88 protein-coding genes are annotated in these 86529 nt (G+C 45.9%); 44 read left to right on the forward strand and 44 right to left on the reverse strand.

What is annotated here, in order from left to right:
- Positions 1 to 8: 8 nt before the first annotated feature.
- Both Q0394_RS03745 and Q0394_RS03750 read left to right on the forward strand, forming a co-directional pair.
- Complete coding sequence (locus Q0394_RS03745; protein ID WP_298945646.1) at positions 9 to 104, forward strand: tyrosine-protein phosphatase; 96 nt, start codon at positions 9 to 11, stop codon at positions 102 to 104.
- Between the two features lie 341 nt (positions 105 to 445).
- Positions 446 to 1129: an SMI1/KNR4 family protein gene (locus Q0394_RS03750; protein ID WP_298945611.1), complete on the forward strand. Its 684-nt coding sequence runs from the start codon at positions 446 to 448 to the stop codon at positions 1127 to 1129.
- A 209-nt stretch (positions 1130 to 1338) separates the two neighbouring features.
- Here Q0394_RS03750 and Q0394_RS03755 read toward each other — a convergent pair whose 3' ends face one another.
- The 24 genes from Q0394_RS03755 to nrfH (Q0394_RS03870) all read right to left on the reverse strand — a co-directional run bounded on the left by Q0394_RS03755 (position 1339) and on the right by nrfH (Q0394_RS03870) (position 27031).
- The gene (locus Q0394_RS03755) at positions 1339 to 1749 is read right to left on the reverse strand and encodes a Fur family transcriptional regulator (RefSeq protein ID WP_002947300.1); all 411 of its coding nucleotides are present in this window, start codon (positions 1747 to 1749) and stop codon (positions 1339 to 1341) included.
- An 850-nt stretch (positions 1750 to 2599) separates the two neighbouring features.
- Entirely contained in the window at positions 2600 to 4447 is a 1848-nt protein-coding gene (dxs, locus tag Q0394_RS03760) for a 1-deoxy-D-xylulose-5-phosphate synthase (RefSeq protein ID WP_298945647.1), read from the reverse strand.
- Positions 4447 to 5259, reverse strand: a complete 813-nt coding sequence (fliH, locus tag Q0394_RS03765) for a flagellar assembly protein FliH (RefSeq protein ID WP_298945612.1) — start codon at positions 5257 to 5259, stop codon at positions 4447 to 4449. The genes dxs (Q0394_RS03760) and fliH (Q0394_RS03765) overlap by 1 nt, the downstream gene beginning before the upstream one ends.
- Positions 5256 to 6287, reverse strand: coding sequence for a flagellar motor switch protein FliG (fliG, locus tag Q0394_RS03770; RefSeq protein ID WP_039895120.1), 1032 nt, complete (start codon positions 6285 to 6287; stop codon positions 5256 to 5258). The genes fliH (Q0394_RS03765) and fliG (Q0394_RS03770) overlap by 4 nt, the downstream gene beginning before the upstream one ends.
- Positions 6287 to 7981 (reverse strand): flagellar basal-body MS-ring/collar protein FliF, encoded by a 1695-nt coding sequence (fliF, locus tag Q0394_RS03775; RefSeq protein WP_298945613.1) that lies wholly within the window; start codon positions 7979 to 7981, stop codon positions 6287 to 6289. Before fliF (Q0394_RS03775) ends, fliG (Q0394_RS03770) begins: the two co-directional genes overlap by 1 nt.
- Positions 7982 to 9082, reverse strand: coding sequence for a histidinol-phosphate transaminase (gene hisC, locus Q0394_RS03780; RefSeq protein ID WP_298945614.1), 1101 nt, complete (start codon positions 9080 to 9082; stop codon positions 7982 to 7984).
- A 1-nt stretch (position 9083) separates the two neighbouring features.
- Positions 9084 to 10160, reverse strand: coding sequence for a prephenate dehydratase (pheA, locus tag Q0394_RS03785; RefSeq protein WP_298945615.1), 1077 nt, complete (start codon positions 10158 to 10160; stop codon positions 9084 to 9086).
- Between the two features lie 9 nt (positions 10161 to 10169).
- On the reverse strand, positions 10170 to 11411 hold the full coding sequence (gene lysA, locus Q0394_RS03790; RefSeq protein WP_298945616.1) for a diaminopimelate decarboxylase: 1242 nt from the start codon (positions 11409 to 11411) through the stop codon (positions 10170 to 10172).
- A gap of 55 nt (positions 11412 to 11466) precedes the next feature.
- Positions 11467 to 12528: an LptF/LptG family permease gene (locus Q0394_RS03795; protein WP_298791148.1), complete on the reverse strand. Its 1062-nt coding sequence runs from the start codon at positions 12526 to 12528 to the stop codon at positions 11467 to 11469.
- 331 nt (positions 12529 to 12859) lie between these two features.
- Positions 12860 to 13420 (reverse strand): aminoacyl-tRNA hydrolase, encoded by a 561-nt coding sequence (gene pth / locus Q0394_RS03800; protein WP_298945617.1) that lies wholly within the window; start codon positions 13418 to 13420, stop codon positions 12860 to 12862.
- An 8-nt stretch (positions 13421 to 13428) separates the two neighbouring features.
- Positions 13429 to 13965: a 50S ribosomal protein L25/general stress protein Ctc gene (locus tag Q0394_RS03805; protein WP_297968826.1), complete on the reverse strand. Its 537-nt coding sequence runs from the start codon at positions 13963 to 13965 to the stop codon at positions 13429 to 13431.
- Positions 13966 to 14023: 58 nt separating this feature from the next.
- Positions 14024 to 16318 carry a PilT/PilU family type 4a pilus ATPase gene (locus tag Q0394_RS03810; protein ID WP_298945618.1) on the reverse strand — a complete coding sequence of 765 codons (2295 nt, stop codon included), beginning with the start codon at positions 16316 to 16318 and terminating at the stop codon, positions 14024 to 14026.
- Complete coding sequence (locus tag Q0394_RS03815) at positions 16315 to 17310, reverse strand: transaldolase (RefSeq protein WP_298945619.1); 996 nt, start codon at positions 17308 to 17310, stop codon at positions 16315 to 16317. The genes Q0394_RS03810 and Q0394_RS03815 overlap by 4 nt, the downstream gene beginning before the upstream one ends.
- A 14-nt stretch (positions 17311 to 17324) precedes the next feature.
- Positions 17325 to 17948 (reverse strand): phosphoserine phosphatase SerB, encoded by a 624-nt coding sequence (serB, locus tag Q0394_RS03820; RefSeq protein ID WP_298945620.1) that lies wholly within the window; start codon positions 17946 to 17948, stop codon positions 17325 to 17327.
- Positions 17949 to 17956: 8 nt separating this feature from the next.
- Positions 17957 to 18454: a chemotaxis protein CheW gene (locus Q0394_RS03825; RefSeq protein ID WP_298945621.1), complete on the reverse strand. Its 498-nt coding sequence runs from the start codon at positions 18452 to 18454 to the stop codon at positions 17957 to 17959.
- A gap of 3 nt (positions 18455 to 18457) precedes the next feature.
- Positions 18458 to 20818: a chemotaxis protein CheW gene (locus tag Q0394_RS03830; protein WP_298945622.1), complete on the reverse strand. Its 2361-nt coding sequence runs from the start codon at positions 20816 to 20818 to the stop codon at positions 18458 to 18460.
- 11 nt (positions 20819 to 20829) lie between these two features.
- Positions 20830 to 21771 carry a chemotaxis protein gene (locus tag Q0394_RS03835; protein WP_002947271.1) on the reverse strand — a complete coding sequence of 314 codons (942 nt, stop codon included), beginning with the start codon at positions 21769 to 21771 and terminating at the stop codon, positions 20830 to 20832.
- A gap of 1 nt (position 21772) precedes the next feature.
- A complete protein-coding gene (locus tag Q0394_RS03840; protein ID WP_298945623.1) occupies positions 21773 to 22513 on the reverse strand; it encodes a UDP-2,3-diacylglucosamine diphosphatase in 741 nt (246 codons plus the stop codon).
- Positions 22513 to 22641: a hypothetical protein gene (locus tag Q0394_RS03845; protein ID WP_298945624.1), complete on the reverse strand. Its 129-nt coding sequence runs from the start codon at positions 22639 to 22641 to the stop codon at positions 22513 to 22515. Before Q0394_RS03845 ends, Q0394_RS03840 begins: the two co-directional genes overlap by 1 nt.
- Positions 22642 to 22646: 5 nt before the next feature.
- The gene (greA, locus tag Q0394_RS03850) at positions 22647 to 23129 is read right to left on the reverse strand and encodes a transcription elongation factor GreA (protein WP_122868651.1); all 483 of its coding nucleotides are present in this window, start codon (positions 23127 to 23129) and stop codon (positions 22647 to 22649) included.
- 3 nt (positions 23130 to 23132) lie between these two features.
- Entirely contained in the window at positions 23133 to 24167 is a 1035-nt protein-coding gene (gene lpxB, locus Q0394_RS03855; RefSeq protein WP_298945625.1) for a lipid-A-disaccharide synthase, read from the reverse strand.
- Positions 24164 to 24610 (reverse strand): lysozyme inhibitor LprI family protein, encoded by a 447-nt coding sequence (locus tag Q0394_RS03860; RefSeq protein ID WP_002950719.1) that lies wholly within the window; start codon positions 24608 to 24610, stop codon positions 24164 to 24166. Before Q0394_RS03860 ends, lpxB (Q0394_RS03855) begins: the two co-directional genes overlap by 4 nt.
- A 152-nt stretch (positions 24611 to 24762) precedes the next feature.
- A complete protein-coding gene (locus tag Q0394_RS03865) occupies positions 24763 to 26469 on the reverse strand; it encodes an ammonia-forming cytochrome c nitrite reductase subunit c552 (protein WP_298792842.1) in 1707 nt (568 codons plus the stop codon).
- A gap of 19 nt (positions 26470 to 26488) precedes the next feature.
- Positions 26489 to 27031: a cytochrome c nitrite reductase small subunit gene (gene nrfH / locus Q0394_RS03870; protein ID WP_298945626.1), complete on the reverse strand. Its 543-nt coding sequence runs from the start codon at positions 27029 to 27031 to the stop codon at positions 26489 to 26491.
- A 371-nt stretch (positions 27032 to 27402) separates the two neighbouring features.
- Between nrfH (Q0394_RS03870) and surE (Q0394_RS03875) the strand changes: the two genes are divergently transcribed.
- The 9 genes from surE (Q0394_RS03875) (at position 27403) to Q0394_RS03915 (ending at position 34250) form a co-directional block, all read left to right on the forward strand.
- Positions 27403 to 28185: a 5'/3'-nucleotidase SurE gene (gene surE / locus Q0394_RS03875; RefSeq protein ID WP_298945627.1), complete on the forward strand. Its 783-nt coding sequence runs from the start codon at positions 27403 to 27405 to the stop codon at positions 28183 to 28185.
- Positions 28182 to 28847, forward strand: a complete 666-nt coding sequence (locus Q0394_RS03880; protein WP_298945628.1) for a tRNA threonylcarbamoyladenosine dehydratase — start codon at positions 28182 to 28184, stop codon at positions 28845 to 28847. Before surE (Q0394_RS03875) ends, Q0394_RS03880 begins: the two co-directional genes overlap by 4 nt.
- An 81-nt stretch (positions 28848 to 28928) precedes the next feature.
- Positions 28929 to 29594: a molybdenum cofactor guanylyltransferase gene (locus tag Q0394_RS03885; protein WP_298945629.1), complete on the forward strand. Its 666-nt coding sequence runs from the start codon at positions 28929 to 28931 to the stop codon at positions 29592 to 29594.
- A complete protein-coding gene (locus Q0394_RS03890) occupies positions 29591 to 30685 on the forward strand; it encodes a phospholipase A (RefSeq protein WP_298945630.1) in 1095 nt (364 codons plus the stop codon). Before Q0394_RS03885 ends, Q0394_RS03890 begins: the two co-directional genes overlap by 4 nt.
- A gap of 288 nt (positions 30686 to 30973) precedes the next feature.
- Positions 30974 to 31132 (forward strand): hypothetical protein, encoded by a 159-nt coding sequence (locus tag Q0394_RS03895; RefSeq protein ID WP_298945631.1) that lies wholly within the window; start codon positions 30974 to 30976, stop codon positions 31130 to 31132.
- Between the two features lie 132 nt (positions 31133 to 31264).
- Complete coding sequence (locus Q0394_RS03900; protein ID WP_298945632.1) at positions 31265 to 31813, forward strand: hypothetical protein; 549 nt, start codon at positions 31265 to 31267, stop codon at positions 31811 to 31813.
- A gap of 19 nt (positions 31814 to 31832) precedes the next feature.
- Complete coding sequence (locus Q0394_RS03905; RefSeq protein WP_298945633.1) at positions 31833 to 32420, forward strand: SMI1/KNR4 family protein; 588 nt, start codon at positions 31833 to 31835, stop codon at positions 32418 to 32420.
- Between the two features lie 221 nt (positions 32421 to 32641).
- Positions 32642 to 33544, forward strand: coding sequence for a 1,4-dihydroxy-2-naphthoate octaprenyltransferase (menA, locus tag Q0394_RS03910; protein ID WP_298945634.1), 903 nt, complete (start codon positions 32642 to 32644; stop codon positions 33542 to 33544).
- A gap of 136 nt (positions 33545 to 33680) precedes the next feature.
- The gene (locus Q0394_RS03915) at positions 33681 to 34250 is read left to right on the forward strand and encodes a YceI family protein (protein WP_298945635.1); all 570 of its coding nucleotides are present in this window, start codon (positions 33681 to 33683) and stop codon (positions 34248 to 34250) included.
- A 250-nt stretch (positions 34251 to 34500) separates the two neighbouring features.
- Here Q0394_RS03915 and Q0394_RS03920 read toward each other — a convergent pair whose 3' ends face one another.
- The 4 genes from Q0394_RS03920 to Q0394_RS03935 form a co-directional block, all read right to left on the reverse strand.
- Entirely contained in the window at positions 34501 to 34956 is a 456-nt protein-coding gene (locus tag Q0394_RS03920; protein ID WP_298945636.1) for a hypothetical protein, read from the reverse strand.
- 47 nt (positions 34957 to 35003) lie between these two features.
- A complete protein-coding gene (locus Q0394_RS03925; RefSeq protein WP_298945637.1) occupies positions 35004 to 35348 on the reverse strand; it encodes a hypothetical protein in 345 nt (114 codons plus the stop codon).
- A 496-nt stretch (positions 35349 to 35844) separates the two neighbouring features.
- Positions 35845 to 36987: a glycerate kinase gene (locus Q0394_RS03930; protein ID WP_298945638.1), complete on the reverse strand. Its 1143-nt coding sequence runs from the start codon at positions 36985 to 36987 to the stop codon at positions 35845 to 35847.
- Positions 36988 to 37597: 610 nt separating this feature from the next.
- Positions 37598 to 38968: a GntP family permease gene (locus tag Q0394_RS03935; RefSeq protein ID WP_298945639.1), complete on the reverse strand. Its 1371-nt coding sequence runs from the start codon at positions 38966 to 38968 to the stop codon at positions 37598 to 37600.
- Between the two features lie 462 nt (positions 38969 to 39430).
- Between Q0394_RS03935 and Q0394_RS03940 the strand changes: the two genes are divergently transcribed.
- Entirely contained in the window at positions 39431 to 40312 is an 882-nt protein-coding gene (locus tag Q0394_RS03940; RefSeq protein WP_298945640.1) for a hypothetical protein, read from the forward strand.
- Between the two features lie 298 nt (positions 40313 to 40610).
- Here the strand turns inward: Q0394_RS03940 and Q0394_RS03945 are convergent, their stop codons facing one another.
- Genes Q0394_RS03945 through Q0394_RS03960 form a run of 4 tightly spaced genes read right to left on the reverse strand, consistent with a single transcriptional unit; the run spans position 40611 to position 43374 of the window.
- A complete protein-coding gene (locus Q0394_RS03945) occupies positions 40611 to 41033 on the reverse strand; it encodes a Sua5 YciO YrdC YwlC family protein (protein WP_298945641.1) in 423 nt (140 codons plus the stop codon).
- 13 nt (positions 41034 to 41046) lie between these two features.
- Positions 41047 to 41952 (reverse strand): DMT family transporter, encoded by a 906-nt coding sequence (locus Q0394_RS03950; protein WP_298945642.1) that lies wholly within the window; start codon positions 41950 to 41952, stop codon positions 41047 to 41049.
- A 29-nt stretch (positions 41953 to 41981) separates the two neighbouring features.
- Positions 41982 to 42779, reverse strand: a complete 798-nt coding sequence (locus Q0394_RS03955; protein WP_298945643.1) for a DNA methyltransferase — start codon at positions 42777 to 42779, stop codon at positions 41982 to 41984.
- A complete protein-coding gene (locus tag Q0394_RS03960) occupies positions 42772 to 43374 on the reverse strand; it encodes a DpnII family type II restriction endonuclease (RefSeq protein WP_298945644.1) in 603 nt (200 codons plus the stop codon). The genes Q0394_RS03955 and Q0394_RS03960 overlap by 8 nt, the downstream gene beginning before the upstream one ends.
- Positions 43375 to 43401: 27 nt before the next feature.
- On the opposite strand from Q0394_RS03960, the gene Q0394_RS03965 reads away from it, so the two are divergent.
- The 4 genes from Q0394_RS03965 to Q0394_RS03980 are packed head-to-tail and all read left to right on the forward strand — an operon-like array spanning position 43402 to position 45919.
- Positions 43402 to 43758: a DpnII family type II restriction endonuclease gene (locus tag Q0394_RS03965; RefSeq protein WP_298945645.1), complete on the forward strand. Its 357-nt coding sequence runs from the start codon at positions 43402 to 43404 to the stop codon at positions 43756 to 43758.
- Entirely contained in the window at positions 43751 to 44548 is a 798-nt protein-coding gene (locus tag Q0394_RS03970) for a DNA methyltransferase (RefSeq protein WP_298945643.1), read from the forward strand. Before Q0394_RS03965 ends, Q0394_RS03970 begins: the two co-directional genes overlap by 8 nt.
- 29 nt (positions 44549 to 44577) lie before the next feature.
- The gene (locus Q0394_RS03975; RefSeq protein ID WP_298945642.1) at positions 44578 to 45483 is read left to right on the forward strand and encodes a DMT family transporter; all 906 of its coding nucleotides are present in this window, start codon (positions 44578 to 44580) and stop codon (positions 45481 to 45483) included.
- A 13-nt stretch (positions 45484 to 45496) separates the two neighbouring features.
- Complete coding sequence (locus Q0394_RS03980; RefSeq protein ID WP_298945641.1) at positions 45497 to 45919, forward strand: Sua5 YciO YrdC YwlC family protein; 423 nt, start codon at positions 45497 to 45499, stop codon at positions 45917 to 45919.
- 298 nt (positions 45920 to 46217) lie between these two features.
- Here the strand turns inward: Q0394_RS03980 and Q0394_RS03985 are convergent, their stop codons facing one another.
- Complete coding sequence (locus Q0394_RS03985) at positions 46218 to 47099, reverse strand: hypothetical protein (RefSeq protein ID WP_298945640.1); 882 nt, start codon at positions 47097 to 47099, stop codon at positions 46218 to 46220.
- Between the two features lie 462 nt (positions 47100 to 47561).
- Here Q0394_RS03985 and Q0394_RS03990 point away from each other — a divergent pair, with 462 nt between their 5' ends.
- The 4 genes from Q0394_RS03990 (at position 47562) to Q0394_RS04005 (ending at position 52029) form a co-directional block, all read left to right on the forward strand.
- Positions 47562 to 48932 (forward strand): GntP family permease, encoded by a 1371-nt coding sequence (locus Q0394_RS03990; RefSeq protein ID WP_298945639.1) that lies wholly within the window; start codon positions 47562 to 47564, stop codon positions 48930 to 48932.
- Between the two features lie 610 nt (positions 48933 to 49542).
- Complete coding sequence (locus Q0394_RS03995) at positions 49543 to 50685, forward strand: glycerate kinase (protein WP_298945638.1); 1143 nt, start codon at positions 49543 to 49545, stop codon at positions 50683 to 50685.
- Between the two features lie 496 nt (positions 50686 to 51181).
- Positions 51182 to 51526, forward strand: a complete 345-nt coding sequence (locus Q0394_RS04000) for a hypothetical protein (protein ID WP_298945637.1) — start codon at positions 51182 to 51184, stop codon at positions 51524 to 51526.
- A 47-nt stretch (positions 51527 to 51573) separates the two neighbouring features.
- Positions 51574 to 52029 carry a hypothetical protein gene (locus Q0394_RS04005; protein WP_298945636.1) on the forward strand — a complete coding sequence of 152 codons (456 nt, stop codon included), beginning with the start codon at positions 51574 to 51576 and terminating at the stop codon, positions 52027 to 52029.
- Positions 52030 to 52279: 250 nt separating this feature from the next.
- Here the strand turns inward: Q0394_RS04005 and Q0394_RS04010 are convergent, their stop codons facing one another.
- The 9 genes from Q0394_RS04010 to surE (Q0394_RS04050) form a co-directional block, all read right to left on the reverse strand.
- Complete coding sequence (locus tag Q0394_RS04010) at positions 52280 to 52849, reverse strand: YceI family protein (RefSeq protein WP_298945635.1); 570 nt, start codon at positions 52847 to 52849, stop codon at positions 52280 to 52282.
- A 136-nt stretch (positions 52850 to 52985) separates the two neighbouring features.
- Positions 52986 to 53888, reverse strand: coding sequence for a 1,4-dihydroxy-2-naphthoate octaprenyltransferase (menA, locus tag Q0394_RS04015; RefSeq protein WP_298945634.1), 903 nt, complete (start codon positions 53886 to 53888; stop codon positions 52986 to 52988).
- 221 nt (positions 53889 to 54109) lie between these two features.
- Positions 54110 to 54697, reverse strand: coding sequence for an SMI1/KNR4 family protein (locus Q0394_RS04020; protein WP_298945633.1), 588 nt, complete (start codon positions 54695 to 54697; stop codon positions 54110 to 54112).
- 19 nt (positions 54698 to 54716) lie between these two features.
- Complete coding sequence (locus tag Q0394_RS04025; protein WP_298945632.1) at positions 54717 to 55265, reverse strand: hypothetical protein; 549 nt, start codon at positions 55263 to 55265, stop codon at positions 54717 to 54719.
- Between the two features lie 132 nt (positions 55266 to 55397).
- A complete protein-coding gene (locus Q0394_RS04030) occupies positions 55398 to 55556 on the reverse strand; it encodes a hypothetical protein (protein WP_298945631.1) in 159 nt (52 codons plus the stop codon).
- A 288-nt stretch (positions 55557 to 55844) separates the two neighbouring features.
- Complete coding sequence (locus Q0394_RS04035) at positions 55845 to 56939, reverse strand: phospholipase A (protein WP_298945630.1); 1095 nt, start codon at positions 56937 to 56939, stop codon at positions 55845 to 55847.
- Entirely contained in the window at positions 56936 to 57601 is a 666-nt protein-coding gene (locus tag Q0394_RS04040) for a molybdenum cofactor guanylyltransferase (protein WP_298945629.1), read from the reverse strand. The genes Q0394_RS04035 and Q0394_RS04040 overlap by 4 nt, the downstream gene beginning before the upstream one ends.
- An 81-nt stretch (positions 57602 to 57682) precedes the next feature.
- Positions 57683 to 58348, reverse strand: coding sequence for a tRNA threonylcarbamoyladenosine dehydratase (locus tag Q0394_RS04045; protein WP_298945628.1), 666 nt, complete (start codon positions 58346 to 58348; stop codon positions 57683 to 57685).
- The gene (gene surE / locus Q0394_RS04050; RefSeq protein ID WP_298945627.1) at positions 58345 to 59127 is read right to left on the reverse strand and encodes a 5'/3'-nucleotidase SurE; all 783 of its coding nucleotides are present in this window, start codon (positions 59125 to 59127) and stop codon (positions 58345 to 58347) included. Before surE (Q0394_RS04050) ends, Q0394_RS04045 begins: the two co-directional genes overlap by 4 nt.
- 371 nt (positions 59128 to 59498) lie before the next feature.
- On the opposite strand from surE (Q0394_RS04050), the gene nrfH (Q0394_RS04055) reads away from it, so the two are divergent.
- The 24 genes from nrfH (Q0394_RS04055) to Q0394_RS04170 all read left to right on the forward strand — a co-directional run bounded on the left by nrfH (Q0394_RS04055) (position 59499) and on the right by Q0394_RS04170 (position 85191).
- Positions 59499 to 60041: a cytochrome c nitrite reductase small subunit gene (gene nrfH / locus Q0394_RS04055; RefSeq protein ID WP_298945626.1), complete on the forward strand. Its 543-nt coding sequence runs from the start codon at positions 59499 to 59501 to the stop codon at positions 60039 to 60041.
- 19 nt (positions 60042 to 60060) lie between these two features.
- Entirely contained in the window at positions 60061 to 61767 is a 1707-nt protein-coding gene (locus Q0394_RS04060; protein WP_298792842.1) for an ammonia-forming cytochrome c nitrite reductase subunit c552, read from the forward strand.
- A 152-nt stretch (positions 61768 to 61919) separates the two neighbouring features.
- Positions 61920 to 62366, forward strand: coding sequence for a lysozyme inhibitor LprI family protein (locus Q0394_RS04065; RefSeq protein WP_002950719.1), 447 nt, complete (start codon positions 61920 to 61922; stop codon positions 62364 to 62366).
- Entirely contained in the window at positions 62363 to 63397 is a 1035-nt protein-coding gene (lpxB, locus tag Q0394_RS04070; protein ID WP_298945625.1) for a lipid-A-disaccharide synthase, read from the forward strand. Before Q0394_RS04065 ends, lpxB (Q0394_RS04070) begins: the two co-directional genes overlap by 4 nt.
- A 3-nt stretch (positions 63398 to 63400) precedes the next feature.
- Positions 63401 to 63883, forward strand: coding sequence for a transcription elongation factor GreA (gene greA, locus Q0394_RS04075; protein ID WP_122868651.1), 483 nt, complete (start codon positions 63401 to 63403; stop codon positions 63881 to 63883).
- 5 nt (positions 63884 to 63888) lie between these two features.
- Positions 63889 to 64017: a hypothetical protein gene (locus Q0394_RS04080; RefSeq protein ID WP_298945624.1), complete on the forward strand. Its 129-nt coding sequence runs from the start codon at positions 63889 to 63891 to the stop codon at positions 64015 to 64017.
- Positions 64017 to 64757 carry a UDP-2,3-diacylglucosamine diphosphatase gene (locus Q0394_RS04085; protein ID WP_298945623.1) on the forward strand — a complete coding sequence of 247 codons (741 nt, stop codon included), beginning with the start codon at positions 64017 to 64019 and terminating at the stop codon, positions 64755 to 64757. The genes Q0394_RS04080 and Q0394_RS04085 overlap by 1 nt, the downstream gene beginning before the upstream one ends.
- Position 64758: 1 nt before the next feature.
- Entirely contained in the window at positions 64759 to 65700 is a 942-nt protein-coding gene (locus Q0394_RS04090; RefSeq protein WP_002947271.1) for a chemotaxis protein, read from the forward strand.
- Between the two features lie 11 nt (positions 65701 to 65711).
- On the forward strand, positions 65712 to 68072 hold the full coding sequence (locus Q0394_RS04095) for a chemotaxis protein CheW (RefSeq protein WP_298945622.1): 2361 nt from the start codon (positions 65712 to 65714) through the stop codon (positions 68070 to 68072).
- Between the two features lie 3 nt (positions 68073 to 68075).
- A complete protein-coding gene (locus Q0394_RS04100) occupies positions 68076 to 68573 on the forward strand; it encodes a chemotaxis protein CheW (RefSeq protein WP_298945621.1) in 498 nt (165 codons plus the stop codon).
- An 8-nt stretch (positions 68574 to 68581) separates the two neighbouring features.
- Complete coding sequence (gene serB, locus Q0394_RS04105; RefSeq protein WP_298945620.1) at positions 68582 to 69205, forward strand: phosphoserine phosphatase SerB; 624 nt, start codon at positions 68582 to 68584, stop codon at positions 69203 to 69205.
- Between the two features lie 14 nt (positions 69206 to 69219).
- Positions 69220 to 70215, forward strand: coding sequence for a transaldolase (locus Q0394_RS04110; protein WP_298945619.1), 996 nt, complete (start codon positions 69220 to 69222; stop codon positions 70213 to 70215).
- Positions 70212 to 72506: a PilT/PilU family type 4a pilus ATPase gene (locus tag Q0394_RS04115; RefSeq protein ID WP_298945618.1), complete on the forward strand. Its 2295-nt coding sequence runs from the start codon at positions 70212 to 70214 to the stop codon at positions 72504 to 72506. The genes Q0394_RS04110 and Q0394_RS04115 overlap by 4 nt, the downstream gene beginning before the upstream one ends.
- Before the next feature lie 58 nt (positions 72507 to 72564).
- Positions 72565 to 73101, forward strand: a complete 537-nt coding sequence (locus Q0394_RS04120; protein WP_297968826.1) for a 50S ribosomal protein L25/general stress protein Ctc — start codon at positions 72565 to 72567, stop codon at positions 73099 to 73101.
- 8 nt (positions 73102 to 73109) lie between these two features.
- On the forward strand, positions 73110 to 73670 hold the full coding sequence (pth, locus tag Q0394_RS04125; protein WP_298945617.1) for an aminoacyl-tRNA hydrolase: 561 nt from the start codon (positions 73110 to 73112) through the stop codon (positions 73668 to 73670).
- A 331-nt stretch (positions 73671 to 74001) separates the two neighbouring features.
- Entirely contained in the window at positions 74002 to 75063 is a 1062-nt protein-coding gene (locus tag Q0394_RS04130; RefSeq protein ID WP_298791148.1) for an LptF/LptG family permease, read from the forward strand.
- A 55-nt stretch (positions 75064 to 75118) separates the two neighbouring features.
- A complete protein-coding gene (lysA, locus tag Q0394_RS04135; protein WP_298945616.1) occupies positions 75119 to 76360 on the forward strand; it encodes a diaminopimelate decarboxylase in 1242 nt (413 codons plus the stop codon).
- A gap of 9 nt (positions 76361 to 76369) precedes the next feature.
- Positions 76370 to 77446: a prephenate dehydratase gene (pheA, locus tag Q0394_RS04140; protein ID WP_298945615.1), complete on the forward strand. Its 1077-nt coding sequence runs from the start codon at positions 76370 to 76372 to the stop codon at positions 77444 to 77446.
- Position 77447: 1 nt separating this feature from the next.
- Entirely contained in the window at positions 77448 to 78548 is a 1101-nt protein-coding gene (gene hisC, locus Q0394_RS04145; RefSeq protein ID WP_298945614.1) for a histidinol-phosphate transaminase, read from the forward strand.
- Positions 78549 to 80243, forward strand: coding sequence for a flagellar basal-body MS-ring/collar protein FliF (fliF, locus tag Q0394_RS04150; RefSeq protein ID WP_298945613.1), 1695 nt, complete (start codon positions 78549 to 78551; stop codon positions 80241 to 80243). It begins immediately after the preceding gene.
- Positions 80243 to 81274 (forward strand): flagellar motor switch protein FliG, encoded by a 1032-nt coding sequence (gene fliG / locus Q0394_RS04155; protein ID WP_039895120.1) that lies wholly within the window; start codon positions 80243 to 80245, stop codon positions 81272 to 81274. Before fliF (Q0394_RS04150) ends, fliG (Q0394_RS04155) begins: the two co-directional genes overlap by 1 nt.
- Positions 81271 to 82083 (forward strand): flagellar assembly protein FliH, encoded by an 813-nt coding sequence (gene fliH / locus Q0394_RS04160; protein WP_298945612.1) that lies wholly within the window; start codon positions 81271 to 81273, stop codon positions 82081 to 82083. Before fliG (Q0394_RS04155) ends, fliH (Q0394_RS04160) begins: the two co-directional genes overlap by 4 nt.
- Positions 82083 to 83930, forward strand: a complete 1848-nt coding sequence (gene dxs / locus Q0394_RS04165; protein ID WP_298945647.1) for a 1-deoxy-D-xylulose-5-phosphate synthase — start codon at positions 82083 to 82085, stop codon at positions 83928 to 83930. Before fliH (Q0394_RS04160) ends, dxs (Q0394_RS04165) begins: the two co-directional genes overlap by 1 nt.
- A gap of 850 nt (positions 83931 to 84780) precedes the next feature.
- Positions 84781 to 85191, forward strand: a complete 411-nt coding sequence (locus Q0394_RS04170; protein ID WP_002947300.1) for a Fur family transcriptional regulator — start codon at positions 84781 to 84783, stop codon at positions 85189 to 85191.
- A 209-nt stretch (positions 85192 to 85400) separates the two neighbouring features.
- On the opposite strand, the gene Q0394_RS04175 is transcribed toward Q0394_RS04170, so the two are convergent.
- Together Q0394_RS04175 and Q0394_RS04180 are read right to left on the reverse strand one after the other, a co-directional pair.
- The gene (locus Q0394_RS04175) at positions 85401 to 86084 is read right to left on the reverse strand and encodes an SMI1/KNR4 family protein (RefSeq protein WP_298945611.1); all 684 of its coding nucleotides are present in this window, start codon (positions 86082 to 86084) and stop codon (positions 85401 to 85403) included.
- 341 nt (positions 86085 to 86425) lie between these two features.
- The gene (locus Q0394_RS04180; protein ID WP_298945646.1) at positions 86426 to 86521 is read right to left on the reverse strand and encodes a tyrosine-protein phosphatase; all 96 of its coding nucleotides are present in this window, start codon (positions 86519 to 86521) and stop codon (positions 86426 to 86428) included.
- Between the last annotated feature and the right edge of the window lie 8 nt (positions 86522 to 86529).

Here is an 86529-nt window from a genome sequence, read left to right on the forward strand (position 1 = left end):
TGCGCACCATTCGCGAGCGCCAAAAGGAGGGCGCCGTGCTCGTGCACTGCTATCATGGAGCCGATCGCACGGGGATTGTGGTGGCGATGTACCGCGTAATCTGATCGGGGCTAGATGCCGCGCGTAGCGAGATGATAGACGGCGGATACGGCTTTAACTCCATGTGGCAGGATATCGCGGGCTTTTTGACGCCGCAAAACGAAGCGCTTATAAGAGCCGAGCTTGGAATTTAGACGAAATTTCGCCCGTTAGGTCAGACGGCGTGAAATTTGTATTCAACTTTTAGCGACGCTATAAACCAAATTTGATGACGGTATCACTGGTATATCCGAAGTGAGATAAATTTAAAGTAAAAAATTTTTAATAGGCCTTAAAGCAATAAAACTTAAAAATTTAGCCAAAACGCATTAAAATTCGAGCATCAAATTTAGCAAAAGGAGCGATTGTGGAAAATTTATTGTTAGCGCAGCTGCGCGAGGCGCTACCGCAGGGCATGCGCGTGCCGAGCGAGACCCAGGCGCTTTATGCGTGGATCGAAGCAAACGGCTTTTATGACGACGTTGGCGGGCGCAGACGCGGCTATCTCTACCCACAGGATCGGCTGCAGCAGAGTTGGAGCGACGATGAGCGAGAGGGCGGCACGGACATTGTCTTTTTCACGGATGATCCGAAAAATCGCGACGAGGAGTTAAGGTATTGGTTTTACGGCGAGGATCGCGAGCTTGCCGCGGAGATCAAGCAGCGGCTTTGCGTGTTCGCAGGCAGCGGCTCGGAGGGCTCGATGTGCGCGCTGTGGCTGGGTGATGCGGGTGAAACGAAGATCGTACACATGGGCTCCGGCTCAGGCTCGATGATGACCTGCATTTTGGCTCATAGTGGACTTGATTTTTTGCGGTTGATTGCGATAGGATACGATGAAATCTGCTGGGACGAGGATTTTAGTGCTCCGCCAAACAGCGAGAATGACGACTTTATCGTGCATCCAAACGTGAAATTTCAGCAGTGGGTAACACAGACGTTTAAAACGACGATCCCGCAAACCGCGCTTGAGCTCGTCACTCCCGCGCATCTAGACGACGAGAACCCGAGCGATGAGTTTTTGATCTGGGCAAATCGCGTCGCGGAGTGAGCTTTAGTATAAATTTATGGTAGGTTAAAATGCACAATGTCGCCGCTTTTAGCGCCGCCAAGCACCCGCAAGTATAACTTATTCTTGGCAAAAAGCTCACTTGCAGGATCAAAAACAGCTGCAAATTTTATTAGCATAAGCCCGAATTTAATTCATTATAAAGCTATAAACGAGAGAAAATTTAGCCCACCAAAAAGCGAGCCAAAAGCTTAATGGCGGCAGTTTTTGCAGTCTTTTACAGTTACGAGCACATTCATCTTTTCGATGAAATTTCCGAGCTTTCTCTCCAAATTTTCCTTGTACTCGCTCAGCGCCTCGCAGAAGTTATAGTCCTCGACATGCCCGCAGCTCTCGCATACGACGTGGATGTGCGGGTAGCTAAAGATATCGTAGCGCGCCTTTTGATTTGGCATATTGACCTCGACGACGAGGCCTTCGTCCTTTAGCATATTTAGGTTTTTGTACACCGTCGCGAGCGATACGGACGGGTTTTCGGCGCAGATCTCCTCATAAAGCTCGTCGATCGTTGGGTGCGTGTGGCGGTCGAGGATTTTGAGCACGCTGAGGCGCTGCGGGGTGGCTTTGAGCCCGTGATTTTTGAGAAGTTCCATATAGTTCATAGTTTTTCCTAATATTTTTTAGCTAAATATACAAAAATTTTATTTAAAACTTCTTTATAGTTGGTAATATAAATTATTATTTACTAAAATTTGTGTCGTTTATGGTCAAATTTATACTTTTTACGAGTTTAAGCGCTATACTCAAGGTAAATTTTAGACCTTTGGGCTTAAATTTGAATGCGATTTAAATTTGATGGTTTGCTCGCCGAATTTAAATAAAAATCCTACTTTTTAATGCGACATAAATTTTGTTATCGATCGTTGCAACCGAACGCCGCTTATCATCACTACCGTAAAATTTATTTTTTGTCGGTTGCGGCGATACCGCAGCGTTTTAGATACGGCTACGTTTTTCAAGCAAAGGCGTAAAAATAGTTTTCGCTAATTGCGATTTTAAATTTAAACAAGCTTCTGTGCCTTGCTGCACGGCTAAATTTACGAGCAAAAATCTACTTAAATTTTACCTTTTTGATATAATCCGCGTCAAATCAAGCACCGGCGCCAAATTTAAGCATTATAAACGGCAAAAAACGAAAGTCTGTAATGTTTTTTAGCGATTTTATCCTAGGACACAGCGAGCAAAACAAACCTTAGCACAAAAGCCTATCGCGACTCAAATTTAACCCAAAAATTCGCTCGCAAGCCAGTCCGTAAAAAAGATAAACGAAGATAAAAATAAATAAAACCGGCTTGATGCGCACAAATTTGCCTGTGCCGTTTAGGAGTGGTAAATCAAAGTAATAGCGGCGGGACCGAGTATAAAAAGGTTTGTTTCGCTCAAATTTTTCGCCTTCTCCGCCTAAATGCGCTCGCCAAAATGCATAAAACCGAAACGCAAAAAAGCTTCAGCTTAAATTTGATCTGCCTTTTGGGCTAAAATTTTCTCGCAAACGCTCGCCGCATCGATACCAAGAGCCCTCTCGACATCGGCCGTAGCGCCGTGCGGGATAAACGCGTCGTCAAACTCAAAGCTAACGATGCGCACGTCAAAAATGCGCCGCTCCTGCAAAAACGCAGCCAAAATCTCGCCTACGCCGCCTTTTTTTGCAGTATCGGAAAAGACGTACCAAATTTTATGCTTGCGCGCGAGCTCTTGCAAAAGTTCGCCGTCAAGCGGCTTAACAAACACTAGATCAACGAGGCTCGGGTCAAATTTGCCGTCCGTTTTTTCTAGTAAAATTTTGCGCGCGGCGTTTGCCTTGCCCACGGCGTTGCCGTAAGCGATAAAGGCTGCTTCGCCGCCGCCCTCGACCAAAATCTCGCCCTTGCCGAGCTTTAGCTCTCGCACCTCAAATTCGCCCTGCGCCAGCGCAAAAGCTCCGCGCGGATAGCGAAGAGCGCAAGGCCCCTCGTGAGCGTAGGCGTAATGCATCGCAAATCTAAAACTATCGGCACAGCGAGGCGCGAAAATAGTTAAATTCGGGATCAAATTTAGATAACTAACGTCAAACGCGCCCTGATGCGTCTCGCCGTCCTCGCCGACGATGCCAGCGCGGTCCATCGCAAAGACGACGTTTAGATTCATGATCGCGCAGTCGTGTACGACCTGGTCAAAAGCCCGCTGCAAAAAGGTCGAATAAATCGCGATAAATGGCTTAAAGCCCTCTTTTGCCATAGCGGCCATCGAGGCGACGGCGTGCTGCTCGGCGATCGCTACGTCCCAAAATCTATCCGGAAATCTCTCCATCAAAGCGTCTATGCCCGTGCCCGTAGGCATCGCGGCGGTAACTCCGACGATATCCTCATGCCTACAGGCGAGGTCTAGTAAATTTTCGGCAAAGAGCGCTGTGGCCGATTTGGCGGCTGATTTTTTGATAGCTTCGCCGCTTTGCAAATCAAACGGACTCACGCCGTGCCAGCTTGCTAGATGCCCCTCGGCCTTTTCGTAGCCTTTGCCTTTTAGCGTCTGAGCGTGCACGACGACGGGCTTTTTCATCCCTTTTGCGACGCTAAAAGCCTCGATGAGCGCCTTCACGTCGTGGCCGTTTACGGGACCGATGTACTCAAGCCCAAGCTCCTCGAAAAACATCCCCGGCGTAAATATCCTGATGCCCTCCTCCATCCTGCGCGCCATATACGCGGCGCCATCTGGCATATAGCTCAAAAATCTCTCGACTCGGCTTTTAAACTTCTGATACAGCGGCCCTGCCATCATCTGCGAGAGGTAGTTACTAAAGGCGCCGATTGGCTTACTGATGCTCATTTCATTGTCGTTTAGGATGATGACGCAGGGATTTTTGATATCGCCTAGCTCGTTTAGCGCCTCGTACGCGATACCCGCACTCATCGAGCCGTCACCGATGAGGGCCACGGGGATGCGATCCTCGCCCTTTAGCTTGATCGCCTTTGACGCGCCGACTGCTAGCGAGATCGAGGTGGAGCTGTGGCCGGCGATAAAGTAGTCGTATTTGCTCTCGGAGGGCTTGGTGTAGCCGCTGATACCGCCAAATTTTCTAAGCGTGTCAAATTTATCCCAGCGCCCCGTGATTAGCTTGTGCGCGTAGCTTTGGTGGCTGACGTCAAATATAAACGGATCTTTTACGGCGTCGAAAACATAATGCATCGCGACGATTAGCTCGACCGCGCCGATGTTTGAGCTCAGATGCCCGCCGTTTGCGCTGACGGTTTGTAAAATTTTATCTCGGAGCTTTCCGCAAAGCGCTTCGAGCTCCTCCATGTTCATAGATTTTACGTCTATCATTGTCCTATTATCTTTTTGATTTTTTCTAGTCTAGCTTCGATCGTGCCCTCGAGGTTGCCCGCGTCGCTAAGCACGATCGCTCCGCCCGCGCTGATGGCTTCGTCGGCGGAGATTTTGACGTTTTGACCGGAGAAATTTTCTTTGATAAACTCGTAATCTTTCGGATTTACCTTTATCTGCACCTCTTTGGCGTCTTTTATCTCGCTAAAAAGCTCCTTACAGATAGCTGCGGCGATGTTTGCCGAATTTAGAGAAATCTCTTTTTTCACGACCTCTTTTGCGATCTCGATTGCGGTAGTCGGTAGCTGCGCTTCGCTAGATGAGATGAGGCTTTCAAATTTAGCCGCCTGCTCCTCTAGCTTATTTATAGATCCCAGATATCTGCTCTCAAGCGCCTTTAGCTCCTCGTCGAATTTAGCCGCCGCCTCGTCTCTACCCTGCTTTATGCCGTCCTCTTTAGCGCGCTGGATCTCGCTCTCTAGGCGTTTAGCAAATTCGTTTTCTTGGTTTTCGATTTGCATTTGCAGCTTTATCATACTGCCGCTCATCTCGTCGGTGCGCTTCAAAAGCTCCTCGATAAAGCTTGACTCAGGCTTAAAATGCCCGCCTTGCTCTTTTGCGTCGTTTAAATTTGAGCTCTCTTGCTCGCCGTTTAAGGCTCGCTCGTTATGCTCGGTCGTGCGGCCGGATTCGCTTTCGTGGGTCGAGCGTGTATCCTCGCTTCTTTTTTCCTGACCTAAAATTTTAAACCGATAGTTTTCTACGAAGTGCTCTTTTGAGCGCTCATTTGTTATTACGCTACTTTTCATTCTATCATCTCATCGCTTTCGCCTATTTGGAACGCCCCGCTTTCCGCTAAGGCCTGAACCTGCTCTACTATGCGGCGCTGCGCCTCTTCGACGTCTTTTACGCGCACCGCTCCCAAAAACTGCATTTCTTCTTTAAACGAATCGCTGGCGCGTTGAGACATACTGGAGAGAAATTTATCTCTCAATGCGTCGCCGCTACCTTTTAGGGCAATCATAAGGTCTTTTTTATCGACGTTTTTAAGTATTTCGCGGATAGCTGCTTGATTGAGGGTGTTAATATCCTCAAAGGTAAACATAAGCTCTTTGATGGTCGTAGCGAGCTTGTCGTCGACGTCCTCGATATATTCGATCGTAGCTTTGGATGCCTTTTGGCCGAGGCGGTTTAACACCTCCGCCACGGCCCTTGGTCCGCCGACTTCGACTTTGTAGGACGTGAGGCTCTCTAGTTTGCCTTCTAGCACCGTTGAAACGCGTTTGATTATAGACGGGCTGATGTCGCCCAAATTTGCCATTCTTACGACGACCTCGCTTCTAAGCTCGTTATTAAAAAACGAAAGCGTCTCGGCTGCGCTGGTTGAGTCCATATGCGCCAAAATAAGCGCGATAGTCTGCGGATGTTCGTTAACAATAAAGTCTGCAAGCTGCTGAGGCTTGACCTTGGTAAGATAACCGAAGCTCTTTGTGTTTTCCATGCTTTTTGCGAGCTTGTCGAGTATCTTTTGCGCAGCTTCCGGACCAAAGGTGCGGTATAAAATTTCTTTCGCGTACTCTAAGCCGCCGCTTCTCATATACTGATTTGACTGCATGAGAGCGTAAAATTCCTCTAAAACCGCAGCAGCTACGCTTTTGTCGGTACTCTTTGCGGTAGCTATATAGCGCGAAATTTCGGTTATGACGTCAACCTCCATATGAGAAAAGAGCAAAGTCGTAACGTCCTCGCCTAGCTGAATAAGCAAAATAGCGACCTTTTCGGGCATCGAAAGGTCGTCGTAAATCATCTTTTGTTGTTCATTTAACTTTATTGCCATTAAAAGTCCTTACGGTTGGTAAAGTCCGAATCGTTTTTTATCATATCTTGAAGCAATACGGCTATCTCTTCGCTGCGATCTTGAACGACTAGTTTCATCTTTTCTAGTAATACATCGTAGCGCAGGTCGTCCTCATTAAAGTTATCTCCGATACCCAGCTGCTCCTCAACCTTTTTCCTAGCTGCTTGAAATTTCTCCAGCGTATCTTCGCTATCCTCGAGCTGAACCTCGTTTTCGGATAGATCGATCTCTTCTTCTTTTACGTCCTCAAGCATTTTGGTCATAAACGGCGTAATGACTTTCTTGTAGAATACATATAGTAAGATCGCTACAAAAAGATACTTTAAGATAGGTAAAAACGGCACTACGTAAAGCTCGAAAAAGGACTGAACTTTGCTAGCCGGCGTCTGTCCGTCTTGACGCTGGAACTCAAAGTTACTAACAGTAACCTCGTCACCTCTGTTTGGATCAAAGCCGATAGACTGGCGAATAAGAGCGTCTATACGTGCTAGCTGCTCTTTATCAAGCGGTACGTAGGCTATTTCGCTAGTTGGATTTCCTTTTTCGTCTTTTTTATTTTCGTATTTTCCATCCACGACGACAGCGGCGCTTAGGCGGTTTATCTTAGCAAACTGATCCTTGACGCGCTCGACTTTTTTTGAGATTTCATAGTTTGTCGTAGATGAGCTTTTTGAATACAGCTCTTTCATTTTACCGTCTTGCAGGCCTTCGACCGGACCGATATTGCTCACAGCTCCCGGCACGCCTTGCACTTCGGCTTCTTTACTACCTTGGCGTTTTTCTTCGACGTTTTGTTCGCTTCTAGCTACAGAGTTTGGATCAAAGGTCTCGCTTTGGCTATCTTTTCTAGCAAAGTCAAAGTCTATCGTTACTTTGGCTACGACCTTATCCGAGCCACCAACGATAGGCGATAGGACGTTTATGATTTTTTCTTCGAGATTGTGCTCGGCGTCGCGTTTGTAGCGGATTTGTTGCGTGATCTGATCGCTATCGTATTCGCCGTCCTCCTCGCCAAGCGGCACTCCGTCCTGGCTCACGATTTTGACTTGCTCTGGTTTTAAATTTGCCACCGCGGCCGCGACTAAATTTTTAATGCCGGTAATTTGTTTTAAATTTAAGCTCTGCCCGTCTTTTAAATTTAATACGATAGACGCACTTGGCGGCGTGGCTCGCTCGGTAAAAATCGTTTCTTTGGGTATCGCGATACGCACGATGGCTTTATTTATCGGCGCTAGACTTTCGATCGTGCGAGCTAACTCTCCCTCGAGCGCACGCTGAAATTTGACCTTTTGCTCGGCATCCGTCGCGCCGAATTCTTGTTTATCGAAAATCTCAAATCCAACCTTGCCGTCTTTTAAAATCCCAAGCGACGCGATCGAGATCCTCTCGCGGTAAACGTCCGAGTTTGGCACCAAAATCGTGCCCTCGTTTAAAATTTTATACTTTACCTTATCTTTTTCAAGTTGCTGGATTATCAGCGCAGAGTCTGCGGCGGAAGTGTTTTCAAAAAGTACGCTATAGCCGTCGTAGTTTTCGTTTGAGCTTTTGTGAATGCTCAAAAACACTAAAAAACCGACCACGAGCACGACCGAGCCCGCGGCGACTAGGCGCTGTCTTAACGAGAGGTTGTGATAGACCTGTCCGATTTGTTGAATTGCGGTTTTGAAATCCATTTACTTTAAATTTCCCCCAATTTGTTTTAAAACTACGTCGTTTTGACTAGGCAGTCCGATCGTTATGCGAACCGCGTTTAATCCGTAGCCTTTTAGATCACGTAAAATTATACCTTTTTTTAACAGATTTTGAGCAAGCTCGCTCGCGTTTTGACGCTCAAATTCAAAAACGATAAAATTTGTAAAGCTCGGCAAATGCTTTATACCATGAAGATCGGCAAATTTTTCATACTTTTTCATCTCCTCAAAGTTCGTCTCAAGCGTCATTTTTACGAATTCTTCGTCTTTTAGCGCCTCGATAGCCGCTTTTAAACTAAGCGTCGTTATGTTAAACGGCGCTCTTAGCTTACCCAGCTCGCTCATCACGCTTTCTTCGCCGATGCCGTACCCTACGCGCATGCCGCCAAGGCCATAAGCCTTAGAAAACGTGCCCAGGTATATCGCGTTTGGAAATTTAGCTATGAGTTCGCGCGGCCTTATCTCTTTTTTCGCGTCTTTAAATTTAGCAAACTCCTGATATGCGCCGTCGATAACCACGAGCGTATCGGCGTCAATCTGCTCTAAAAATTTATAAATTTCCTCGGCGTCTAGGCAGCCTCCAAGAGGATTGTTTGGTACACACAAAAATATAACGCCGATCTCGTCTTTTTTGGCCTTATAAATTTGCAAAAACTCGCCCAGGTCATGCTCTTTACTCTGAGTTTTAAAAACCTTCGCACCCGCTGCTTTAGCGTAAATTTCATACATCGCAAATGTTATGCCTGCAATCAAAATTCCCTTATTAGCGTTTGCCTTTGCGTGCACGGCAAATTCTATTATCTGATCGCTTCCCGAGCCTATTACGATAGATTTTTCGCCCACACCAAATTTACTAGCTAGCGCAGCCTTTAGCTCGAAGTAGCTGTCGTCCGGGTAGAGGTGCATTTTGTTTACTATCTCGCTGACTGCTTTTACTACCGCAGGGCTCGTGCCGTACGGGTTTTCGTTGCTGGCTAGCTTGATGACGTCTTTGGCGTCGATGCCGTATTCGCGCACGACTAGCTCGATAGGTTTGCCCGCCTCGTAGCTCACTAAATTTGCCAAATTTTCGTTAAATTTCATCTCATTCCTCCCACGCGACGTAGCTTCCAAGCCATGCAATCTCATGGCCGTAGCTTATCGCTTTTTGTATCGCTTTTTGGACGTTGTCGTCGTCGATGTGCCCCTCGAAATCTATATAAAAATTCGCCTTAAATTCGCGCTGTTTTATCGGGCGGCTCTCCAGTTTGGTGATATTTATACCCTCGTCTCTAAAGGCTAGTAGTAGCTCCACTAGCCCGCCGGGACGGTGCTCAGTCTTTGCTAAGATGGATGTTTTATTTCTTTGCGCTCGCTCGTTTTTAAAATCGCTTAAGATAAAAAATCTCGTGCGGTTTGCGGCGTTGTCCTCGATCGTCTCAAACAAGATCGGCACTCCGTAAAGCTTGGCAGCGATCTTAGAGCAGATAGCGGCCGAGTTTGGCTCGCTACTAGCTAGCTGCGCGGCCTGCGCGGTTGATTTTGCCGGGATAAACTCGACTGATGAAAGCATGTGATCGTCTAAAAATTTGCGGCATTGATTGTAGCCTTGCGGGTGCGAGTAGATGCGTTTGATATCTTTTAAATTTTCGCACTTGCTCGCAAAAATGTGATGGATATCCATGTAAATTTCAGCTACCACCTTGACGCTATCAAACCGTCCTAGGCAGTCTAGCGTCGCGCCTACCGCGCCTTCTGTGTTGTTTTCTATCGGCACGACGCCGTATTTGGCCTCTTTGTGCTTTAGTTTCGTAAAAACCGCCTCGATGCTAGCTAGCGGCAAATACGCGCTCATCGCGCCGAAACGACTCTCGGCGGCTTGGTGCGTGTAGGTGCCCTCAGGCCCCAGATAGGCGACTTTTTCAGGCATTTCGAGGTTTCTACTGACGGCAAAAATTTCAAGATAAATCGCCTCGATCGCGGCTTTATTTAAAAATGCTGAGTCTTGCCCCTCGAGGCGGTTTAGGATCGCTCTTTCGCGCTCGGGGCGGTAGATCGCGCTGCCGCTGGTTTGCTTTAGCTCGCCGATCTTTCGCACGAAATTCATGCGCTCGTTTAGGCGCCTTAGCACCTCATCGTCGATCTTATCTATCTCGCTTCTAAGGTCGTTTATGTTTTGCATTTTCGCTCCCTAGCCTAAAAATTCTCGCTCCAGCGCCACTACGTCCTCAAAACTCTCGCGGCGTCTTATCAAAAAGTCTTCGCCGCCTTTTACCGCAACCTCCGCGGTGCGCCCGCGAGTGTTATAGTTGCTACTCATCGCAAAGCCGTATGCGCCCGCTGATTTGATAACGACGAGGTCGCCCGGGTTTAGCGGCGGTAGATTTCGATCTTTTGCTAAAAAGTCGCCGCTCTCGCAGATCGGCCCGACCACGTCGCAAGGGCTAAATTTGAGCTCCCGAAGCTGCTCAGTCTTACACTCGCAAAGAGTCTTGCCGCCGCTAATAGCAAAAATTTTATGCCTAGCCTGATAAAGACTCGGGCGTATGAGGTCGTTCATCGCGCCGTCCACGACAACAAAGCGCTTGTTTTTATTAAATTTCTCGTAAAGCACGCTAGTTAGAAAATAGCCCGCGTTGCCGACGATAAAGCGTCCAGGCTCGCAAACTACCGTGACGTCCAGGCCGCTTAAATTTGCCAAAATGCCCTGTGCGTATTCGTATAGATCAGGTTCGCTCTCATCGCCGTAAACGATGCCAATACCGCCGCCGACGTCAAAAAATTTGATGTCGATTTGCGCAGCTTTTAGCTCTCTAGTCAAATTTGCCACGATCTTTGCCGCTTCGATAACGGGCTTTATGTCGGTTATTTGCGAGCCGATGTGACTGTGGATACCTACGGGTTCTAGATAAGGCGAGTTTTTGGCGTGTAGATACATTTTTTTTGCCGTTTGCAGATCCACGCCAAATTTATTTTCGTTTAGTCCGGTCGAGATGTAAGGGTGCGTCTTGGCGTCGATGTCTGGATTTACGCGGATGCTGATGCGAGCGGGCTTGCCCAGCTGTTTTGCGATATCCTCCAGGTGGTTCATCTCGGCTTCGCTTTCTAAATTTATCATCAAGATTTCATTTTCCAGCGCAAATTTAAGCTCGTCGTCACGCTTGCCTACGCCGCTTAGGATGATCTGGTAGCTTTTAGCTCCGGCTAGTAGCGCGCGCTTAACTTCGCCTACGCTCACGCAGTCAAATCCGGCTCCAAGCCCGGCTAAAAATTTCAAAACGCTTAAATTTGAGTTTGCCTTAACGGCGTAGCATACGAGAGATTTTCTAGCGTGAAACGCTTTTTTTAGCGCTTCGTAGCGGTGCGCCATGTAGTCAAAATCGTAAATGTAAAGAGGGGTGCCGTATTTTTGTGCTAAATTCGTAAAATCCATAACCGACCTTGTTTAAAAATAGTTAGATTTTACAAAAATTTTGCCTAAATCTCTCTTAACGACTCCCAAAACGCAGATAAAAAGCGTATGCGCTGAGTAAAATTATCGGCAAAAGCACGCCAATCTCGGGCGAGACGACGCCGTTTCTAGCAAACCTCATCATCACAAAAAGCGCACCCCAGACGCAAAGCGAGGCGATCGTAAAGATAAAGCTTTTTAAGGCGAGATTAAAAAATCGTCCCGTAACCGGCAAAAAATAGTAAATGATGAGCACCATAAACGGCGCAAAAAAAGGCGCAAAAGCGAGGTTATAAAGCGTAGTTTTGGTCGAATTTAACCCGACACCCTCGTCCTTAAACGCCAAAATGTAATCCACCGCATCGGGAATCGTGATCGCCGAGCTCTCCGCCGACGCGCTTTCTATAGTTTTTGGTTTAAAATTTTCAAGCGTTTTTAGCTCGCTTGGCGTTTTGATATCGAGTCCTTTTTCGCCGAGCTTAATATTTTGCGGCAAATTTACGATTTTAGCATTCTTTAAAAGCCACGCATCATCCACAAATCTCCCGCTTTCGCCAAAGGTCGCACTACGCAGATTGCTACCGTTTATGTCAAATATCCGCACGTCTTTAGCCTCGCCGCTAATAGGATTTAGGCTATCCATGTAGACAAATTTACCCTCGAATTTTAAGAAAATATCCGAGCTCGTGCGCGATAAATTCGAGAGTTTCACGATATTTCGCCCGTACTCGTAGGCGTAGGCAAAAGGCGTGAAATTTAGCCCGACGTAAATGAGCGTGATGGCAAGCGCAATGCAAAAAGGTGGCTTGATCAGGCGATTTTTATCGATACCAAGCGCATAAAAACTAACTAGCTCGTTGCTGCGAATCATACTAAATTTGCTAGTTATGAGCGCAAAAATGAGCGCAAGCGGTAAGACGTAGTTTACCGCCGTAAGCGAGGTAAGGCCAAAGTAAAGCAGTTTTAGATTCGCGCTTGCGGGCATATCTTTTAGGTTGGTTAGGATGTCGATGCCGACGTAAAAAAGCGTGAGCGCGATGAATAAAATCATGAAATATTTAAAATAAAGCCAGCCGACGTAACGCGCGTAAAGGTTCATTTATGGCCTTTTAAATCAAATTTTGCGTACGCGGGGCATCGGACAAGATCGAAGCTCTCAAAAATACTAAATTTAAACAGCTCTGTTTTTTGGGTGAAATTTAATAAAAATACGGCTCTGGATAAAAGGCGAGTCTGTGAAAAAACCGTTTTTTTCGTAAATTTTATAAATTTGCAGGTAAAGTTTTGAAGTAAATTTATAAAATTTACGGTAAGGAAAATTAGGCACAAGGCTTTAAATTTAGACTCTAAATTTAACCGATTTTTGAGCGCCTTTAAAAGCCTCAAAATTTGAGAAAATGCAAAAGTCGCAAATGCTAAATTTAACCCTCTCACAAAATGCCTTTTTTTGTTGAAAATTTTTGCGAAACGGTATCGATGTCGGTTTTTATTAGCTCATTTAGCGCGTTTTCGCAGTAGTCCAAAATTTTTTCCAGCCCCTCTTTTTCATCTGCGTTAAATTCGCCAAGCACATGGCCGGTTACCGCGCTTTCGCCTTTGTGCGCGCTTCTGCCGATACCGATACGTACGCGCTCGTAGTCTGCGCCCATTAAGGCATCGATTGATTTTAGCCCGTTATGTCCGCCGTTTCCGCCGCCTTTTTTAAATTTAACGACGCCGAAATTTAGATCAAGGTCGTCATGAATAACGATAATGCGCTCGGGTTTGTAAAAATCAGCAACGGCTTTTACGCTTCGTCCGCTTAGGTTCATAAAGGTCGTCGGTTTTAGAAAAAGTAAATTTTGAAATTTAAACAGCTCGCCTTGAAATTTAACTGAGCTTACGTCGGTAAAATTTGAGTTTTTGAGTCTATCTATCAGCATAAAGCCGACATTGTGTCTTGTTTTGGAGTACTCGGGACCGGGATTCCCCAGTCCAGCTATGAGTATCAAGGCTAGCCTTATTTAGCTTTTATTACGCCTAGAACCGCTACGCGGTCAGCATCGATCATAGTTACGCCCGCAGGAACGGCTATGTCACGCACTAGGACAGTGTTGTCTATATCAAGGCCGCTAACGTCTATGTCGAATGAATTCGGCAAATTTTCAGCCGTGCATTTTACGGCTAAGCGTCTTTTTGAGATGATCAAAACGCCTTTATTTTTTAGACCCACAGGAGTTCCGTAAGGTTTAACCGGAATCATATACTTTGAGACGACGCCTGGAAGCGCAACCTTTAAATCAACGTGTTTTAGCGCGTTTGTCACAGGGTCTTTTTGGTATTCGACTACTACGACTTTTAAGGTTTTTCCGCCTACTTTTACGTCAAACGCAAGGCTCTCTTTTTTGCGAACCTCTTTTATAAAATCGTTGATTTTAAAAGCGGCTTGCACGTTCTCTAATCCCTTGCCGTAAATGTTGGCGATTAGATAACCATCTCTTCTCAAGGCTTTTGACGCCTTTTTACCGATACTCTCTCTAACGATACCTTCTAACATCGTTTTCCTTTCTTGAAAAATAGAAGCCGATGATACCCAAATTTATATAAATTTCGCCTTACTTGATATCTTTGAGCGCAATAACTTCGCTTTGAAATTCTTTTAAAAGCTCGGCATCCTCTTCGATAGAGGCAACCATCGCTCGTTTTTTAGCAAGGTCGGCACTCTTGATTTTGATATCGAGGTTTTCCCTTCTGCTGGCGCTTTTTAGCGCTTCTTCTTTTGTTATAATTCCCGAAGCATACATATCAAGCAAATGCTGCTCAAAGGTCTGCATTCCGTAGGTATTTTTACTTTGTTCTATCGCGTCGTAAATTTCGCTATCTCTATCTTCTAAGATCATATCTCTTATTCTTATGTTTTTTACCATTATTTCGCAAGCGACGCGGCGTTTGCCGGTCGTAGTCACGACAAGGCGCTGAGATATGATAGCCTCCGCAACCGAGGCAAAGGTCATCCTTATGCGGTTTTGCTCCTCTTTAGGAAACATATTTATGACGCGGCCGATAGTTTCTTTAGCATCAAGGGTGTGAAGTGTAGCAAGCACCAAGTGTCCTGTTTCTGCTGCATTTATCGCGGTTCTAACAGTCTCTAGGTCTCTCATCTCGCCTACAAATATAACATCCGGATCCTCACGCAAAGAAGCCCTTAGCGCGTCGGCGAAACTATCTACGTCTTGGCCGATACCGCGCTGATTTATTACGCTTTTGTCGTCGTTATATATAAACTCGATCGGATCTTCGATAGTGACGATGTGGTAGTTTTTTGTGTGATTTAGGTGGTTTATCATGCTAGCTAGTGTCGTTGTTTTACCGCTACCGGTAGGTCCAGTTACTAGGATGATGCCTCTATTTACTTTATTGCAAAGCTTTTCAATAACAGGCGGCAATAAAAGCTCGGACATCGTAGGAATTTTCGTTGGGATCGTTCTAAATACTAAAGATACGCCATCCATCTGCAAAAAGACGTTTGAACGGAAACGGTAGTCGTCGTTTAATTTATATGTAAAATCCACACTCTTTTTTTTCATAAGATTGTAATAATTCGCCCCTAAAATCTCCTTTGCAAGTAGTATCGAGTTGTCGTAATCTAAAATTTTATCGCCCATCGTAAATATCTCGCCGTTAAATCTACCGCGAACTACTTTGCTGGATTTTACGTGCAAGTCGCTACCGCCAAGCTCGATAAGTTTTGTTAGATACCCATCCAGTATAACCTTCATTTCGGCTTTTTTTTCGTTCTCTTCGTCGCTCTGCGGCACCGTGGTTCTAATCGGCGTCCCGAAAGTTTCATCTTCCATACCGATGCCAAGCTCGGCTAAAAGCGCCGCCCTGTCCTTGTATTTAACCGGTCGCGCTTCAGGTTTTTTTAATGTATTTGTTTGGTTTTCTTGCTTATCATTTATAGTTTGCGCTTGCGCCGCAACTTTATTTGCGGCAGTTTGCATTTGTGCGAAATTCGGCTCTAAATTTTGCGCTTGCGATTCACGCAAATTTATGGATTCGTCGATATTTTTTTGCTCTTTATTTTGCCGATCATCTCCAAAGCCTACGTTTAAATTCGGCTGCACAGGGATTGCGTTTATCTCGTTTTTGTCGCTGGCGCCATCGTTATTGATTATGCCGATTTTATCCTCTATATCTTTATTTTCTTCATCTTGAACTATGCTAAATTCGTTTTGAAAAAAGTCTAAAATTTGATCCTTTTCGCTAGGGTGCTGTTGCATGCCGACCTCTTCTTGCGTAAATTTAATACCCAAATCATCCAAACTTACGTTATCTCCGCCAAATTTTATATCCGGCGTTTCATCGCAAATCGACTGTTCTTGCGCCGTAGCTTTCGCAGTCTCGTCAAACTCATCTTTTTTTGGCGGCATCTCGTCCAGTGCGTCTATTTCGCTCAGTGCTTCGTTGATAGCTTGGAGATTTTCGCTTAGCTCGTGTTTTTTTGCTTCCAGGTCACCGGGCTCGATAAAACCGTCAAATTTGACGGTTTCCACCGCTTCTTTGATTTTTGCGGGCTCGTCGTCTATGGGTTTGAGCGCAGGCAGGTTCTCAAAATCAAAATTTTGTCCAAATTTAAACACGGGCTCATGATCGCTCAAATTTTTATCTGCAACTTCGCCGATCTTCTGCTCATCTTTTTCAGATTTTAGCTCTATTATTTGCTCTTCTTGCGAATCTTCTTTATTTTTATCTCTTATTTTTTGTATATCGTTTTTTACCGCATTCGCTCTTAGATTTATGATGCGCTCAAGTTCGTCGTCTTGAGTGTCAAATTTAATACTAGAACCGATAGGCTCGTAGTCCATTGCATCTTCTTGCTGCGACGAAGTAAATCTCAAAGGCTTCATTTAAGCGCTTTCATTATATCTTCAAATGCCGTCACGAACTGCTTCAAGCCGTCGTTTAGCAAGTCTTTATAAACCTTCTCCATATCTATGTCGGCTCTTTTTACCACGCCGAAAAATTTCTCTATGCTGTCGTCGCTAACAGCTGTTTTTGGTTCGTTTTTGCCAGCGATAAAGGCTTTGATAGTATCAAGCGGAGCCGTATTTACCGCATTTTGATACATTAGTTCTTTTACGTAATAATCCTTTGCCAGCTCGTCGCCCTTCACGCCCGTGCTAGCAAACAGCGCGCGCGTTGTAGGCAAGTTTTTATTTTCTATGATTTTATAAATTTTAGTCGCATTCATGATGCCGATTTGGCCGGTCGGTAGCGAGTTTTCGCGCATTTTTTCATCTAGCAAGCGATCAAACCTGCTAACAAAAATACTAATCACGCTTTTTGGTAGCGGCGTTAGCGGAAATTTCTTCTCATAAGCCTTCACGCCCTCTTCAAAAGCATCCAAACATGCTACGGCTTGCTCCGGCGAGAAAATCAGCGTCGCATTTACTGCGATACCGCGCGCGGTTAATGCGCTCATAGCTTCAAAGCCCGCTTTTGTCGCAGGGATTTTGATCATGACGTTTGGCATGCCGATCTCCGCGTGCAGCCTAGCGCCCTCGTCCACCGTAGCTGCGGCGTTATCGCAAAAGCTAGGATCGACCTCGATGCTAACAAACCCGTCGTCGCCGTTTGCGTAGTGCCTCAAAAGCTTGGTCGCGGCTATCTTGATATCTTGCACCGCGAGCGCCTCGTAAAGAGCCTTTGGATATTTTTTGCCCATTTGGCCGATGACGTCTTTGTAGGAGTCCGATAAAAACGCGGCTTTAAAGATGGACGGGTTTGAGGTCACGCCGTTAATAGCGCCTATTTGTAGTAAATTTTTAAACTCGTCTTGCAAAAAGTCGCGCTCGATAAAGTCACACCACAATGAAAAATTTATATCGTTATTAAACATTTTTTCTTGCCTTTTTATATCAAATTTATGATCTCGCGCAAATCTTTTTTATCCACGCAACAAGTTGCCGCTTGCCTTAAAATTTGCTTCGCGCAAAACGCGATTTTTAAATTTGAATGCTCAAACATTGATAGGTCATTGGCGCCGTCGCCCACGCTCATCGTCTGTTCTTTTGAGATTCCAAGCAAATTTTGTAAATTTGCAAGCATCGCGCCCTTTGAAAAGCCAAACATCATCTCGCCGCCCACGAGTCCAGTTAAGACGCCGTCTTTGTGATGCAGGATATTTGCAAAGCTAGCGTCAAATTTTAGCTTCTCTTGCGCTCTATCGGTGCCCGAGTGAAATCCGCCGCTAAAAACAACGACCTTGATGCCTTTGCTTTTTAGATGTGCAATCAGCTCGGCAGCTCCTGGCATGAGCGGCAAATTTGAGCAAATTTCATATACTTTAGCAAGCTCAAGCCCTTTTAAAAGCGATACGCGGCGCGTCAAACTCTCGAAAAAATCAAGCTCGCCCGCCATCGCTTTTGCAGTTATTTCGCTGACCTCATCACCTACGCCTTTTGCTGCGGCTAGAAAATCTATCGTCTCGCCGTCCATCAGCGTTGAATCAAAATCAAATACGCAAAGCTTTATCAAATTTGATCCTAGAAATCGCGCTTTAGCAACGTTTCGACTTTTAAAATCGTAAGGATATTATTATCTCTTTTGCCGATACCGTAAATCATGCCTTTATCTTTTAAAAGCGTTTCAGGCGGCGGATCGATCCTGTTTTGCTGTATTCTGATGGCTTCCGTTAGTCTATCGATCACAAATCCCGCTACGTTATCGCCCTCTTTCATCACGATATATCTCGTGCTTGGGCTAGATTTTGCGGCATTTAGAGAAAATTTTTTTCTCAAATCGATTAGCGGGATGACGCTACCGCGCAGGTTAAACACGCCCAAAACATAGTCCGGCACGCTAGGGACGCGAGTGTATTCGATCGGCTTAATGATCTCTTGGATGTTTAAAATAGGTATCGCATACTCCTCGTCGCCCACGATAAAGCCGACTAACTGGACGATCTCTTCGCGTTCTTTTTCGCTCGGGTCTATCACCTGTCTTTTTTGTCTTTTTAGAACCTGATTTAGTTTGTCGTTCATGTTCTATCCTATTAGTTTGATATTTTTTCTAACTACGTTTTCGAGATACTCGGACGAATACGGCTTGGTGATGTACTCAGTCATTCCTACCTCCACGCCTCTTAGCCTGTCGGTTTTTGACGTTCTTGAAGTTACGGCTATTAACGGCAAATTTCTATATTTTGAGTACTTGCGAATTTCGCCCGCTAGCGTATAGCCGTCCATTCGCGGCATTTCGATATCGATTAGCATCGCATCAAGCGCATGTTCGCCAGATTTTACGATAGTTAGAGCCTCGACGCCGTTAGTAGCCTCTATCACCGTTACGCCAAGAGGCGCGAGCGATTTTTGCATTATGGTTCTATCCATCTTCGAGTCGTCTACGATTAGCACCTTATAATCGCTCGGTTTTTCTTTGACGCTTTTTGAGGATTCCATGCTAGCTTTTATGTCTACTTTTATATCTTTTGCCATCTCCATCATCATGCCCACGTCGATGATTAGCGTTACGCGGCCGTCGCCTCTTATCGTAGCGCCTGCGATTCCAGGAATGTTTTGTAAATAATCGCCCATTGATTTAATTACGATCTCTTCTTGTCCTACGAGACTATCTACGATGATGCCTAGCTTTGCCTCCGCTACGCCGATAACGACCACATAGGTCTGATCTCCGCCGTCAAAGACCTGCTTGACGCCGAAGATATCTGAGAGCTTAACCAGCGAAAGCACTTCGTCGCGTAGTCTAAGCACGTTTTTGCCGTCGATCGTGTAGATATCGTCGATCGGTACGCGCACGGTCTCAAGCACGCTTGCTAGAGGGATAGCGAAAAATTCCTCCTGCGCTCCGACTAAAAGCGACTGGATAATGGCTAGCGTGAGCGGGATTTTTAGCTTCATCGTCGTGCCCTTGCCCACTTCGCTTTCGATATCGATTATGCCGTTTAGCTTTTCGATATTGGTCTTTACGACGTCCATTCCCACACCGCGGCCGCTTACGTTAGTTACCTTCGCAGCAGTCGAAAATCCAGGCTTAAATATAAGCCCAAACGCCTCTTTATCACTCATAGTATCGGCTTCGCGCTCGGTGATGATGCCCTTTTCTATCGAGCGTGCCTTTAGCATATCGGCATCTAGTCCCTTACCGTCGTCGGTGATCTCGACTACGATATGGTTGCCTTCGTTGTAGGCTTTTAGCTGAATAGTACCTTTTTCCGGTTTGCCAGCAGCTAGCCTGGTAGCGCCGTCCTCGATGCCGTGGTCGCACGAGTTTCTTATCATATGCACGAGTGGATCGCCGATTTGCTCGACGATGGATTTATCAAGCTCCGTCTCCTCACCCGTGATCTCAAGGTCGATTTGCTTATTTAGCTCGCGGCTTAGATCGCGGATCATGCGAGGAAATTTATTAAATACCTTCGCGATAGGTAACATTCTCGTTTTCATAACGGCTAGCTGTATGTCGGTAGTTACTAGGCTTAGGCTAGATACTACTTGATTTAGCTCCTCAAGGAATTTCTCGCCCTCATATCTCTCCTCAACGTCGTCGTAAATTTTGAGTAATCTGTTTTTGCCAAGCACCAACTCGCCGATCAGGTTCATCAGGTGATCTAGGCGCTTAACCTCGACGCGTATAGTCTGCTCGTCCGCGCTAGCTCCGCTTGACGGAGCCGGTACTTTTTTGTCCTCTTTTTTGTTGGCAGGCTTTGCTGGGGCGGGCTTTGGAGCCGGAGCTGAATTTGACGGTGCAGAAGCTTGAGATGCGGCTGGTGCGGCGGGTTTTGGCGCTTCGCCTGCTGCTGCTTTTTGAGCCCGTCTTGCTTGATCCTCGGCCTTTCTTACTTTCAGCAGTCTTTCTATCTCAGCTTCGACTTCGTCGTCGCTTAAATTTGATAAATTCTCATCGCTAACAGGTTCGGGCTCAGGCTCTTTTGGCGCCTCTACTACAGGCTCTGGTACCACGGGGGCAGGCTCGCTAACGGCCGCGCTCGGGGCTTCGCCTTCGGATATCGCGGTTAGTCTTTTGCAGATATCTTCTATCTCTATGCCTACATCCGTATCGTTACCGCTATCTCTGATACCGTGCAGTAGCCCCTTCATCATATCTACGGACTCTAGTACCACGTCCATGATATCTGGAGTTATTTTTAGTTCATTTCGGCGAGCTTTGTTTAGCACGTCCTCCATATGGTGCGTAAGCTTAGTAAGAATATCGAAATTTAAAAAGCTCGATGACCCCTTTACCGTATGCGCAACGCGGAAAATTCTATTTAAAAGTTCTAAATCTTCGGGATTTGACTCAAGTTCTATAAGGTCATGGTCTATTTGTTCTACTAGTTCGAAGGCTTCAACCAGGAAGTCTTCCATTATTTCTCTCATATCATCCATGATTTTCCCCCTTATTTCTTGTGCGCTTCGATCACGCGAAGCACCTCGTTATAAAATAGCGATGCGTCAAATTTGGTTAGATATGCTGCGGCTCCGGCCTCTCTGCTTTGAGCTTCGCTGTAGTCGTTGCTTAAAGAAGAGTTAAATATGATAGGAATTCCCGTATATCTCGGATCGTCTTTTATCGTCGATGCAAAGCGGTATCCGTCCATCTGAGGCATCTCGATATCGCTCAAAATCACCCTTAAAAAGTTATTTAACTTATCGCCGTACATCTCGTAAAGATCCTCCATCCTAGCAAGACCCTCTACGCCGTCTTTTGCTTCGACTACTTTTAGTCCCATTTTTTCTAGCATATCTTTTACTAGTTTTCTTGCCGTCGAGCTATCGTCTAGCACTAGTGCTAAACCGCTTAAAAGCTTACTTTGATCGATCTCTACTTCCATTTTCGGGCTATAAATGCCAAGCTCTTCGACGACGCTTTCAAGGTCTAATATTAGCAAAACTTCGTCGTTTTCGATGCGAGTTACGCCTGTTATCTTGCCTTTATCTAGCGTTCCGGCATTTGAGGCGAAAGTCGCCGCCTCGATATCCGCCCAGCTTATGCGCCTGATTCGCTTTGCCTCGTGGACGATAAAGCCTATCAATATACCGCTAAATTCGGCAATGATGACGCGAGGCTTGATAGCTCCGCCCTTAGGCTCGTTTATCTGCATCCATTTGGCTAAATTTATGACAGGTATCACGACGCCGCGCAGATCAAAAATCCCCTCGATATACTCAGGTACTCCTGGAAGCTCGGTTAAATTTGGCATCTTGATGATCTCGCGCACTTTAGCGACGTTGACGCCGTATATGCCCTCATATACATTGTCTCCCGACTGCTTAAAGATACGAAAATCAACAAGCTCCATCTCATTTGAACCGGTTTTTAATGTGCCGTTGTTAAGCATTTTAAACCTTTACGCTCTTTCGAGCAAACTTGATATTTTGGTCGTATTCTACTACAAAATAGCTTTGCTCGCATGCAAAAGATGGAATATTTATATATTTTTGTTTACCTATCGTGTATTGTTCGCCTTGGTGATAGTGCCCCTCGATGACGACATCAGCCTCGCAAAATGCGTTATATCGGCGCATTTTTGCTTCGACTAAATTCTTAAAATTAGGTATTTTATAATCTAAAATTTTTCGTTTAAGCTTATTTAAAATTCGTTTCGAGAACCTAAAATTTAAAAATTTATCGAAAAAATTCATCGTTTTTAAAAAAATTTTAACGCGCAAAAATCTCAAAGCATATTTTGAAACAAAAGGCAAAAATATATCCCCGTGCGCGATAAGCACGCTCTGCCCGTACTCCGAGGCAAATTTAACCGGCTGGGCGCCGATAGGATAGGCTTTGACGTTTTTAAAAAGCCTTGCTAGGTTAAAATCGTGATTTCCCTCGAAATAGTAAATTTCCATTTCCTCGCCCAGCTCGTCGATCGCGTGAATATATCGCTCGTAAAATTTGACGAAAAACTCGCACTCGCTCGCCAAAAAATCAAACATATCGCCCATCAAAAACAGCTGTGGCGTCTTTAGCTCGCCGTTTTTTAACGCGCATAAAAAATGCCAGAAATTTTCGCGATTTTCATTTTCGTGCGAGTCGGCGATAAAGATCGCGCCGTTTTTTACGACGATTTGCTCAGGCATCAAATTTTACTTTTTGTGGCGCCGAATTTGCGGCTAAATATTTCAAATTTGACAAGCGCCGTAGTTAAATTTAACGAGTCAAATTTACCGGCCGAGCTCGTAAATTTAACGGTTTTAAACGCGTTCATCGGCTTTAAAATTTGATCGGTTTGTAGCTAACGGATACGATCTCGACGTCGCTTCTGCCGTTTGGCAAATTTAGCGCGACCTCGTCGCCCTCGCTCTTGCCGATTAGCTGTTTGGCTAGAGGCGAGTTTATCGAGATGAGCCCGCGCTCTAGGTTGCTCTCTGGCGTGCCCACTAGCGTATAAGTTTTTTCTAGCTCGGTTTCTACGTCCATGATGACGACCGTGGAGCCAAATTTTACCTTATCGTGCTCGTATTCGGCGGGATCGATTACCTTGGCGCGACTTACTATGTCGCTAAGCTCGGCGATACGGCTCTCGATAAATGCCTGCTTTTCGCGCGCGGCGTGGTATTCGGCGTTTTCTTTTAGGTCGCCGTGACTGCGCGCAATGTCGATCTCCTCGACGATATTCGGACGTTCGACGGTCTTTAAATTTTTTAGTTCGTTTGTGATTTTTTCATATCCAAAAAGCGTCATCGGTTCGGTCATTTTTTATCCTTTATTCGTTATTAAAATTTGCGCTACGTTGGCTGCAGAGCCGTGTTCTAGGTATTTTCGTAGCTTCTCGCAGCCTTTGATAAATTTCTCTTTATCGCAGCTCTCGTAGGCTTTTATTAGATTGCTTGGCATTACTTCCTCTTGCAGTAGCTCCTCGTGCAGCGCCGCTTCGCCCATAAAATCAAACATGATATTTGCAAGTCCGATGTGGCGCAACTTCACAAACATCCGCGCGATCATTATATCGATTGCTTTAGCTTTATAGGCTAGCACAAACGGCGTGCCTACTAGTGCAGCCTGAAGCGTCGCGGTACCTGAGCAGATAAATGCAAACTCGCTTTGCAAAAGCGCGCGCGGCGCGTCAGTAACTACGCTAAAGCCGCTCACGTCGCCGTAAATTTGCATATCGTTTACCAAAAAAGGCGGTACGACGAGCAGTTTTTCTTTATCTTTTATTTGGACGGCAACTTCGCGAAAAATCGGCATCAACCGCGAAATTTCGGCGCGGCGGGACCCTGGCATAAAGGCTATCTTACCGCTTTGCAAAAGCTCGTTTTTTCGCACTCGTAGTTCATCAAGCAACGGGTGCCCGACGTAGCGCGAACGGTTGTAGTACATCCCGTCAAACGGCAAAATCGAAGCCAAATGATCGCAGTACGCCTCGACTTTCGCCACGCGTCCGGCCTTCCATGCCCACACCTGCGGCAAGATATAGTAGGTCACCGGCGTTTTGATACCGGCTTCTTTGATCGCTTTGGCTAGCGGCAGGTTAAAGGCGGGGCTATCGATGAGTAGCACGGCGTCGCACTGCGCGGCTAGGCGAGTCATCTCTTTTATCGCGCGTTTTGCCTTAAAATAAAGCGGTAAAACCTCCACGAAGCCCATCGCGGAAAACTCCGAGCTTCGCATAAAAGGTTCGCCGAATTTTTCGTCAAAAATGCCCTTTAGTTCGCACTTTGGCAGATGCTCTAAAACCTGCTCGAAGTGCAAATTTGCAGAGGCCTCCAAACAAGAGATGAGTAGCTTCACTGATTGCCCTCAAAGTCCTCGGCTAAGTTTGCAAGCTCTCTTGCGCGCTCCTTAGTCATCTGCAGGTAACAATCAGCGGCCGTTACGGCATAAAGCGTACCCATAGGCGGCACAAACGGACATTTAGCCTCTTTATAAGCCACCCATTTACGCTGGATGTCTTTTAGCTTCTTTTTATTTTCGTCGTTTAGCACGCTCATGGCTTTCTTGTAATTTTGGTTTAGGAGTTTATCTTGGATAGCAAATTCGGCGTCTATGCACTGTATCATGCCGGCAGTTGAGCTATCTTTTTGCATGCACTCATCTACGCGCGCTTGCGATTCATCAAATTCCTCTTCCGAAGTTTCCTCGATGCTTGACGCAGGTTTTGCTTTGATCGCAAGATCTTGCGCACCAAAAACCAAACTCGCCGCAAGAGCAGCAAAAATAAATTTTTTAAGCATAATTTCTCCTTTAAATTTGATGAAGATTATCGCCTAAAACGGCTAAATAAACAATAAAATTTAAATTTATAAGTAAATTCGGATTTTGAAAATTGAAAGAAAAATGCGTAAATTTAAAAAACCCAAAGCCCGCAGGCCTTGGGTTTTGGGGTTTATTTAAAATTTAGGTTCTTAACGTCTTCGTCGGCTTTTTTCATAGCTTCGGTAGGCGCTACACCGATAGGATATTTATGTCCTAAAGAAGCAGGCGCAGGAACTGGAGTAGCTTCCTGGGTTAGCTTGATGCTGATGCCGTATGGCGCAAGCTCGTTAACTAGCTCGGTTTGTCCTTGGCGAGCAAATTCTTTACATTGACCTAGGATCCTAGCCGACTCTTCGTCTCCGTGGAAGCCGTAGCTGTTTTCGCTAAATGCGAAGTCCCAGCGGATGTGAGTTTTGCGGTGCAAGTAAAGAGTCTTTTCAAGAGCCTTACTGATAGCTTCTTTTCTCTCTTTTTCATCGGCGATCGAAGCAAATTTCTCATGCTTAGCTAGCTCGGCTCTGGCCGTTTTTATGTCCTGGATCAAAGAAAGTAGCGCATTTTCGCAGTTTCTTAGCTCGTAAGCATGGCGATTTTGTACGAATGAAATTCTATCTTTTAGCACTTGTTCGCTTTGCGGGTGGCAAGTTTTGCAAGCCGCGTTTATATCGGCAAGCGGAGTTAAAATTTCATGCTCGGTGATCTTTTGAGCTCCGGCGCGTTTATACGGCATGTGGCAGTCTGCGCACGTTACGCCGCTTCTTCCGTGGATACCGGTTGAGCTTAGCTCAGACTCTGAGTGCTGCATCTTGATAATTTTAGCGCCGGTATCTTTATGGATGTAGTCAAATTTAAATCCATCCTCTTTGGCTAACTGATCGTCGTAATACTGGTCGAAATTTTCGATCTTAAACGGCTGGTCTTTTTTCCAGAAAGTCCAAGGGAAAGTTAGTGTTTGGTCTTTACCGAAATAATACTCGACGTGGCACTGCATACAAACATAGTTTCTCATCTCCGCTCTAGTAGCTTTTATGCCGCTTTTAGCGTCAGCTTCGTATCCGCGTCCTACCATCGCATTTACAAATCCCGGTCTTGTTACTCTTAGGCTCATATCGTCCGGGTGGTGGCAGTCCGCACAGGTGCTGCCTAGATGCGACCCGTGGATACTCTCGCCGTGTTTAGCCGCGATTTTTTTCATGACGTCAAAATACGGAATAGAGTTCATCTTCGTCCAAGCCGCTTTTCTCTTCTGACCTTCTTCTTTTGGCATTACGTCAAAGAAAGGCATAGGTAAGCTAGCTGCCGGGGTCGGATCTTCGGTTAGTTTGTAGTCTGGATCTAGCTGAAGTGCGGTTAGATAGCCGGTGTGGCAGTTTACGCAAGCGCCCGGTTGGCCTTTAAACGCTGGAAGTCCGTGAGAGTTTAAAAACTCCTTGTCGTTTCTTTTGGTCTCGATCTGATCTATCTGCGAATAGTAGTGGGTTCGCGGTTTGCTGTAATCCACGCCGAACGCATAACCATTCCAAAACACCGTAGCCGCAGGCCAGCGAATAATCTTGCTATAAGGTAAATCGCCGCCGAAAGCCGTTTCTACGAATTCGCTTCCTTTTGGATTTGCGTCGCTTTTATGCTCCATTTTTTTGTAAGCATCGAGCTGATTTGGGAAATTTGCGCCCCATTTTTCAAAATCAGGCTCAAGTTCGCTTACTTTATTGAGCATTAGCGGATACATCTTTTCTTCGGCTTTTTTGGCGCCGATATCCGTAAAAAGCGCGAACATAGCCGCACCGAGTACGACAGCCACTAGGAAAGTAGCTACATACAACACTTTGTTTTTCATTTTATCCTCCTGTTAAATTTTAAAAGTTATGCGCATGTCCCGCTTCGCGGTGGCAAGATACGCATCTTAAAGGCTCGCTAGAATTGCCTTGATGCTCTTTGAGATTTTTGTCAAACGGTTTTGCGGTTCCTATGGCGCGCGGGTCGATAACGTTTGAAACGTACTCTTTGTGGCAGTCCATGCAGTTTTCCTGAACGACTCTTTTTGTTTTTTCGTTTGCGGTAAATGCATAAGGATTATCTTTAAAAGTAACGGCATACGCGTGTCCTAGGCCACTTTGAGCCTTCATGATCCAATATCCTATAAAATCATGCGGCAAATGGCAGTCGTTACAGGTAGCGACGTTTTGGTGTCCGCCTCTTGACCAGCTTTCGTAGACTTGATTCATCACGTGACAGTTTTTACAGGCTGCAGGATCCGGACTAAAGTATGAAAATCCCTTGGCATAGTAAAAAGTGTATAGTCCGTGACCGATAACCACTCCAAACGATAGCAACAAAAGAATGACCCAGATGGATGCTTTTTTCTTCGTGTTTTCCATGACGGGCTTTCTAACCTCCATTATAAATTTAAATAAAACTTAACTTTATTTATCGGTCGGTATTTTATTATTAGTTCGCTTAAATTCTCATTTATTTTTCTAATATAATTAAAATTAAATCTAAAGCTTATTTTTATACTGTGTAAATATAACAGTAGTTGTTATCAATTTATTATGATTGATTTCAATCTATTTCGGTATTATATAATATAATATATTTACTATCTTAAATTTGAATAAAATTTAAAAACTAAAATATAAAGTAAACAATATCCAACATAGGCCAAAACTTTAAATTTAAATAATAAAAGCTGTGCTAAAATCATTTCTTTAAAAATTTGAAAGCTATGGGCTCGTCAAATTTGCGTTAATAGTGATAAAAAGGAATAAATTTGAAAGAAATTTTAATTACAAACGACGACGGATTCGAGGCTAGCGGCCTGCACGCTTTAGCTAGCGCACTGAGGGAGCTACCCGATACGCGCGTTACGATCGTAGCGCCGAGTACCGAAAAATCAGCCTGCGCGCACTCTCTTACGCTCACTAGACCTCTTCGCTTTATCAAGCTTGACGACGATTTTTACAAACTCGACGACGCCACGCCCGCAGACTGCGTCTATCTCGCGCTTCATGCGCTTTACAAAAAACTACCCGACCTCGTAATCAGCGGCATAAACCACGGCGCCAATGTGGGCGAGGACATCACCTACTCGGGTACGTGCGGAGCGGCTATGGAGGGCGTTTTGCAGGGCGTGCCAAGCATCGCGTTTTCGCAGTTTTATAAAAACGATAGTATCGAAAAACTCGGTTTTTCGCTCGCGCAGCAAGCCGTCAAATTTATCGTTCCGCGCGTACTAAACGGCGAAATTTCCCTACCGCCGCGCCAGTTTTTAAACGTAAATATCCCTGCCGTTTCCGCCCGAGAATTTAGAGGCTACCGCATAGTTCCGGCCGGCAGACGCAGCTACGCCACGCACGCGATGCTTCACCGCAATCCGCGCGGCGTCGAGTACTACTGGCTCGGACAGCCGTCAAATTTAGACTACGAGCAAAACGGCGAGTCCGATATCAGCGTGCTTAGCGAGAGTTTCGCCTCGCTCACCCCGATCATGCTAGATATGACCGCGCACGCGAGCTTGCAGGGCCTAAAAACCGCGCTAAAGGATCAAATTTGAGCGAGGTGATTTTGGATCAGAACGACCGATTTACGAGGTCTCGCTGGCTGTTTGGCGATGATTTTAAAAAGCTTCAAAACGCAAACGTCCTAATCTGCGGCGTTGGCGGCGTGGGCGGAGTCTGTGCGGATGCGCTAGCTCGCGCGGGTGTGGGTAAAATCACCGTCATCGACAAGGATATTTTTGATATAACCAATCAAAACCGTCAAATTTACAGCGAAGCGGTCGGAGCCGTTAAAGTGGGAGAATTTGCCAAAAGATACGAGTGCGTAACGGCGCTGCAAGAGCTAATGACGCCCGAGTTTATCGCAAATTTCGACTTTTCGCCCTTTGATCTCGTGATCGACGCTATCGACGACGTACCCGCCAAGATCGCACTCGCGCTAAAAACGCACGAAAAGCTTATCAGCTCGATGGGCGGCGCAAAACGCATCGATCCGACGCAGATCAAGGTCGCCTCCGTCTGGCAAACCTGCAACGATCCGTTTGCTAAAAAAATACGCACCGAGCTTAAAAAAGCAGGCTTTAAAGGCAAATTTGACGTCGTGTTTTCGACCGAGTTGCCAAGATGCGTGAAACTGGGCAGCTTCATGGGCGTAACGGCGTGTTTTGGGCTAAATTTAGCGGCTTTAGCGGTTAGAAAAATCATCGGCGATAAATAATTTTAATTAGTCTGGGCGAGTTTAACCGCTCGCTTAAAACAAATTTATGCTATTATACCGCACTTAAATTTAAGGAAAAAAATGAAAACATGCGTTATCCTTGCCGGCGGCAAAAGCTCGCGAATGGGCCGCGACAAAACGCTGCTGCCTTTTGGCGGATTTGCGACGCTGGCGCACTACGGAGCGCATAAATTCGGGCGGATTTTCGAGCGCGTATTCGTTAGCTCCAAATTTGACAAATTTAACCCGCCCCTACCGCTCATAAAAGACGTTAGCCCAGAGGAGATCTCGCGGTCAAATTTGACCGAGGCGAGCTACAAAGAGGGCGCAGAGGCAAGCTCCGCTCAAATTTGCTCGCAAGATACGGCAAATTTAAGCCTTGACGCCTTTTCTCCGATGCTAGCGCTTTACAGTATTCTTAGAAATTTCCCAAACGAAAGCGTCTTTATCGTCCCTGCCGATATGCCGTTCGTTAGCGAAGAGTGCGTGCGCGAACTATATAAATTTACCGGTGAATACGATATGGTCATCGCCGCGGACGAGTCGCATACGCACTCGCTTTGCGGGTTTTTTAGTGGGGATTTAGCGGATGCGGCGGGCGAGCTTTTTGCCGCGGGCGAGCACAAGATCGGACTTTTGCGTAGCCGCTGCCGCTGCAAGATCGTAAAATTCGCGCGCGAAGACGAGTTTTTTAACATCAACTATCAGGCAGATTACGAACAAGCTTTAAAAGAAGGAAAAATATGAAAAAAATTATCGTTTTACTGGCGATTTTGTTAAATTTCTCAGTAGCCGGCGAATCTGCAACGGCGAAGCAAAATTTAGCCGGCCAGTCCGAAAATGCGGCTGAAAATTTAACCGAGCCGACCGCCAAAGACGAGGCCAAGCGCCTCTACGAAACCGCCGCAAAGCTCGAGCATGAAGGCGACAAAACAAGAGCCCTTCAGCTTTATAAACTGGCGGCTAAAAAGGCGATATTTACGGACGAGGACGGCGAAACGGCCGCCATGGAGCGCTCCGTGATCGCGCCCTCAGATAGCGTAGCGGACGCACCCGTGGAGGAGCAAAAAATCGCATCCAAAGAGCGCCCGAAAGCTAAATTTGAAAGCGGCGAAGCATACGACGTGGATGAAATTTTGGGCCTAAAAATGCACCACCTAAACTACCTGCTGCCCGCAACTTACGCGTTTAACGACGTTGAAGGTAGGCGTAGATTTGAGACTGCTTTTCAAATCAGCTTGCAAAAGCCGCTTTTTTACGACGTATTTGACATGAACGAAACGATCTCGGCGGGCTACTCGCAAAGCTCGTGGTGGCAGACGGCTAAATCCTCTACGCCGTTTCGCGAGACCAACTATCGACCTGAGATTTTCGTGACCGTCCCGATGAGATTTGAGGCGCTGCCGAGCCTTGACTACCTACGCGCGGGGCTTTTGCACGAGAGTAACGGCCAGGGCGGCGAGAAGTCGCGCTCATGGAACCGCGTCTATCTCGAGGCCAAACTTTACGCCGGTAGCCTAGTCGTGATCCCGCGAGCGTGGGCTCGCATCCCTGAGAGCAAGGGTAGCGACGATAACCCAGACATCGAAAAATACCTCGGAAACATGGATATAAATTTCGCCCTACCTTTCCGCGGCCACGTCTTTACGGCGATGGTGCGCAACAACCTGCATTTTGATAAAACAAACCGCGGCGCGGGCGAGCTTGGGTGGCTGTTTCCGTTTGGCAAGAGCGGCGTATACGGCTACGTGAAGTACTTCACGGGATACGGCGAGAGCCTCATCGACTACAACCGCCACACCGATAAAGTCGGTATCGGCTTTGCGATTTTGAAGTAAAAGGCTAGCGCGCTCAAGCGGCGCAGGCAAGGTAAAAATCGCGGCAAAACGACCCAAAGCAATAAGTCAAATTTGACCGAACCGACAAGCGCAGCAAATTTGACGAGCGGGCGCTTGTTTGCAAAATATACGCATAATAAAGCAAGGATCAAATTTGCGAATTTTAGGCGCGGCGCGATTCTTTAAATTTACGCCAAGTCGCAGTCAAAAAACCGCTGCCCTAGCACGAGCGCAAAATTCGTCAAATTTAGGGAGATAGATGAAAAATTTATTAAAGCTTTTTATCGTTTGACCTGCGCGACCTCGCTGCAAGCAGGCGGCAAATACGCGCACGAGCAACAAAACGACGAGCTAATCGCAACTTATGAGATATTTTTTAAGTACGACCTACGCAACGGCGAAAAGAACGCGAGCGGCAAAATACGCAACAGACTCTACCTCACCTAGCTAGATGCGAGCGGCGCGCAGCTAAATCGCTACATCATCGACGAAGCGGACGAGAAGTACAAGCGCAAGATCCCGGACGACCCCTCCACAAAGCTAAAAATCTCGTTCGCCGTCCGCAAAAACGAGCGCTGGGTGCTGCTAGAGGTCTACTCAAAAGAACACCGAGACGCGCCTGCGTTCACGGCCGAGAGATGCCTGTGGGGCGGGCTCGAAAAGGAGCTACTAGAGCTTTTTGACGCGGGCGAGGCGATAAAACTATACCGAAAAACCAAACGCTTCGACGCAAATTTAGGCTTTTTCGTCGAAAACAACATAGCCGAATACCGCAAAGACGGCAAGCCATCGTATAAAGAATTTACCAGCGTCCGAACCGGTAAAAAGGAAACGACATTTGAAAAGTACGACGAGAACGGGCGCCTGCATAGCCGCGCTTACCAGATGGGCGGTGAGTCTGCGTATTTTGAGTTTTTCTACCCGAGCGGCAAACTAAAAAGAGTGATAGACCAGCGCCAAACGATAGGCAAGCCGCTTAGCGAGGCGGTTAAAATACAAAAAGAATTTAACGAAAAAGGTGAGCTCGTAAAAGAGGTCGTAACCGAAGCAAAAACGGGCGCGGCGACTACCAAATTTTACGGTGAAAACGGCGAAATCATAAAAACCGAAACAAAAAATCTCAGATAAACTAAAAGCGGAGAAAAATATGTTTTTAAAGCTAGACGAGATCGCTCGCGAGCTAGACGAGATATGCCTGCCTCTGGAACAAGAGGGCATAACGGGCATGAGACTGCTAGCACAAAGCGATGTCGACGCGTCCACGCGGGCGCTAGAAAAAGCACAAGAGGCTCTAGGCGTCAAATTTCCGCCTGCGTTTTCACGCCTAGTTTGTAAATTTGACTTTGGCAAATTTGAGGTTTGCAACGTACGATTTGGCGCCAGCGGCGACTATGCTAGCGAGCTAGTGCGGCTAAACAGCACCGACGAATACGGCGGCAAATGGTGGCACGGCGATACGCGTCCTGCAAATTTGATAGTTTTTGCCGTGGGCGATCCGTGGATTTTTTTGCTTGATTGCGCGGACGGCGCGATTTATGCGTGGCTGCTCGGGGACGAAGAGCTTTGCGGCAGGCGCGTTGCGAGCGATTTCGAGATATTTTTTAGAGCGCTTGCTAGTATCGGTATCGCGCGGCTAAGCAAAAAGGCCGTGCCTTGCGCGGAAGAAATCTCTAAATTCGTCCAAGCTAGCGATGATATGGCGCTTGAGTTTTGGCGAGAAATGGCTGAAATTTGATAAATTGACGCTGGAAAGCTAGGTCTTTGCGCTAGCTTTTGCGGCAAATTTGGCTGATTTCAAAACTCTAAATTTGGCAACAACTTCCGTCAAATTTTAATCCCAAATTTACAAATTTTGCCCGCAGATCCGCTCAAATTTATATTATTTTTTGCATTCTGGTGCTAAATTTGAGCTCAAATTTGCCGTAAATTCGGCGTATAAATTTAAAAAGGCAAAAAATGATAACCGCAAAAGCTCTTTACGCATCCGCGCGGCTTAGATCGCTACCTCTTAGCGTCTCAGGCGTACTGCTTGGCAGCGGCGCAGCATACGGTGCGGGCGCGTTTAGGGCGGATATTTTTGCGCTGGCGCTACTTACGACGCTTCTGTTTCAGGTACTAAGCGACTATGCCAACGACTACGGCGACGCAGTAAAAGGCACCGACGACGACGGCAGACTTGGGCCGCGCCGCGCAATCCAAACGGGGCAGATGAGCGCGGCCGAGATGAAACGCATCATCGTCGCTACGGCGCTACTTTCGGCACTTTCGAGCCTCGCGCTAAGCGTTTTGGCATTCGGCGAGCGGTTTTACCTCGTTATGCTATTTTTGGCGCTGGGCGGCGCGTCGATATACGCTGCGATCCGCTACACCGTGGGAGCCGGCGCATACGGCTACAAGGGGCTCGGCGACGTTTTCGTGTTTTTGTTTTTTGGCCTTTTGAGCGTGCTGGGCTCATACTTTTTATACGCGCGTTCGCTTGATGCGGCGCTGCTGCTGCCTGCGTGCGCGTGCGGGATGCTAAGCACGGCGGTGCTAAATTTAAATAACATGCGCGATATCCAAAACGACGCGCTCAAGGGAAAGCGCACGATCCCCGTACGTATCGGACTGCGCACAGCCAAGCTTTACCACTACGCGTTGATCGTAGGCGGTGCGGGCCTTATGCTATGCTACTCGCTTTTGCGCGGAGATTCGGGCGTAAAACTACTCTACGTAATTAGCTTTGCACCGCTTATTTGGCACATCTTTTTCGTATCGAAAGTTCGGGAGTGTCGCGACTTTGACGGACAACTAAAGGTCGTCGCGCTCTGCACGTTTGCGATGTCGGCGCTGTTTTTCGTCGGGGAAATTTGGGGCTAAATTTAGCCTGATCGTTCTTAGCCTGCGATCAGCGGACGGCAAAAAAGTAATTCAAATTTTTCTCAAAATATTGCGAAAAAGTTATATATTTACTTTTTTAAATTACACTTTCAAACCTAAATCGTAAGGAGTAAAAATGAAAAAACTAATCAAATTTTCGCTAGCGGTAGCGCTAGCAGCAAGCTTTGCAAACGCCGCGGTATACGAGATCGACCCGGCGCACAGCAGCGTCGGTTTTAAGATAAAGCACCTAAGCATATCAAAAGTCAGCGGAAATTTCGGCAAATTTGACGCCGTGATCGACTACGACAAAAATGCCAAGGAGCTAAAAGCGCTAGAGGCTACCATTGAGACCGCCTCGGTAAATACGCAAAACGACAAGCGCGACGAGCACCTACGCAGTGCGGATTTTTTCAACGCAGCCAAATTCGACAAAATCACCTACAAAATGGTCAAATTTGAAAAAGAAAGCGACACAGAAGGCAAGGTCGTAGGCACGCTCACGATGCACGGCATCACTAAGCCCGTAGTGCTAAAATTTGAGCTCGGCGGCTTTACGGCGGATAAAAACGGCAAGGAAAAAATCGGCTTTAGCCTAGAGGGCGAGACTAAACGCAAGCTCTTTGAGATCGGGCTGGATACCTCCGAGATAACGCTATCAGACAAAGTCGAGCTAGAAATCGAGATCGAAGCGAAGGAAAAATAAGTCTGGTTAAAGCCCGTTTTCGGGCTTTTTAACTTTTTTGGCTTTTACCACATGTCATTAAATTTACTACGCCAAAGCAGCAGCGTTTAGGTTTGATCCGGGAGTAGGTTTTTATGTTCGCCAAAAAAGAATATAAATTCATACTCTTTTTTGGCAGTATAAACTAGCAAAGCAATTAAAAAAGTGTAAAAAAGTATCATAGAAGCTATTATAGCGTATTTTATTTTATGCTTATATTCTTGTTTAAAGTTTAGATTTGATACTGCTGCTCATCTAGCACTTGGTCCTCTGGGCTAGAAAAGAACTTTCCATAAGTGCCGCTGCACATCTTTTCAAGAGTGATGCCAGTGTAAATGTCGGCTCCATAGGCAGGGTCGACGTCAGCGGGCGTATTATCCAAGCTAGATACAATACTACTACAAAAAACAAAGCCGTAAAAAACTGCAAACGGTAAAGAGCCTATCTCTATATTTTTTACAAAAAAATGCTCAAACATATAGCAAAATATAAGCGAGGATAAGAAAGTAGTTATAATAATTTTAGTAGCCTTAACTCTTTTGATACTAAATTTTTGAATAGCTAAAAAAAAGAAGGACACTATCGCTAGATTTAGTGTAAAAGAAGTAATATATGTGGCAGTTGATGCGCTTATAGCCATTGTTGTCATGTAAAAGTTTTTTATGAACTGAAAGCAATCATAAAACATAGAAACCTCCTTAAATGCTAGCATAAATTATATATTTACTTCGTTTATCAGTCTACACCAATGTCGCACGGTATCATAAAGTCGGTATACAAATTTGGTTCTTTTGGAGGAGAGATGGCAGAGGCGGCTCCTACAAGAACTGTTGATGTCCAAAAAAGAAGTGTGTAATTTCCAGCTGAGGGCAATGTTAAGATGCCCTCTTTGTTAGCTGCAAAACTAGCCCAAACATATGATGTTGTGCCTATATAAAAAAGAACCAACAAAACCGATTGTCTAAAAAGGATAGCCACCGGTAGAGCATGAATAGCTCCTATAAACATACAAGCGTAAAAGGATGAAAAACCTACCTGCATTAAAAAATGGTATATGTTAAAAACTATTTCCGAATACATGGCTTTTGTCTCCTTACTTTTGAAAGTTAATATAGTATTTTTATGTTTAAAAGTGCATTAATCTATTTTTCAGCTACCTATTTTTATCTGCTTACAATAACAATTAAATTTTTACCCACTTTTAAGTTAGTGCTACCAAGCACATAGCCTATAAATAAACATTTGACGCTGTTAGTATCATAATAATTACACTCACACCCCCTCGCCAACAGACAAAACATGATATTCCTTTATTAAGAATGTCAGCTGACCAGTAAATATTATGTATTTATTTAAAGTAATCCCATAGCACTAGTAAATTTGAATAGCCTAAAATCAGCTTGCTTTTGTTTAAATTTATGAAACCATTTCTTGTCAGACACAACAAAACCGCAAAACATTCAACCGTATTTGTAAAATATACAGAGTACTAAGTACCGAATGACAAAGCAAAAGAAACCAAGCTGACGAATCGGCAAGTGTGCCCGCCGAGCCGTCGGTTGTAGAAATCGTAAATTTACCCTTTACGCCCTAGCAAATATAGCCTCAATGCCTGCTGGGCAGTCATTTTGAGGTTGCGCATCGCGGTTTGCTTATCCATCGCCTCTTCTAGGCTCACAGGCTCGTTTAATACGCTAAAAAACGCATCGATGCCGTTTTCGTTACAGCCGCCCGCGCACGGAGACACGCTACCTGCTAGCGCGATGATCGGCTTGCCGTATTTTTTGGCGATTTTTGCCACTCCGGTCGGGGTCTTGCCCATCGAGCTTTGAAAGTCCAGTCGCCCCTCGCCGGTGATGATCAGATCGGCGTTTTTCACGTCCTCTTCGAGGCGGATCTCCTCCATGATGATGTCGATGCCGGGCTTTAGTTTGGCGTTTAGGTAGCTCACAAACCCGTACCCTAGCCCGCCTGCCGCGCCCGCGCCCTTAAAGTTCCAAAATTCGCTCGAAAAGTGCTCGCTCGTCGCGCTCGCAAAGCTTATAAGCCCAGCATCTAGATCCTTTACCATCTGCTCGTCCGCACCCTTTTGCGGGCCGTAGACGTAGGCTGCGCCGTTTTTGCCAAAGAGCGGGTTATCCACGTCGCAAGCCACGAGGAATTCGCACTCTTGCAGCTCGGGCGCTACGTTTTTGTTTGAGATCTTGGTGATTTTTATGAGGTTTTCACCTTTACCCTCGAGCAGCTCGCCGTTTTCGTCAAAAAACTCGTATCCAAGCGCACTTAGCATACCCGTGCCCGCGTCGTTCGTAGCGCTACCGCCGATACCCACGATAAATTTACGCGCGCCCTTACCAATAGCATGCAAAATCATCTGTCCAAAGCCGTAGGTGCTAGTTTTCATAGGGTTTCGGCGCTCTTTTTCCACTAGCATGAGTCCGCTAGAAGACGCCATCTCGAGGATGCCCAGCTCGCCTGCTAGCGCGTATCTAGCGGGGATCTTTTCGCCGAGAGGATTTTGCACGATAACGTCGATAAACTCGCCATTTAGCGCGTCCGCTAGCGCCACCACGCTACCCTCGCCGCCGTCTGCGATGGGCTTTACCACCACCTCATCGGTCTTACTCGCTAAGGCTTCTATGCCCTCCTTTACGGCATTGCCGGCTTCAAGCGAGCTCAAAGAGCCCTTGAAAGAGTCGATTGCTATTAGAATTTTCATCATGTTTTCCTTTTTTTTGCAAGGCTTGTCTTTTGAGCGCTTTTTCAGTTGCGCTTCGCTCACTGCTTTGCAAGAAGCGGAGCTGGCTAAAATTTAGCTCGGCGTACTATCTTTGCTTCGTTGCACTCGCAACTGCAAGCAGAAGTCCAGCCTACTCTGCGCAACCCCAAAAATCATCTCAAAATACTTCGCCTTAAATTCTACGGTCTGATTTTATCAAATTTAGTTTTAAATCGCGAGCCGAATTTGGCTTCATTATAAATTTAAAAACGTGTCGCGCGATAGCGCCACATAAACCTGCACGCAGTGCAGCAACCTCTCACGTCGTAGGGGTGGGGGGGGATTGTTAAGGGAGAAGGGAGCTCTTTTGCTTCGGCTTTGCCTCGCAACTGCAAGCAGACCGTAATTCAAGCCCCTTCCCCCTTAGCAAAAAGCTTAGCGCGTAATGCCAAATTTAACCAAATCAAATTTAACATTTTCAAGATGCGGGTCTAGGCGGACAAATTTGAAAATTTACCGTTACTACCGTAAAAAGTGCTGTCTCGCCTCACCGAAACCGCACTCAAATTTAATTATCCCAAATCTCGCCGCTCAAATTTAGCCGTCAAATTTACAGCAAAATCAGCGACGCAACCCAAACCGTCGCCATACCTACGATACCCATTATAAAGGTAAGCATCGTCTGAGTCTTGTAGCCCTGCTCCGGCGACATCTTGCTAAAGTTCGTAACGACCCAAAAATAGCTATCGTTAGCATGCGAAACCGTCATCGCGCCCGCAGCGATCGCCATCACCGTTAGCACCGCGCCCATCTCGCTCGTGAGTCCTAGCGCGCTCATCATCGAGCCGCTATCGGTGAAAAGCCCCATGATAGAGGCCGTCGTCGTAAGCGCTACGGTCGAGCTGCCCTGAGCGGTCTTGATGATAGCCGAGATAACAAACGGGAAAAATATGCCCACAGTGCCGATGAGGTGGGCGTTTGCCTTCATAAACTCGACGAATCCGGCCTTAGCGATGACGTTGCCTAGCACGCCGCCCGCAGCCGTGATAAAGAGGATAGGTCCCACGATCTTTAGCGTTTCATTGGTTATGAGGTTAAATTCGCCCAGTTTGCCCGTTTCGGCCAGCAAGATAACGGCAAATAGCACGCCCACGCCAAGCGCGATGATCGGGTTGCCCAAAAATAAAACGAAATTCGCAAACGAGCCTTTTAGCTTTAGTATCGAGACGACCGAACCCAGCGCCATCAGCAAAATCGGCATAAAAATCGGCGCCAAGCTCAAAAACGCGCAAGGCAGCTTGCCGTGCTCTTTGATGATCTCGTCGTAGCTTTTGCCGACGTCTGCGAGATCCTCTTTTAGGCTCACTTTTGCGCCGATAGTTTTAGCAAAAAGATAGCCCGCGATGAGAACCGGTATCGAAACGACCGCACCCACGGCGATGACTAGCAGCAGGTTGTGACCTACGCCCACGAGTCCTGCGGCCGCTATCGGGCCCGGAGTCGGCGGTATAAACACGTGCGAGGTGTATAGGCCGCACGAGAGCGCGACGGCCATAGCTACGGGGTTGGCGCCGATTTTTTCCTTTATCGCGCGACGGATCGGATCTAGAACGACAAAGCCGCTATCGCAAAAGACCGGGATACCCACGATCCAGCCCATGATGAGCATAGCTAGCTCGGGGCGCTTATCGCCTACGCAGCGCACGACCATATCGGCCAGCTTTAGCGCCGCGCCCGTCTTTTCCAGCGCCATACCGATGAGCGCGCCCAGGATGATGACGATGCCTATGCTTTTAAATATCCCGCTAAATCCCTCTCCGATGATCGCGGGAACCTTGACTAGGTCGATGCCCGCGACGACGGCTAGAGCTAGCGAAACGAGCATGATCGCTATAAAGGGGTGAACCCCCAACTTTGAAATCAGCACGATCATAACGACGACCGCGATGATGAAGCAGACGATGAGAGCAATACCGCTCATAATAGCTCCTTTCGGATAAAATTTTTGTCTAGCGCAATATTACCGAAATTTGTTTTTAAAATATCTAAATTAGATTTGAAATTTTAGTTTCATTTTATAAAATAAGTGAATTTGACGGCCGATTACTTTTGTGGTAAATGTGCGGGCGGCTTTGGTGCGGTTAAATTTTGTTTTGAATTTAGGTTCGAATTTGGAGCAAATTTATCACAAAATATAACTTGCGAGGTTAAATTTTGTGATATTATAATTCGTAAAATAAGCGTCGAATTTGACTACTAGCGCTTGCCGAAGCTCAAATTTAACTCCGCCTTAAGCCTTACGGCACTATCATTTTATCAATGATTTGCAAAAGATACGAAGCGGTCAAATTTAAAACAGTTGCGGGTTTTATTGGCCCGCATATTTTAGGCACGAGGCAAAACGTACCGTCTCCGTTTTGCCGACAACTAAAAAGGATACGCTATGGGCATGATAATCTTACTTTTTTACGTTATTCCTTATATGGTAGTTAGCGCTATCATTATGCTTATTACCGTAAAATATATTAAGAGAATTTGGATCAGAGGCATTGTAGCGGCTGCACTATTTCTGATCCCCATTTATGACATCATCATTACAAATATTCTTGGAGTATATTACTGCGCTACCGCTCCAAAGGCTTTTATAAAGGAGACGGTAGAGTATCCGCAGAGTATTTATTTTGAGGATAATGTTCGTCCCTTTGAGGATGCGAACATAAACTGGATCAAGGGGAGGTTTGTCGACGGTGTCCATATAAAAACTTTGGCTTTAAATTTGTTCAACGGAAACGTGACCGTTTTTTCATTTAATGAGAATTCCAGCGAATTAAAAGAATATGAAGAAACCGAGAAAGAGCTTGATAAGGCCATGGGTATCTGCGATACTCTAGAAAAAGAAGTACGCAAAAAGCTTAAAGATGGAATAATAAAATATAAATCGGACGAGCATAGTAGGTATATAAATAAAATTGATATACAAAAAGAGTCGATATTTAAGCTCATGAATAAATCAAAAGAGATTCGGAATAAAATGATCATACAAACAACTACTACAAAAGATAAAATATCAGAAACGAACTATACCGCAAAATTTGACGAGATTAAGCTAGATAAATTTAGTTCAAATTTTCTCATAGCTACCGAATTTAAGCTGATAAACAATAAAACATCCGAGATAATCGCATACAAAAGGGAGTATCATAACTATTACTACAATATGTTTCCGAACCTATCGACGGGAGGCAGAATAAATTGGAAATCGTTTTGCGATCTCGAAAAGTTGGATAAAGAAATAGGAGTTATATTTTTGGATGAATATTTATAAATATCGCCTATCCAAACAAAGCGATTAAAATTAACATCCAACTCTCGACTCGAAATTTATTTGGCAAAGCCGAGTCGATAAATTTAATTGACAAATTTAGCAAACAGTCCGTACTTATCCGCCAAAAGATAAAGTCCTAAAAATAGCGCAGCGTATAAAACGGTTTTAAATATTTTTAGCAAGGCGTGCAAATTTGATCCTTTTTGCTTCGTTAAATTTGTGAAATCTTAGCCAAAGGGCGGTTAAATTTGAGTGAATTTGGATGGGAAATTTGAAAAACGAGAGTAATTCGAGTGGGTTACCTCAGCCGTTTTAAGCGCATTTTTGAAATTTTATATATTTTCGAGCTTGCGTTTTGGCTGAAATTTTGATCCACGACCTGATCCGCCGCCGCTTTTGCCCAGGCTTCATCGAAGTTTTGCCCGTTTAAATTTGCACTGCTAGAATACAGCCAGTCAAATTGCCTCAAAAACTCCTCATGAGCGCACTCTTTCACGATGCGCACGGCGGTGCCGTTCGGATATAAAAAGGTCGTTTTCCTTGCGAGACGCACTAAATTTTTAAATTTAGCGGGCACGCGAGCAAGATTTTTTAGCTCGCTAAGCTTTGCCGTCGTTATGAGGCAGGGCTTGTCCGCCGCTCGGCGTTTGAGCGCGTTTATCTCGCGAAAATCCTTACTCAAAAACCCGGCCGTCGTATCGGTCTGCGCTAAATAAATCATCTCTCCTCCAAATTCAGGCCTTTTTCCTATCTTTAGCTAGCAAAAATATGCACGAGATAATGAGCGTAAAGCCCGCAAAATCAAGAAACACGAACTCCGTCCCCAGCCAAAAATAGGCAAACGCCGCCGCGCTCACCGGCTCGATGCACGCGATCATGCTCGCCCTGCTTGCGCCTATTATCTTTAGCCCCGTCATATAAAAGCTAAACGCGCATATCGTGCCCAAAATCACCACTGCAGCAAGCGCTGCAAAGCCGTCCGCGTCGCTCACGCCGCCCAGCTGCCAAACCCGCGTATAAAGCGCGAGCGCGCCGCCGCCGATAACCATGCCCCAGCCTAAATTTAGCGCAATGGTATATTTTTGATTTAGCTTCGTTGGGATGAGGCTGTAAATCACGACGCCAAGCGCGCTAATCAGGCACCAAACCAGCGCCTCTGCGCTGATAACGAGCGAACCCAGATCGCCGTGAGTGGCGAGCAGCACGACGCCGAGCACCGCTAAAATAAGCGCGATAAGCTCGACCTTTTTAGGCGCGCGCCGCTCCAAAAAGCAAACGACGGCGAGGATGAGCGCGGGCGCGGAGTACTGGATCACGGTCGCGACGGCGGCATTTGAGAGCTCGATGCTGTAAAAGTACGAATACTGCGTCATCATGAGCCCAAAAAACGCATAGATGAGCAGCTGCGGCAACAGCGCGCGATCTTTTAGCGGCGCGAGGGCTACGTGCGGCGAACGCGCTAAATAATACGCCACCATCGCAAGCCCGGCAAGGCTCAGGCGGTAGGGCACGAGCCAGTCGGCGCTGACGCCCTTTTGCGTGAACAGATACTGCCCGCAAACGCCGCTAAAGCCCCATAATACGCCGCCAAGAAGCGTGATAAATACTCCGAAAAATTCGCTTTTGACTAGATTTTTCATTGCGCGATTATAGCTAAATTTCGGCCTAATCAATCTAACTTATTTATATCTAAAATCCTGCGCTTAAAAAGATCAAAATTTGCGTCGAGTTCGCTTTTGCGATTTATAGAAATTTCTATAAATTCCCGCTCTTTTTCGATGCCGACAAATTTCCGCCCAAGCAAATTTGCAGCGATGCCCGTCGTCGAAGAGCCGGCAAACGGATCGCAAATCACGCTATCTTCGTTGCTAGCCGCTAAAATCAGCCGCACCAAAAGAGCAAGCGGCTTTTGTGTCGGATGCTTACCGCATGCTTTCTCCCACGGCGCGATCGCCGGAAAGCTCCAAACGTCTTTCATTTGCTTGTCGTCGTTTAGCTTTTTCATCAGTTCGTAGTTGAAAATGTGCTTAAATTTCTCACTTTTTCTCGCCCAGATTATTTGCTCGGTGCTATGCGTGAGGTATCGGCAGCTAAAATTCGGCGGCGGATTAGTCTTTTGCCAAGTGATGACGTTTAAAATTTTATAGTCTAGCTTTTGCAGCGCCCGGCCGATCGAAAAAATATTGTGATACGTTCCGCTTATCATTACGCTGCCGTTGTCCGTGAGTGCATCTTTGGCAAGTGCTAGCCACTCGAGGTTAAATTTATCTATTTCGTCAATACCGTAGCTTTTGTCCCAATCACCTTTATTTACGCTTACGATTTTTCCGCTTTGAATGCTAAGTCCATCATTTGAGAGAAAATACGGCGGGTCGGCAAAAATAAGGTCAAACTCTCCCTTAAATTTAGGCAAAATCTCAAAACAATCGCCTTTAAAAAGCTTAAAATCATCGGATAGCTTAAACATTTTTAAGCTCTTTTACGAAATAATGAAGCGTAGAAAGATTATAAATTTTAACGCTTTTGTATGCCTCTTCAAGCTTGTTTTTAGCGGCACACCAGCCCTGTCCGTCCGTTATCCAAATAAATTTATATCCGCCGCAAAGCGAGATTTTTTGCGCTATTTCGATGTAAGATCTTGCGACCTCGTTTAGCTTCGAGCCGCCCGTGCTATAAAAATTCGCCTCTATCAGATACGTTATGCCGCCCGCGGTTATAACGAAATCAAAAATCTTTTGATCGCTTCCTAAATTTAGAGCGAATTTTTTGCTACTAACTTCGGTTTGAAAGCCGATATTTTCACTCTTAAAATACTCTGAAACCGTTCTAGAGAAATTTACGCCGCCTCGATTTTTCCGTGCGTTCGTATCGAGTCCGACTTCTACGCCAAATACGTAATCGTGTAAATTTTTTATCTTTGCATCCATAAAAATTTTATCCAGTCCGGTTTCTTTACAAAACTCGTAAATTTTATCGGGACTTTCAAAATACGCTTTCAGCTTCGTTAATTCGCCGCTTGTCGCGACTACATCCGTATTTTTATCTCGAACGGCTATGAGCAAATTTAGCGTATCAAAGCACTCTTTACTTTGCTTAAAAAGAGTGAAAATATCGGCTTTCAAACCGAAGTTAGTAGCAAAAAATTCGCTCTAAATTTAGGAAGCGATCAAAAGATTTTTGATTTCGTTATAACCGCGGGCGGCATAACGTATCTGATAGAGGCGAATTTTTATAGCACGGGCGGCTCGAAGCTAAACGAGGTCGCAAGATCTTACATCGAAATAGCGCAAAAAATCTCGCTTTGCGGCGGATATAAATTTATTTGGATAACGGACGGACAGGGCTGGTGTGCCGCTAAAAACAAGCTTGAAGAGGCATACAAAAGCGTTAAAATTTATAATCTTTCTACGCTTCATTATTTCGTAAAAGAGCTTAAAAATGTTTAAGCTATCCGATGATTTTAAGCTTTTTAAAGGCGATTGTTTTGAGATTTTGCCTAAATTTAAGGGAGAGTTTGACCTTATTTTTGCCGACCCGCCGTATTTTCTCTCAAATGATGGACTTAGCATTCAAAGCGGAAAAATCGTAAGCGTAAATAAAGGTGATTGGGACAAAAGCTACGGTATTGACGAAATAGATAAATTTAACCTCGAGTGGCTAGCACTTGCCAAAGATGCACTCACGGACAACGGCAGCGTAATGATAAGCGGAACGTATCACAATATTTTTTCGATCGGCCGGGCGCTGCAAAAGCTAGACTATAAAATTTTAAACGTCATCACTTGGCAAAAGACTAATCCGCCGCCGAATTTTAGCTGCCGATACCTCACGCATAGCACCGAGCAAATAATCTGGGCGAGAAAAAGTGAGAAATTTAAGCACATTTTCAACTACGAACTGATGAAAAAGCTAAACGACGACAAGCAAATGAAAGACGTTTGGAGCTTTCCGGCGATCGCGCCGTGGGAGAAAGCATGCGGTAAGCATCCGACACAAAAGCCGCTTGCTCTTTTGGTGCGGCTGATTTTAGCGGCTAGCAACGAAGATAGCGTGATTTGCGATCCGTTTGCCGGCTCTTCGACGACGGGCATCGCTGCAAATTTGCTTGGGCGGAAATTTGTCGGCATCGAAAAAGAGCGGGAATTTATAGAAATTTCTATAAATCGCAAAAGCGAACTCGACGCAAATTTTGATCTTTTTAAGCGCAGGATTTTAGATATAAATAAGTTAGATTGATTAGGCCGAAATTTAGCTATAATCGCGCAATGAAAAATCTAGTCAAAAGCGAATTTTTCGGAGTATTTATCACGCTTCTTGGCGGCGTATTATGGGGCTTTAGCGGCGTTTGCGGGCAGTATCTGTTCACGCAAAAGGGCGTCAGCGCCGACTGGCTCGTGCCCTACCGCCTGAGCCTTGCCGGGCTTGCGATGGTGGCGTATTATTTAGCGCGTTCGCCGCACGTAGCCCTCGCGCCGCTAAAAGATCGCGCGCTGTTGCCGCAGCTGCTCATCTATGCGTTTTTTGGGCTCATGATGACGCAGTATTCGTACTTTTACAGCATCGAGCTCTCAAATGCCGCCGTCGCGACCGTGATCCAGTACTCCGCGCCCGCGCTCATCCTCGCCGTCGTTTGCTTTTTGGAGCGGCGCGCGCCTAAAAAGGTCGAGCTTATCGCGCTTATTTTAGCGGTGCTCGGCGTCGTGCTGCTCGCCACTCACGGCGATCTGGGTTCGCTCGTTATCAGCGCAGAGGCGCTGGTTTGGTGCCTGATTAGCGCGCTTGGCGTCGTGATTTACAGCCTCATCCCAACGAAGCTAAATCAAAAATATACCATTGCGCTAAATTTAGGCTGGGGCATGGTTATCGGCGGCGGCGCGCTCGCGCTTTATACGCGGGTTTGGCAGCTGGGCGGCGTGAGCGACGCGGACGGCTTTGCAGCGCTTGCTGCAGTGGTGATTTTGGGCACGATATGCGCGTTTAGCTTTTATATGACGGGGCTAAAGATAATAGGCGCAAGCAGGGCGAGCATGATCGCGTGCATCGAGCCGGTGAGCGCGGCGGCGTTTGCCTATTTTTGGCTGGGGACGGAGTTCGTGTTTCTTGATTTTGCGGGCTTTACGCTCATTATCTCGTGCATATTTTTGCTAGCTAAAGATAGGAAAAAGGCCTGAATTTGGAGGAGAGATGATTTATTTAGCGCAGACCGATACGACGGCCGGGTTTTTGAGTAAGGATTTTCGCGAGATAAACGCGCTCAAACGCCGAGCGGCGGACAAGCCCTGCCTCATAACGACGGCAAAGCTTAGCGAGCTAAAAAATCTTGCTCGCGTGCCCGCTAAATTTAAAAATTTAGTGCGTCTCGCAAGGAAAACGACCTTTTTATATCCGAACGGCACCGCCGTGCGCATCGTGAAAGAGTGCGCTCATGAGGAGTTTTTGAGGCAATTTGACTGGCTGTATTCTAGCAGTGCAAATTTAAACGGGCAAAACTTCGATGAAGCCTGGGCAAAAGCGGCGGCGGATCAGGTCGTGGATCAAAATTTCAGCCAAAACGCAAGCTCGAAAATATATAAAATTTCAAAAATGCGCTTAAAACGGCTGAGGTAACCCACTCGAATTACTCTCGTTTTTCAAATTTCCCATCCAAATTCACTCAAATTTAACCGCCCTTTGGCTAAGATTTCACAAATTTAACGAAGCAAAAAGGATCAAATTTGCACGCCTTGCTAAAAATATTTAAAACCGTTTTATACGCTGCGCTATTTTTAGGACTTTATCTTTTGGCGGATAAGTACGGACTGTTTGCTAAATTTGTCAATTAAATTTATCGACTCGGCTTTGCCAAATAAATTTCGAGTCGAGAGTTGGATGTTAATTTTAATCGCTTTGTTTGGATAGGCGATATTTATAAATATTCATCCAAAAATATAACTCCTATTTCTTTATCCAACTTTTCGAGATCGCAAAACGATTTCCAATTTATTCTGCCTCCCGTCGATAGGTTCGGAAACATATTGTAGTAATAGTTATGATACTCCCTTTTGTATGCGATTATCTCGGATGTTTTATTGTTTATCAGCTTAAATTCGGTAGCTATGAGAAAATTTGAACTAAATTTATCTAGCTTAATCTCGTCAAATTTTGCGGTATAGTTCGTTTCTGATATTTTATCTTTTGTAGTAGTTGTTTGTATGATCATTTTATTCCGAATCTCTTTTGATTTATTCATGAGCTTAAATATCGACTCTTTTTGTATATCAATTTTATTTATATACCTACTATGCTCGTCCGATTTATATTTTATTATTCCATCTTTAAGCTTTTTGCGTACTTCTTTTTCTAGAGTATCGCAGATACCCATGGCCTTATCAAGCTCTTTCTCGGTTTCTTCATATTCTTTTAATTCGCTGGAATTCTCATTAAATGAAAAAACGGTCACGTTTCCGTTGAACAAATTTAAAGCCAAAGTTTTTATATGGACACCGTCGACAAACCTCCCCTTGATCCAGTTTATGTTCGCATCCTCAAAGGGACGAACATTATCCTCAAAATAAATACTCTGCGGATACTCTACCGTCTCCTTTATAAAAGCCTTTGGAGCGGTAGCGCAGTAATATACTCCAAGAATATTTGTAATGATGATGTCATAAATGGGGATCAGAAATAGTGCAGCCGCTACAATGCCTCTGATCCAAATTCTCTTAATATATTTTACGGTAATAAGCATAATGATAGCGCTAACTACCATATAAGGAATAACGTAAAAAAGTAAGATTATCATGCCCATAGCGTATCCTTTTTAGTTGTCGGCAAAACGGAGACGGTACGTTTTGCCTCGTGCCTAAAATATGCGGGCCAATAAAACCCGCAACTGTTTTAAATTTGACCGCTTCGTATCTTTTGCAAATCATTGATAAAATGATAGTGCCGTAAGGCTTAAGGCGGAGTTAAATTTGAGCTTCGGCAAGCGCTAGTAGTCAAATTCGACGCTTATTTTACGAATTATAATATCACAAAATTTAACCTCGCAAGTTATATTTTGTGATAAATTTGCTCCAAATTCGAACCTAAATTCAAAACAAAATTTAACCGCACCAAAGCCGCCCGCACATTTACCACAAAAGTAATCGGCCGTCAAATTCACTTATTTTATAAAATGAAACTAAAATTTCAAATCTAATTTAGATATTTTAAAAACAAATTTCGGTAATATTGCGCTAGACAAAAATTTTATCCGAAAGGAGCTATTATGAGCGGTATTGCTCTCATCGTCTGCTTCATCATCGCGGTCGTCGTTATGATCGTGCTGATTTCAAAGTTGGGGGTTCACCCCTTTATAGCGATCATGCTCGTTTCGCTAGCTCTAGCCGTCGTCGCGGGCATCGACCTAGTCAAGGTTCCCGCGATCATCGGAGAGGGATTTAGCGGGATATTTAAAAGCATAGGCATCGTCATCATCCTGGGCGCGCTCATCGGTATGGCGCTGGAAAAGACGGGCGCGGCGCTAAAGCTGGCCGATATGGTCGTGCGCTGCGTAGGCGATAAGCGCCCCGAGCTAGCTATGCTCATCATGGGCTGGATCGTGGGTATCCCGGTCTTTTGCGATAGCGGCTTTGTCGTTCTAGATCCGATCCGTCGCGCGATAAAGGAAAAAATCGGCGCCAACCCCGTAGCTATGGCCGTCGCGCTCTCGTGCGGCCTATACACCTCGCACGTGTTTATACCGCCGACTCCGGGCCCGATAGCGGCCGCAGGACTCGTGGGCGTAGGTCACAACCTGCTGCTAGTCATCGCCGTGGGTGCGGTCGTTTCGATACCGGTTCTCATCGCGGGCTATCTTTTTGCTAAAACTATCGGCGCAAAAGTGAGCCTAAAAGAGGATCTCGCAGACGTCGGCAAAAGCTACGACGAGATCATCAAAGAGCACGGCAAGCTGCCTTGCGCGTTTTTGAGCTTGGCGCCGATTTTTATGCCGATTTTGCTGATGGCGCTGGGTTCGGTCGTCTCGATACTAAAGCTAAAAGGCTCGTTTGCGAATTTCGTTTTATTTTTGGGCAACCCGATCATCGCGCTTGGCGTGGGCGTGCTATTTGCCGTTATCTTGCTGGCCGAAACGGGCAAACTGGGCGAATTTAACCTCATAACCAATGAAACGCTAAAGATCGTGGGACCTATCCTCTTTATCACGGCTGCGGGCGGCGTGCTAGGCAACGTCATCGCTAAGGCCGGATTCGTCGAGTTTATGAAGGCAAACGCCCACCTCATCGGCACTGTGGGCATATTTTTCCCGTTTGTTATCTCGGCTATCATCAAGACCGCTCAGGGCAGCTCGACCGTAGCGCTTACGACGACGGCCTCTATCATGGGGCTTTTCACCGATAGCGGCTCGATGATGAGCGCGCTAGGACTCACGAGCGAGATGGGCGCGGTGCTAACGGTGATGGCGATCGCTGCGGGCGCGATGACGGTTTCGCATGCTAACGATAGCTATTTTTGGGTCGTTACGAACTTTAGCAAGATGTCGCCGGAGCAGGGCTACAAGACTCAGACGATGCTTACCTTTATAATGGGTATCGTAGGTATGGCGACGGTTTGGGTTGCGTCGCTGATTTTGCTGTAAATTTGACGGCTAAATTTGAGCGGCGAGATTTGGGATAATTAAATTTGAGTGCGGTTTCGGTGAGGCGAGACAGCACTTTTTACGGTAGTAACGGTAAATTTTCAAATTTGTCCGCCTAGACCCGCATCTTGAAAATGTTAAATTTGATTTGGTTAAATTTGGCATTACGCGCTAAGCTTTTTGCTAAGGGGGAAGGGGCTTGAATTACGGTCTGCTTGCAGTTGCGAGGCAAAGCCGAAGCAAAAGAGCTCCCTTCTCCCTTAACAATCCCCCCCCACCCCTACGACGTGAGAGGTTGCTGCACTGCGTGCAGGTTTATGTGGCGCTATCGCGCGACACGTTTTTAAATTTATAATGAAGCCAAATTCGGCTCGCGATTTAAAACTAAATTTGATAAAATCAGACCGTAGAATTTAAGGCGAAGTATTTTGAGATGATTTTTGGGGTTGCGCAGAGTAGGCTGGACTTCTGCTTGCAGTTGCGAGTGCAACGAAGCAAAGATAGTACGCCGAGCTAAATTTTAGCCAGCTCCGCTTCTTGCAAAGCAGTGAGCGAAGCGCAACTGAAAAAGCGCTCAAAAGACAAGCCTTGCAAAAAAAAGGAAAACATGATGAAAATTCTAATAGCAATCGACTCTTTCAAGGGCTCTTTGAGCTCGCTTGAAGCCGGCAATGCCGTAAAGGAGGGCATAGAAGCCTTAGCGAGTAAGACCGATGAGGTGGTGGTAAAGCCCATCGCAGACGGCGGCGAGGGTAGCGTGGTGGCGCTAGCGGACGCGCTAAATGGCGAGTTTATCGACGTTATCGTGCAAAATCCTCTCGGCGAAAAGATCCCCGCTAGATACGCGCTAGCAGGCGAGCTGGGCATCCTCGAGATGGCGTCTTCTAGCGGACTCATGCTAGTGGAAAAAGAGCGCCGAAACCCTATGAAAACTAGCACCTACGGCTTTGGACAGATGATTTTGCATGCTATTGGTAAGGGCGCGCGTAAATTTATCGTGGGTATCGGCGGTAGCGCTACGAACGACGCGGGCACGGGTATGCTAAGTGCGCTTGGATACGAGTTTTTTGACGAAAACGGCGAGCTGCTCGAGGGTAAAGGTGAAAACCTCATAAAAATCACCAAGATCTCAAACAAAAACGTAGCGCCCGAGCTGCAAGAGTGCGAATTCCTCGTGGCTTGCGACGTGGATAACCCGCTCTTTGGCAAAAACGGCGCAGCCTACGTCTACGGCCCGCAAAAGGGTGCGGACGAGCAGATGGTAAAGGATCTAGATGCTGGGCTTATAAGCTTTGCGAGCGCGACGAGCGAGCACTTTTCGAGCGAATTTTGGAACTTTAAGGGCGCGGGCGCGGCAGGCGGGCTAGGGTACGGGTTTGTGAGCTACCTAAACGCCAAACTAAAGCCCGGCATCGACATCATCATGGAGGAGATCCGCCTCGAAGAGGACGTGAAAAACGCCGATCTGATCATCACCGGCGAGGGGCGACTGGACTTTCAAAGCTCGATGGGCAAGACCCCGACCGGAGTGGCAAAAATCGCCAAAAAATACGGCAAGCCGATCATCGCGCTAGCAGGTAGCGTGTCTCCGTGCGCGGGCGGCTGTAACGAAAACGGCATCGATGCGTTTTTTAGCGTATTAAACGAGCCTGTGAGCCTAGAAGAGGCGATGGATAAGCAAACCGCGATGCGCAACCTCAAAATGACTGCCCAGCAGGCATTGAGGCTATATTTGCTAGGGCGTAAAGGGTAAATTTACGATTTCTACAACCGACGGCTCGGCGGGCACACTTGCCGATTCGTCAGCTTGGTTTCTTTTGCTTTGTCATTCGGTACTTAGTACTCTGTATATTTTACAAATACGGTTGAATGTTTTGCGGTTTTGTTGTGTCTGACAAGAAATGGTTTCATAAATTTAAACAAAAGCAAGCTGATTTTAGGCTATTCAAATTTACTAGTGCTATGGGATTACTTTAAATAAATACATAATATTTACTGGTCAGCTGACATTCTTAATAAAGGAATATCATGTTTTGTCTGTTGGCGAGGGGGTGTGAGTGTAATTATTATGATACTAACAGCGTCAAATGTTTATTTATAGGCTATGTGCTTGGTAGCACTAACTTAAAAGTGGGTAAAAATTTAATTGTTATTGTAAGCAGATAAAAATAGGTAGCTGAAAAATAGATTAATGCACTTTTAAACATAAAAATACTATATTAACTTTCAAAAGTAAGGAGACAAAAGCCATGTATTCGGAAATAGTTTTTAACATATACCATTTTTTAATGCAGGTAGGTTTTTCATCCTTTTACGCTTGTATGTTTATAGGAGCTATTCATGCTCTACCGGTGGCTATCCTTTTTAGACAATCGGTTTTGTTGGTTCTTTTTTATATAGGCACAACATCATATGTTTGGGCTAGTTTTGCAGCTAACAAAGAGGGCATCTTAACATTGCCCTCAGCTGGAAATTACACACTTCTTTTTTGGACATCAACAGTTCTTGTAGGAGCCGCCTCTGCCATCTCTCCTCCAAAAGAACCAAATTTGTATACCGACTTTATGATACCGTGCGACATTGGTGTAGACTGATAAACGAAGTAAATATATAATTTATGCTAGCATTTAAGGAGGTTTCTATGTTTTATGATTGCTTTCAGTTCATAAAAAACTTTTACATGACAACAATGGCTATAAGCGCATCAACTGCCACATATATTACTTCTTTTACACTAAATCTAGCGATAGTGTCCTTCTTTTTTTTAGCTATTCAAAAATTTAGTATCAAAAGAGTTAAGGCTACTAAAATTATTATAACTACTTTCTTATCCTCGCTTATATTTTGCTATATGTTTGAGCATTTTTTTGTAAAAAATATAGAGATAGGCTCTTTACCGTTTGCAGTTTTTTACGGCTTTGTTTTTTGTAGTAGTATTGTATCTAGCTTGGATAATACGCCCGCTGACGTCGACCCTGCCTATGGAGCCGACATTTACACTGGCATCACTCTTGAAAAGATGTGCAGCGGCACTTATGGAAAGTTCTTTTCTAGCCCAGAGGACCAAGTGCTAGATGAGCAGCAGTATCAAATCTAAACTTTAAACAAGAATATAAGCATAAAATAAAATACGCTATAATAGCTTCTATGATACTTTTTTACACTTTTTTAATTGCTTTGCTAGTTTATACTGCCAAAAAAGAGTATGAATTTATATTCTTTTTTGGCGAACATAAAAACCTACTCCCGGATCAAACCTAAACGCTGCTGCTTTGGCGTAGTAAATTTAATGACATGTGGTAAAAGCCAAAAAAGTTAAAAAGCCCGAAAACGGGCTTTAACCAGACTTATTTTTCCTTCGCTTCGATCTCGATTTCTAGCTCGACTTTGTCTGATAGCGTTATCTCGGAGGTATCCAGCCCGATCTCAAAGAGCTTGCGTTTAGTCTCGCCCTCTAGGCTAAAGCCGATTTTTTCCTTGCCGTTTTTATCCGCCGTAAAGCCGCCGAGCTCAAATTTTAGCACTACGGGCTTAGTGATGCCGTGCATCGTGAGCGTGCCTACGACCTTGCCTTCTGTGTCGCTTTCTTTTTCAAATTTGACCATTTTGTAGGTGATTTTGTCGAATTTGGCTGCGTTGAAAAAATCCGCACTGCGTAGGTGCTCGTCGCGCTTGTCGTTTTGCGTATTTACCGAGGCGGTCTCAATGGTAGCCTCTAGCGCTTTTAGCTCCTTGGCATTTTTGTCGTAGTCGATCACGGCGTCAAATTTGCCGAAATTTCCGCTGACTTTTGATATGCTTAGGTGCTTTATCTTAAAACCGACGCTGCTGTGCGCCGGGTCGATCTCGTATACCGCGGCGTTTGCAAAGCTTGCTGCTAGCGCTACCGCTAGCGAAAATTTGATTAGTTTTTTCATTTTTACTCCTTACGATTTAGGTTTGAAAGTGTAATTTAAAAAAGTAAATATATAACTTTTTCGCAATATTTTGAGAAAAATTTGAATTACTTTTTTGCCGTCCGCTGATCGCAGGCTAAGAACGATCAGGCTAAATTTAGCCCCAAATTTCCCCGACGAAAAACAGCGCCGACATCGCAAACGTGCAGAGCGCGACGACCTTTAGTTGTCCGTCAAAGTCGCGACACTCCCGAACTTTCGATACGAAAAAGATGTGCCAAATAAGCGGTGCAAAGCTAATTACGTAGAGTAGTTTTACGCCCGAATCTCCGCGCAAAAGCGAGTAGCATAGCATAAGGCCCGCACCGCCTACGATCAACGCGTAGTGGTAAAGCTTGGCTGTGCGCAGTCCGATACGTACGGGGATCGTGCGCTTTCCCTTGAGCGCGTCGTTTTGGATATCGCGCATGTTATTTAAATTTAGCACCGCCGTGCTTAGCATCCCGCACGCGCACGCAGGCAGCAGCAGCGCCGCATCAAGCGAACGCGCGTATAAAAAGTATGAGCCCAGCACGCTCAAAAGGCCAAAAAACAAAAACACGAAAACGTCGCCGAGCCCCTTGTAGCCGTATGCGCCGGCTCCCACGGTGTAGCGGATCGCAGCGTATATCGACGCGCCGCCCAGCGCCAAAAATAGCATAACGAGGTAAAACCGCTCGCCGAATGCCAAAACGCTTAGCGCGAGGCTCGAAAGTGCCGAAAGTAGCGCCGTAGCGACGATGATGCGTTTCATCTCGGCCGCGCTCATCTGCCCCGTTTGGATTGCGCGGCGCGGCCCAAGTCTGCCGTCGTCGTCGGTGCCTTTTACTGCGTCGCCGTAGTCGTTGGCATAGTCGCTTAGTACCTGAAACAGAAGCGTCGTAAGTAGCGCCAGCGCAAAAATATCCGCCCTAAACGCGCCCGCACCGTATGCTGCGCCGCTGCCAAGCAGTACGCCTGAGACGCTAAGAGGTAGCGATCTAAGCCGCGCGGATGCGTAAAGAGCTTTTGCGGTTATCATTTTTTGCCTTTTTAAATTTATACGCCGAATTTACGGCAAATTTGAGCTCAAATTTAGCACCAGAATGCAAAAAATAATATAAATTTGAGCGGATCTGCGGGCAAAATTTGTAAATTTGGGATTAAAATTTGACGGAAGTTGTTGCCAAATTTAGAGTTTTGAAATCAGCCAAATTTGCCGCAAAAGCTAGCGCAAAGACCTAGCTTTCCAGCGTCAATTTATCAAATTTCAGCCATTTCTCGCCAAAACTCAAGCGCCATATCATCGCTAGCTTGGACGAATTTAGAGATTTCTTCCGCGCAAGGCACGGCCTTTTTGCTTAGCCGCGCGATACCGATACTAGCAAGCGCTCTAAAAAATATCTCGAAATCGCTCGCAACGCGCCTGCCGCAAAGCTCTTCGTCCCCGAGCAGCCACGCATAAATCGCGCCGTCCGCGCAATCAAGCAAAAAAATCCACGGATCGCCCACGGCAAAAACTATCAAATTTGCAGGACGCGTATCGCCGTGCCACCATTTGCCGCCGTATTCGTCGGTGCTGTTTAGCCGCACTAGCTCGCTAGCATAGTCGCCGCTGGCGCCAAATCGTACGTTGCAAACCTCAAATTTGCCAAAGTCAAATTTACAAACTAGGCGTGAAAACGCAGGCGGAAATTTGACGCCTAGAGCCTCTTGTGCTTTTTCTAGCGCCCGCGTGGACGCGTCGACATCGCTTTGTGCTAGCAGTCTCATGCCCGTTATGCCCTCTTGTTCCAGAGGCAGGCATATCTCGTCTAGCTCGCGAGCGATCTCGTCTAGCTTTAAAAACATATTTTTCTCCGCTTTTAGTTTATCTGAGATTTTTTGTTTCGGTTTTTATGATTTCGCCGTTTTCACCGTAAAATTTGGTAGTCGCCGCGCCCGTTTTTGCTTCGGTTACGACCTCTTTTACGAGCTCACCTTTTTCGTTAAATTCTTTTTGTATTTTAACCGCCTCGCTAAGCGGCTTGCCTATCGTTTGGCGCTGGTCTATCACTCTTTTTAGTTTGCCGCTCGGGTAGAAAAACTCAAAATACGCAGACTCACCGCCCATCTGGTAAGCGCGGCTATGCAGGCGCCCGTTCTCGTCGTACTTTTCAAATGTCGTTTCCTTTTTACCGGTTCGGACGCTGGTAAATTCTTTATACGATGGCTTGCCGTCTTTGCGGTATTCGGCTATGTTGTTTTCGACGAAAAAGCCTAAATTTGCGTCGAAGCGTTTGGTTTTTCGGTATAGTTTTATCGCCTCGCCCGCGTCAAAAAGCTCTAGTAGCTCCTTTTCGAGCCCGCCCCACAGGCATCTCTCGGCCGTGAACGCAGGCGCGTCTCGGTGTTCTTTTGAGTAGACCTCTAGCAGCACCCAGCGCTCGTTTTTGCGGACGGCGAACGAGATTTTTAGCTTTGTGGAGGGGTCGTCCGGGATCTTGCGCTTGTACTTCTCGTCCGCTTCGTCGATGATGTAGCGATTTAGCTGCGCGCCGCTCGCATCTAGCTAGGTGAGGTAGAGTCTGTTGCGTATTTTGCCGCTCGCGTTCTTTTCGCCGTTGCGTAGGTCGTACTTAAAAAATATCTCATAAGTTGCGATTAGCTCGTCGTTTTGTTGCTCGTGCGCGTATTTGCCGCCTGCTTGCAGCGAGGTCGCGCAGGTCAAACGATAAAAAGCTTTAATAAATTTTTCATCTATCTCCCTAAATTTGACGAATTTTGCGCTCGTGCTAGGGCAGCGGTTTTTTGACTGCGACTTGGCGTAAATTTAAAGAATCGCGCCGCGCCTAAAATTCGCAAATTTGATCCTTGCTTTATTATGCGTATATTTTGCAAACAAGCGCCCGCTCGTCAAATTTGCTGCGCTTGTCGGTTCGGTCAAATTTGACTTATTGCTTTGGGTCGTTTTGCCGCGATTTTTACCTTGCCTGCGCCGCTTGAGCGCGCTAGCCTTTTACTTCAAAATCGCAAAGCCGATACCGACTTTATCGGTGTGGCGGTTGTAGTCGATGAGGCTCTCGCCGTATCCCGTGAAGTACTTCACGTAGCCGTATACGCCGCTCTTGCCAAACGGAAACAGCCACCCAAGCTCGCCCGCGCCGCGGTTTGTTTTATCAAAATGCAGGTTGTTGCGCACCATCGCCGTAAAGACGTGGCCGCGGAAAGGTAGGGCGAAATTTATATCCATGTTTCCGAGGTATTTTTCGATGTCTGGGTTATCGTCGCTACCCTTGCTCTCAGGGATGCGAGCCCACGCTCGCGGGATCACGACTAGGCTACCGGCGTAAAGTTTGGCCTCGAGATAGACGCGGTTCCATGAGCGCGACTTCTCGCCGCCCTGGCCGTTACTCTCGTGCAAAAGCCCCGCGCGTAGGTAGTCAAGGCTCGGCAGCGCCTCAAATCTCATCGGGACGGTCACGAAAATCTCAGGTCGATAGTTGGTCTCGCGAAACGGCGTAGAGGATTTAGCCGTCTGCCACCACGAGCTTTGCGAGTAGCCCGCCGAGATCGTTTCGTTCATGTCAAATACGTCGTAAAAAAGCGGCTTTTGCAAGCTGATTTGAAAAGCAGTCTCAAATCTACGCCTACCTTCAACGTCGTTAAACGCGTAAGTTGCGGGCAGCAGGTAGTTTAGGTGGTGCATTTTTAGGCCCAAAATTTCATCCACGTCGTATGCTTCGCCGCTTTCAAATTTAGCTTTCGGGCGCTCTTTGGATGCGATTTTTTGCTCCTCCACGGGTGCGTCCGCTACGCTATCTGAGGGCGCGATCACGGAGCGCTCCATGGCGGCCGTTTCGCCGTCCTCGTCCGTAAATATCGCCTTTTTAGCCGCCAGTTTATAAAGCTGAAGGGCTCTTGTTTTGTCGCCTTCATGCTCGAGCTTTGCGGCGGTTTCGTAGAGGCGCTTGGCCTCGTCTTTGGCGGTCGGCTCGGTTAAATTTTCAGCCGCATTTTCGGACTGGCCGGCTAAATTTTGCTTCGCCGTTGCAGATTCGCCGGCTACTGAGAAATTTAACAAAATCGCCAGTAAAACGATAATTTTTTTCATATTTTTCCTTCTTTTAAAGCTTGTTCGTAATCTGCCTGATAGTTGATGTTAAAAAACTCGTCTTCGCGCGCGAATTTTACGATCTTGCAGCGGCAGCGGCTACGCAAAAGTCCGATCTTGTGCTCGCCCGCGGCAAAAAGCTCGCCCGCCGCATCCGCTAAATCCCCACTAAAAAACCCGCAAAGCGAGTGCGTATGCGACTCGTCCGCGGCGATGACCATATCGTATTCACCGGTAAATTTATATAGTTCGCGCACGCACTCTTCGCTAACGAACGGCATATCGGCAGGGACGATAAAGACGCTTTCGTTTGGGAAATTTCTAAGAATACTGTAAAGCGCTAGCATCGGAGAAAAGGCGTCAAGGCTTAAATTTGCCGTATCTTGCGAGCAAATTTGAGCGGAGCTTGCCTCTGCGCCCTCTTTGTAGCTCGCCTCGGTCAAATTTGACCGCGAGATCTCCTCTGGGCTAACGTCTTTTATGAGCGGTAGGGGCGGGTTAAATTTGTCAAATTTGGAGCTAACGAATACGCGCTCGAAAATCCGCCCGAATTTATGCGCTCCGTAGTGCGCCAGCGTCGCAAATCCGCCAAAAGGCAGCAGCGTTTTGTCGCGGCCCATTCGCGAGCTTTTGCCGCCGGCAAGGATAACGCATGTTTTCATTTTTTTCCTTAAATTTAAGTGCGGTATAATAGCATAAATTTGTTTTAAGCGAGCGGTTAAACTCGCCCAGACTAATTAAAATTATTTATCGCCGATGATTTTTCTAACCGCTAAAGCCGCTAAATTTAGCCCAAAACACGCCGTTACGCCCATGAAGCTGCCCAGTTTCACGCATCTTGGCAACTCGGTCGAAAACACGACGTCAAATTTGCCTTTAAAGCCTGCTTTTTTAAGCTCGGTGCGTATTTTTTTAGCAAACGGATCGTTGCAGGTTTGCCAGACGGAGGCGACCTTGATCTGCGTCGGATCGATGCGTTTTGCGCCGCCCATCGAGCTGATAAGCTTTTCGTGCGTTTTTAGCGCGAGTGCGATCTTGGCGGGTACGTCGTCGATAGCGTCGATCACGAGATCAAAGGGCGAAAAGTCGAAATTTGCGATAAACTCGGGCGTCATTAGCTCTTGCAGCGCCGTTACGCACTCGTATCTTTTGGCAAATTCTCCCACTTTAACGGCTCCGACCGCTTCGCTGTAAATTTGACGGTTTTGATTGGTTATATCAAAAATATCCTTGTCGATGACGGTGATTTTACCCACACCCGCGCGAGCTAGCGCATCCGCACAGACTCCGCCCACGCCGCCAACGCCGCAGATTAGGACGTTTGCGTTTTGAAGCTTTTTAAAATCATCGCCAAACAGCCAGCGAGACCTCGTAAATCGGTCGTTCTGATCCAAAATCACCTCGCTCAAATTTGATCCTTTAGCGCGGTTTTTAGGCCCTGCAAGCTCGCGTGCGCGGTCATATCTAGCATGATCGGGGTGAGCGAGGCGAAACTCTCGCTAAGCACGCTGATATCGGACTCGCCGTTTTGCTCGTAGTCTAAATTTGACGGCTGTCCGAGCCAGTAGTACTCGACGCCGCGCGGATTGCGGTGAAGCATCGCGTGCGTGGCGTAGCTGCGTCTGCCGGCCGGAACTATGCGGTAGCCTCTAAATTCTCGGGCGGAAACGGCAGGGATATTTACGTTTAAAAACTGGCGCGGCGGTAGGGAAATTTCGCCGTTTAGTACGCGCGGAACGATAAATTTGACGGCTTGCTGCGCGAGCGAAAAACCGAGTTTTTCGATACTATCGTTTTTATAAAACTGCGAAAACGCGATGCTTGGCACGCCCTGCAAAACGCCCTCCATAGCCGCTCCGCACGTACCCGAGTAGGTGATGTCCTCGCCCACATTGGCGCCGTGGTTTATGCCGCTGATTACGAGGTCGGGTAGTTTTTTGTAAAGCGCATGAAGCGCGAGATAGACGCAGTCTGCGGGCGTGGCGTCGTCGAGTTTGTAAAAATCGTCGTCAAGCTTGATAAAGCGAAGAGGTCTAGTGAGCGTAAGAGAGTGCGCGCAGGCTGATTTTTCGGTACTCGGCGCTACGATCGTAACGCGCGTATCGGGTAGCTCCCTCAGTGCGCTAGCTAAAGCGTGCAGGCCGCTAGCCTCGAATCCGTCGTCGTTTGTAATTAAAATTTCTTTCAAATTTATTCCTTTTTATCACTATTAACGCAAATTTGACGAGCCCATAGCTTTCAAATTTTTAAAGAAATGATTTTAGCACAGCTTTTATTATTTAAATTTAAAGTTTTGGCCTATGTTGGATATTGTTTACTTTATATTTTAGTTTTTAAATTTTATTCAAATTTAAGATAGTAAATATATTATATTATATAATACCGAAATAGATTGAAATCAATCATAATAAATTGATAACAACTACTGTTATATTTACACAGTATAAAAATAAGCTTTAGATTTAATTTTAATTATATTAGAAAAATAAATGAGAATTTAAGCGAACTAATAATAAAATACCGACCGATAAATAAAGTTAAGTTTTATTTAAATTTATAATGGAGGTTAGAAAGCCCGTCATGGAAAACACGAAGAAAAAAGCATCCATCTGGGTCATTCTTTTGTTGCTATCGTTTGGAGTGGTTATCGGTCACGGACTATACACTTTTTACTATGCCAAGGGATTTTCATACTTTAGTCCGGATCCTGCAGCCTGTAAAAACTGTCACGTGATGAATCAAGTCTACGAAAGCTGGTCAAGAGGCGGACACCAAAACGTCGCTACCTGTAACGACTGCCATTTGCCGCATGATTTTATAGGATATTGGATCATGAAGGCTCAAAGTGGCCTAGGACACGCGTATGCCGTTACTTTTAAAGATAATCCTTATGCATTTACCGCAAACGAAAAAACAAAAAGAGTCGTTCAGGAAAACTGCATGGACTGCCACAAAGAGTACGTTTCAAACGTTATCGACCCGCGCGCCATAGGAACCGCAAAACCGTTTGACAAAAATCTCAAAGAGCATCAAGGCAATTCTAGCGAGCCTTTAAGATGCGTATCTTGCCACCGCGAAGCGGGACATGCGCATAACTTTTAAAATTTAACAGGAGGATAAAATGAAAAACAAAGTGTTGTATGTAGCTACTTTCCTAGTGGCTGTCGTACTCGGTGCGGCTATGTTCGCGCTTTTTACGGATATCGGCGCCAAAAAAGCCGAAGAAAAGATGTATCCGCTAATGCTCAATAAAGTAAGCGAACTTGAGCCTGATTTTGAAAAATGGGGCGCAAATTTCCCAAATCAGCTCGATGCTTACAAAAAAATGGAGCATAAAAGCGACGCAAATCCAAAAGGAAGCGAATTCGTAGAAACGGCTTTCGGCGGCGATTTACCTTATAGCAAGATTATTCGCTGGCCTGCGGCTACGGTGTTTTGGAATGGTTATGCGTTCGGCGTGGATTACAGCAAACCGCGAACCCACTACTATTCGCAGATAGATCAGATCGAGACCAAAAGAAACGACAAGGAGTTTTTAAACTCTCACGGACTTCCAGCGTTTAAAGGCCAACCGGGCGCTTGCGTAAACTGCCACACCGGCTATCTAACCGCACTTCAGCTAGATCCAGACTACAAACTAACCGAAGATCCGACCCCGGCAGCTAGCTTACCTATGCCTTTCTTTGACGTAATGCCAAAAGAAGAAGGTCAGAAGAGAAAAGCGGCTTGGACGAAGATGAACTCTATTCCGTATTTTGACGTCATGAAAAAAATCGCGGCTAAACACGGCGAGAGTATCCACGGGTCGCATCTAGGCAGCACCTGTGCGGACTGCCACCACCCGGACGATATGAGCCTAAGAGTAACAAGACCGGGATTTGTAAATGCGATGGTAGGACGCGGATACGAAGCTGACGCTAAAAGCGGCATAAAAGCTACTAGAGCGGAGATGAGAAACTATGTTTGTATGCAGTGCCACGTCGAGTATTATTTCGGTAAAGACCAAACACTAACTTTCCCTTGGACTTTCTGGAAAAAAGACCAGCCGTTTAAGATCGAAAATTTCGACCAGTATTACGACGATCAGTTAGCCAAAGAGGATGGATTTAAATTTGACTACATCCATAAAGATACCGGCGCTAAAATTATCAAGATGCAGCACTCAGAGTCTGAGCTAAGCTCAACCGGTATCCACGGAAGAAGCGGCGTAACGTGCGCAGACTGCCACATGCCGTATAAACGCGCCGGAGCTCAAAAGATCACCGAGCATGAAATTTTAACTCCGCTTGCCGATATAAACGCGGCTTGCAAAACTTGCCACCCGCAAAGCGAACAAGTGCTAAAAGATAGAATTTCATTCGTACAAAATCGCCATGCTTACGAGCTAAGAAACTGCGAAAATGCGCTACTTTCTTTGATCCAGGACATAAAAACGGCCAGAGCCGAGCTAGCTAAGCATGAGAAATTTGCTTCGATCGCCGATGAAAAAGAGAGAAAAGAAGCTATCAGTAAGGCTCTTGAAAAGACTCTTTACTTGCACCGCAAAACTCACATCCGCTGGGACTTCGCATTTAGCGAAAACAGCTACGGCTTCCACGGAGACGAAGAGTCGGCTAGGATCCTAGGTCAATGTAAAGAATTTGCTCGCCAAGGACAAACCGAGCTAGTTAACGAGCTTGCGCCATACGGCATCAGCATCAAGCTAACCCAGGAAGCTACTCCAGTTCCTGCGCCTGCTTCTTTAGGACATAAATATCCTATCGGTGTAGCGCCTACCGAAGCTATGAAAAAAGCCGACGAAGACGTTAAGAACCTAAATTTTAAATAAACCCCAAAACCCAAGGCCTGCGGGCTTTGGGTTTTTTAAATTTACGCATTTTTCTTTCAATTTTCAAAATCCGAATTTACTTATAAATTTAAATTTTATTGTTTATTTAGCCGTTTTAGGCGATAATCTTCATCAAATTTAAAGGAGAAATTATGCTTAAAAAATTTATTTTTGCTGCTCTTGCGGCGAGTTTGGTTTTTGGTGCGCAAGATCTTGCGATCAAAGCAAAACCTGCGTCAAGCATCGAGGAAACTTCGGAAGAGGAATTTGATGAATCGCAAGCGCGCGTAGATGAGTGCATGCAAAAAGATAGCTCAACTGCCGGCATGATACAGTGCATAGACGCCGAATTTGCTATCCAAGATAAACTCCTAAACCAAAATTACAAGAAAGCCATGAGCGTGCTAAACGACGAAAATAAAAAGAAGCTAAAAGACATCCAGCGTAAATGGGTGGCTTATAAAGAGGCTAAATGTCCGTTTGTGCCGCCTATGGGTACGCTTTATGCCGTAACGGCCGCTGATTGTTACCTGCAGATGACTAAGGAGCGCGCAAGAGAGCTTGCAAACTTAGCCGAGGACTTTGAGGGCAATCAGTGAAGCTACTCATCTCTTGTTTGGAGGCCTCTGCAAATTTGCACTTCGAGCAGGTTTTAGAGCATCTGCCAAAGTGCGAACTAAAGGGCATTTTTGACGAAAAATTCGGCGAACCTTTTATGCGAAGCTCGGAGTTTTCCGCGATGGGCTTCGTGGAGGTTTTACCGCTTTATTTTAAGGCAAAACGCGCGATAAAAGAGATGACTCGCCTAGCCGCGCAGTGCGACGCCGTGCTACTCATCGATAGCCCCGCCTTTAACCTGCCGCTAGCCAAAGCGATCAAAGAAGCCGGTATCAAAACGCCGGTGACCTACTATATCTTGCCGCAGGTGTGGGCATGGAAGGCCGGACGCGTGGCGAAAGTCGAGGCGTACTGCGATCATTTGGCTTCGATTTTGCCGTTTGACGGGATGTACTACAACCGTTCGCGCTACGTCGGGCACCCGTTGCTTGATGAACTACGAGTGCGAAAAAACGAGCTTTTGCAAAGCGGTAAGATAGCCTTTATGCCAGGGTCCCGCCGCGCCGAAATTTCGCGGTTGATGCCGATTTTTCGCGAAGTTGCCGTCCAAATAAAAGATAAAGAAAAACTGCTCGTCGTACCGCCTTTTTTGGTAAACGATATGCAAATTTACGGCGACGTGAGCGGCTTTAGCGTAGTTACTGACGCGCCGCGCGCGCTTTTGCAAAGCGAGTTTGCATTTATCTGCTCAGGTACCGCGACGCTTCAGGCTGCACTAGTAGGCACGCCGTTTGTGCTAGCCTATAAAGCTAAAGCAATCGATATAATGATCGCGCGGATGTTTGTGAAGTTGCGCCACATCGGACTTGCAAATATCATGTTTGATTTTATGGGCGAAGCGGCGCTGCACGAGGAGCTACTGCAAGAGGAAGTAATGCCAAGCAATCTAATAAAAGCCTACGAGAGCTGCGATAAAGAGAAATTTATCAAAGGCTGCGAGAAGCTACGAAAATACCTAGAACACGGCTCTGCAGCCAACGTAGCGCAAATTTTAATAACGAATAAAGGATAAAAAATGACCGAACCGATGACGCTTTTTGGATATGAAAAAATCACAAACGAACTAAAAAATTTAAAGACCGTCGAACGTCCGAATATCGTCGAGGAGATCGACATTGCGCGCAGTCACGGCGACCTAAAAGAAAACGCCGAATACCACGCCGCGCGCGAAAAGCAGGCATTTATCGAGAGCCGTATCGCCGAGCTTAGCGACATAGTAAGTCGCGCCAAGGTAATCGATCCCGCCGAATACGAGCACGATAAGGTAAAATTTGGCTCCACGGTCGTCATCATGGACGTAGAAACCGAGCTAGAAAAAACTTATACGCTAGTGGGCACGCCAGAGAGCAACCTAGAGCGCGGGCTCATCTCGATAAACTCGCCTCTAGCCAAACAGCTAATCGGCAAGAGCGAGGGCGACGAGGTCGCGCTAAATTTGCCAAACGGCAGAAGCGACGTCGAGATCGTATCCGTTAGCTACAAACCGATCAAATTTTAAAGCCGATGAACGCGTTTAAAACCGTTAAATTTACGAGCTCGGCCGGTAAATTTGACTCGTTAAATTTAACTACGGCGCTTGTCAAATTTGAAATATTTAGCCGCAAATTCGGCGCCACAAAAAGTAAAATTTGATGCCTGAGCAAATCGTCGTAAAAAACGGCGCGATCTTTATCGCCGACTCGCACGAAAATGAAAATCGCGAAAATTTCTGGCATTTTTTATGCGCGTTAAAAAACGGCGAGCTAAAGACGCCACAGCTGTTTTTGATGGGCGATATGTTTGATTTTTTGGCGAGCGAGTGCGAGTTTTTCGTCAAATTTTACGAGCGATATATTCACGCGATCGACGAGCTGGGCGAGGAAATGGAAATTTACTATTTCGAGGGAAATCACGATTTTAACCTAGCAAGGCTTTTTAAAAACGTCAAAGCCTATCCTATCGGCGCCCAGCCGGTTAAATTTGCCTCGGAGTACGGGCAGAGCGTGCTTATCGCGCACGGGGATATATTTTTGCCTTTTGTTTCAAAATATGCTTTGAGATTTTTGCGCGTTAAAATTTTTTTAAAAACGATGAATTTTTTCGATAAATTTTTAAATTTTAGGTTCTCGAAACGAATTTTAAATAAGCTTAAACGAAAAATTTTAGATTATAAAATACCTAATTTTAAGAATTTAGTCGAAGCAAAAATGCGCCGATATAACGCATTTTGCGAGGCTGATGTCGTCATCGAGGGGCACTATCACCAAGGCGAACAATACACGATAGGTAAACAAAAATATATAAATATTCCATCTTTTGCATGCGAGCAAAGCTATTTTGTAGTAGAATACGACCAAAATATCAAGTTTGCTCGAAAGAGCGTAAAGGTTTAAAATGCTTAACAACGGCACATTAAAAACCGGTTCAAATGAGATGGAGCTTGTTGATTTTCGTATCTTTAAGCAGTCGGGAGACAATGTATATGAGGGCATATACGGCGTCAACGTCGCTAAAGTGCGCGAGATCATCAAGATGCCAAATTTAACCGAGCTTCCAGGAGTACCTGAGTATATCGAGGGGATTTTTGATCTGCGCGGCGTCGTGATACCTGTCATAAATTTAGCCAAATGGATGCAGATAAACGAGCCTAAGGGCGGAGCTATCAAGCCTCGCGTCATCATTGCCGAATTTAGCGGTATATTGATAGGCTTTATCGTCCACGAGGCAAAGCGAATCAGGCGCATAAGCTGGGCGGATATCGAGGCGGCGACTTTCGCCTCAAATGCCGGAACGCTAGATAAAGGCAAGATAACAGGCGTAACTCGCATCGAAAACGACGAAGTTTTGCTAATATTAGACCTTGAAAGCGTCGTCGAAGAGCTTGGCATTTATAGCCCGAAAATGGAAGTAGAGATCGATCAAAGTAAGCTTTTAAGCGGTTTAGCACTAGTGCTAGACGATAGCTCGACGGCAAGAAAACTAGTAAAAGATATGCTAGAAAAAATGGGACTAAAAGTAGTCGAAGCAAAAGACGGCGTAGAGGGTCTTGCTAGGATGGAGGATCTTTACGAGATGTACGGCGATAAGTTAAATAACTTTTTAAGGGTGATTTTGAGCGATATCGAGATGCCTCAGATGGACGGATACCGCTTTGCATCGACGATAAAAGACGATCCGAGATATACGGGAATTCCTATCATATTTAACTCTTCTTTAAGCAACGACTACAGCGAAGCTCAAAGCAGAGAGGCCGGAGCCGCAGCATATCTAACCAAATTTGACGCATCGCTATTTTATAACGAGGTGCTTCGCGTGATCGAAGCGCACAAGAAATAAGGGGGAAAATCATGGATGATATGAGAGAAATAATGGAAGACTTCCTGGTTGAAGCCTTCGAACTAGTAGAACAAATAGACCATGACCTTATAGAACTTGAGTCAAATCCCGAAGATTTAGAACTTTTAAATAGAATTTTCCGCGTTGCGCATACGGTAAAGGGGTCATCGAGCTTTTTAAATTTCGATATTCTTACTAAGCTTACGCACCATATGGAGGACGTGCTAAACAAAGCTCGCCGAAATGAACTAAAAATAACTCCAGATATCATGGACGTGGTACTAGAGTCCGTAGATATGATGAAGGGGCTACTGCACGGTATCAGAGATAGCGGTAACGATACGGATGTAGGCATAGAGATAGAAGATATCTGCAAAAGACTAACCGCGATATCCGAAGGCGAAGCCCCGAGCGCGGCCGTTAGCGAGCCTGCCCCCGTGGTACCAGAGCCTGTAGTAGAGGCGCCAAAAGAGCCTGAGCCCGAACCTGTTAGCGATGAGAATTTATCAAATTTAAGCGACGACGAAGTCGAAGCTGAGATAGAAAGACTGCTGAAAGTAAGAAAGGCCGAGGATCAAGCAAGACGGGCTCAAAAAGCAGCAGCAGGCGAAGCGCCAAAACCCGCCGCACCAGCCGCATCTCAAGCTTCTGCACCGTCAAATTCAGCTCCGGCTCCAAAGCCCGCCCCAGCAAAGCCTGCCAACAAAAAAGAGGACAAAAAAGTACCGGCTCCGTCAAGCGGAGCTAGCGCGGACGAGCAGACTATACGCGTCGAGGTTAAGCGCCTAGATCACCTGATGAACCTGATCGGCGAGTTGGTGCTTGGCAAAAACAGATTACTCAAAATTTACGACGACGTTGAGGAGAGATATGAGGGCGAGAAATTCCTTGAGGAGCTAAATCAAGTAGTATCTAGCCTAAGCCTAGTAACTACCGACATACAGCTAGCCGTTATGAAAACGAGAATGTTACCTATCGCGAAGGTATTTAATAAATTTCCTCGCATGATCCGCGATCTAAGCCGCGAGCTAAATAAGCAAATCGACCTTGAGATCACGGGTGAGGAGACGGAGCTTGATAAATCCATCGTCGAGCAAATCGGCGATCCACTCGTGCATATGATAAGAAACTCGTGCGACCACGGCATCGAGGACGGCGCTACCAGGCTAGCTGCTGGCAAACCGGAAAAAGGTACTATTCAGCTAAAAGCCTACAACGAAGGCAACCATATCGTAGTCGAGATCACCGACGACGGTAAGGGACTAGATGCCGATATGCTAAAGGCACGCTCGATAGAAAAGGGCATCATCACCGAGCGCGAAGCCGATACTATGAGTGATAAAGAGGCGTTTGGGCTTATATTTAAGCCTGGATTTTCGACTGCTGCGAAGGTAACTAACGTAAGCGGCCGCGGTGTGGGAATGGACGTCGTAAAGACCAATATCGAAAAGCTAAACGGCATAATCGATATCGAAAGCGAAGTGGGCAAGGGCACGACGATGAAGCTAAAAATCCCGCTCACGCTAGCCATTATCCAGTCGCTTTTAGTCGGAGCGCAGGAGGAATTTTTCGCTATCCCTCTAGCAAGCGTGCTTGAGACCGTGCGCGTACCGATCGACGATATCTACACGATCGACGGCAAAAACGTGCTTAGACTACGCGACGAAGTGCTTTCGCTGGTTAAGCTCTCAGATATCTTCGGCGTCAAGCAGGTCTTTGACGGCGGAGATCAGACCTATGTGGTCGTTATCGGCGTAGCGGAGGCAAAGCTAGGCATCATCGTAGATAGTCTCGTAGGACAAGAAGAGATCGTAATTAAATCAATGGGCGATTATTTACAAAACATTCCTGGAATCGCAGGCGCTACGATAAGAGGCGACGGCCGCGTAACGCTAATCATCGACGTGGGCATGATGATGGAGATGGCAAAAGATATAAAAGTAGACATAAAAGCTAGCATGGAATCCTCAAAAAGCGTCAAAGAAAAACCGAGCGATTATAAGGTGCTAATCGTAGACGACTCGAAGATGGATAGAACCATAATGCAAAAATCGCTCGCGCCTCTTGGCGTAACGGTGATAGAGGCTACTAACGGCGTCGAGGCTCTAACTATCGTAAAATCTGGCGAACATGCGCTTGATGCGATGCTAATCGATATCGAAATGCCGCGAATGGACGGCTATACGCTAGCGGGCGAAATTCGCAAGTACTCAAAATATAGAAATTTGCCGTTAATAGCCGTAACTTCAAGAACGTCAAAAACCGACAGGCTAAGAGGCGTGGAGGTAGGAATGACTGAGTACATCACCAAGCCGTATTCGTCCGAGTATCTCGAAAACGTAGTTAGAAAAAATATCAAACTAATAGGATAGAACATGAACGACAAACTAAATCAGGTTCTAAAAAGACAAAAAAGACAGGTGATAGACCCGAGCGAAAAAGAACGCGAAGAGATCGTCCAGTTAGTCGGCTTTATCGTGGGCGACGAGGAGTATGCGATACCTATTTTAAACATCCAAGAGATCATTAAGCCGATCGAATACACTCGCGTCCCTAGCGTGCCGGACTATGTTTTGGGCGTGTTTAACCTGCGCGGTAGCGTCATCCCGCTAATCGATTTGAGAAAAAAATTTTCTCTAAATGCCGCAAAATCTAGCCCAAGCACGAGATATATCGTGATGAAAGAGGGCGATAACGTAGCGGGATTTGTGATCGATAGACTAACGGAAGCCATCAGAATACAGCAAAACAGGATCGATCCGCCGCCTGAAACGCTTTTAAAAGATAAAGGCATGATTTACGGTATCGGCAAAAGAGATAATAATATCCTTACGATTTTAAAAGTCGAAACGTTGCTAAAGCGCGATTTCTAGGATCAAATTTGATAAAGCTTTGCGTATTTGATTTTGATTCAACGCTGATGGACGGCGAGACGATAGATTTTCTAGCCGCAGCAAAAGGCGTAGGTGATGAGGTCAGCGAAATAACTGCAAAAGCGATGGCGGGCGAGCTTGATTTTTTCGAGAGTTTGACGCGCCGCGTATCGCTTTTAAAAGGGCTTGAGCTTGCTAAAGTATATGAAATTTGCTCAAATTTGCCGCTCATGCCAGGAGCTGCCGAGCTGATTGCACATCTAAAAAGCAAAGGCATCAAGGTCGTTGTTTTTAGCGGCGGATTTCACTCGGGCACCGATAGAGCGCAAGAGAAGCTAAAATTTGACGCTAGCTTTGCAAATATCCTGCATCACAAAGACGGCGTCTTAACTGGACTCGTGGGCGGCGAGATGATGTTTGGCTTTTCAAAGGGCGCGATGCTTGCAAATTTACAAAATTTGCTTGGAATCTCAAAAGAACAGACGATGAGCGTGGGCGACGGCGCCAATGACCTATCAATGTTTGAGCATTCAAATTTAAAAATCGCGTTTTGCGCGAAGCAAATTTTAAGGCAAGCGGCAACTTGTTGCGTGGATAAAAAAGATTTGCGCGAGATCATAAATTTGATATAAAAAGGCAAGAAAAAATGTTTAATAACGATATAAATTTTTCATTGTGGTGTGACTTTATCGAGCGCGACTTTTTGCAAGACGAGTTTAAAAATTTACTACAAATAGGCGCTATTAACGGCGTGACCTCAAACCCGTCCATCTTTAAAGCCGCGTTTTTATCGGACTCCTACAAAGACGTCATCGGCCAAATGGGCAAAAAATATCCAAAGGCTCTTTACGAGGCGCTCGCGGTGCAAGATATCAAGATAGCCGCGACCAAGCTTTTGAGGCACTACGCAAACGGCGACGACGGGTTTGTTAGCATCGAGGTCGATCCTAGCTTTTGCGATAACGCCGCAGCTACGGTGGACGAGGGCGCTAGGCTGCACGCGGAGATCGGCATGCCAAACGTCATGATCAAAATCCCTGCGACAAAAGCGGGCTTTGAAGCTATGAGCGCATTAACCGCGCGCGGTATCGCAGTAAATGCGACGCTGATTTTCTCGCCGGAGCAAGCCGTAGCATGTTTGGATGCTTTTGAAGAGGGCGTGAAGGCTTATGAGAAGAAATTTCCGCTAACGCCGCTACCAAAAAGCGTGATTAGTATTTTTGTTAGCAGGTTTGATCGCTTGCTAGATGAAAAAATGCGCGAAAACTCGCTACCGACCGGCCAAATCGGCATCATGAATGCGACTAAAATTTATAAAATCATAGAAAATAAAAACTTGCCTACAACGCGCGCGCTGTTTGCTAGCACGGGCGTGAAGGGCGACGAGCTGGCAAAGGATTATTACGTAAAAGAACTAATGTATCAAAATGCGGTAAATACGGCTCCGCTTGATACTATCAAAGCCTTTATCGCTGGCAAAAACGAACCAAAAACAGCTGTTAGCGACGACAGCATAGAGAAATTTTTCGGCGTGGTAAAAAGAGCCGACATAGATATGGAGAAGGTTTATAAAGACTTGCTAAACGACGGCTTGAAGCAGTTCGTGACGGCATTTGAAGATATAATGAAAGCGCTTAAATGAAGCCTTTGAGATTTACTTCGTCGCAGCAAGAAGATGCAATGGACTACGAGCCTATCGGTTCTAGTATTAAATTTGACACTCAAGACGACGAACTTGAGCGCATCATAAATCTAAGAGCGAATGCGGTAAAAAACGATATACAAAAAATAAGAGATAAAAATAAAGAAGATTCGCAAGAAGAGCAAATAATAGAGCTAAAATCTGAAAAAGATGAGCAGAAGATCGGCGAAGTTGCAGATAAAAATTTGAGCGATCATGAGCCCGTGTTTAAATTTGGACAAAATTTTGATTTTGAGAACCTGCCTGCGCTCAAACCCATAGACGACGAGCCCGCAAAAATCAAAGAAGCGGTGGAAACCGTCAAATTTGACGGTTTTATCGAGCCCGGTGACCTGGAAGCAAAAAAACACGAGCTAAGCGAAAATCTCCAAGCTATCAACGAAGCACTGAGCGAAATAGACGCACTGGACGAGATGCCGCCAAAAAAAGATGAGTTTGACGAGACTGCGAAAGCTACGGCGCAAGAACAGTCGATTTGCGATGAAACGCCGGATATAAAATTTGGCGGAGATAACGTAAGTTTGGATGATTTGGGTATTAAATTTACGCAAGAAGAGGTCGGCATGCAACAGCACCCTAGCGAAAAGGATCAAATTTTAGACTTTTTTCAAAACGAATTTAGCATAGTTCAAGATGAAGAAAATAAAGATATAGAGGATAAAATCGGCATAATCAATAACGATGGCGCCAGCGACAAAAACGAGATAAACGCAATCCCTGTGCAGCCGAATTTAAACGTAGGCTTTGGAGATGATCGGCAAAATAAAGAGCAAAAAAATATCGACGAATCCATAAATTTGCGTGAATCGCAAGCGCAAAATTTAGAGCCGAATTTCGCACAAATGCAAACTGCCGCAAATAAAGTTGCGGCGCAAGCGCAAACTATAAATGATAAGCAAGAAAACCAAACAAATACATTAAAAAAACCTGAAGCGCGACCGGTTAAATACAAGGACAGGGCGGCGCTTTTAGCCGAGCTTGGCATCGGTATGGAAGATGAAACTTTCGGGACGCCGATTAGAACCACGGTGCCGCAGAGCGACGAAGAGAACGAAAAAAAAGCCGAAATGAAGGTTATACTGGATGGGTATCTAACAAAACTTATCGAGCTTGGCGGTAGCGACTTGCACGTAAAATCCAGCAAAGTAGTTCGCGGTAGATTTAACGGCGAGATATTTACGATGGGCGATAAAATTTTAGATTACGACAACTCGATACTACTTGCAAAGGAGATTTTAGGGGCGAATTATTACAATCTTATGAAAAAAAAGAGTGTGGATTTTACATATAAATTAAACGACGACTACCGTTTCCGTTCAAACGTCTTTTTGCAGATGGATGGCGTATCTTTAGTATTTAGAACGATCCCAACGAAAATTCCTACGATGTCCGAGCTTTTATTGCCGCCTGTTATTGAAAAGCTTTGCAATAAAGTAAATAGAGGCATCATCCTAGTAACTGGACCTACCGGTAGCGGTAAAACAACGACACTAGCTAGCATGATAAACCACCTAAATCACACAAAAAACTACCACATCGTCACTATCGAAGATCCGATCGAGTTTATATATAACGACGACAAAAGCGTAATAAATCAGCGCGGTATCGGCCAAGACGTAGATAGTTTCGCCGACGCGCTAAGGGCTTCTTTGCGTGAGGATCCGGATGTTATATTTGTAGGCGAGATGAGAGACCTAGAGACTGTTAGAACCGCGATAAATGCAGCAGAAACAGGACACTTGGTGCTTGCTACACTTCACACCCTTGATGCTAAAGAAACTATCGGCCGCGTCATAAATATGTTTCCTAAAGAGGAGCAAAACCGCATAAGGATGACCTTTGCCTCGGTTGCGGAGGCTATCATATCTCAGCGCCTTGTCGTGACTACGACCGGCAAACGCCGCGTCGCTTGCGAAATAATGGTAAAAAACATAAGAATAAGAGATATGATCTTAGAAGATAGAGATAGCGAAATTTACGACGCGATAGAACAAAGTAAAAATACCTACGGAATGCAGACCTTTGAGCAGCATTTGCTTGATATGTATGCTTCGGGAATTATAACAAAAGAAGAAGCGCTAAAAAGCGCCAGCAGAAGGGAAAACCTCGATATCAAAATCAAGAGTGCCGACCTTGCTAAAAAACGAGCGATGGTTGCCTCTATCGAAGAGGATGCCGAGCTTTTAAAAGAATTTCAAAGCGAAGTTATTGCGCTCAAAGATATCAAGTAAGGCGAAATTTATATAAATTTGGGTATCATCGGCTTCTATTTTTCAAGAAAGGAAAACGATGTTAGAAGGTATCGTTAGAGAGAGTATCGGTAAAAAGGCGTCAAAAGCCTTGAGAAGAGATGGTTATCTAATCGCCAACATTTACGGCAAGGGATTAGAGAACGTGCAAGCCGCTTTTAAAATCAACGATTTTATAAAAGAGGTTCGCAAAAAAGAGAGCCTTGCGTTTGACGTAAAAGTAGGCGGAAAAACCTTAAAAGTCGTAGTAGTCGAATACCAAAAAGACCCTGTGACAAACGCGCTAAAACACGTTGATTTAAAGGTTGCGCTTCCAGGCGTCGTCTCAAAGTATATGATTCCGGTTAAACCTTACGGAACTCCTGTGGGTCTAAAAAATAAAGGCGTTTTGATCATCTCAAAAAGACGCTTAGCCGTAAAATGCACGGCTGAAAATTTGCCGAATTCATTCGACATAGACGTTAGCGGCCTTGATATAGACAACACTGTCCTAGTGCGTGACATAGCCGTTCCTGCGGGCGTAACTATGATCGATGCTGACCGCGTAGCGGTTCTAGGCGTAATAAAAGCTAAATAAGGCTAGCCTTGATACTCATAGCTGGACTGGGGAATCCCGGTCCCGAGTACTCCAAAACAAGACACAATGTCGGCTTTATGCTGATAGATAGACTCAAAAACTCAAATTTTACCGACGTAAGCTCAGTTAAATTTCAAGGCGAGCTGTTTAAATTTCAAAATTTACTTTTTCTAAAACCGACGACCTTTATGAACCTAAGCGGACGAAGCGTAAAAGCCGTTGCTGATTTTTACAAACCCGAGCGCATTATCGTTATTCATGACGACCTTGATCTAAATTTCGGCGTCGTTAAATTTAAAAAAGGCGGCGGAAACGGCGGACATAACGGGCTAAAATCAATCGATGCCTTAATGGGCGCAGACTACGAGCGCGTACGTATCGGTATCGGCAGAAGCGCGCACAAAGGCGAAAGCGCGGTAACCGGCCATGTGCTTGGCGAATTTAACGCAGATGAAAAAGAGGGGCTGGAAAAAATTTTGGACTACTGCGAAAACGCGCTAAATGAGCTAATAAAAACCGACATCGATACCGTTTCGCAAAAATTTTCAACAAAAAAAGGCATTTTGTGAGAGGGTTAAATTTAGCATTTGCGACTTTTGCATTTTCTCAAATTTTGAGGCTTTTAAAGGCGCTCAAAAATCGGTTAAATTTAGAGTCTAAATTTAAAGCCTTGTGCCTAATTTTCCTTACCGTAAATTTTATAAATTTACTTCAAAACTTTACCTGCAAATTTATAAAATTTACGAAAAAAACGGTTTTTTCACAGACTCGCCTTTTATCCAGAGCCGTATTTTTATTAAATTTCACCCAAAAAACAGAGCTGTTTAAATTTAGTATTTTTGAGAGCTTCGATCTTGTCCGATGCCCCGCGTACGCAAAATTTGATTTAAAAGGCCATAAATGAACCTTTACGCGCGTTACGTCGGCTGGCTTTATTTTAAATATTTCATGATTTTATTCATCGCGCTCACGCTTTTTTACGTCGGCATCGACATCCTAACCAACCTAAAAGATATGCCCGCAAGCGCGAATCTAAAACTGCTTTACTTTGGCCTTACCTCGCTTACGGCGGTAAACTACGTCTTACCGCTTGCGCTCATTTTTGCGCTCATAACTAGCAAATTTAGTATGATTCGCAGCAACGAGCTAGTTAGTTTTTATGCGCTTGGTATCGATAAAAATCGCCTGATCAAGCCACCTTTTTGCATTGCGCTTGCCATCACGCTCATTTACGTCGGGCTAAATTTCACGCCTTTTGCCTACGCCTACGAGTACGGGCGAAATATCGTGAAACTCTCGAATTTATCGCGCACGAGCTCGGATATTTTCTTAAAATTCGAGGGTAAATTTGTCTACATGGATAGCCTAAATCCTATTAGCGGCGAGGCTAAAGACGTGCGGATATTTGACATAAACGGTAGCAATCTGCGTAGTGCGACCTTTGGCGAAAGCGGGAGATTTGTGGATGATGCGTGGCTTTTAAAGAATGCTAAAATCGTAAATTTGCCGCAAAATATTAAGCTCGGCGAAAAAGGACTCGATATCAAAACGCCAAGCGAGCTAAAAACGCTTGAAAATTTTAAACCAAAAACTATAGAAAGCGCGTCGGCGGAGAGCTCGGCGATCACGATTCCCGATGCGGTGGATTACATTTTGGCGTTTAAGGACGAGGGTGTCGGGTTAAATTCGACCAAAACTACGCTTTATAACCTCGCTTTTGCGCCTTTTTTTGCGCCGTTTATGGTGCTCATCATTTACTATTTTTTGCCGGTTACGGGACGATTTTTTAATCTCGCCTTAAAAAGCTTTATCTTTACGATCGCCTCGCTTTGCGTCTGGGGTGCGCTTTTTGTGATGATGAGGTTTGCTAGAAACGGCGTCGTCTCGCCCGAGATTGGCGTGCTTTTGCCGATAATTTTACTCAGCGCATACGCTTTTTATCTGCGTTTTGGGAGTCGTTAAGAGAGATTTAGGCAAAATTTTTGTAAAATCTAACTATTTTTAAACAAGGTCGGTTATGGATTTTACGAATTTAGCACAAAAATACGGCACCCCTCTTTACATTTACGATTTTGACTACATGGCGCACCGCTACGAAGCGCTAAAAAAAGCGTTTCACGCTAGAAAATCTCTCGTATGCTACGCCGTTAAGGCAAACTCAAATTTAAGCGTTTTGAAATTTTTAGCCGGGCTTGGAGCCGGATTTGACTGCGTGAGCGTAGGCGAAGTTAAGCGCGCGCTACTAGCCGGAGCTAAAAGCTACCAGATCATCCTAAGCGGCGTAGGCAAGCGTGACGACGAGCTTAAATTTGCGCTGGAAAATGAAATCTTGATGATAAATTTAGAAAGCGAAGCCGAGATGAACCACCTGGAGGATATCGCAAAACAGCTGGGCAAGCCCGCTCGCATCAGCATCCGCGTAAATCCAGACATCGACGCCAAGACGCACCCTTACATCTCGACCGGACTAAACGAAAATAAATTTGGCGTGGATCTGCAAACGGCAAAAAAAATGTATCTACACGCCAAAAACTCGCCTTATCTAGAACCCGTAGGTATCCACAGTCACATCGGCTCGCAAATAACCGACATAAAGCCCGTTATCGAAGCGGCAAAGATCGTGGCAAATTTGACTAGAGAGCTAAAAGCTGCGCAAATCGACATCAAATTTTTTGACGTCGGCGGCGGTATTGGCATCGTTTACGGCGATGAGAGCGAACCTGATCTATACGAATACGCACAGGGCATTTTGGCAAATTTAAGCGGCCTGGACGTCACGGTAGTTTGCGAGCCTGGACGCTTTATCGTCGGCAACGCGGGCTATTTTCTAACTAGCGTGCTTTACGAGAAATTTAATAAAAACAAGCGCTTTGTTGTCGTGGACGGCGCGATGAACGACCTCATACGCCCGAGTCTTTATCAGGCTAGGCATAAAATTTTTGCTATTAGCGGCGGCAAGACTCTTTGCGAGTGTAAGACTGAGCAGCTTCGGGAGCTCAAATTTAGCCCTTGCGACGTGGTCGGGCCGATCTGCGAGAGCGGCGACTTTTTAGCAAAAGATCGAAATCTACCGCCGCTAAACCCGGGCGACCTCGTCGTTATCAAATCAGCGGGCGCATACGGCTTTGCGATGAGTAGCAACTATAACACTCGCGGGCGCACCGCGGAGGTTGCGGTAAAAGGCGGCGAAGACTTTTTGATAAGACGCCGCGAGAGTTTTGAGGACGTAGTGGCGCTGGAGCGAGAATTTTTAGGCTAGGGAGCGAAAATGCAAAACATAAACGACCTTAGAAGCGAGATAGATAAGATCGACGATGAGGTGCTAAGGCGCCTAAACGAGCGCATGAATTTCGTGCGAAAGATCGGCGAGCTAAAGCAAACCAGCGGCAGCGCGATCTACCGCCCCGAGCGCGAAAGAGCGATCCTAAACCGCCTCGAGGGGCAAGACTCAGCATTTTTAAATAAAGCCGCGATCGAGGCGATTTATCTTGAAATTTTTGCCGTCAGTAGAAACCTCGAAATGCCTGAAAAAGTCGCCTATCTGGGGCCTGAGGGCACCTACACGCACCAAGCCGCCGAGAGTCGTTTCGGCGCGATGAGCGCGTATTTGCCGCTAGCTAGCATCGAGGCGGTTTTTACGAAACTAAAGCACAAAGAGGCCAAATACGGCGTCGTGCCGATAGAAAACAACACAGAAGGCGCGGTAGGCGCGACGCTAGACTGCCTAGGACGGTTTGATAGCGTCAAGGTGGTAGCTGAAATTTACATGGATATCCATCACATTTTTGCGAGCAAGTGCGAAAATTTAAAAGATATCAAACGCATCTACTCGCACCCGCAAGGCTACAATCAATGCCGCAAATTTTTAGACGATCACATGCTTTCATCAGTCGAGTTTATCCCGGCAAAATCAACCGCGCAGGCCGCGCAGCTAGCTAGTAGCGAGCCAAACTCGGCCGCTATCTGCTCTAAGATCGCTGCCAAGCTTTACGGAGTGCCGATCTTGTTTGAGACGATCGAGGACAACGCCGCAAACCGCACGAGATTTTTTATCTTAAGCGATTTTAAAAACGAGCGAGCGCAAAGAAATAAAACATCCATCTTAGCAAAGACTGAGCACCGTCCCGGCGGGCTAGTGGAGCTACTACTAGCCTTTAGAGACGAGGGTATAAATATCACCAAACTGGAGAGCCGCCCGATAAAACAGCGCGAATTTAAGGCGAATTTTTATATAGATTTCGAGGGGCACATCGACGACGACAACGTCCAAAAAGCGATACAAAAAGCGATAAGCTACGGCCATGAGATTGCATGGCTTGGAAGCTACGTCGCGTGGGAGGAATGAGATGAAATTTAACGAAAATTTGGCAAATTTAGTGAGCTACGAGGCGGGCAAACCTATCGAGCTAGTCGTGCGCGAATACGGCATCGACGCCAAAGACGTCATCAAGCTAGCCAGCAACGAAAACCCGTACGGCACGAGCCCTGCGGTAGTAAAAGCAGTCAGCGAGATAGTAAACAAAATGCACCTCTACCCGGACGACAGCTACTTCGAGCTAAAGGCTGCGCTAGCTAGTAAATTTGGTGTGGGCGAAAAATCTATCGTAATAGGCTCGGGAAGCGATCAGATAATAGAATTTGCCGTGCACGCAAAGGCAAACGCTAATAAGGGAATTTTGATTGCAGGCATAACATTTGCGATGTATGAAATTTACGCTAAAGCAGCGGGTGCGAAGGTTTTTAAAACTCAGAGTAAAGAGCATGACCTGGGCGAGTTTTTGCAAATTTATAAGGCCAAAAAAGACGAGATCGGCGTTATATTTTTGTGTGTACCAAACAATCCTCTTGGAGGCTGCCTAGACGCCGAGGAAATTTATAAATTTTTAGAGCAGATTGACGCCGATACGCTCGTGGTTATCGACGGCGCATATCAGGAGTTTGCTAAATTTAAAGACGCGAAAAAAGAGATAAGGCCGCGCGAACTCATAGCTAAATTTCCAAACGCGATATACCTGGGCACGTTTTCTAAGGCTTATGGCCTTGGCGGCATGCGCGTAGGGTACGGCATCGGCGAAGAAAGCGTGATGAGCGAGCTGGGTAAGCTAAGAGCGCCGTTTAACATAACGACGCTTAGTTTAAAAGCGGCTATCGAGGCGCTAAAAGACGAAGAATTCGTAAAAATGACGCTTGAGACGAACTTTGAGGAGATGAAAAAGTATGAAAAATTTGCCGATCTTCATGGTATAAAGCATTTGCCGAGCTTTACAAATTTTATCGTTTTTGAATTTGAGCGTCAAAACGCGAGCGAGCTTGCTCAAAATCTGTTAAAAAAAGGTATAATTTTACGTGATCTAAAAGGCTACGGATTAAACGCGGTTCGCATAACGATCGGACTGCCTAGTCAAAACGACGTAGTTTTAAAACAAATTGGGGGAAATTTAAAGTAAATGGATTTCAAAACCGCAATTCAACAAATCGGACAGGTCTATCACAACCTCTCGTTAAGACAGCGCCTAGTCGCCGCGGGCTCGGTCGTGCTCGTGGTCGGTTTTTTAGTGTTTTTGAGCATTCACAAAAGCTCAAACGAAAACTACGACGGCTATAGCGTACTTTTTGAAAACACTTCCGCCGCAGACTCTGCGCTGATAATCCAGCAACTTGAAAAAGATAAGGTAAAGTATAAAATTTTAAACGAGGGCACGATTTTGGTGCCAAACTCGGACGTTTACCGCGAGAGGATCTCGATCGCGTCGCTTGGGATTTTAAAAGACGGCAAGGTTGGATTTGAGATTTTCGATAAACAAGAATTCGGCGCGACGGATGCCGAGCAAAAGGTCAAATTTCAGCGTGCGCTCGAGGGAGAGTTAGCTCGCACGATCGAAAGTCTAGCGCCGATAAATAAAGCCATCGTGCGTATCGCGATACCCAAAGAAACGATTTTTACCGAGCGAGCCACGCCGCCAAGTGCGTCTATCGTATTAAATTTAAAAGACGGGCAGAGCTTAAATTTAAAACAAATTACCGGCATTAAAAATTTAGTCGCGGCCGCGGTGGCAAATTTAAAACCAGAGCAAGTCAAAATCGTGAGCCAGGACGGAGTGCCGCTTGGCGAGGAGGACGGCGAATACGATAGCGATCAGATCACGCAACAAATCCGCTACAAACGCGACGCCGAGCACAATCTCGAAGAAAAAATCATAAACGTCCTATCGCCTATCGTTGGTGGCTCGGATAAGGTCGTAGCCAAAGTAACGATAGACTTTGACTTTGCTAGAAAAGATAGCCAAAGCGAGACCTTTGATCCAAACTCTGTAGCTAGAAGCGAACAAAACGTCGAAGAAAAACGCCAAGGTAGTAAAGAAGCCGAAGTGCAAGGCGTGCCGGGAGCTGTGAGCAATATCGGTCCGGTCGAAGGCCTGCAAGACGGTAAAATGAAAGAGCTGTATTCAAAAAGCTCATCTACGACAAACTATGAAATCTCAAAAAAAGTCGAGCGCGTCAAGGATCAGTTTGCTAAGATAAACCGCCTAAGCGCCGCTGTCGTCGTGGATGGAAAATACGAAAATAAAAAAGACGAAAAAGGAAATCCAACTAGCGAAATAGCCTACGTACCGCTTGATAAAGAGCAGCTAGCACGTATAGACGCTCTTATTCGCCAGTCTATCGGCTTTGATCCAAACAGAGGTGACGAGGTTACTGTTAGTAACTTTGAGTTCCAGCGTCAAGACGGACAGACGCCGGCTAGCAAAGTTCAGTCCTTTTTCGAGCTTTACGTAGTGCCGTTTTTACCTATCTTAAAGTATCTTTTTGTAGCGATCTTACTATATGTATTCTACAAGAAAGTCATTACGCCGTTTATGACCAAAATGCTTGAGGACGTAAAAGAAGAAGAGATCGATCTATCCGAAAACGAGGTTCAGCTCGAGGATAGCGAAGATACGCTGGAGAAATTTCAAGCAGCTAGGAAAAAGGTTGAGGAGCAGCTGGGTATCGGAGATAACTTTAATGAGGACGACCTGCGCTACGATGTATTACTAGAAAAGATGAAACTAGTCGTTCAAGATCGCAGCGAAGAGATAGCCGTATTGCTTCAAGATATGATAAAAAACGATTCGGACTTTACCAACCGTAAGGACTTTTAATGGCAATAAAGTTAAATGAACAACAAAAGATGATTTACGACGACCTTTCGATGCCCGAAAAGGTCGCTATTTTGCTTATTCAGCTAGGCGAGGACGTTACGACTTTGCTCTTTTCTCATATGGAGGTTGACGTCATAACCGAAATTTCGCGCTATATAGCTACCGCAAAGAGTACCGACAAAAGCGTAGCTGCTGCGGTTTTAGAGGAATTTTACGCTCTCATGCAGTCAAATCAGTATATGAGAAGCGGCGGCTTAGAGTACGCGAAAGAAATTTTATACCGCACCTTTGGTCCGGAAGCTGCGCAAAAGATACTCGACAAGCTCGCAAAAAGCATGGAAAACACAAAGAGCTTCGGTTATCTTACCAAGGTCAAGCCTCAGCAGCTTGCAGACTTTATTGTTAACGAACATCCGCAGACTATCGCGCTTATTTTGGCGCATATGGACTCAACCAGCGCAGCCGAGACGCTTTCGTTTTTTAATAACGAGCTTAGAAGCGAGGTCGTCGTAAGAATGGCAAATTTGGGCGACATCAGCCCGTCTATAATCAAACGCGTTTCAACGGTGCTAGAAGGCAAACTAGAGAGCCTCACGTCCTACAAAGTCGAAGTCGGCGGACCAAGGGCCGTGGCGGAGGTGTTAAACCGCCTCGGCCAAAAGGCATCCAAAGCTACGATCGAATATATCGAGGACGTCGACGACAAGCTCGCTACGACCATCAAAGAGCTTATGTTTACCTTTGAGGATATTAACACCCTCAATCAAGCAGCTATCCGCGAAATACTTAAAAACGTCGATAAAAAAGACCTTATGATTGCCCTAAAAGGTAGCGGCGACGCATTGAGAGATAAATTTCTCTCCAGTATGTCTCAACGCGCCAGCGATTCGTTTAAAGAAGAAATGCAGTTTTTGGGAGCGGTGCGCGTAAAAGACGTCGAAGAGGCGCAGCGCCGCATAGTAGAGCAGGTTCAGGCCTTAGCGGAAAGCGGGGCGTTCCAAATAGGCGAAAGCGATGAGATGATAGAATGAAAAGTAGCGTAATAACAAATGAGCGCTCAAAAGAGCACTTCGTAGAAAACTATCGGTTTAAAATTTTAGGTCAGGAAAAAAGAAGCGAGGATACACGCTCGACCCACGAAAGCGAATCCGGCCGCACGACCGAGCATAACGAGCGAGCCTTAAACGGCGAGCAAGAGAGCTCAAATTTAAACGACGCAAAAGAGCAAGGCGGGCATTTTAAGCCTGAGTCAAGCTTTATCGAGGAGCTTTTGAAGCGCACCGACGAGATGAGCGGCAGTATGATAAAGCTGCAAATGCAAATCGAAAACCAAGAAAACGAATTTGCTAAACGCCTAGAGAGCGAGATCCAGCGCGCTAAAGAGGACGGCATAAAGCAGGGTAGAGACGAGGCGGCGGCTAAATTCGACGAGGAGCTAAAGGCGCTTGAGAGCAGATATCTGGGATCTATAAATAAGCTAGAGGAGCAGGCGGCTAAATTTGAAAGCCTCATCTCATCTAGCGAAGCGCAGCTACCGACTACCGCAATCGAGATCGCAAAAGAGGTCGTGAAAAAAGAGATTTCTCTAAATTCGGCAAACATCGCCGCAGCTATCTGTAAGGAGCTTTTTAGCGAGATAAAAGACGCCAAAGAGGTGCAGATAAAGGTAAATCCGAAAGATTACGAGTTTATCAAAGAAAATTTCTCCGGTCAAAACGTCAAAATCTCCGCCGACGAAGCCATCAGCGCGGGCGGAGCGATCGTGCTTAGCGACGCGGGCAACCTCGAGGGCACGATCGAAGCTAGACTAGAAAAAATCAAAAAGATAATAGGACAATGATAGACGTAAAATCTATGAACATGGAGGAGCTCGAAGCGCTTTGCGGAAAGCTCCGAGATAAAATTTTACAAACCGTCAGCGCAAACGGCGGGCATCTGAGCTCAAACATCGGCGCGGTCGAGCTAATCGTCGCGATGCATTATGTTTTCGACGCCGTAAAAGATCCGTTTATATTTGACGTCAGCCACCAAAGCTACGCGCACAAGCTAATCACGGGGCGCTGGGATAAATTTGACACGCTTAGAAAATTTGGCGGTATCAGCGGCTACACCAAGCCCTCCGAGAGCAAATACGACTACTTTATCGCCGGCCACAGCTCCACCTCGATCTCGCTAGCAGTCGGCGCGTCAAAGGCGATCAAGCTAAAGGGCGAGGATCGCATCCCCGTGGCCCTCATCGGTGACGGCTCGATGAGTGCGGGTATCGCGTACGAGGCGCTAAACGAGCTAGGCGATATCAAAAATCCCTGCGTCATCATCCTAAACGACAATGAAATGAGCATCAGTAAGCCAATCGGCGCCTTTAGTAACTACCTCTCGCAGATGATGGCAGGGCCGCTGTATCAGAAGTTTAAAAGCCGAGTCGAGAGATTTTTGAGCTATATGCCAGATGGCGCCGCGTATATGGCGCGCAGGATGGAGGAGGGCATCAGGATATTTACGCCGGGGATGTTTTTCGAGGAGCTTGGGCTTGAGTACATCGGTCCCGTAAACGGCCACGACGTGAAGGCGCTCATCGAGGCTTTTAGCGTCGCAAAAGGGATGAAAAAGCCCGTCGTCGTGCACGCTCAGACGCTAAAAGGCAAAGGCTACGAAAAGGCCGAGGGGCATCTAGCAAGCTGGCACGGCGTGAGTCCGTTTGATTTGCAAAGCGGCGAAGCTATCAAAAAATCAGCCGCCAAATCGGCCACAGCGCTCTTTGCCGAAAATTTACTAGACCTCGCCTGTAGGCATGAGGATATCGTCGGAGTTACCGCCGCGATGCCTACGGGCACGGGCATAGACGCTTTGATGGAGAGATTTCCGGATAGATTTTGGGACGTAGCGATCGCCGAGCAGCACGCCGTCGCCTCGATGGCCGCTATGGCAAAAGAGGGCTTTAAGCCATTTATCGCGATTTATTCGACCTTTTTGCAGCGGGCTTTTGACCAGGTCGTACACGACTGCGCGATCATGAATCTAAACGTCGTCTTTGCGATGGACCGCGCTGGCATCGTCGGCGAGGACGGCGAGACGCATCAGGGCGCGTTTGACGTTAGTTATCTAAATTTGATCCCGAATTTAACTATTTTCGCGCCTCGCTGTGCCGATAGTTTTAGATTTGCGATGCATTACGCCTACGCTCACGAGGGGCCTTGCGCTCTTCGCTATCCGCGCGGAGCTTTTGCGCTGGCGCAGGGCGAATTTGAGGTGCGAGAGCTAAAGCTCGGCAAGGGCGAGATTTTGGTCGAGGGCGGCGGCGAAGCAGCCTTTATCGCTTACGGCAACGCCGTGGGCAAGGCAAACGCCGCGCGCAAAATTTTACTAGAAAAAACGGACGGCAAATTTGACCCGAGCCTCGTTGATCTAGTGTTTGTTAAGCCGCTTGACGGCGAACTTTTGCAAGAGCTCGCGCGCAAGCATAAAATTTGGTACGTCTTTTCCGATACTGCAAAAAAAGGCGGCGTAGGCGAGATTTTGGCTGCGTTTTTGCAGGAGCGGCGCATTTTTGACGTGCGCATCGTTAGCTTTGAGTTTGACGACGCGTTTATCCCGCACGGCGCTACGGCCGATGTCGAGAGGGCTCTTGGTATCGATGCGGCGAGCGTTTGCGAGAAAATTTTAGCCCAAAAGGCAGATCAAATTTAAGCTGAAGCTTTTTTGCGTTTCGGTTTTATGCATTTTGGCGAGCGCATTTAGGCGGAGAAGGCGAAAAATTTGAGCGAAACAAACCTTTTTATACTCGGTCCCGCCGCTATTACTTTGATTTACCACTCCTAAACGGCACAGGCAAATTTGTGCGCATCAAGCCGGTTTTATTTATTTTTATCTTCGTTTATCTTTTTTACGGACTGGCTTGCGAGCGAATTTTTGGGTTAAATTTGAGTCGCGATAGGCTTTTGTGCTAAGGTTTGTTTTGCTCGCTGTGTCCTAGGATAAAATCGCTAAAAAACATTACAGACTTTCGTTTTTTGCCGTTTATAATGCTTAAATTTGGCGCCGGTGCTTGATTTGACGCGGATTATATCAAAAAGGTAAAATTTAAGTAGATTTTTGCTCGTAAATTTAGCCGTGCAGCAAGGCACAGAAGCTTGTTTAAATTTAAAATCGCAATTAGCGAAAACTATTTTTACGCCTTTGCTTGAAAAACGTAGCCGTATCTAAAACGCTGCGGTATCGCCGCAACCGACAAAAAATAAATTTTACGGTAGTGATGATAAGCGGCGTTCGGTTGCAACGATCGATAACAAAATTTATGTCGCATTAAAAAGTAGGATTTTTATTTAAATTCGGCGAGCAAACCATCAAATTTAAATCGCATTCAAATTTAAGCCCAAAGGTCTAAAATTTACCTTGAGTATAGCGCTTAAACTCGTAAAAAGTATAAATTTGACCATAAACGACACAAATTTTAGTAAATAATAATTTATATTACCAACTATAAAGAAGTTTTAAATAAAATTTTTGTATATTTAGCTAAAAAATATTAGGAAAAACTATGAACTATATGGAACTTCTCAAAAATCACGGGCTCAAAGCCACCCCGCAGCGCCTCAGCGTGCTCAAAATCCTCGACCGCCACACGCACCCAACGATCGACGAGCTTTATGAGGAGATCTGCGCCGAAAACCCGTCCGTATCGCTCGCGACGGTGTACAAAAACCTAAATATGCTAAAGGACGAAGGCCTCGTCGTCGAGGTCAATATGCCAAATCAAAAGGCGCGCTACGATATCTTTAGCTACCCGCACATCCACGTCGTATGCGAGAGCTGCGGGCATGTCGAGGACTATAACTTCTGCGAGGCGCTGAGCGAGTACAAGGAAAATTTGGAGAGAAAGCTCGGAAATTTCATCGAAAAGATGAATGTGCTCGTAACTGTAAAAGACTGCAAAAACTGCCGCCATTAAGCTTTTGGCTCGCTTTTTGGTGGGCTAAATTTTCTCTCGTTTATAGCTTTATAATGAATTAAATTCGGGCTTATGCTAATAAAATTTGCAGCTGTTTTTGATCCTGCAAGTGAGCTTTTTGCCAAGAATAAGTTATACTTGCGGGTGCTTGGCGGCGCTAAAAGCGGCGACATTGTGCATTTTAACCTACCATAAATTTATACTAAAGCTCACTCCGCGACGCGATTTGCCCAGATCAAAAACTCATCGCTCGGGTTCTCGTCGTCTAGATGCGCGGGAGTGACGAGCTCAAGCGCGGTTTGCGGGATCGTCGTTTTAAACGTCTGTGTTACCCACTGCTGAAATTTCACGTTTGGATGCACGATAAAGTCGTCATTCTCGCTGTTTGGCGGAGCACTAAAATCCTCGTCCCAGCAGATTTCATCGTATCCTATCGCAATCAACCGCAAAAAATCAAGTCCACTATGAGCCAAAATGCAGGTCATCATCGAGCCTGAGCCGGAGCCCATGTGTACGATCTTCGTTTCACCCGCATCACCCAGCCACAGCGCGCACATCGAGCCCTCCGAGCCGCTGCCTGCGAACACGCAAAGCCGCTGCTTGATCTCCGCGGCAAGCTCGCGATCCTCGCCGTAAAACCAATACCTTAACTCCTCGTCGCGATTTTTCGGATCATCCGTGAAAAAGACAATGTCCGTGCCGCCCTCTCGCTCATCGTCGCTCCAACTCTGCTGCAGCCGATCCTGTGGGTAGAGATAGCCGCGTCTGCGCCCGCCAACGTCGTCATAAAAGCCGTTTGCTTCGATCCACGCATAAAGCGCCTGGGTCTCGCTCGGCACGCGCATGCCCTGCGGTAGCGCCTCGCGCAGCTGCGCTAACAATAAATTTTCCACAATCGCTCCTTTTGCTAAATTTGATGCTCGAATTTTAATGCGTTTTGGCTAAATTTTTAAGTTTTATTGCTTTAAGGCCTATTAAAAATTTTTTACTTTAAATTTATCTCACTTCGGATATACCAGTGATACCGTCATCAAATTTGGTTTATAGCGTCGCTAAAAGTTGAATACAAATTTCACGCCGTCTGACCTAACGGGCGAAATTTCGTCTAAATTCCAAGCTCGGCTCTTATAAGCGCTTCGTTTTGCGGCGTCAAAAAGCCCGCGATATCCTGCCACATGGAGTTAAAGCCGTATCCGCCGTCTATCATCTCGCTACGCGCGGCATCTAGCCCCGATCAGATTACGCGGTACATCGCCACCACAATCCCCGTGCGATCGGCTCCATGATAGCAGTGCACGAGCACGGCGCCCTCCTTTTGGCGCTCGCGAATGGTGCGCA

It is taken from the genome of uncultured Campylobacter sp. (genome assembly GCF_938039205.1).
GTDB lineage: Bacteria > Campylobacterota > Campylobacteria > Campylobacterales > Campylobacteraceae > Campylobacter_A.

What these genes read in the sequence shown, in the direction of transcription:
- Q0394_RS03755 (WP_002947300.1), bottom strand. Translation starts at nt 1,749, where the DNA reads ATGAACTATATGGAACTTCTCAAAAATCACGGGCTCAAAGCCACCCCG.
- fliH (WP_298945612.1), bottom strand. Translation starts at nt 5,259, where the DNA reads ATGAAAAGTAGCGTAATAACAAATGAGCGCTCAAAAGAGCACTTCGTA.
- fliG (WP_039895120.1), bottom strand. Translation starts at nt 6,287, where the DNA reads ATGGCAATAAAGTTAAATGAACAACAAAAGATGATTTACGACGACCTT.
- fliF (WP_298945613.1), bottom strand. Translation starts at nt 7,981, where the DNA reads ATGGATTTCAAAACCGCAATTCAACAAATCGGACAGGTCTATCACAAC.
- hisC (WP_298945614.1), bottom strand. Translation starts at nt 9,082, where the DNA reads ATGAAATTTAACGAAAATTTGGCAAATTTAGTGAGCTACGAGGCGGGC.
- pheA (WP_298945615.1), bottom strand. Translation starts at nt 10,160, where the DNA reads ATGCAAAACATAAACGACCTTAGAAGCGAGATAGATAAGATCGACGAT.
- lysA (WP_298945616.1), bottom strand. Translation starts at nt 11,411, where the DNA reads ATGGATTTTACGAATTTAGCACAAAAATACGGCACCCCTCTTTACATT.
- Q0394_RS03795 (WP_298791148.1), bottom strand. Translation starts at nt 12,528, where the DNA reads ATGAACCTTTACGCGCGTTACGTCGGCTGGCTTTATTTTAAATATTTC.
- Q0394_RS03805 (WP_297968826.1), bottom strand. Translation starts at nt 13,965, where the DNA reads ATGTTAGAAGGTATCGTTAGAGAGAGTATCGGTAAAAAGGCGTCAAAA.
- Q0394_RS03810 (WP_298945618.1), bottom strand. Translation starts at nt 16,318, where the DNA reads ATGAAGCCTTTGAGATTTACTTCGTCGCAGCAAGAAGATGCAATGGAC.
- Q0394_RS03815 (WP_298945619.1), bottom strand. Translation starts at nt 17,310, where the DNA reads ATGTTTAATAACGATATAAATTTTTCATTGTGGTGTGACTTTATCGAG.
- Q0394_RS03825 (WP_298945621.1), bottom strand. Translation starts at nt 18,454, where the DNA reads ATGAACGACAAACTAAATCAGGTTCTAAAAAGACAAAAAAGACAGGTG.
- Q0394_RS03830 (WP_298945622.1), bottom strand. Translation starts at nt 20,818, where the DNA reads ATGGATGATATGAGAGAAATAATGGAAGACTTCCTGGTTGAAGCCTTC.
- Q0394_RS03835 (WP_002947271.1), bottom strand. Translation starts at nt 21,771, where the DNA reads ATGCTTAACAACGGCACATTAAAAACCGGTTCAAATGAGATGGAGCTT.
- Q0394_RS03840 (WP_298945623.1), bottom strand. Translation starts at nt 22,513, where the DNA reads ATGCCTGAGCAAATCGTCGTAAAAAACGGCGCGATCTTTATCGCCGAC.
- Q0394_RS03845 (WP_298945624.1), bottom strand. Translation starts at nt 22,641, where the DNA reads ATGAACGCGTTTAAAACCGTTAAATTTACGAGCTCGGCCGGTAAATTT.
- greA (WP_122868651.1), bottom strand. Translation starts at nt 23,129, where the DNA reads ATGACCGAACCGATGACGCTTTTTGGATATGAAAAAATCACAAACGAA.
- Q0394_RS03860 (WP_002950719.1), bottom strand. Translation starts at nt 24,610, where the DNA reads ATGCTTAAAAAATTTATTTTTGCTGCTCTTGCGGCGAGTTTGGTTTTT.
- Q0394_RS03865 (WP_298792842.1), bottom strand. Translation starts at nt 26,469, where the DNA reads ATGAAAAACAAAGTGTTGTATGTAGCTACTTTCCTAGTGGCTGTCGTA.
- nrfH (WP_298945626.1), bottom strand. Translation starts at nt 27,031, where the DNA reads ATGGAGGTTAGAAAGCCCGTCATGGAAAACACGAAGAAAAAAGCATCC.
- Q0394_RS03885 (WP_298945629.1), top strand. Translation starts at nt 28,929, where the DNA reads ATGAAAACATGCGTTATCCTTGCCGGCGGCAAAAGCTCGCGAATGGGC.
- Q0394_RS03890 (WP_298945630.1), top strand. Translation starts at nt 29,591, where the DNA reads ATGAAAAAAATTATCGTTTTACTGGCGATTTTGTTAAATTTCTCAGTA.
- Q0394_RS03905 (WP_298945633.1), top strand. Translation starts at nt 31,833, where the DNA reads ATGTTTTTAAAGCTAGACGAGATCGCTCGCGAGCTAGACGAGATATGC.
- menA (WP_298945634.1), top strand. Translation starts at nt 32,642, where the DNA reads ATGATAACCGCAAAAGCTCTTTACGCATCCGCGCGGCTTAGATCGCTA.
- Q0394_RS03915 (WP_298945635.1), top strand. Translation starts at nt 33,681, where the DNA reads ATGAAAAAACTAATCAAATTTTCGCTAGCGGTAGCGCTAGCAGCAAGC.
- Q0394_RS03920 (WP_298945636.1), bottom strand. Translation starts at nt 34,956, where the DNA reads ATGTTTTATGATTGCTTTCAGTTCATAAAAAACTTTTACATGACAACA.
- Q0394_RS03925 (WP_298945637.1), bottom strand. Translation starts at nt 35,348, where the DNA reads ATGTATTCGGAAATAGTTTTTAACATATACCATTTTTTAATGCAGGTA.
- Q0394_RS03930 (WP_298945638.1), bottom strand. Translation starts at nt 36,987, where the DNA reads ATGAAAATTCTAATAGCAATCGACTCTTTCAAGGGCTCTTTGAGCTCG.
- Q0394_RS03935 (WP_298945639.1), bottom strand. Translation starts at nt 38,968, where the DNA reads ATGAGCGGTATTGCTCTCATCGTCTGCTTCATCATCGCGGTCGTCGTT.
- Q0394_RS03940 (WP_298945640.1), top strand. Translation starts at nt 39,431, where the DNA reads ATGGGCATGATAATCTTACTTTTTTACGTTATTCCTTATATGGTAGTT.
- Q0394_RS03945 (WP_298945641.1), bottom strand. Translation starts at nt 41,033, where the DNA reads ATGATTTATTTAGCGCAGACCGATACGACGGCCGGGTTTTTGAGTAAG.
- Q0394_RS03950 (WP_298945642.1), bottom strand. Translation starts at nt 41,952, where the DNA reads ATGAAAAATCTAGTCAAAAGCGAATTTTTCGGAGTATTTATCACGCTT.
- Q0394_RS03955 (WP_298945643.1), bottom strand. Translation starts at nt 42,779, where the DNA reads ATGTTTAAGCTATCCGATGATTTTAAGCTTTTTAAAGGCGATTGTTTT.
- Q0394_RS03970 (WP_298945643.1), top strand. Translation starts at nt 43,751, where the DNA reads ATGTTTAAGCTATCCGATGATTTTAAGCTTTTTAAAGGCGATTGTTTT.
- Q0394_RS03975 (WP_298945642.1), top strand. Translation starts at nt 44,578, where the DNA reads ATGAAAAATCTAGTCAAAAGCGAATTTTTCGGAGTATTTATCACGCTT.
- Q0394_RS03980 (WP_298945641.1), top strand. Translation starts at nt 45,497, where the DNA reads ATGATTTATTTAGCGCAGACCGATACGACGGCCGGGTTTTTGAGTAAG.
- Q0394_RS03985 (WP_298945640.1), bottom strand. Translation starts at nt 47,099, where the DNA reads ATGGGCATGATAATCTTACTTTTTTACGTTATTCCTTATATGGTAGTT.
- Q0394_RS03990 (WP_298945639.1), top strand. Translation starts at nt 47,562, where the DNA reads ATGAGCGGTATTGCTCTCATCGTCTGCTTCATCATCGCGGTCGTCGTT.
- Q0394_RS03995 (WP_298945638.1), top strand. Translation starts at nt 49,543, where the DNA reads ATGAAAATTCTAATAGCAATCGACTCTTTCAAGGGCTCTTTGAGCTCG.
- Q0394_RS04000 (WP_298945637.1), top strand. Translation starts at nt 51,182, where the DNA reads ATGTATTCGGAAATAGTTTTTAACATATACCATTTTTTAATGCAGGTA.
- Q0394_RS04005 (WP_298945636.1), top strand. Translation starts at nt 51,574, where the DNA reads ATGTTTTATGATTGCTTTCAGTTCATAAAAAACTTTTACATGACAACA.
- Q0394_RS04010 (WP_298945635.1), bottom strand. Translation starts at nt 52,849, where the DNA reads ATGAAAAAACTAATCAAATTTTCGCTAGCGGTAGCGCTAGCAGCAAGC.
- menA (WP_298945634.1), bottom strand. Translation starts at nt 53,888, where the DNA reads ATGATAACCGCAAAAGCTCTTTACGCATCCGCGCGGCTTAGATCGCTA.
- Q0394_RS04020 (WP_298945633.1), bottom strand. Translation starts at nt 54,697, where the DNA reads ATGTTTTTAAAGCTAGACGAGATCGCTCGCGAGCTAGACGAGATATGC.
- Q0394_RS04035 (WP_298945630.1), bottom strand. Translation starts at nt 56,939, where the DNA reads ATGAAAAAAATTATCGTTTTACTGGCGATTTTGTTAAATTTCTCAGTA.
- Q0394_RS04040 (WP_298945629.1), bottom strand. Translation starts at nt 57,601, where the DNA reads ATGAAAACATGCGTTATCCTTGCCGGCGGCAAAAGCTCGCGAATGGGC.
- nrfH (WP_298945626.1), top strand. Translation starts at nt 59,499, where the DNA reads ATGGAGGTTAGAAAGCCCGTCATGGAAAACACGAAGAAAAAAGCATCC.
- Q0394_RS04060 (WP_298792842.1), top strand. Translation starts at nt 60,061, where the DNA reads ATGAAAAACAAAGTGTTGTATGTAGCTACTTTCCTAGTGGCTGTCGTA.
- Q0394_RS04065 (WP_002950719.1), top strand. Translation starts at nt 61,920, where the DNA reads ATGCTTAAAAAATTTATTTTTGCTGCTCTTGCGGCGAGTTTGGTTTTT.
- greA (WP_122868651.1), top strand. Translation starts at nt 63,401, where the DNA reads ATGACCGAACCGATGACGCTTTTTGGATATGAAAAAATCACAAACGAA.
- Q0394_RS04080 (WP_298945624.1), top strand. Translation starts at nt 63,889, where the DNA reads ATGAACGCGTTTAAAACCGTTAAATTTACGAGCTCGGCCGGTAAATTT.
- Q0394_RS04085 (WP_298945623.1), top strand. Translation starts at nt 64,017, where the DNA reads ATGCCTGAGCAAATCGTCGTAAAAAACGGCGCGATCTTTATCGCCGAC.
- Q0394_RS04090 (WP_002947271.1), top strand. Translation starts at nt 64,759, where the DNA reads ATGCTTAACAACGGCACATTAAAAACCGGTTCAAATGAGATGGAGCTT.
- Q0394_RS04095 (WP_298945622.1), top strand. Translation starts at nt 65,712, where the DNA reads ATGGATGATATGAGAGAAATAATGGAAGACTTCCTGGTTGAAGCCTTC.
- Q0394_RS04100 (WP_298945621.1), top strand. Translation starts at nt 68,076, where the DNA reads ATGAACGACAAACTAAATCAGGTTCTAAAAAGACAAAAAAGACAGGTG.
- Q0394_RS04110 (WP_298945619.1), top strand. Translation starts at nt 69,220, where the DNA reads ATGTTTAATAACGATATAAATTTTTCATTGTGGTGTGACTTTATCGAG.
- Q0394_RS04115 (WP_298945618.1), top strand. Translation starts at nt 70,212, where the DNA reads ATGAAGCCTTTGAGATTTACTTCGTCGCAGCAAGAAGATGCAATGGAC.
- Q0394_RS04120 (WP_297968826.1), top strand. Translation starts at nt 72,565, where the DNA reads ATGTTAGAAGGTATCGTTAGAGAGAGTATCGGTAAAAAGGCGTCAAAA.
- Q0394_RS04130 (WP_298791148.1), top strand. Translation starts at nt 74,002, where the DNA reads ATGAACCTTTACGCGCGTTACGTCGGCTGGCTTTATTTTAAATATTTC.
- lysA (WP_298945616.1), top strand. Translation starts at nt 75,119, where the DNA reads ATGGATTTTACGAATTTAGCACAAAAATACGGCACCCCTCTTTACATT.
- pheA (WP_298945615.1), top strand. Translation starts at nt 76,370, where the DNA reads ATGCAAAACATAAACGACCTTAGAAGCGAGATAGATAAGATCGACGAT.
- hisC (WP_298945614.1), top strand. Translation starts at nt 77,448, where the DNA reads ATGAAATTTAACGAAAATTTGGCAAATTTAGTGAGCTACGAGGCGGGC.
- fliF (WP_298945613.1), top strand. Translation starts at nt 78,549, where the DNA reads ATGGATTTCAAAACCGCAATTCAACAAATCGGACAGGTCTATCACAAC.
- fliG (WP_039895120.1), top strand. Translation starts at nt 80,243, where the DNA reads ATGGCAATAAAGTTAAATGAACAACAAAAGATGATTTACGACGACCTT.
- fliH (WP_298945612.1), top strand. Translation starts at nt 81,271, where the DNA reads ATGAAAAGTAGCGTAATAACAAATGAGCGCTCAAAAGAGCACTTCGTA.
- Q0394_RS04170 (WP_002947300.1), top strand. Translation starts at nt 84,781, where the DNA reads ATGAACTATATGGAACTTCTCAAAAATCACGGGCTCAAAGCCACCCCG.